The 97,834-nt window shown below is 64.7% G+C and carries 101 protein-coding genes, 3 tRNA genes and 7 pseudogenes (1 of these 111 cut by a window edge); 55 read left to right on the forward strand and 56 right to left on the reverse strand.

From position 1 onward, the window contains the following. A protein-coding gene (locus tag IPK75_19330; protein MBK8200501.1) for a TonB-dependent receptor crosses the window boundary here: on the forward strand, positions 1–531 show its end. 2,046 nt of this gene lie to the left of the window's left edge; only the last 531 of its 2,577 coding nucleotides appear in the window; its start codon lies off the left edge, out of view; the stop codon is at positions 529–531. A gap of 138 nt (positions 532–669) precedes the next feature. Further along, positions 670–1,719, forward strand: a complete 1,050-nt coding sequence (locus IPK75_19335; protein ID MBK8200502.1) for a hypothetical protein — start codon at positions 670–672, stop codon at positions 1,717–1,719. Here the strand turns inward: IPK75_19335 and apaG are convergent. After that, positions 1,712–2,128, reverse strand: a complete 417-nt coding sequence (gene apaG, locus IPK75_19340; GenBank protein ID MBK8200503.1) for a Co2+/Mg2+ efflux protein ApaG — start codon at positions 2,126–2,128, stop codon at positions 1,712–1,714. The genes IPK75_19335 and apaG overlap by 8 nt on opposite strands. Positions 2,129–2,153: 25 nt before the next feature. Beyond that, entirely contained in the window at positions 2,154–3,368 is a 1,215-nt protein-coding gene (locus tag IPK75_19345) for an aminotransferase class I/II-fold pyridoxal phosphate-dependent enzyme (protein MBK8200504.1), read from the reverse strand. A gap of 65 nt (positions 3,369–3,433) precedes the next feature. Between IPK75_19345 and IPK75_19350 the strand changes: the two genes are divergently transcribed. The 3 genes from IPK75_19350 (at position 3,434) to IPK75_19360 (ending at position 5,574) form a co-directional block, all read left to right on the forward strand. Further along, entirely contained in the window at positions 3,434–4,447 is a 1,014-nt protein-coding gene (locus IPK75_19350) for a 2'-deoxycytidine 5'-triphosphate deaminase (GenBank protein MBK8200505.1), read from the forward strand. 107 nt (positions 4,448–4,554) lie between these two features. Then, positions 4,555–4,860, forward strand: a complete 306-nt coding sequence (locus tag IPK75_19355) for a hypothetical protein (protein ID MBK8200506.1) — start codon at positions 4,555–4,557, stop codon at positions 4,858–4,860. After that, positions 4,861–5,574 (forward strand): hypothetical protein, encoded by a 714-nt coding sequence (locus IPK75_19360; GenBank protein ID MBK8200507.1) that lies wholly within the window; start codon positions 4,861–4,863, stop codon positions 5,572–5,574. Between the two features lie 4 nt (positions 5,575–5,578). Here the strand turns inward: IPK75_19360 and IPK75_19365 are convergent, their stop codons facing one another. The 7 genes from IPK75_19365 to IPK75_19395 all read right to left on the reverse strand — a co-directional run bounded on the left by IPK75_19365 (position 5,579) and on the right by IPK75_19395 (position 13,988). Then, positions 5,579–7,165 carry an amino acid permease gene (locus IPK75_19365; GenBank protein MBK8200508.1) on the reverse strand — a complete coding sequence of 529 codons (1,587 nt, stop codon included), beginning with the start codon at positions 7,163–7,165 and terminating at the stop codon, positions 5,579–5,581. 118 nt (positions 7,166–7,283) lie between these two features. Beyond that, the gene (locus tag IPK75_19370) at positions 7,284–8,027 is read right to left on the reverse strand and encodes a DUF481 domain-containing protein (GenBank protein ID MBK8200509.1); all 744 of its coding nucleotides are present in this window, start codon (positions 8,025–8,027) and stop codon (positions 7,284–7,286) included. Positions 8,028–8,090: 63 nt separating this feature from the next. Further along, positions 8,091–8,822 carry a proteasome-type protease gene (locus tag IPK75_19375; GenBank protein ID MBK8200510.1) on the reverse strand — a complete coding sequence of 244 codons (732 nt, stop codon included), beginning with the start codon at positions 8,820–8,822 and terminating at the stop codon, positions 8,091–8,093. 26 nt (positions 8,823–8,848) lie between these two features. Next, positions 8,849–9,652 (reverse strand): transglutaminase family protein, encoded by an 804-nt coding sequence (locus IPK75_19380; protein MBK8200511.1) that lies wholly within the window; start codon positions 9,650–9,652, stop codon positions 8,849–8,851. A 10-nt stretch (positions 9,653–9,662) separates the two neighbouring features. Further along, positions 9,663–10,604, reverse strand: coding sequence for an alpha-E domain-containing protein (locus IPK75_19385; protein ID MBK8200512.1), 942 nt, complete (start codon positions 10,602–10,604; stop codon positions 9,663–9,665). A 5-nt stretch (positions 10,605–10,609) separates the two neighbouring features. After that, complete coding sequence (locus IPK75_19390; GenBank protein MBK8200513.1) at positions 10,610–12,037, reverse strand: circularly permuted type 2 ATP-grasp protein; 1,428 nt, start codon at positions 12,035–12,037, stop codon at positions 10,610–10,612. Between the two features lie 124 nt (positions 12,038–12,161). Then, positions 12,162–13,988, reverse strand: coding sequence for an SLC13 family permease (locus IPK75_19395; GenBank protein ID MBK8200514.1), 1,827 nt, complete (start codon positions 13,986–13,988; stop codon positions 12,162–12,164). Positions 13,989–14,163: 175 nt separating this feature from the next. Here IPK75_19395 and IPK75_19400 point away from each other — a divergent pair, with 175 nt between their 5' ends. Continuing rightward, positions 14,164–14,826, forward strand: coding sequence for a methyltransferase (locus IPK75_19400; protein MBK8200515.1), 663 nt, complete (start codon positions 14,164–14,166; stop codon positions 14,824–14,826). A gap of 21 nt (positions 14,827–14,847) precedes the next feature. On the opposite strand, the gene IPK75_19405 is transcribed toward IPK75_19400, so the two are convergent. Both IPK75_19405 and IPK75_19410 read right to left on the reverse strand, forming a co-directional pair. Next, positions 14,848–14,921: transfer RNA gene (locus IPK75_19405), tRNA-Gly, on the reverse strand. A gap of 35 nt (positions 14,922–14,956) precedes the next feature. Beyond that, positions 14,957–15,041 (reverse strand) — tRNA-Tyr (locus IPK75_19410). A 105-nt stretch (positions 15,042–15,146) separates the two neighbouring features. Here IPK75_19410 and IPK75_19415 point away from each other — a divergent pair. From IPK75_19415 to IPK75_19425, 3 genes are all read left to right on the forward strand, one after another. Beyond that, complete coding sequence (locus tag IPK75_19415; GenBank protein MBK8200516.1) at positions 15,147–15,974, forward strand: RNA methyltransferase; 828 nt, start codon at positions 15,147–15,149, stop codon at positions 15,972–15,974. Positions 15,975–16,015: 41 nt separating this feature from the next. Further along, positions 16,016–16,969, forward strand: a complete 954-nt coding sequence (locus IPK75_19420) for a hypothetical protein (protein MBK8200517.1) — start codon at positions 16,016–16,018, stop codon at positions 16,967–16,969. Between the two features lie 63 nt (positions 16,970–17,032). Beyond that, positions 17,033–17,662 (forward strand): hypothetical protein, encoded by a 630-nt coding sequence (locus tag IPK75_19425; GenBank protein ID MBK8200518.1) that lies wholly within the window; start codon positions 17,033–17,035, stop codon positions 17,660–17,662. 9 nt (positions 17,663–17,671) lie between these two features. Here IPK75_19425 and IPK75_19430 read toward each other — a convergent pair whose 3' ends face one another. From IPK75_19430 to IPK75_19440, 3 genes are all read right to left on the reverse strand, one after another. Further along, positions 17,672–18,826: an acyl-CoA/acyl-ACP dehydrogenase gene (locus tag IPK75_19430; protein MBK8200519.1), complete on the reverse strand. Its 1,155-nt coding sequence runs from the start codon at positions 18,824–18,826 to the stop codon at positions 17,672–17,674. Positions 18,827–18,900: 74 nt separating this feature from the next. Continuing rightward, entirely contained in the window at positions 18,901–20,067 is a 1,167-nt protein-coding gene (locus tag IPK75_19435; protein ID MBK8200520.1) for an FAD-dependent oxidoreductase, read from the reverse strand. Between the two features lie 49 nt (positions 20,068–20,116). Then, positions 20,117–20,362, reverse strand: coding sequence for a hypothetical protein (locus IPK75_19440; GenBank protein MBK8200521.1), 246 nt, complete (start codon positions 20,360–20,362; stop codon positions 20,117–20,119). 229 nt (positions 20,363–20,591) lie between these two features. On the opposite strand from IPK75_19440, the gene IPK75_19445 reads away from it, so the two are divergent. From IPK75_19445 to IPK75_19455, 3 genes are all read left to right on the forward strand, one after another. After that, positions 20,592–21,659, forward strand: a complete 1,068-nt coding sequence (locus IPK75_19445) for an extracellular solute-binding protein (protein ID MBK8200522.1) — start codon at positions 20,592–20,594, stop codon at positions 21,657–21,659. A 139-nt stretch (positions 21,660–21,798) separates the two neighbouring features. Then, positions 21,799–23,235, forward strand: coding sequence for a M48 family metalloprotease (locus IPK75_19450; GenBank protein ID MBK8200523.1), 1,437 nt, complete (start codon positions 21,799–21,801; stop codon positions 23,233–23,235). Between the two features lie 78 nt (positions 23,236–23,313). Continuing rightward, positions 23,314–24,063 (forward strand): thioredoxin domain-containing protein, encoded by a 750-nt coding sequence (locus IPK75_19455; GenBank protein ID MBK8200524.1) that lies wholly within the window; start codon positions 23,314–23,316, stop codon positions 24,061–24,063. Here IPK75_19455 and arfB read toward each other — a convergent pair. Beyond that, on the reverse strand, positions 24,060–24,494 hold the full coding sequence (gene arfB / locus IPK75_19460) for an aminoacyl-tRNA hydrolase (protein ID MBK8200525.1): 435 nt from the start codon (positions 24,492–24,494) through the stop codon (positions 24,060–24,062). The genes IPK75_19455 and arfB overlap by 4 nt on opposite strands. 141 nt (positions 24,495–24,635) lie before the next feature. Between arfB and IPK75_19465 the strand changes: the two genes are divergently transcribed. The 4 genes from IPK75_19465 to IPK75_19480 all read left to right on the forward strand — a co-directional run bounded on the left by IPK75_19465 (position 24,636) and on the right by IPK75_19480 (position 27,481). Continuing rightward, entirely contained in the window at positions 24,636–25,163 is a 528-nt protein-coding gene (locus IPK75_19465) for an RcnB family protein (GenBank protein ID MBK8200526.1), read from the forward strand. A 460-nt stretch (positions 25,164–25,623) separates the two neighbouring features. Continuing rightward, on the forward strand, positions 25,624–26,469 hold the full coding sequence (gene kdsA, locus IPK75_19470; GenBank protein ID MBK8200527.1) for a 3-deoxy-8-phosphooctulonate synthase: 846 nt from the start codon (positions 25,624–25,626) through the stop codon (positions 26,467–26,469). A gap of 206 nt (positions 26,470–26,675) precedes the next feature. After that, positions 26,676–26,942 carry a GNAT family N-acetyltransferase gene (locus IPK75_19475; protein MBK8200528.1) on the forward strand — a complete coding sequence of 89 codons (267 nt, stop codon included), beginning with the start codon at positions 26,676–26,678 and terminating at the stop codon, positions 26,940–26,942. Next, complete coding sequence (locus IPK75_19480; GenBank protein MBK8200529.1) at positions 26,939–27,481, forward strand: rRNA large subunit pseudouridine synthase E; 543 nt, start codon at positions 26,939–26,941, stop codon at positions 27,479–27,481. Before IPK75_19475 ends, IPK75_19480 begins: the two co-directional genes overlap by 4 nt. A 6-nt stretch (positions 27,482–27,487) precedes the next feature. Here IPK75_19480 and IPK75_19485 read toward each other — a convergent pair whose 3' ends face one another. The 6 genes from IPK75_19485 to IPK75_19510 all read right to left on the reverse strand — a co-directional run bounded on the left by IPK75_19485 (position 27,488) and on the right by IPK75_19510 (position 33,958). Continuing rightward, positions 27,488–28,690: a beta-lactamase family protein gene (locus IPK75_19485; GenBank protein ID MBK8200530.1), complete on the reverse strand. Its 1,203-nt coding sequence runs from the start codon at positions 28,688–28,690 to the stop codon at positions 27,488–27,490. 110 nt (positions 28,691–28,800) lie between these two features. Beyond that, entirely contained in the window at positions 28,801–31,116 is a 2,316-nt protein-coding gene (gene clpA, locus IPK75_19490; GenBank protein ID MBK8200531.1) for an ATP-dependent Clp protease ATP-binding subunit ClpA, read from the reverse strand. Positions 31,117–31,175: 59 nt separating this feature from the next. After that, complete coding sequence (clpS, locus tag IPK75_19495) at positions 31,176–31,532, reverse strand: ATP-dependent Clp protease adapter ClpS (protein MBK8200532.1); 357 nt, start codon at positions 31,530–31,532, stop codon at positions 31,176–31,178. Positions 31,533–31,630: 98 nt separating this feature from the next. After that, positions 31,631–32,029, reverse strand: a complete 399-nt coding sequence (locus tag IPK75_19500) for a DUF1499 domain-containing protein (GenBank protein MBK8200533.1) — start codon at positions 32,027–32,029, stop codon at positions 31,631–31,633. 17 nt (positions 32,030–32,046) lie between these two features. Then, positions 32,047–33,366, reverse strand: a complete 1,320-nt coding sequence (locus tag IPK75_19505) for a tetratricopeptide repeat protein (GenBank protein MBK8200534.1) — start codon at positions 33,364–33,366, stop codon at positions 32,047–32,049. A gap of 175 nt (positions 33,367–33,541) precedes the next feature. Further along, a complete protein-coding gene (locus IPK75_19510; GenBank protein ID MBK8200535.1) occupies positions 33,542–33,958 on the reverse strand; it encodes a phasin in 417 nt (138 codons plus the stop codon). Positions 33,959–34,192: 234 nt separating this feature from the next. Between IPK75_19510 and IPK75_19515 the strand changes: the two are divergent. Both IPK75_19515 and IPK75_19520 read left to right on the forward strand, forming a co-directional pair. After that, positions 34,193–34,999 (forward strand): annotated as a pseudogene (locus tag IPK75_19515) (D-alanyl-D-alanine carboxypeptidase). Positions 35,000–35,461: 462 nt separating this feature from the next. Further along, positions 35,462–36,427 carry a KpsF/GutQ family sugar-phosphate isomerase gene (locus IPK75_19520; protein MBK8200536.1) on the forward strand — a complete coding sequence of 322 codons (966 nt, stop codon included), beginning with the start codon at positions 35,462–35,464 and terminating at the stop codon, positions 36,425–36,427. A gap of 49 nt (positions 36,428–36,476) precedes the next feature. On the opposite strand, the gene IPK75_19525 is transcribed toward IPK75_19520, so the two are convergent. Next, on the reverse strand, positions 36,477–37,178 hold the full coding sequence (locus IPK75_19525; GenBank protein ID MBK8200537.1) for an SIMPL domain-containing protein: 702 nt from the start codon (positions 37,176–37,178) through the stop codon (positions 36,477–36,479). A gap of 192 nt (positions 37,179–37,370) precedes the next feature. Here IPK75_19525 and IPK75_19530 point away from each other — a divergent pair. The 3 genes from IPK75_19530 to IPK75_19540 all read left to right on the forward strand — a co-directional run bounded on the left by IPK75_19530 (position 37,371) and on the right by IPK75_19540 (position 40,868). Continuing rightward, positions 37,371–37,447: transfer RNA gene (locus IPK75_19530), tRNA-Ile, on the forward strand. Between the two features lie 136 nt (positions 37,448–37,583). Continuing rightward, on the forward strand, positions 37,584–38,834 hold the full coding sequence (locus IPK75_19535) for a DUF445 domain-containing protein (GenBank protein MBK8200538.1): 1,251 nt from the start codon (positions 37,584–37,586) through the stop codon (positions 38,832–38,834). A gap of 141 nt (positions 38,835–38,975) precedes the next feature. Continuing rightward, a complete protein-coding gene (locus IPK75_19540; GenBank protein MBK8200539.1) occupies positions 38,976–40,868 on the forward strand; it encodes a polysaccharide biosynthesis protein in 1,893 nt (630 codons plus the stop codon). 3 nt (positions 40,869–40,871) lie between these two features. On the opposite strand, the gene IPK75_19545 is transcribed toward IPK75_19540, so the two are convergent. The 5 genes from IPK75_19545 to IPK75_19565 form a co-directional block, all read right to left on the reverse strand. Beyond that, a complete protein-coding gene (locus tag IPK75_19545) occupies positions 40,872–41,588 on the reverse strand; it encodes a DUF1428 domain-containing protein (protein MBK8200540.1) in 717 nt (238 codons plus the stop codon). Between the two features lie 4 nt (positions 41,589–41,592). Further along, positions 41,593–42,048, reverse strand: coding sequence for a VOC family protein (locus tag IPK75_19550; GenBank protein ID MBK8200541.1), 456 nt, complete (start codon positions 42,046–42,048; stop codon positions 41,593–41,595). Between the two features lie 64 nt (positions 42,049–42,112). Continuing rightward, positions 42,113–42,322, reverse strand: a complete 210-nt coding sequence (locus IPK75_19555) for a DUF4287 domain-containing protein (protein ID MBK8200542.1) — start codon at positions 42,320–42,322, stop codon at positions 42,113–42,115. Continuing rightward, positions 42,319–42,804, reverse strand: coding sequence for a VOC family protein (locus IPK75_19560; protein ID MBK8200543.1), 486 nt, complete (start codon positions 42,802–42,804; stop codon positions 42,319–42,321). The genes IPK75_19555 and IPK75_19560 overlap by 4 nt, the downstream gene beginning before the upstream one ends. A 10-nt stretch (positions 42,805–42,814) precedes the next feature. Continuing rightward, complete coding sequence (locus IPK75_19565) at positions 42,815–43,477, reverse strand: glutathione S-transferase family protein (protein ID MBK8200544.1); 663 nt, start codon at positions 43,475–43,477, stop codon at positions 42,815–42,817. 78 nt (positions 43,478–43,555) lie between these two features. Here IPK75_19565 and IPK75_19570 point away from each other — a divergent pair, with 78 nt between their 5' ends. After that, positions 43,556–44,002, forward strand: coding sequence for a MarR family transcriptional regulator (locus IPK75_19570; protein MBK8200545.1), 447 nt, complete (start codon positions 43,556–43,558; stop codon positions 44,000–44,002). 136 nt (positions 44,003–44,138) lie between these two features. Then, the gene (locus tag IPK75_19575; GenBank protein ID MBK8200546.1) at positions 44,139–44,525 is read left to right on the forward strand and encodes a hypothetical protein; all 387 of its coding nucleotides are present in this window, start codon (positions 44,139–44,141) and stop codon (positions 44,523–44,525) included. 231 nt (positions 44,526–44,756) lie between these two features. Here the strand turns inward: IPK75_19575 and IPK75_19580 are convergent, their stop codons facing one another. The 12 genes from IPK75_19580 to IPK75_19635 form a co-directional block, all read right to left on the reverse strand. Then, positions 44,757–45,629, reverse strand: a complete 873-nt coding sequence (locus tag IPK75_19580) for a phenylalanine 4-monooxygenase (protein MBK8200547.1) — start codon at positions 45,627–45,629, stop codon at positions 44,757–44,759. Between the two features lie 56 nt (positions 45,630–45,685). Further along, positions 45,686–45,952 carry a flagellar motor switch protein FliN gene (fliN, locus tag IPK75_19585; protein ID MBK8200548.1) on the reverse strand — a complete coding sequence of 89 codons (267 nt, stop codon included), beginning with the start codon at positions 45,950–45,952 and terminating at the stop codon, positions 45,686–45,688. After that, positions 45,949–46,356, reverse strand: a complete 408-nt coding sequence (locus IPK75_19590) for a hypothetical protein (GenBank protein ID MBK8200549.1) — start codon at positions 46,354–46,356, stop codon at positions 45,949–45,951. Before IPK75_19590 ends, fliN begins: the two co-directional genes overlap by 4 nt. Beyond that, positions 46,353–47,267, reverse strand: a complete 915-nt coding sequence (locus IPK75_19595) for a hypothetical protein (GenBank protein MBK8200550.1) — start codon at positions 47,265–47,267, stop codon at positions 46,353–46,355. Before IPK75_19595 ends, IPK75_19590 begins: the two co-directional genes overlap by 4 nt. Further along, positions 47,264–47,908 carry a hypothetical protein gene (locus IPK75_19600; protein ID MBK8200551.1) on the reverse strand — a complete coding sequence of 215 codons (645 nt, stop codon included), beginning with the start codon at positions 47,906–47,908 and terminating at the stop codon, positions 47,264–47,266. Before IPK75_19600 ends, IPK75_19595 begins: the two co-directional genes overlap by 4 nt. Before the next feature lie 90 nt (positions 47,909–47,998). After that, a complete protein-coding gene (locus tag IPK75_19605; GenBank protein MBK8200552.1) occupies positions 47,999–48,271 on the reverse strand; it encodes a DUF1153 domain-containing protein in 273 nt (90 codons plus the stop codon). 283 nt (positions 48,272–48,554) lie between these two features. Then, positions 48,555–48,953 (reverse strand): HU family DNA-binding protein, encoded by a 399-nt coding sequence (locus IPK75_19610; GenBank protein ID MBK8200553.1) that lies wholly within the window; start codon positions 48,951–48,953, stop codon positions 48,555–48,557. 280 nt (positions 48,954–49,233) lie between these two features. After that, positions 49,234–50,325 carry a phosphotransferase gene (locus IPK75_19615; GenBank protein MBK8200554.1) on the reverse strand — a complete coding sequence of 364 codons (1,092 nt, stop codon included), beginning with the start codon at positions 50,323–50,325 and terminating at the stop codon, positions 49,234–49,236. Beyond that, complete coding sequence (locus IPK75_19620; protein ID MBK8200555.1) at positions 50,322–50,939, reverse strand: hypothetical protein; 618 nt, start codon at positions 50,937–50,939, stop codon at positions 50,322–50,324. The genes IPK75_19615 and IPK75_19620 overlap by 4 nt, the downstream gene beginning before the upstream one ends. A gap of 19 nt (positions 50,940–50,958) precedes the next feature. Continuing rightward, positions 50,959–51,768: a pyrroline-5-carboxylate reductase gene (locus tag IPK75_19625; protein ID MBK8200556.1), complete on the reverse strand. Its 810-nt coding sequence runs from the start codon at positions 51,766–51,768 to the stop codon at positions 50,959–50,961. A gap of 7 nt (positions 51,769–51,775) precedes the next feature. Further along, positions 51,776–52,279, reverse strand: coding sequence for a YbjN domain-containing protein (locus tag IPK75_19630; protein MBK8200557.1), 504 nt, complete (start codon positions 52,277–52,279; stop codon positions 51,776–51,778). Between the two features lie 113 nt (positions 52,280–52,392). After that, positions 52,393–52,653, reverse strand: a complete 261-nt coding sequence (locus IPK75_19635) for an accessory factor UbiK family protein (protein MBK8200558.1) — start codon at positions 52,651–52,653, stop codon at positions 52,393–52,395. 75 nt (positions 52,654–52,728) lie between these two features. Between IPK75_19635 and IPK75_19640 the strand changes: the two genes are divergently transcribed. From IPK75_19640 to IPK75_19675, 8 genes are all read left to right on the forward strand, one after another. Beyond that, positions 52,729–53,682 carry a prolipoprotein diacylglyceryl transferase gene (locus IPK75_19640; GenBank protein MBK8200559.1) on the forward strand — a complete coding sequence of 318 codons (954 nt, stop codon included), beginning with the start codon at positions 52,729–52,731 and terminating at the stop codon, positions 53,680–53,682. Between the two features lie 62 nt (positions 53,683–53,744). Further along, on the forward strand, positions 53,745–54,107 hold the full coding sequence (locus IPK75_19645; protein ID MBK8200560.1) for a hypothetical protein: 363 nt from the start codon (positions 53,745–53,747) through the stop codon (positions 54,105–54,107). A 24-nt stretch (positions 54,108–54,131) separates the two neighbouring features. Next, a complete protein-coding gene (locus IPK75_19650; GenBank protein ID MBK8200561.1) occupies positions 54,132–55,178 on the forward strand; it encodes an SAM-dependent methyltransferase in 1,047 nt (348 codons plus the stop codon). A 61-nt stretch (positions 55,179–55,239) separates the two neighbouring features. Continuing rightward, the gene (locus tag IPK75_19655) at positions 55,240–56,244 is read left to right on the forward strand and encodes an LLM class flavin-dependent oxidoreductase (protein MBK8200562.1); all 1,005 of its coding nucleotides are present in this window, start codon (positions 55,240–55,242) and stop codon (positions 56,242–56,244) included. Between the two features lie 128 nt (positions 56,245–56,372). Further along, positions 56,373–56,918, forward strand: a complete 546-nt coding sequence (locus IPK75_19660) for a biliverdin-producing heme oxygenase (GenBank protein MBK8200563.1) — start codon at positions 56,373–56,375, stop codon at positions 56,916–56,918. Positions 56,919–56,947: 29 nt separating this feature from the next. Continuing rightward, the gene (locus IPK75_19665; protein ID MBK8200564.1) at positions 56,948–59,467 is read left to right on the forward strand and encodes a GAF domain-containing protein; all 2,520 of its coding nucleotides are present in this window, start codon (positions 56,948–56,950) and stop codon (positions 59,465–59,467) included. A gap of 115 nt (positions 59,468–59,582) precedes the next feature. After that, a complete protein-coding gene (locus IPK75_19670) occupies positions 59,583–60,821 on the forward strand; it encodes a beta-lactamase family protein (protein MBK8200565.1) in 1,239 nt (412 codons plus the stop codon). A gap of 108 nt (positions 60,822–60,929) precedes the next feature. Continuing rightward, on the forward strand, positions 60,930–61,493 hold the full coding sequence (locus IPK75_19675) for a type 1 glutamine amidotransferase (protein ID MBK8200566.1): 564 nt from the start codon (positions 60,930–60,932) through the stop codon (positions 61,491–61,493). A gap of 56 nt (positions 61,494–61,549) precedes the next feature. Here the strand turns inward: IPK75_19675 and IPK75_19680 are convergent, their stop codons facing one another. After that, positions 61,550–62,242 (reverse strand): arylesterase, encoded by a 693-nt coding sequence (locus IPK75_19680; GenBank protein MBK8200567.1) that lies wholly within the window; start codon positions 62,240–62,242, stop codon positions 61,550–61,552. Positions 62,243–62,369: 127 nt separating this feature from the next. Between IPK75_19680 and IPK75_19685 the strand changes: the two are divergent. Together IPK75_19685 and IPK75_19690 are read left to right on the forward strand one after the other, a co-directional pair. Next, positions 62,370–63,051: pseudogene (locus tag IPK75_19685) on the forward strand (ABC transporter ATP-binding protein). Continuing rightward, complete coding sequence (locus IPK75_19690) at positions 63,048–65,579, forward strand: FtsX-like permease family protein (protein ID MBK8200568.1); 2,532 nt, start codon at positions 63,048–63,050, stop codon at positions 65,577–65,579. The pseudogene IPK75_19685 and the gene IPK75_19690 overlap by 4 nt, the downstream one beginning before the upstream one ends. On the opposite strand, the pseudogene IPK75_19695 reads toward IPK75_19690, so the two are convergent. From IPK75_19695 to IPK75_19710, 4 genes and pseudogenes are all read right to left on the reverse strand, one after another. Beyond that, a pseudogene (locus IPK75_19695) lies at positions 65,531–65,791 on the reverse strand (DUF2892 domain-containing protein). The gene IPK75_19690 and the pseudogene IPK75_19695 overlap by 49 nt on opposite strands. 31 nt (positions 65,792–65,822) lie before the next feature. Then, on the reverse strand, positions 65,823–66,272 hold the full coding sequence (locus IPK75_19700; GenBank protein MBK8200569.1) for a thiol reductase thioredoxin: 450 nt from the start codon (positions 66,270–66,272) through the stop codon (positions 65,823–65,825). 11 nt (positions 66,273–66,283) lie between these two features. Further along, positions 66,284–67,557 (reverse strand): annotated as a pseudogene (locus IPK75_19705) (NAD(P)/FAD-dependent oxidoreductase). A gap of 221 nt (positions 67,558–67,778) precedes the next feature. Beyond that, positions 67,779–68,231 (reverse strand): hypothetical protein, encoded by a 453-nt coding sequence (locus IPK75_19710; GenBank protein MBK8200570.1) that lies wholly within the window; start codon positions 68,229–68,231, stop codon positions 67,779–67,781. 22 nt (positions 68,232–68,253) lie between these two features. On the opposite strand from IPK75_19710, the gene IPK75_19715 reads away from it, so the two are divergent. The 3 genes and pseudogenes from IPK75_19715 (at position 68,254) to IPK75_19725 (ending at position 72,236) form a co-directional block, all read left to right on the forward strand. Next, positions 68,254–68,751, forward strand: a complete 498-nt coding sequence (locus IPK75_19715; protein MBK8200571.1) for an HlyD family efflux transporter periplasmic adaptor subunit — start codon at positions 68,254–68,256, stop codon at positions 68,749–68,751. Further along, a pseudogene (locus IPK75_19720) lies at positions 68,748–71,880 on the forward strand (efflux RND transporter permease subunit). Before IPK75_19715 ends, IPK75_19720 begins: the two are co-directional and overlap by 4 nt. Then, positions 71,864–72,236: pseudogene (locus tag IPK75_19725) on the forward strand (winged helix-turn-helix transcriptional regulator). The pseudogenes IPK75_19720 and IPK75_19725 overlap by 17 nt, the downstream one beginning before the upstream one ends. Before the next feature lie 191 nt (positions 72,237–72,427). Here the strand turns inward: IPK75_19725 and IPK75_19730 are convergent. The 3 genes from IPK75_19730 to IPK75_19740 all read right to left on the reverse strand — a co-directional run bounded on the left by IPK75_19730 (position 72,428) and on the right by IPK75_19740 (position 74,282). After that, on the reverse strand, positions 72,428–72,832 hold the full coding sequence (locus IPK75_19730) for a hypothetical protein (protein ID MBK8200572.1): 405 nt from the start codon (positions 72,830–72,832) through the stop codon (positions 72,428–72,430). Positions 72,833–73,119: 287 nt separating this feature from the next. Continuing rightward, the gene (locus IPK75_19735; GenBank protein ID MBK8200573.1) at positions 73,120–73,746 is read right to left on the reverse strand and encodes a trypsin-like peptidase domain-containing protein; all 627 of its coding nucleotides are present in this window, start codon (positions 73,744–73,746) and stop codon (positions 73,120–73,122) included. Then, positions 73,746–74,282: a hypothetical protein gene (locus IPK75_19740; GenBank protein MBK8200574.1), complete on the reverse strand. Its 537-nt coding sequence runs from the start codon at positions 74,280–74,282 to the stop codon at positions 73,746–73,748. The genes IPK75_19735 and IPK75_19740 overlap by 1 nt, the downstream gene beginning before the upstream one ends. A 1,174-nt stretch (positions 74,283–75,456) precedes the next feature. Between IPK75_19740 and IPK75_19745 the strand changes: the two genes are divergently transcribed. From IPK75_19745 to IPK75_19775, 7 genes are all read left to right on the forward strand, one after another. Further along, on the forward strand, positions 75,457–75,906 hold the full coding sequence (locus IPK75_19745; protein MBK8200575.1) for a hypothetical protein: 450 nt from the start codon (positions 75,457–75,459) through the stop codon (positions 75,904–75,906). Then, positions 75,821–76,420 (forward strand): hypothetical protein, encoded by a 600-nt coding sequence (locus IPK75_19750; protein ID MBK8200576.1) that lies wholly within the window; start codon positions 75,821–75,823, stop codon positions 76,418–76,420. Before IPK75_19745 ends, IPK75_19750 begins: the two co-directional genes overlap by 86 nt. Before the next feature lie 294 nt (positions 76,421–76,714). Then, entirely contained in the window at positions 76,715–77,323 is a 609-nt protein-coding gene (locus IPK75_19755; GenBank protein ID MBK8200577.1) for a trypsin-like peptidase domain-containing protein, read from the forward strand. Between the two features lie 90 nt (positions 77,324–77,413). Next, on the forward strand, positions 77,414–78,157 hold the full coding sequence (locus IPK75_19760; GenBank protein ID MBK8200578.1) for a hypothetical protein: 744 nt from the start codon (positions 77,414–77,416) through the stop codon (positions 78,155–78,157). A gap of 210 nt (positions 78,158–78,367) precedes the next feature. Next, the gene (locus IPK75_19765; GenBank protein MBK8200579.1) at positions 78,368–78,766 is read left to right on the forward strand and encodes a toll/interleukin-1 receptor domain-containing protein; all 399 of its coding nucleotides are present in this window, start codon (positions 78,368–78,370) and stop codon (positions 78,764–78,766) included. A 430-nt stretch (positions 78,767–79,196) separates the two neighbouring features. After that, positions 79,197–79,658 carry a caspase family protein gene (locus tag IPK75_19770; GenBank protein MBK8200580.1) on the forward strand — a complete coding sequence of 154 codons (462 nt, stop codon included), beginning with the start codon at positions 79,197–79,199 and terminating at the stop codon, positions 79,656–79,658. Further along, the gene (locus IPK75_19775; GenBank protein ID MBK8200581.1) at positions 79,651–80,271 is read left to right on the forward strand and encodes a caspase family protein; all 621 of its coding nucleotides are present in this window, start codon (positions 79,651–79,653) and stop codon (positions 80,269–80,271) included. Before IPK75_19770 ends, IPK75_19775 begins: the two co-directional genes overlap by 8 nt. Before the next feature lie 457 nt (positions 80,272–80,728). On the opposite strand, the gene IPK75_19780 is transcribed toward IPK75_19775, so the two are convergent. Continuing rightward, the gene (locus IPK75_19780) at positions 80,729–80,875 is read right to left on the reverse strand and encodes a hypothetical protein (protein MBK8200582.1); all 147 of its coding nucleotides are present in this window, start codon (positions 80,873–80,875) and stop codon (positions 80,729–80,731) included. Between the two features lie 1,013 nt (positions 80,876–81,888). Between IPK75_19780 and IPK75_19785 the strand changes: the two genes are divergently transcribed. Next, positions 81,889–82,314 carry an ATP-binding protein gene (locus tag IPK75_19785; protein ID MBK8200583.1) on the forward strand — a complete coding sequence of 142 codons (426 nt, stop codon included), beginning with the start codon at positions 81,889–81,891 and terminating at the stop codon, positions 82,312–82,314. Between the two features lie 43 nt (positions 82,315–82,357). Then, complete coding sequence (locus IPK75_19790; GenBank protein MBK8200584.1) at positions 82,358–83,155, forward strand: hypothetical protein; 798 nt, start codon at positions 82,358–82,360, stop codon at positions 83,153–83,155. A gap of 605 nt (positions 83,156–83,760) precedes the next feature. Here the strand turns inward: IPK75_19790 and IPK75_19795 are convergent. From IPK75_19795 to IPK75_19810, 4 genes are all read right to left on the reverse strand, one after another. Continuing rightward, on the reverse strand, positions 83,761–84,201 hold the full coding sequence (locus IPK75_19795; protein ID MBK8200585.1) for a hypothetical protein: 441 nt from the start codon (positions 84,199–84,201) through the stop codon (positions 83,761–83,763). A gap of 549 nt (positions 84,202–84,750) precedes the next feature. Further along, positions 84,751–85,992 carry a hypothetical protein gene (locus IPK75_19800; GenBank protein MBK8200586.1) on the reverse strand — a complete coding sequence of 414 codons (1,242 nt, stop codon included), beginning with the start codon at positions 85,990–85,992 and terminating at the stop codon, positions 84,751–84,753. 818 nt (positions 85,993–86,810) lie between these two features. Further along, a complete protein-coding gene (locus IPK75_19805; GenBank protein ID MBK8200587.1) occupies positions 86,811–86,981 on the reverse strand; it encodes a sigma-70 region 4 domain-containing protein in 171 nt (56 codons plus the stop codon). Next, positions 86,950–87,216, reverse strand: a complete 267-nt coding sequence (locus IPK75_19810) for a hypothetical protein (protein ID MBK8200588.1) — start codon at positions 87,214–87,216, stop codon at positions 86,950–86,952. The genes IPK75_19805 and IPK75_19810 overlap by 32 nt, the downstream gene beginning before the upstream one ends. 422 nt (positions 87,217–87,638) lie before the next feature. Between IPK75_19810 and IPK75_19815 the strand changes: the two genes are divergently transcribed. Together IPK75_19815 and IPK75_19820 are read left to right on the forward strand one after the other, a co-directional pair. Further along, positions 87,639–87,908: a helix-turn-helix transcriptional regulator gene (locus IPK75_19815; protein MBK8200589.1), complete on the forward strand. Its 270-nt coding sequence runs from the start codon at positions 87,639–87,641 to the stop codon at positions 87,906–87,908. 123 nt (positions 87,909–88,031) lie between these two features. Further along, entirely contained in the window at positions 88,032–88,358 is a 327-nt protein-coding gene (locus IPK75_19820) for a helix-turn-helix transcriptional regulator (protein MBK8200590.1), read from the forward strand. Positions 88,359–88,423: 65 nt separating this feature from the next. On the opposite strand, the gene IPK75_19825 is transcribed toward IPK75_19820, so the two are convergent. The 4 genes from IPK75_19825 to IPK75_19840 form a co-directional block, all read right to left on the reverse strand. Beyond that, positions 88,424–88,672, reverse strand: coding sequence for a hypothetical protein (locus IPK75_19825; protein MBK8200591.1), 249 nt, complete (start codon positions 88,670–88,672; stop codon positions 88,424–88,426). A 75-nt stretch (positions 88,673–88,747) separates the two neighbouring features. Next, positions 88,748–89,416 (reverse strand): ABC transporter ATP-binding protein, encoded by a 669-nt coding sequence (locus IPK75_19830; GenBank protein ID MBK8200592.1) that lies wholly within the window; start codon positions 89,414–89,416, stop codon positions 88,748–88,750. Between the two features lie 132 nt (positions 89,417–89,548). Continuing rightward, positions 89,549–90,220 (reverse strand): hypothetical protein, encoded by a 672-nt coding sequence (locus tag IPK75_19835; protein MBK8200593.1) that lies wholly within the window; start codon positions 90,218–90,220, stop codon positions 89,549–89,551. 59 nt (positions 90,221–90,279) lie between these two features. Then, positions 90,280–90,552, reverse strand: coding sequence for a hypothetical protein (locus IPK75_19840; protein MBK8200594.1), 273 nt, complete (start codon positions 90,550–90,552; stop codon positions 90,280–90,282). A 340-nt stretch (positions 90,553–90,892) separates the two neighbouring features. On the opposite strand from IPK75_19840, the gene IPK75_19845 reads away from it, so the two are divergent. The 8 genes and pseudogenes from IPK75_19845 to IPK75_19880 all read left to right on the forward strand — a co-directional run bounded on the left by IPK75_19845 (position 90,893) and on the right by IPK75_19880 (position 97,576). Continuing rightward, positions 90,893–91,147, forward strand: coding sequence for a helix-turn-helix domain-containing protein (locus IPK75_19845; protein ID MBK8200595.1), 255 nt, complete (start codon positions 90,893–90,895; stop codon positions 91,145–91,147). Next, positions 91,137–91,673 (forward strand): S26 family signal peptidase, encoded by a 537-nt coding sequence (locus IPK75_19850; GenBank protein MBK8200596.1) that lies wholly within the window; start codon positions 91,137–91,139, stop codon positions 91,671–91,673. The genes IPK75_19845 and IPK75_19850 overlap by 11 nt, the downstream gene beginning before the upstream one ends. A 426-nt stretch (positions 91,674–92,099) precedes the next feature. Beyond that, positions 92,100–93,368 (forward strand): DUF3363 domain-containing protein, encoded by a 1,269-nt coding sequence (locus IPK75_19855; protein ID MBK8200597.1) that lies wholly within the window; start codon positions 92,100–92,102, stop codon positions 93,366–93,368. Between the two features lie 107 nt (positions 93,369–93,475). Beyond that, a pseudogene (gene traG / locus IPK75_19860) lies at positions 93,476–95,628 on the forward strand (IncP-type conjugal transfer protein TraG). Positions 95,629–95,632: 4 nt separating this feature from the next. Then, on the forward strand, positions 95,633–95,779 hold the full coding sequence (locus IPK75_19865) for a hypothetical protein (GenBank protein MBK8200598.1): 147 nt from the start codon (positions 95,633–95,635) through the stop codon (positions 95,777–95,779). A 62-nt stretch (positions 95,780–95,841) separates the two neighbouring features. After that, positions 95,842–96,069 (forward strand): hypothetical protein, encoded by a 228-nt coding sequence (locus tag IPK75_19870; GenBank protein ID MBK8200599.1) that lies wholly within the window; start codon positions 95,842–95,844, stop codon positions 96,067–96,069. 178 nt (positions 96,070–96,247) lie between these two features. Further along, complete coding sequence (trbB, locus tag IPK75_19875; protein MBK8200600.1) at positions 96,248–97,228, forward strand: P-type conjugative transfer ATPase TrbB; 981 nt, start codon at positions 96,248–96,250, stop codon at positions 97,226–97,228. A 12-nt stretch (positions 97,229–97,240) separates the two neighbouring features. Further along, positions 97,241–97,576 carry a TrbC/VIRB2 family protein gene (locus IPK75_19880; protein ID MBK8200601.1) on the forward strand — a complete coding sequence of 112 codons (336 nt, stop codon included), beginning with the start codon at positions 97,241–97,243 and terminating at the stop codon, positions 97,574–97,576. Positions 97,577–97,834 lie beyond the last annotated feature (258 nt).

Raw genomic sequence — 97,834 nt, forward strand, 5'->3', positions numbered from 1 at the left:
GATCCGATCTACCGTGCGCTGTCGCGCCTGCAGAACATCCCGAAATCGGAAGCCTACGGTCTCGACGCAGAAGTCACCTGGCTGGTCAACGAGAACCTGACGGCGATCGGTGGCCTGACGCTGCTAAAAACCGAGATCAAGGAATTCGACACGTCAGACGCGTTCGGCCTGCCGACCAGCTCCGCCGGCGACCCGCTGCTCTACAGCCCGGAGACCTCGGCCAGCCTCGCGCTGCTCTACGACCGTCCGATCAACGAAAGCCTCGGCTTCCGCGGATCGCTGTCCGGCCGCTGGCAGAGCGACTCGACGGCCGGTGATCCGGCGGACTCCCGCTACGACATCGACGCCTATGGCCTGCTGAACGGCTCGATCGGCGTCTATTCGATCAACAACAAGTGGGATGTGTCGGTGTGGGGCCAGAACCTCACCGACGAGTACTACTGGCAGCAGATCACCTCGAACGCGAACGTGATCCTGCGCTTTGCCGGCAAGCCGCGCACCTACGGTGTCACGCTGAGCTATCGTTACTAATCACTGAACCCTTCCTCCCAGGGACTTGCCGTGGCGGGCAACCGCCACGGCTTTCTTTTGGCCGGAGGACTCGCCTCAGAGGCGAGCGGCAGGCATTTTGCACTAGGCTGGGCAGACTTCCGTTTGGAGACAACGCTCATGTTGCGCCTGAATTTGACCGCTGCCGCCCTGGTGGGCGCCGCCCTGCTCGCCGGTTGCGCCCAGACGGGCGAAATTCCCGCGACGGCCCTGACCGTCGCTGCGGAAGCCCCGGCAGGCTGGCGGCCCTTCTCGGCTGATAGCCCGTGGAACACGCCGATCGGGGAGAACCCGAAACTTGACCCGAATTCGGACGTTCTGGCAGCCGATGTCGGCGCCGGCGGCGATCTCTACATCAACATGGCCGAGTGGTCGGTCATGGTTAAGTATTTCGACTCCTCGGCCGCGCCGAAACGAAGCGTGCGCGCGCTGTACGAGGGCCGTTACGGCCGCGGCTTCGGGCCCGACGACCTGGTGCCGCTGCCGGCCGACACCCTGCCGGAAGGCGCCACCGACGCGCAGACCCACTACACCACGCTGGTCGATCCGGTTCGCAACATCGCCTGGGATACCCGCCAGCTCGGCAAGTCGCTGCAGGGCGACTGGTTTGCCGGCTTCGGCACGAAGGTCGACCTCACCGGCACCGGCGTCTCGATGCCCTGGATGAAGGCCGAGCGCAGTGACCTGGCCGCCGGCCCGCGCCCCTCGGGCACGCCGCTGATCGCTGGCCTGATCCGGGTTGACGAGGTCAAGGCCGGCCGCATCGATCATGCCCTGGCCTTCGCCTATCCGATGGCCCAGACTGGCAAGTTCGTGCCGCCCGCCAGCACGGCGCTGACGGCGGCGAGCCCCGAAGGCGAGCGCCATATCGGCCTGCCGATGGGCGCGCGGATCCAGCTGGACCCGGCGTACGACATCGACCAGACGCTGCTCTCGCCGGGCGCGAAAGTCGTCGCCAAGGCGCTGCAGGAATACGGCGCGATCCTCGTCGACGAGGCTGGCGCCACAGTGCTCTATGCCGAGAGCGGCGCCGAGCAACTGGCAGCGTGGGACGGCGTGCTTGCCGCCGGCGACCTGCAGATGCTGTTCACGCAGGATTTCATCGCGACGCACTTCCGCGTCATCGATACCGGCCCCGCCCTGCCGGGCATTCCGGCAAAGCTCAACTAGGCCGGGACGTGTCGTAGGGACTGTCGAGGGAGAAGGTGGGGATGATTGCCACCATCTCCTCGCCATTCTCACCCACGAGGTCGTAGGTGCCCCGCATGATGCCTGATGGTGTCGCCAGCGGCGCACCGGACGTGTAGTTGAAGCGCTCGCCCGGGCCGAGCGTCGGCGTCTGGCCGATCACGCCTTCGCCGTCCACAGCCTGCAGCCGGCCGGCGGCATCCACGATCTGCCAATGGCGCCGCGCGATGGTCCAGGTCCGCTCGCTCTCGTTCTCCACATCGACCGTGTACTGCCACATGAAACGGTGGCGGCCGGGCTCCGATTCATCGTGCAGGAAACGGGCGCGCACACGGATGCGCACACCGTCGGTCACGGCTTCGTAATGCGGAGGCGCAGGGCGTCGGGCCATCGGGGAAGGCTTGAAGTCCAACCGTTCACAGCGCGTTAAGTGCGCCCTCGAAGTCTGCGACAAGATCGTCGCCATCCTCAAGTCCCACCGACACACGAACCCAGCTGCGGTCGAGTCCCATGGCGGCCTGTTCGGCATCCGTCAGGGCACGGTGGGTCGTCGTCGAGGGGTGGCAGGCGAGGGTCTTGGTGTCGCCGAGATTGTTGCAAATATCAGCGATTTTCAGGCCGTTGAGAAACTTGAACGCTTCCGCCTGGCCGCCCTTCAGCGAAATCGCGAGCAGCGTGCCGCCGGACTTCATCTGCTTCTTATGAATTTCGTAATGTGGGTGGTCCTTGCGGTGCGGATAGCGCACGGCAGCCACGGCGGGATGTGCGGCGACCGCGTCGGCGAGCCGGGCGGCGGTGCGGCTTTGCGCTTCAACGCGCAGCTGCATGGTCTCGAGGCCTTTCAGCACGACCCACGCATTGAACGGCGAACAGGCCGGGCCGATGTGGCGCAGCCACGGATCGTACACCTCGGTCATCAGCTTTTCGTTGCAGAGGATGGCGCCGGCGAGGACGCGACCCTGCCCATCCATGTGCTTGGTGGCGGAGTAAGCCACTACATCGGCGCCGAGTTCGAACGGACGCTGCAGCACTGGCGTGGCGAACACGTTGTCGACGACGAGCAGCGCGCCGGCCTTCTTGCAGAGCTTGGACACGGCCGCGATGTCGACGCCGTCGAGCAACGGGTTGGCCGGCGTCTCGATCAGCACCAGCTTGGCGCCCTTGGCGAGTTCGCGTTCCCAGGTGGCCAAGTCGGCGCCGTCGACGAAACACGTCTCGATGCCGAATTTCGGCATCTGGTTTGTAAGGATCCAGCGGCAGGAGCCGAACAGCGCCGCAGCGGCGACGACACGGTCGCCGGCCTTCAGGGGCGCAAGGATAGCCGAGGAAATGGCGCCCATGCCGGAGCCGGTGACGCGGCAGGCCTCGGCGCCCTCGATCAGGCAGAGACGCTGCTGCAGCATCTCCGCCGTCGGGCTGCCGTAGCGGGAATAGACGAAGCCGCCTTCCCGGCCAGCCATGCGCGCCTCGGCCTGTTCAGCCGAATCGTAGGCGTAGCCGGAGGTCAGGAAGATGGCCTCTGAAATCTCGCCGAACTGCGAGCGCATCAGGCCGCCGCGCACCGCCTGGGTCGCAGGTTTCCAGCCTTTGGGCCCCTGTTCGGGATCGTCGCCGCCGGGTGCGTCAGCCATGTTCGCGCTCGTCCTTGTGTTTCCGGGAGAGGGACTTATGCCTGATGACCCATGGGGTGCAAGTGATGGCGGATTCGGCGGGCGTGCTGCCCGACTTCGAGATAGACGCGCTGGTGGCCTCAGGGGCCATCCGCAGCACGCTTCCGCTTGAGCCGGGTCAGGTCCAGCCGGCGAGCCTGGACTTGCGGCTGGCGGAAGATGCCTACCGGCTGCGTGCGAGCTTCCTGCCCGGCAAGGACCGCTCGGTCGCCGACATGCTGCAGGAGCCGGGCATCCAGATGCACCGGGTGGAGCTGACTGGCCAGGGCGCCGTGCTGGAGACAGGCTGCGTCTATCTTGTGCCGCTGCAGGAAGGCCTGCGCCTGCCTGCCGGCCTCGCCGCGCGGGCCAATCCGAAGAGTTCGACAGGGCGCATCGATGTGTTCACGCGCCTCGTGACCAATCGCGGCCGGGCCTTCGACGAAGTGCCGATGGGCTATTCCGGGCCGCTATACCTGGAAGTGAGCCCGCGCACCTTCCCGATCATGGTGCGCCCCGGCGACCGGCTGGCGCAGATCCGGTTCAAGCGGAAGAAGCCGGAAACGCTGAAGGAAAAGGTGGTATCGATCGACCTTGAGCCGCCGGCCGGCGAACCAGCGGGCTACCGGGCGAAGCATCATTCGGGCGTGGTCGACTTGCGCGGACTCGGCGCGCACGAAGCGGCGCAGTTCTGGGAGCCGGTGTATCCGAAGGATGGGCGCATCGTGCTCAATCCGGAAGAGTTCTACATCCTCGTCAGCCGCGAGACCGTGAAGGTCGCCGCCGACGAGGCGGCCGAGATGGCCCCGATCGCGCCGGAACTGGGCGAATTCCGGGCCCATTATGCAGGCTTCTTCGATCCGGGCTTCGGCCTGAACACGGGCGGCAGCCGGGCGGTGCTGGAAGTGCGCTCACGCGACGTGCCTTTCATCCTCGAGCACGGCCAACCGGTGGCGAAACTGATCTACGAGGACATGACCGCCAAGCCGCGCGCTCTCTATGGTGGGCAAGGCTCCAACTATCAGGGCCAGGGCCTCAAGCTTTCGAAGCATTTCGCCTGAGGGCGTGGAACCCGTTGATTTTCTATGCATTGATCCGGCAACCCGCCACAAGCGCGGGGGCCGTTCGCGAGTGCGACCGGCTACGCTCGTCACTGAAAGGATGTGCCATGAAATTCATCACGAAAGCCGCCCTCGCCCTCGGACTGGCTATTGCGCCCGTTGCGGCCGCAAATGCGCAGGCTCCCGAGTTCCGCGCTCCCGCTCCGCAATCCTTCAGCGCCGAGGAGCTTCAGAGCTACGGCCTGAACGAGAACCAGATCGCTACCGTGCAAGACTACGAGAAAGCCGGCTACCGCATTGAACTGCTGACGCCGGAAGAGGCCGAAGCCTACAATGCAGGCCTCTCGAACAACAACATCCTGGCCCTGATCGGCCTTGTCGCGATCGTGGTGGTGGTTGCAGCAGCCGTCTAAATGAAGCTGCGCAATCTCTGTATGGCGCTGGTGCTCGGACTGGGTGCCTGCGCCATACATCCCGCGACCGACCCGGCGAGTTTTGCCGCGCAGACCGGTCGCAACAGTTTTGAGTTCCCCCGTACGAAAGTCGAGCCGCAAGACACGCTGCTCCTGCCCGTCACGCATGACCGGCAGGTCGACGGCGCCGCCTGCGGCGCACACGCGCTGGCGAGCCTGATCAATTATTGGGAAGGCGCCGGCACCGTGACCGGTGCACAGATGTTTGCCGAAGCGCCGCCCGCCGACGCGGCGGCAGGTTATTCGATCGCCGAGGTGATGACACTGGCGCAAGGCCACGGCCTGCTGGCCAGCGCGGTGCGGATGCCCGCGGACGGACTGATCGCCGAACTGGAAGCCGGACGGCCTGTCATGGTGCCGGTGTCGGTTCCGTCCGTGTACGTGCAGCCTTGGCAACTACCGGGCGCCAACGTGCCTGTGCTGGGCGTTCCGGCTGATTTCGTGACGACACGCACGGCGTGGCTGTCCGAACGGCTCGGACAGTCGATGCTCAACCACTATGTGCTCGTCGCCGGCTATGACGGCGACACGTTCATCGTGATGGAGCCCGTGATGGGCCTGCGCACGATCTCAGCCGAAAGGCTGGAACGCTACCGTGCGCCCTTCGGCAACGCGGCGGTCGTATTCAGCCTTCCCGCCAGAACCGCAAACTGATCCCTCAATCCTTGATCGGCGGCACCGGCTGCGGCGGCACGTCTGCATCCTGCTCGTGCACCTCGACCAGGCCGAGCGCCACGTGGCTGTGCTTGCGGCTGTAGAGGAAATAAATCGCGAGGCCGATCGCGCCCCACACGGGCAAGACCATCTTCGCCACGAACGGCAGGTTCAGGTAAAGGCCGAGGCAGCCGATGGCGGCGAGCGGCGCAATGATCCAGACGAGCGGCGTACGGAACGGCCGATGGCGATGCGGGTCCTTGCGGCGGAGCATCATCACAGCGATGGCGACCATGAAGAATGCGAACAGCGTGCCGGAGTTCGAAATGTCCGCCAGCTGACCAACCGGGAAGAAGGCCCCGGCGATGGCGACGCAGATGCCGGTGAAGATCGTCATCTTCCAGGGCGTACGGTATTTCGGGTGTACGTCGGCAAGTTTTTCCGGCAGCAGGCCGTCACGCGCCATGACGAAGAAGATGCGCGTCTGGCCGTAGATCATCATCAGGATAACCGAGGGTAGCGCGATCGATGCGGCGAGACCGACGAGGTTGCCGACCACACCGAAATCAATGATGCGCAGCGTTTCGGCGAGCGCTTCCTTCGAGCAGACGATCGGGGCATCGCCCAGAGCTTTCAGTTCGGCGCAGCGGTCAGCGAACGCGACACCGTCCGGCGAGAGCACATTGCCGGCGGCATCGGTGATCGGCTGGGCGCCGACCGTACCGATCACGCCGGCCGCGACGAGCAAGTAGAAGATGGTACAGATGCCGAGCGAGCCGATCAGGCCGATAGGCACGTTGCGCTGCGGGTTCTTCGTCTCTTCGGCGGCGGTCGACACCGCGTCGAAGCCGACATAGGCGAAGAAGATCGACGCCGCTGCGCCAACGACGCCGAGGCCGCCTTCACCGAAGAAGCCCGTGGGCATGAGCGGCGAAAAATTCTCGCCCTTGATGATCGGCAGGCTGAGCGCGATGAAGGCGGTCAGCGCGACGACTTTCACGGCGACAAGGACGGCGTTGACCGATGCGCTCTCGCTGGTGCCGAGCACGAGCAGCCAGGTAACGAGGCCCGCCACCACGATGGCCGGCAGATTGATGATGCCGTGACTGAAATCGACGGACGGAACGAAGCCGTCAAAGCCCCACGCGGGACCACTACTGAGGAAATCCGGTAAGGCGAGGCCTGTCGTGCTGTGCACCAGCCCCATGACGTAGCCCGACCAGCCGACGCAGACGGCAGAGGCCGCGACCGCGTATTCGAGGATCAGCGCCCAACCGACCATCCAGGCGAGCAACTCGCCCATCACCGCGTAGGTGTAGGTGTAGGCGGAGCCCGATACCGGCACCATCGAGGCGAGTTCGGAATAGCAGAGCGCGGCGACGGCGCAGACGAAGCCTGCGATGACAAAGGAGAACATCATCCCCGGCCCGGCCTTCTGCGCCGCGGCTGCGGTCAGCACGAATATCCCTGTGCCGATGATCGCGCCGATGCCGAGCAGCGTCAGCTGGATCGGCCCCAGCGAACGATGGAGTGATTTCTTTTCCGCCGTCGCAAGGATGGCGTCGAGCGATTTAACCCGGTCAAAGATCATGTGATTGTCCTGAACAGCCTGGTACGCCTGCGCGTATCCACCAACATTCCCGCTATCGGCGCGAACCTAGCGGATCGGGCGGCGGGCGCAAGCCAGACTCGCGCGGCGCGCGACGCAGTCAGCCGCCAAAAGCGTAGACCAGCGAAAAACGCGTGGCCGTATCGGTCGCTTCGAAGCCGGGCTGCGGATCGGTATCGTGCCGGACTTCAAACGACACCCTGGCCGACAGGTTGCTCACGAGTTTCGCCGTCAGCGTGGCGTTGTTGCTGATCTGGGTTGAGGCATCAGCATAGATGAGGTTGGAATCATTGCCGAATTTTACGGCTTCGTTGAAGGCGAGGCCAAACTTCGATGCGGCGATGAATGAGCCGGACTGTTCCGTGCGCGCCGGCGTCGTGACCGGCGGCACGCCGGCGGTTACGGCCTTGATCTCGTCGATCTTGATACCGGGGCCGCCTTCGAGCGACCACATGGCATGCTCGCCGTCGATGATATGCCACCCGAGACCGGCGCCTGCGAATGACCGGCTGTCGAAGGCGGAGAATTCATCCACTTCATGCGAGACCCGTCCGAAGGCGAACAATGCGTCGTTCAGTGTACGGTTGGTCTGGCCGGCCAGGAACAGGCGGCCCTTGGTCTGGTCCCCGTCCTTGGTGCCATAGTCGGCGACGATCTCGAAACTGTTGCGCCAGGCCTGGGTTTCGTAGGCGCCCTTGACGCCGATGCCGAGGTCGCTGGTATCGGTATTGCCGGTATTCAGGCCGGCGCTGAGCGAGCCCTCGCCTTTCCAGCCTTCGGTTTCGGAAATGGCGGGCAGAGCGAGGCAGCTGCCGGCCACGAGGGCGGCGAAAGCGAGCTTCATGGAGATCTCCTGTTTTTACGTTCAGGGCAGCGCCGGAAGACAGGGCCCGGCGCGCGAGGGGTCTTAGAACCCGAAGGGCGGCAGCGAGTCGAACGCTTTTTTCAGCGCCTCCCCCCAGCCGCTTGAGATCGTCTGGTAGTAAGGGTCTTCCGCCTCGATGCGTTTCGACAGGCCGAGGCGGAGGGCATCAGTGTCGATCACCTGCAGGTCCAGCGGCAGGCCGACGGACAGGTTGGCCTTCACGGTGGAGTCGAATGAGACGAGCAGCAGCTTTGCCGCATCCTCAAAGCTCATCGCAGGATCATATGCGCGCACGAGGATCGGGCGGCCGTATTTGGTCTCGCCGATCTGGAAAAACGGCGTGTCGGCGCTCGCTTCGATGAAGTTGCCTTCCGGGTAGATCATGAACAGGCGCGGCTCCATGCCCTTCACCTGCCCGCCGAGGATCAGCGTGGAATTGAAGGCGGCATCGGCTTTCTGGCCGGTCGAGGCGTTTGACGCGATCACGTCCTTCAGCGTCTCGCCGACATGGCGCGCGATCTGGAACATGGTGGGCAGTTCGAGGATCGAGGGCCGCCGCTCGGAGGGCGCCTTGGTGCGCTCTTCCAGCAGGCTGACGACCGACTGGGTGGTGGCCAGGTTGCCCGCAGTCATCAGCACCAGCGCCCGCTCGCCCGGTACAGACCACGTAAACAACTTGCGGAAGCGGGAGATATTGTCGACGCCCGCATTGGTGCGGGTATCCGACATGAAGACCAGGCCGCGATTGAGCTTCAGACCGACGCAGTAAGTCATTTACCTGAACCGCCGACGCGGCTTTCTCATTGTTGCTGTACCTGGATCGACACATCGAGCGATTCGTTTGCCGCGCCGAACCGCATGCCAGAAACGGGAGCGGCCTCCCGGTAGTCAAGTCCTGTCGCCACGCGAACATAGCGGCTGTCCGGGGAAATCGCGTTGGAGATGTCGAATCCGACCCAGCCGAGCCGCTCAACATGAACCTCGGCCCAGGCATGGCCGGCATCCTGCTGGACCCGGTCGTTCATCATCAGGTAGCCCCCGGCATAGCGGGCCGGATAGCCAAGCAGGCGCGCGGCGGCGATGAAGACATGCGCATGGTCCTGGCAGACGCCGTGGCCGGCTTCCAGCGCGTCTTCGGCCTTGGTATCGGCGTCGGTCCAGCCGGGTTCATAGCGGATTGCGTCGCGCACCAGCTGGGCCACGCCGTGCAGGCGGGCGATGTCGCCGCCGCTGCCATCAGGCGAGGCTTTGGCGAGCTTGCGCACCAATGGTCCGGGACGTGTCAGCGCGGTGGCCCGGCGGAAAAGCCAGAGCGGCGCGAAGCCGCGATGCACGCCGATCACGCCTGCCCGGTCTTCCACCTCCACTTCGCCTTCGCTGGAGATGACCAGCTCCTTGGCCCCCTCAATCAGGCTGACCAGCTGAACCCAGTTGGCGTTCTGGTCCTCGTATTCGGCTTCGATCTTCCCGCCTTCGATGTGCAGGTCCCAGCTCAGCACCTGCTGGCCAACGCGCGATTTCGGTGCCTGGCGCAGCTGCAGCAGGCCATACGAGACCGGGCTGGTATAGCTGTAGTGCGACGCATGCTTGATCTTCAGGCGCATCAGGCTGCCTTCACCGGTTGAAGCGGAAGTCTTCCTCGACGTGTCCGGCGAGGGTGTTGTTGGAATGGATGAAGTGGGTCAGGAATTCGTGCAGCCCCCGCTCCATGATCTGGTCGATGGTCAGGTCTTCCAGCTCGTCGCGCAGGCCAAGGACAAAGTCGAGGCTCGGGCGGCGGACATTGTAATCCGTACACAGATGGCCAAGGTTGCCGGCGATCTTGCGCATGCAGTAGAGCAGCGAGCGCGGCATGCGCCGGTCGAGGATCAGGAAATCCGCGATCGTCAGCGGACGTGTCTCGCCGCCGTGCAACCAGCGGAACGAGCGCTCGGCGGAGGCCGCACGCAGGATTGTCTCCCATTGCACGTTGTCGAGGGTCGATCCGACAAGGTGCACCGAGGGCAGCAGCACGTAATACTTCACGTCGAGGATGCGGGCGATGTTGTCCGCCCGCTCGATGAAGGTTCCGGTGCGCGTGAAATTGTAGATGTCATTGCGCAGCATCGTGCCGACCGTTGCGCCGCGCACGAGCGAGCTTTGCTTGCGGATGAGACCCAGCACATCCGGCAAGTCCGTTTCGCGCACCGGGCGCGCGAGCGCGGATTTCAGCGTGATCCATGTTTCATTGACCGCTTCCCAGACTTCGCGGGTCAGCGCGGTGCGCACGAGACGGGCGTTGTTGCGCGCCGCTTCGATGACCGAGATCACGCTCGACGGGTTCGCAGGGTCGCGCAGCAGGAAGTTGATGACGCTCGGGCCGTCGAACTTGCCGCCGGCTTCCAGAAAGGCGCTGCGTGCCCAGGCCGTGTCAATGATCGACGCCCACTCGTCTTCGGCATGGTCCGACCGGGTCAGCGCGATGCGGAAACCTGCGTCGGCGAGACGCGCGGTGTTTTCCGCCCGCTCGAGGTAGCGGTACATCCAGAAAAGGCCGCCTGCGGTCTTGCCCAGCATCGCGCCTAGTCCTCCAGAACCCAGGTATCTTTGGTGCCGCCGCCCTGGCTAGAGTTGACGACGAGCGAGCCCTTCTTCAGCGCCACGCGGGTCAGGCCGCCGGGCGTGATCTCGATGCCGTCCGGTGACATCAGCACGAACGGACGCAGATCGACATGGCGCGGTGCGAGGCCGGACCGTGTGAGAATCGGCACGGTGGAAAGGGCCAGCGTAGGCTGTGCGATATAGTTGGACGGCTTGGCGGTGAGCTTGGCGCGGAAGGCTTCAAGTTCCTTGCGGGAGGCGGCGGGGCCGACGAGCATGCCGTAGCCGCCAGACCCATGGACTTCCTTCACCACCAGTTCGCTCAAGTGCTCCAGCACATAGGCAAGCGACGACGGCTCCGAGCAGCGCCAGGTGGGCACGTTCTTCAGGATCGGCTTCTCGCCGGTATAGAACTGCACGATGTCCGGCATGTAGGAGTAGATCGCCTTGTCGTCGGCAATGCCGGTGCCGGGTGCGTTGGCGATGGTTATGCCGCCGGAGCGGTAGACGTCGAGGATACCCGGCACGCCAAGGAAGGAATCCGGGCGGAAGTTCAGCGGATCGAGATAGTCGTCATCAACGCGCCGGTAGAGCACGTCGATCGGCGTGTAGCCCATGGTCGTGCGCATCGCGATGCGGCCGTCCACGACCCGCAGGTCGTGGCCCTCCACCAGCTCGGCGCCCATCTGGTCGGCGAGGAAAGCGTGCTCATAGTAGGCAGAGTTGTGGATACCGGGCGTCAGCACGGCGACAACCGGGCGCCCCTTGCAGGCTGGCGGAGCGCAGGCCGAGAGCGAGCGGCGCAGGGACTTCGGATAATCGCTGACCGGCCGCACACGGATCTTCGTGAACAGCTCGGGAAACATCTGCAGCATCGTTTCCCGGTTCTCCAGCATGTAGGAGACGCCGGACGGCGTGCGGGCATTGTCTTCCAGCACGAAGAACTCGTTCTCGCCGGTGCGCACGAGGTCGACGCCAACGATATGCGTGTACACCCCACCCGGAGGTGCAACGCCAAGCATCTTCGGAAGGAAAGCGTCATTGTTCTCGATCAGCTCCACCGGCACCCGGCCGGCGCGGATGATCTCCTGACGGTGGTAGATGTCGCTCAGGAAGGCGTTGATCGCCCGGACGCGCTGCTCAATGCCGCGCGTCAGGCGCGCCCATTCCTTGGCCGCAATGATGCGGGGCACGATGTCAAACGGGATCAACCGCTCGTCGGCGTCGTCCGATCCATAGACGTTGAAGGTGATACCGGTGCGCCGGAAGAAGGTTTCCGCTTCGCGCGCCTTGCGCCTCAGGCGTTCGGGGGGCTCGTCCTGCAGCCATTCGGCATAGCGGGCATAGGGCGCGCGCGCCCGGTCGCCAGCCCCGTCCATCTCATTGAAAAATGCTGGAGTTTCTCCCATGCGCCCCACCTTACGCAGGATTCACGCGCGCTCAACGGGGTTCGCGTGGGGGGCACAGTGCGCCGGGCGCTGCCTGAGGCGCAGGCAAACCCGGCTTCGGGCTGCCCGAAAATCCGGCAAAGCGTTAAGTCCCGACCTGATGCAGGGGCCAGAACAAGGGGATCACCACGCTCGCGACCACCACGAAGATGATGTTCAGCGGCGCGCCGAACCGCACGAAGTCGAGGAACTTGTAGCCGCCGGCGCGGTAGACCAGCGTGTTCGTCTGGTAGCCGATGGGCGTGGCAAAGCTGGCGCTCGCGGCGAACATCACGGCCACCACGAAGGCGCGCGGGTCGACCCCGATCTGGTTCGCGAGGCCAATGGCGAGCGGCGTGATGAGGATGGCCGCCGCGTTGTTGCTCATCACTTCGGTGACGAGCGAGGTGAAGGCATAGACGATCACCAGCAGCGCCAGCGGGCCCATACCCTTCGACAGGTCGGCCAGGAATCCGACGACGAGCGCGGCGGCGCCGGTCTTCTCCATCGCGATACCGAGACCCAGCATACCGAAGATCAGCATCAGGATGTCCCAGCGGATCGATTGGTAAGCTTCCTGGTGATCGAGGCACCCGAAGGCGACAACGGCCGTTGCGGCGATGATGGCAAGGCCCGCAATCGGCATCAACTCGATTGCGGCCAGGCCCATCACCAGCAGCACGGCACCGATGGCGATCGGCGCCTTGTCGCGCCGGATTGCGCGTTCGGTGCTTTCAGTGAGGTTATTTAGAACACCGTCCTCGAACATCTGGCGCATGCCGCGCGGCGGCCCTTCGATCAGCACCGTGTCGCCGACTTCGAAGCGCAACTCGTCGATCTGGCGCGCCATGTTCTCGCCGCGCCGGTGGATGGCGAGCACGTATACGCCGTAGAGGCGCGCGAGGCCGAGGCCAGCGAGGCGGCGCCCGACAAGGCGCGACTGGGGCCCGATGACACCCTCCATCACGACCGTCTCAGTGGTCTGGACAGGTTCGAATGAGGCGGGCGCGTTGGCCTGTGCGCCAATCGCTACATTGCCCGCTTCCTTCAGCGTGAGCATTTCGGAAACCGGCGAGCGAAGCACCATACGGTCGCCGGGCTGCAGCACGATTTCCTTGAGATTGCTGCGCAGCGACAGGCCCTCGCGGAACACGTCGATGACGGTGAAGCCCTTCTCGGCCGTGAAGCCCGTCTCCGTAATCTTCTTGCCGACGAGGTCCGACTGCAGCGGAATGAGGATCTGCGCGACGAAGCGGCGCTCCTTGTTGTCGGGCAACAGCGATGACAGCGTCTCACGCTTCGGCAGCAAGAACGGGCCGAGCAGCGTGACGTACAGAATGCCGACGCCGGCGAACATCAGGCCCGCCATCGAGATTTCAAACATGCCGAAGGCCGGCATGCCCTCACGCTGGGCAACGCCGTCGACGAGGATGTTTGTGGACGTACCGATCAATGTGGTCGTACCGCCGAAGATGGCGGCAAAGGACAGCGGGATCAGCAGTTTGGAGGGCGCAACATTGATCGAGCGCGCAAGCCGCACAGCCACCGGGATGAGGATGATGACCACCGGCGTATTGTTGATGAAGGCCGACAGCAGCACCACGCCGCCCATCATGGCGATCACCGCAAGCGCCGGAGACCCATTCTGCGCGAGACGCGCGACGAACCTCCCGACCCAGTCGATCACACCTGTGCGCTCAAGCGCCGCTGACAGGACGAACATCGCCGCGACGGTGATCGGCGCGGCGTTGGAAAAGACGGAGAGCGTGTCGCTGACCGAAAGGATGCCGGTGAGCATCAGCGCGCCCATTGCCAACAGCGCCACCACGTCGGCCGGGATCTTCTCGCGCACGAAGCCGAAGAACACGATCACGACAAGGACCAGCACGAAACCGATCTGGAAGGTCGAGCTTTCGAGAATTGGGGCGAGCATGCAGGTCCCTGAGCTGTTGGCAGCGGCGCCAGACAAGCCTGAACCGGGCGCCAGCGCAACTGTCTGACACTTCTGTAAAACTCACTCGCCTGTTGAGATCGGCGGTGCCCGATGGCATGCGCGGTCGGGCGTGGGCAAGCGAACCGGGGCTGGCATGCTGAAATACCAGGGCGACATGGCTGGCCGGCAGGCCTTCATCCGCGCAAACACGCGCCCTGTGCCGGTGGCCGGGCTGGATATTGGCACGGCCGGTGCGCCCGAACCGATGCGGCTCTGGCTGGCCGATGAGATCACGCCGATCTGGACCGCCACCGAAGCGGACCTCGATCAGGCGGGGCTCGACCCGCCCTTCTGGGCGTTCGCCTGGGCCGGCGGACAGGCGGTCGCGCGCCTCCTGCTCGGCGATCCTGCGCGGGTGCGCGGCAAGCGGGTGCTGGATATCGCGGCCGGCAGCGGGATGATTGCGATTGCGGCGGCCCGGGCCGGAGCCGCGCGCGTCGACGCCAACGATATCGATCCGCTGTGCGAAGCGGCGACTGCGCTGAACGCCGAGCTCAATTGCGCCGAAGTCGGCTGGATCGGCGGCAACCTGCTGGACGGGCCGGTCCCGGATGTGGATGTGATCGTGGCCGGCGACATCTTTTACCAGAAGCAAATGGCCAGCCTGTTCCTCGCCTGGCTGGGCACCGCAGCGGCGCGCGGGATCGACGTTTATGCCGGCGATCCGGGCCGCGCCTATGCGCCTCGCGACGCGCAGCCGCTCGCCGAATACGACATTGCCACCAGCCTCGACCTCGAGGGTGTCACCCAGCGCCGGGCGCGGGTCTGGAAACTGTGAGGCCCCCCCCGGATGCCGGACTGGAGCGGGTACACGGGATCGAACCGAGATAGCTAGCTTGGAAGGCTAGTGCATTACCATTATGCTATACCCGCCCGTCAGGGCCGCGAAAGCGGCGGCATTGGCGGGGTGGTGGAGGGAGCTGGATTCGAACCAGCGTACGCTAGGCGGCCAGATTTACAGTCTGGTGGATTTAACCACTCTCCCATCCCTCCACGGGACCCGCGCCAACGCCGTTTGACGCCGCCGCGCCGCCGCTTCAAAAGGGCTTTCATAAACCCCCGATCCACGCCGGAAGCGGCCTTATAAGGATGAACCTCATGGCGCGCAACCATGCAAAACGACCGGGACACAGGCCCCCCAACGCGCCCGGAGGCCCGCCGGGACAGCGCCCCCAGGGCGGCGATTTCCAGCGCCCGCCGCGCGAAAAGGAAGGCGGACCAGTCTGGCTTTGGGGCACGCACGCCGTGCTGGCCGCCCTTGCGAACCCCGACCGGCAGTTCCTGCAGTTCCTCGCGACCGAGCCGGCCGCGGAGCGCCTGCCCCGCACCGCCCTGCGCCCGCAGATCATCACGGGCAAGGAACTCGACCAGCGCCTGCCGCCGGGCGCGGTGCACCAAGGCATCGCGGTCAAGGCGGAGCCGCTGGAGCCCTTGGCCCTCGAAGACCTGATCGCCGAAGGGGCAACGCGCGTCGTGGTGCTGGACCAGGTCTCTGACCCTCACAATCTCGGCGCCATCATCCGGTCGGCCGCCGCCTTCGGTTTCACAGGCATCGTCCTGCAGAGCCGCAATGCGCCGCCGATCACGGGCGTGGTTGCCAAAAGCGCGGCCGGTGCAGTCGAAACGGTGACGGAAGTGCGCACGGTGAACATCGCCCGCGCGCTCGAACAACTGGGCGAGGCAGGCTTCCACACCGTGGGCCTTGCGGGGGAAAGCCAACGGCCGCTTGACCTCGCGGTGAAGGGCGCCGCCAAGATCGCGATCGTGCTCGGCGCCGAGGGTCCCGGCATCCGGCCGGCCGTTGCAAAGGCCTGCGCTGAGCTGGCGCGCATTCCGATCGCCGCAGAGATGGAAAGCCTCAACGTTTCCAATGCTGCCGCAATTGCCTTCTATGAGGCGAGCCGGGGCGGTTTTCCGCCCGGCTGAACGTCTGATACAGTGAACTGAACCATCGGGGAGACCTCGTCATGCTGCGCATCCTGTCCATCCTGCTCGTGATCGGAGGCCTCGTCGTGGCCGGCCTTGGCGGTGCTGCTTTGCTCGAGACCTACGCGCCGAAGGAACAGGCTGCGATGGCCGCCGCGCCGGCCGAAGAAACAATGGCAACTGAATCGGCCGCCATGGACGACGCCGGCTATGAAGCCGCTGCGACTGAGGTGATGACCGACGCTGCGCCCGCAGCGGAAGAAGCCCCGAAGAGCGAGGCAATCGCCGGCGCGCGCATGGCAGCGCCTGAAAGCGCAGATCCGGAAGTCTCGGTCCAGTCCGAAATGGCTTCCGAAGCCGAACCCGACCTGAACTTCCAGGTGCAGATGGAAGAAGGCGCCGCCGCGATGATGCCGCCGGAACAGAAGATCGCGGCGGCACCCGGCGAAGTATCGACGTCTGTTGCAGTGCCCGAGCCGAAGAAGTCGTTTGAGGAAACCCTGCAGATCGTTCCTGTGGCGCACGAGACGCCGCGTACGGCGGAATACAAGCGCGCGTTCAACGTGACCTTCGCAATCGACGCGACGGGCGACACGACAGCGGCCGACGCGCTGCCGGGCCGCGGCGTCATCGAGGAAGGCGAAGCGAAAGTTTCCGACCGCGTGGAAGTGCGCCTGTCGGGCGCGGGGTTCGACATCGTGCAGACGTCGCCCGGCACCCAGTCGCTTTCTCCGCTCACGGAGAATACCTGGCGCTGGTCGGTTACGCCGCTCTCGGCGGGCGACCATGACCTGACCTTCGAGATCTTCGCCATCGATTCCGATACGGTGACGCCGCTGCGCACCTATCGCGATACGGTGACGGTCAAGGTGTCGGGCCTGAACCGCGCGATCGCCTTCGCCGACCAGGCAAACCCCTTGTTCGTGTTGCTCGGCGGTCTCGGCTCCGCGATTGCCGGCCTGTTCGGCGCCATTCGCTTCTTCGGCAAGCGTTAGGCCGCAGAGACCGACCATGCTAAATTGTCCCAAGAGGCGCAGTCAGCGCCCTTGGGGGAGACGATGACGATCAAGGTTTTCAGTGCCGGGTTCGGACGAACCGGCACACTGTCGCTGAAGCTGGCGCTTGAACAGCTGGGTGTTGGCCCCTGCCATCATATGGAAGAGGTGCTGAAAACCGGGCCCGCACAGGTCGCGCTCTGGAATGACGCGGCGGATGGCCGGCCGGATTTTGAAACCATATTTGCAGGCTACAATTCAGCGGTAGACTGGCCCACCGCGGCCTTCTGGCGCGAGATCGCAGCGGCCTATCCGGACGCCAAGGTCATCCTGTCCACCCGCAGCCCCGAAAGCTGGGTGAAGAGCTTTTCTGACACGATCCTCAAGGTGCTGAAGGACCGGGACAACTGGCCGCCGCCGGCGACCGAGTGGTTGGACATGGTCACCCGCGTCGTCATCGACCGCAGCCTCGGCGGCGTGACCGATGAGCAAGACCTGATCGGCGTGTTCAAGGCGCACGAGGCGGCCGTGAAAGCGGCATTCCCGGCTGACCGGCTGCTGGTGCATGCCGCGAAGGACGGTTGGCCGCCGCTTTGCGCGCATCTGGGCGTGCCGGTTCCGGCGACGCCCTATCCGCGCACCAACAGTACGGAAGAATTCTTCCAGCTGATGAAAGGCGCCGACAACCTTTAGGCGCCGGGCTCAGTAGCTCTTCGGAAGGCCCAGCACGCGCTCGGCGATGAAGTTCAGGATCATCTCGCGGCTGACCGGCGCGATGCGGGCAAGCATGGCTTCGCGCATCATGCGCTCGACATGGTATTCGCGCGCATAGCCCATGCCGCCATGCGTCAGCACGGCGTTTTCGCAGGCTGTGAAACCGGCTTCGGTGCCGAGGTATTTCGCTGCGTTCGCTTCTGCGCCGCAATCCAGCCCCGCGTCGTAGAGCGCAGCGGCTTTGTAGGCGAGCAGCTCGGCGGCGGAAAGCTCCGCCCACGAACGGGCGAGCGGATGCTGGATGCCCTGGTTCTGGCCGATCGGCCGGCCGAACACCACGCGCTCATTGGCATAGCGCGCCGCGCGCTCAAGCGCCGCAAAACCGAGGCCAACGCTCTCGACCGCAAACAGCACGCGCTCGGGGTTGAGGCCTTGCAGCAGGTATTTGAAACCCGCACCTTCCTCGCCGATCAGGTGTTCCTTCGGCACTTCCAGGTTGTCGATGAACAGCGCGTTGCACTCGACGGCCTTGCGGCCCATTTTCGGGATCGGTTTGGCTTCGATGCGGTTGCGGTTGAGATCGGTGTAGAACAGCGACAGGCCGAGGTGCGGTTTCGAGCACTGGTCCTTCGGCGTGGTGCGCGCGATGATCAGGATCTTGTCCGCACGCTGAGCACCTGTGGTCCAGATTTTCCGGCCGTTGATGACATATCCGTTGTTGGTGCGCTCGGCCTTGGTTTCCAGGCTCGACGTGTCGAGGCCGGAGTTCGGTTCGGTCACGGCAAAGCACATCTTCTCCTCGCCGGAGATGATCTTCGGCAGGCTGTCCTGCTTCAGTTCGGGGTTGCCGAATTTCTCAAGCGGCTTCGGCCCGAAGATGTTGAGGTGGATCGCTGAGGCGCCCGAAAAGCCCGCACCGGTGCGCGTCACGGTCTGCATCATGATCGCCGCTTCGGTCAGGCCGAGACCGGCGCCGCCATACTCTTCCGGGAAGGCAATGCCCATCCAGCCGCCCTTGGCCATCGCCGCACAGAACTCTTCCGGCCAGTCGCCTGTCTCGTCCGTCCTGGCCCAGTAGGCGTCGTCAAAAGGCTCGAGCGTCTTTGCCACCGCGTCGCGGATCGCGGCCTGATCTTCGGACATCGGCTGAATCGTGTGCATGGCCAGTCACTCCCTTGCGCGGGAGACTTAGAGCGCGCCTGGAGCGTCGTCCAGCGTCAGTCCGTCGCGGTGTAGTCGCGCGACGTGGAGAAGGACGCGGCGAGTTCGCCGATGTCCTTGCCTTCGATGGCGTCGGCCAGGATGCGCGCCGTGACGGGCGCGAGCAGGATGCCGTTGCGGTAGTGGCCCCCGGCGACGAACAGGCCAGGCGTCACCGTCTCTCCGAGGAAAGGCGCGTGGTCTGGCGTGCCCGGCCGGATGCCGGCCCAGCTCTCCACGACCGGCGCGCCGGCGAGCCCCGGGCAAAGGCGTATTCCCTCTTGCCGCAGCGCCTCGATCGCTTCCGGTTCCGGGGCGTCGAGGATGCGGCCCGGCTCGACCGTTGCGCCGATCACAACTTCGTCGCCGCGCGGCACGAGATAGACGTGCCCGGCCCGCACGACCCGCGCCGGCGCGCCCGGCCCTGCCCTCACCGCCAGCATCTGGCCGGCGTGGCAGTCGATGTCGTCGAGGCCGACGTCCCAGTTCACGAGGCTGTACATCTGACCACGTTCCTCGACCTTGATGCTGGCTGTGCTCCATCCTGCGGCGGCGACTATCGCGCCGTGCCCGGCAAGCCTGACCCGTCCGCCCTCGGACACGAGCGGCGCCGCGCCCTCGACGAAGCGCACGCGGGGGTGCGCGCCCAGCACGTCAATCAAGGCCGATACGACTGCGCGGTTGTGGACGCGCAAGTCGGTCGGCAATTCCATGCCGCCAGCAAGACCCCGCGCGAGCGCCGGCTCTCGCCGGACCAGTTCGCCGGGCTCAAGCAGCGTATGGAGGACGCCGCGCGCCGCCAGCACGCGGGAAATTGCAACAAGCCTTGCCAGCTGGGCCTCGTCGAGCGCGGCCGCGAGGGACGCTTGCGGATCGAACCCGACTGGCCGGCCAGCCCGTGCTTCCAGTTCGGCGGCGAAGCCCGGCCAGAGCGCCGCGCTCTCCATGCAGAGGTCGAACAAACGCGGATGGACACCGGGTTCAGCCGCCGCTTCGAACGCCGGCGCGATCATGCCAGCTGCTGCCCAGCTGGCGCCCCTGCCCGGCGGACGTGTGTCGAACACCGTGACACGCCGGCCGCGACGCACCGCGAGTTCATAAGCGATCGACAGGCCGATGATGCCGCCGCCGAGGACGGCAACCGCGTCTGATGGAGATGACGACAGGTTCGCAGCGCGGCTCATGCGCGGGTTGTACAATCCGGCCGCCGACTTTCAACTGAGCCGGAATGGCTCAGGCGGCGCGCCGGAAATGCGCCCAGAAGGATTTGAAGGCATTCGCGAGGTCGCGCTGCTGGAACACGAGCTGCTTCAGGCGCTCGCCGCCCGGGCCGAAAACCGTGCGCACCATGAGGTCAAGGTCGAACGCATCGCCGCGACCGCGCGACGTCTGCATCATCAGGAACGAATCAATAGCCTCGGAAAGCCGGACGTCCTCGTCCTCGCCGTCCAGTTCGACATCCAGAACAAAGTCCGTCATGCGTCACCCCGTGCCCTGATCAAATGATTAACAGACTCATAACCCAAAGGAAAACTATTTCGCACCCGCAACATTGTCGTGCTGGCACAACTCGCCTTCCGCGCGAACGATGCCATGCAAGAATCGCGCACTGTCCAACGCACGACCGGCGAAAAAGTCGCGACGGCCCTCCATTGTGATAGATTTTCAAGTGTGATTGGGCACGTCTCAAAACTGCGAGGAGGCTGTCATGCTCAGGATATCCATTGCAGCGGCCGGATTGGCCCTCCTGGCTGCCTGCAGCCAGGGCACCGCGCCGGCGCCGGTCGAAGCTGAAAACGTGGCGGTAAAGGCGGAGGAGCCGGACGCCGAGACCCTGACCGTCTACTCGGCCCGCAATTTCGCGTCCGATGCAGCTATTTATGAGGCTTTCGAGGAAGCAACCGGCATCAAGGTCAGCGTCCGCGAAGGCGGCGCGGCCGACCTTATGCAGGAAATGCTGGCGGAAGGCGCTGGCAGCCCGGCAGACGTGATCCTCGCGCCGGATGCTGGGGCGCTTTTCCGGTTCCAGGTTGAGGGCCTTACCCAGCCCGTCCAGTCCGACGCGCTCGAAAAGGCCGTCCCTGTGCAGTTGCGCGAGAAGGACGGCAACTGGTTCGGTCTCACCAAGCGCTACCGCGTTATCGTCTACGATCCCCAGATGCTGCCGCTGGAAGAGGTCGACACCTATTCTGATCTCGCCGAGGACCGTTTGCGGGGCGAACTGTGTGTGCGGTCGAGCACAAACATCAGCAATATCTCGCTCCTCAGCGAACTGATTGCCCGGCGCGGCAGCGAAGCTGCCGAAGCCTGGGCCACCGGTGTCGCCAGCAACTTCTCGCGTCCGCCGGAAGGCGGCGATACGGCCCAGATAGAGGCCGTGGCCGCCGGCCAGTGCGCCGCGGCGCTGGTGAACCACTATTACTGGGCGCTGCTGGCGACCGGCACGACGCAGGAACGTCTGACCGCCGCCAAGACGGTCGTATCCTTCCCGGATCAGGACGGCGACGGCACGCAGGTCAACATCACGGGCGCCGCCGTCGCAGCGACTTCGAAGTCGCCGGAACGGGCCATCCGCTTTATCGAGTTTCTTGTCTCACCCGAGGGCCAGACGCTGCTGACGGCCGAGTCGAAGGAATACCCGGTCGTCGCGGGCGTCGCCTTGCCGGAGGGCCTCGATCTGCTTCCAAACTTCAAGCAGGGCGATTTCCCGCTGTCGGACATTGGCGCCAACCAGCAGGAAGCGCAGGCCATTTTTGACCGTGCCGGGTGGAACTGAGCGGCGGCGAACCCTCCTGCGCTGGCGTTCACATTCGCGTCAGGTGCATCCTGACAAATCTGTAACGGCTGCTGTCGATCCTCGCTTCCCAGCGGTTTCGATCCTAGTCTGGCAGCTTGAAGGATCTGGAGTTTCCCGAATGGCCGCAAAACTGTTCCGGGCCGCCGCCGCGCTCGCCTTTGTCGCCGCCGCCGCACTCGGTGCGTCGGCGCAAGGCGTGATCCGCGACGCGGAAATCGAAGAGACGCTGCGGGAATGGACCGATCCGATCCTCGAAGTGGCCGGCCTCGTGCCTTCGGATGTCGAAATCTATGTCCTCGATGATCCCTCGCTGAACGCCTATGTGGCCAATGGCCAGCGCATCCACCTGCACACCGGCCTGCTGACCGCCGCCGAGAACCCGGCACAGATCAAGGGCGTAATCGGGCACGAGATCTGCCACATCGCCTGCGGCCATACGGTCGCGCGCCTGCGGGCGGCCAATGTCGCGATGCGGCCAGCGCTTGTGTCGATCGGCCTCGGCATCCTGGCAATCGCCGCCGGCGAGGCGGGCGCCGGCGCCGCGCTGATCGGCAGCTCCAGCCAGTTCGCTGCGCTGAACTTCTACGTCCATACCCGCGCGGAAGAATCTGCGGCTGACGCCGCCGCCGTCAAATACCTCTCGGCACTGGGACAGTCGCCTGCCGGCATAGTCGAGTTCTTCGAGAATTTCCGCTACCAGGAAGTCCTGTCCGACGCGAAGCGCTTTCCATACTTCCGCTCCCACCCGCTGGCCTCCGACCGTATCCGCACGGCGCGCGCGCTCGCTGAGGCAACCGGCCTGATGGATGTTCCGCCTACGGAGCGAGAGCAGCACCAGTATGACATGATGCGCGCCAAGCTCATCGGATTCCTCGACACGCCGCTGAAAGTGCGCCGCGAATATCCGGCGACGGACACAAGCGAGCCTGCCCGCTACGCGCGCGCCATCTCGGCCTATCGCGCCTCGGACATCCCGCTGGCGCTGACCGAGATCGAGTCGCTGCTGACGGAAGAACCGGACAATGCGTACTTCAACGAGCTCAAGGGCCAGATCCTGTTCGAAAGCGGCCGCGCCGCTGAATCGGTGGCGCCGCACAAGCATTCGCTGGACATCATTCCGGGCCAGCCCCTGTTCCTGATCAACTACGCCCGCTCCCTGAACGCACGCGGCGAGGCCGGCGATTCGGAAGCCGCCGAAGCGGCGCTGCGCGATGCGCTGATTGCAGAACCCGACAACGCCTTCGCCTGGGCCCAGCTTGCGATCACGCTGGAAAATCAGGGCCGGCGCCCCGAAGCCCAACTGGCCACGGCCGAGTCGGCTTACTGGGTCGGCGACATCGTCCGCGCCAACTCGTTCGCCCACCGCGCCGTTCAGTCGCTCGAGAAGGGAACCACGTCCTACCGCCGGGCTGACGACATCATGTTGATCACCGACCCCAACAATCCCGACAACCGCCAGTTCTACGAGCGCTATGGGCGCAGCTCGCGCCTGTCGCTCGAAACTTCGGGTCGGGACATGCCATTCGGCGATTTTTCGGCCACACAGCGCCGGTAACGCCTGTGTGAGTACGGGTGGACGCGGGCGGGCGCTTGCCTATAGTCCCGCCAGTTTCATGCACAGGACCGACGCCAGATGACGCCCCTCCTCCGAAAGCCCCTCCTTGCAGCCGCCGTTGCCGCGCTTGCCTTCCTGCCTGCCTGCGCCCAGCCGGGTGCGGGCGGCGCCAGCAAGTCCGAGATCGAAAAGATCGTCCACGAATATATCGTTGAGCACCCGGAGGTCATCGAAGAGGCCCTTGTGGCGCTGTCGAACCGCGAGAAGGCGGCCCAGGCCGCCGCCGCGCAGGCCGCGATTTCCGACAATGCCAGTCAGCTCTATTCACATGCGGGCGACTTTTCGGTCGGGCCGGCGGACGCCGAGGTCACGATCGTCGAGTTCTTCGACTACCGCTGCGGCTACTGCAAACGCTCAGTCGACTGGGTGCGCGACCTGCCTCAGTCCTATGACGGCAAGGTGCGCGTTGTTTACAAGGAATTCCCGATTTTCGGCGGGATCAGCGAGACAGCAGCGCTGGCTGCCCTCGCAGCCGGCAAGCAGGGCAAGTATGCCGAGATGCACGTCGCGCTGATGAACCTGAAATCAAACGACGACCTGACCGAGGCCAATATCGATGCACTCGCCCGGGACATCGGCATCGATGTCGCGAAGATGCGCGCCGACATGAAATCGAAAGCCGTCACGCAGCAGCTGGCCGACATGAAATCGCTCGGCGAGGCGCTGGCGGTGACCGGCACGCCGGGCTTCTTCATCGGCACGACGCATATCGAAGGCGCGAACCTTCCGGCCATCGAGCGCGCCATCAAGGACGAGCTGAAAGGCTAGTCTTCGCCGCTCACGCCGCCGCGCAGCGCTTTCACTTCGCCGCGTTTCTTCTTCGAGGCGATGCGGCGCCGGACGCTGCCGGCCGTCGGTTTCGTCTTGATACGGCGTTTCGGCGCGACCGCTGCCTTGGCGATCATCTCGGCCAGCCGCGCCCGCGCCGCCTGCCGGTTCTGGACCTGACTGCGATGCTCGCTCGCCTCGAGGATCAGGCGCCCGTCGGCGGTGATCCGGTTGGCGAAAAGCTTCTGGAACCGTTCCTTGATAGATGCCGGCAGCGACGACGCCGTGACCATCCAGGTGAGCTGCACCGCGGATGACACCTTGTTCACGTTCTGCCCGCCCGGGCCCGACGCGCGCACGAAGGCCTCGCTGAGCTCCCAGGCCGGAACCGTCAGGCTGTCAGAGATTCTCAGGTCGCCAAATTCGCTCATCGGAGAAACCTGAAGGACCTGTTCAGCGGAAGTTCAGACGCGGGGGCGGAATTTGTGCCCCAGAAACCGGTATTCGCGCGCCAAGTCCAGCTGTCGCGCGTTGATCCGGTACCCAAGGATCGAGAAAGGCCCGTTACAGCGATGTCCCTGATCAAGCACACGACCCGATTCATGGCAGCCGCGATGGCCGCCAGCTTCATCCTCACCCCGGTTGCCGCCGCCGACAAGGGCCGCGGGCGCGGCCACGATGACCACCGCGGCGGCTATGACCGCCGCGATGACCGGCGGGACTACCGCCGTGATGATCGCCGAGATCATCGGCGCTACGACCGCCACGACCACTATTACGACAGTTATCGCAGCCGTCCGGTCGTGGTGTACCGCCCGCGTGTCTACTACCACCCGCGCAGCACGGTGACGGTGACCTACGGCAACTCTTATGGCCCGTACTACTATTCCGGCTACAACCCGCGCTACGATGTGGGCGCGTATTACGATTACGGCCCGCGCCGCACGGTCTACATCAACGATTACGACCGCTATGGCCTCTACGAGCCGCCGCACGGCTATCACTGGGTGCGCGACAATGACCGCGGCGACGCGATTCTCGCCTCTGTCGCGACCGGGGCCATCATCGGCCTCGTGATCGGCGCCATCGCCACGGATTGACCTACACAGCCTCGTTTGACCCCTTTTGAGGCTCACTCACGCCCGGGATGCCTGAACAGGCGCCCGGGTGTTTTTTTGTGCACAAGGCAGAAACCGCTCCGGTTTCACCATGTTGTTAACTTCACTTTGGCGCAAATCATGCTTAGCTTTGCCCTGTCCCGGATGGTCTGGGGCGCAAGGCCGTGCACCCTGCACGCGTGAAAGGAGGTGATCCATGTCGAGTGAGAAACCAGGTGAGGCCGTTGGGTCTGTATCCTATGGTGTCTGGCTGGAGCAGCCTCTGACCAGCGCCTAGAGATATGGTAGGGCCGCTGCAACGCGGCCTGGACCTGACTGCCCCATGGGCTCACGGAAGCCGCCCCTCGACAGGGCGGCTTCTTTGATTCTGGCGCTGTGTTCTCAAGGCTTTTGTCCGGCAGCCATTTTCCGCTATGGCAACGCCAGCAGAAGGAAGCGCAAGATGAGCGTAGTTACCCACAAGGCCTCCGGTTGGTCTGTCGGCACGGGCAAGCCGCTGGCGGTGATGGCCGGCCTCAACGTTCTGGAAGACGAAGCCCTTGCGATGGAAGTCGGCACCGAGCTGAAGCGCATCTGTGCGCGCCTTGGCCTGCCCTACGTGTTCAAGGCCAGCTGGGACAAGGCGAACCGCTCGTCGATCAAATCCTATCGCGGCCCCGGCCTCCCCGGCCTGAAAATCCTCGCCAGCGTCAAGGCGAAGCTCGGCGTGCCGATCGTCACCGACCTGCACGAGCCCGGCCAGGCCGAAGCGGTGGCGGACGTCGCCGACATCCTGCAACTCCCCGCCTTCCTCGTGCGCCAGACCGATCTCGTGGTCGCCGTCGCCGAGGCCGCCAGCAAACATGGCGCACTGATCCAGGCCAAGAAGGCGCAGTTCATGGCCCCGTGGGATGCAAAGAACATCCTCTCCAAGATCGCCGAAGTCGCGCCGGATGTCGGCGTGATCCTGTGCGAGCGCGGAGTGAGCTTCGGCTACAACAACCTGATCGTCGACATGCTGGCGATTCCGGAAATGAAGAAGCTCGGCGCACCGGTGACGATTGACGCGACCCATGCCGTGCAGCTGCCCGGCGCTGACCCGCGAACGGCCGGCGCGTCCACCGGCGGACGCCGTGACGGTGTCGCCATCATCGCGAAGTCCGCGATCGCGGCGGGCGCCGACGGCGTATTCCTCGAATTCCATACCGATCCGGACAAGGCGCTCTGCGATGCGCCAAGCTGTCTGGCCCTGTCTGGCGCCGAAGAGCTGCTCACGACGCTGAAAGCGCTGCACGAGGCCGTCAACTGATCACCCTGCGCGCCTTCGCCCCGGCGGACCGCGCGCCGCTGGCTGCGATCCACGACGCGGCCAGCCGTCATGCCTTTCCTTGGGCACACCTGCCGCTGACGGACGAAATCGTCTTCGACCGCATCACGCAGGGCGAGGATATCCTTGTCGCCGAGCGCGGCGGCGCGCCGGTCGCATTCGCCTCGGTCTGGACGCCGGACGCCTTCGTGCACCACTTCTATGTCCACCCGTCAGCCCACGGGGCGGGCATCGGCCGCGCATTGATGGCCGGCGTCGTAGCGCGCCACGGCGAGGCGCTGTCGCTCAAATGCGTCACCCGCAACGTTGCGGCCCGGAAATTCTACCGGGCGCTCGGCTGGACCGAAACAGACGAGCCGGGCGGCGCCGAACTGCCCGCCGGAAACTGGATCTGGATCCGCACGCCCGCAGCGGTCGCCAAGCTTGGCCTCAGGGCCCGTCAGGACACGGAATGAAAATCATCCTCTTCAACAAACCCTTCAATGTGCTTTCCCAGTTCACTGACGAAGGCAGCGGCAAACGCACGCTGAAGGAATTCATCCCGGTGCCGAACGTCTATCCGGCCGGCCGGCTCGACTATGACTCCGAAGGCCTGCTCGTGCTGACCGACAGCGGCCCGCTTCAGGCGCGCATCAGCGACCCGAAACACAGCCTCGCAAAAACCTATTGGGCGCAGGTCGAAGGCATTCCCGACGCGGCGGCGCTCGAGGCCCTCTCAAACGGTGTCGACCTCAAGGATGGCCGCACGCGCCCGGCGAAAGTGCGCGCGCTACCGGCCCCTGAGAACCTCTGGCCGCGCGACCCGCCCATCCGCTACCGCAAGAGCGTGCCCGACAGCTGGATCGAACTCACCATCACCGAAGGCCGCAACCGCCAGGTGCGCCGGATGACCGCCGCCGCAGGGCACCCGACGCTCCGCCTCGTCCGTGTGCAGATCGGCGAGTGGAAGCTTGACGACTTGCCCCCGGGCGAGCTGCGCTTCGTGAAGGGCTGACCCGGCCTAACGCACCCAGGCGCCCGGCGCATTCGTGCGATAGCCGAGTGAGGCATATGCCGCATCGATCAGGCTTTGCCCCCGGTCATTCAGCAGGATGCCATTGCCCATCTGGTTCATGGTGTAACTAAACGCCATGCCGCATTCCGGGTCCGCAAACCCGATCGACCCGCCCGCACCGACATGGCCGAACGCCTTCTCACCCATGATCGCGCTGGTGCCAGGGCCGTAGCCGCCGCGGCGGTTGTCCATCGATTTCATGTAGCCGGAGGCAAACCGCGTCGGAATCAGCAGCGTCGCATCGCGCTGGGTCGCCGTGGACACCATCGACATCGCCGCGAGCCGGTCGGATGACACGAGCTTGCCGGAATTGGTCGCCAGCTCCGTATAATACGCTACCTGCCCGCGCGCATTCGACAGCCCGCCGCCGCCGCCGATCTCCGCCGCCTGCCCCTTCCGGTCGTTGAAATCCCATCCACCCGAATTCATGAAACTCTTGTGCTGGATGGACTCCGGATCCGACATCAGCTTGATAACAAATTCCGTAGGCTGATCACCCGGCTTGGGCGCATACGGCCGGATCGGCGCAATATGCACCTTCTCGCTCTCCGGCAGGCCGATCCAGAACCGCGCCCCCGTTTTCTCGGCGACTTCCTCCCGGAAGAACGTGCCGAGCGACTTGCCGGAAACCCGGCGCACAAGCTCGCCCACAGTCCAGCCGAAATTGATCATGTGATAGCCGTTGCGCGTGCCCACCTCCCAGAAGGCTTCCTCATCCGCCATCCGCTGCGCCATGTAATCCCAGTCGGCAAACCCGCCCGGCTTGACCGGATCGCGCAGCGTCGGCAGCGCGCTCTCGTGGTTCAGCATCATCTGGACGGTGGTCTTCTCTTTCCCGTTCTTCGCAAATTCCGGCCAGTATTCCTTCACCAGGGCGCTCGGATCGAGCTGCCCCCGGTCGATCAGGATATGCGCGCAGGTCGCTACCGCCGCCTTGGTGCAGGAATACACGATGGAGATCGTATCTTCCTGCCAGGGATCATTGGTCTCGGGATTGGCCATGCCGCCCCAGAGGTCCACCGCCGTCTCGCCATTCACGGACAGGCAGACACTCGCGCCCACCTCGCCCCGCTCGGCAAAGTTGCGCTCAAACGCCTCCTTCACCTTCGCGAATTTCGGATCACACTTTCCCTGCACGGTGCCGGCCATCTTCATCCCTCCCTGTGGGTCGTATTTGAAGCGACCATAGGCCGGGCACCCGAAACGCAAAAGGGCTGCCGCACGGGCAGCCCTTCCGGGATTAGGTATCGCAGAAGCGGCTAGCTTGCCGGCTCTTCGGTCTCGTCCTTGGTGGCTTTCTTCTTCTTCGCAGGCTCTGCAACGTACTTGAACGTCAGCTCGTCGCTCTTTTCGTCGAGGCCGATCTTCACCAGGCCGCCCTTCTGGAGCTTCCCGAACAGAAGCTCTTCCGCCATCGGCTTCTTGACGTATTCCTGGATCGTCCGCGCCAGCGGGCGGGCGCCCATATCCGCATCGAAGCCGCGCTTCGCCAGCCATTCGCGTGCCGGCTTCGACACTTCGATCGAGACGTTGCGGTCCTCCAGCTGAACTTCCAGCTGCAGGATGAACTTCTCGACGACGCGGTCGATGATCTCCGGCGTCAGGCCGCCGAAGGTGATGATCGCATCGAGGCGGTTGCGGAATTCCGGCGTGAACAGACGCTTCAGCGCCTCGTCCTGCTCTTCGTCCTTCTTGCCGCGGCCAAAGCCGATGGAGTTTTTCGCCGCATCCGAGGCGCCCGCGTTCGTCGTCATGATGACGACGACGTTGCGGAAGTCCACCTTGCGGCCGTTGGCATCCGTCAGCGTGCCGTTGTCCATCACCTGCAGCAGGATGTTGAACAGGTCCGGGTGGGCCTTCTCGATCTCGTCGAGCAGCAGCACGCAGTGCGGATGCTGGTCCACACCGTCCGTGAGCAGACCACCTTCGTCATAGCCGACATAGCCCGGAGGCGCGCCGATCAGGCGGCTGACCGTATGGCGCTCCATATACTCCGACATGTCGAAGCGCAGCATCTCGACACCCATGATCGAGGCGAGCTGTTTGGCGACTTCGGTCTTGCCGACGCCGGTCGGGCCCGTGAACAGGTAGGAGCCGATCGGCTTGTTCGGTTCGCGCAGGCCCGCGCGGGCGAGCTTGATCGAGGCGGCGAGCGCAACGATGGCTTCGTCCTGGCCGAACACCACGCGCTTGAGATCACCTTCCAGCGATTTCAGCGAAGCAGCATCGTCGCTCGTCACCTGCTTGGGAGGAATGCGCGCAATCTTCGCGACGACCGCCTCGATGTCGCGGATGCCGACCTGCTTCTTGCGCTTCGAGGCCGGCAGCAGCCACTGCGCCGCACCCGCTTCGTCGATCACGTCGATCGCCTTGTCGGGCAGCTTGCGGTCCGTGATGTAACGGTCCGACAGCTCCACCGCCGCCTTGATCGCGTCGTTGGTATATTTCAGCCCGTGGAAGTCCTCGAACTTCGACTTCAGACCCGTGAGGATCTTGATCGTGTCCGGAACTGTCGGCTCGACCACGTCGATCTTGCGGAACCGGCGGCTCAGCGCGCGGTCCTTCTCGAAGTGCTGCTTGTATTCCTTGAACGTCGTCGAGCCCATGCAGCGCAGGCCGCCGGACTGCAGCGCAGGCTTCAGCAGGTTCGACGCATCCATCGCGCCGCCGCTCGTTGCGCCCGCGCCGATGATCGTGTGGATCTCGTCGATGAATAGGATCGCTTTTTCCTGCTGCTCGAGTTCCTTCATCACCGACTTGAGGCGCTCCTCGAAGTCGCCGCGATAGCGCGTGCCGGCGAGCAGCGCGCCCATGTCGAGCGACCAGATGATCGCGTCGTCCAGGATTTCCGGCGCTTCGCCTTCAACGATCCGTTTGGCCAGGCCTTCGGCAATCGCCGTCTTGCCCACGCCGGGATCGCCGACGAGGATCGGGTTGTTCTTGTTGCGCCGGCACAGCACTTCGATGCAGCGGTTCACTTCCATGTCGCGGCCGATCAGCGGGTCGATCTTGCCGGCCCGGGCGCGCGCATTGAGGTTCACGCAGTAGGTGTCGAGCGCTTCGTGGCCTTGCTTGACCGGCTCTTCCTCGCTCGCCTCGGCGCCGCGCGGCGTCGTCGGGCGCGACATGCCCGGCTGTTTCGCCACGCCGTGCGAGATGTAGTTCACCGCGTCGTACCGCGTCATGTCCTGCTCCTGCAGGAAGTAGGCGGCATGGCTTTCGCGTTCGGAGAAGATCGAGACCAGCACGTTGGCGCCGGTCACTTCCTCGCGCCCGGAGCTTTCGACATGCAGGATCGCGCGCTGCACGACCCGCTGGAAAGCAGCCGTCGGCTGCACCCGCCCGTCGCTGCCATCCACGATGAGGCTCGACAGCTCCTCATCGATGTAGCGCGTCAGGTCGACCCGGAGCTCGTCGATATTGACCTTGCAGGCCCCCATCACGTCACGCGCGTGCTCGTCCTCCGTGAGGGCCAGCAACAGGTGCTCCAGCGTGGCGTACTCGTGATCGCGTTCGGATGCGAGCGAGAGCGCTTTTTCAAGAGCCGTTTCGAGAGGTTGGGAAAGACGGGGCAAGGAATGAAGCCTTTTCGGAGGTCGAGTTGGGAGGGGTCTTCTCTGGTTATATGGGGCGTCTAGTCTTCTTTCTCCATGACGCACTGGAGAGGATGTTCATGCCGGCGCGCGAGGTCCAGCACCTGGGCCACCTTGGTCTCGGCAACCTCGAATGTATAGACCCCGCAGAGGCCGACGCCCTTCTGGTGGACGTGCAGCATGATCCGCGTGGCCTGCTCGCGCGACCGGTTGAAGAACCGCTCGAGTATGAACACCACGAATTCCATCGGCGTGTAGTCATCATTGAGCAGCAGTACGCGATACAATGATGGCTTTTTTGTTTTGATCCGGGTTTCGGTCGCGAGATCAAAGCTTATCCCGTCGCCGCCATCCGGTGTTCCGCCCCCTGGGGCGCCGGGCGTCGGCGATCCGGACATCCGGACCGGGGCGAAAGCGCTGCTCATGTCTGACAAGATATACGTTCCTGCACGAGTTTGAAGATGCAATTGGCGCCTGAGCACAGCTCTGCCCGAAATCAGGGCGTCCGGAGGGCTTCGGCAAATGCGTTGAGACGCTTTAGATTGGTGCCGAGGTCGGAATAGCCAACCCGTGACCTTGAGTAAGCTGCAAAAGTCGACCGGTTGGCTTGCCCGGCCGCCGGCAGCACCAGCACGTCCACGTCGTCCTTGAACCTCAGCAGCGGGGTCACCGCCACGAAGGTCAGCCGCATCGCCGCCGGATCCTGCTCTCCCAGCACCCAGCCGCGCCGCTCCCCCACCCGTTTCAGCGCCCGCATGTAAAGGTCGCCGGCCGGCACGTCATAGACCGGCGCCGCGCCGTCCGCCTCCGCCTGCGTCAGGCCGGGCGGTGCGAGTAGCGCCGTGTTGGGGCTTGAAGGGCGCGTCAGGGTGGCGAAGTCGACAAAACCGGTCATCGAAGCTGTCCTCTCGATCAGTGCGGGCGCAACCCGGCGCGGCGGGCAAACGCGATGTTGACCCGGCTTTCCGGCCTGAGCGCAAGGCGCTCCTGAACCAGTGCCCGGGCAAGCGGGGCCACCTTGCCCCGGATGGCCGCCTCGGTCAGCGTCCAGTCGATCACGTCGCGCTGGGCATGGCTGCCGCCGAACACGTTGGCAATCTGGCGCGCCGCCAGCAGCGGCTCGATGGCGCCCGCGAAGTCGCCGCGCTCGAACAGCAGCAGGCCGTCGATCACTGGCGCGCCGGTCTCCCGCATCCAGCGGTTCATTTCGCTCTGCGTGCTGCCCTGGTGCGCGATCTTCACAAGATCCGTCGCATCGCTGCGCCGGCCGGCGCCGATATAGGCGAGCGCGGCATGCACATCGTTGAAAGGATAGCACCGGCCATCTGCGTGCTGCGTCCAGGTGTCGGCCAGCTCGTCCCAACGGTCGCCGACGTCCACACCCAGCAGCTGCAACCGCCAGAGCAAGGAAGACGCGTCCACCAGGTTCTGCGCCACCGTGCTCGTCTCGGCGCGGACCTCTTCGTCATAAAGGCTGAGCGCAGCGTCGCCGTCACCCAGTTCCAGATGGCAGAGCGCCAGATGCCACCAGTTGTGCACTTTCAGGAAGTTGTCCGGCTGCGCCCAGTGCGAGCGCCGCTTGCGCATGAAATCGCGCCCTTCGGCTGCGCGCCCCTGCATCTCAAGCACATGCGCCACCGCGTGGTGCGCCCAGCTGTCATCCGGATCCCCCTCAAGTGCCTTGAGACCGGCGGTCTCGGCGCGGTGGTAATCGCCCATTTCCTCCAGACCGAAGGCCAGCATGCCCAGAAGGTGCGAACGCCCCGGCACGCCGTCCCAGGCCGGCAGTGCCCGCGCAATCCGGTCGCGCAGGTTGCGCGCGTTGGCGGTGAGGAAATCGGCCTGGTGCCCGGCCAGCAGTCCGATCAGGTCGCAGGGAAAGTTGGCATTGTGCAGGTCGAGCGCCCGGGAGGCCGCCGTCCACTCCGTAGCCGCCGCGAGTTTGAGCGCGCCGAGGTGGCTCAGCTCGCGCGGCCCCAGCGGCATTTCGGCAATTTCCTCGACCATCCGCCGCGCTGACGCGGTCGCCTGCGGTTCGGTGGACATGGCGTAGATCCACGCCTTGGCAATCAGGGCCATGGCGAACTCTGGCGCCTCATCGAGGGCCTCGCGCAGAGGCTCGAGCGGATCGCCGCAAAAACGGGCAAACCGACCCACGGACAGATCAAACAGCTCCGCTGACCGGGGCGTTGCCCCTGTCAGTTCCACGCCTTGCCGGTCCCGAATCGTCATCGCCTGGCTCCCGCCCGCGCCCCATCCGGCACACTCTGTGGCGGACGCCCCCGAGTCGCAAGCGGAACCGGGCGGGCGGCCAAACGAAAAGGGCCGGACCAAGAAGGTCCGGCCCCTGAACTCTACTTCGCACGCTACTGCCGGACGCCTCCTGGAAGGCTGTCCAACCTCGAGCTTACTTCGCGAAGGAAGCCATATACGGTTTTGCAGCGTTGCGCCATGCGGCAACGCAAAGCTCGGTCTGGGCCGACATCTCGGTGGTGAAGGCCGAGAACATCGACTTGGCGAACGCCGATTGCAGCTCGAACATCTCGCGCGGGTCGCGGACATTGGCGAGCGTCTGGGTCAGCTCAACGCCCTGTTCCATGGCCGAAGTCATGAAGTTGACGTTCCGGTTGCCGAGTTCGCGCAGGACTTCGCCCGAAGCCACGGCGCTGTCGGTCATCGCCTTGACGCCGCCTTCAGCAAAGCCGGTGAACTTCGAGGCCATTTCAGTGATCTGGTCGACGCCCGCTTCGATCTGCTTGGTCGTTGCGGTGTTCGGACGGGCTTCCGCTTTGGCGCGGGCCGTCGATGCAGTGGTCTTGGCCATTTGGGGAATCCTTCTGTTGTAAGGTGTGTTCTGGATAGCACACTCCCCTCGCAAGTGCAATAAATTTTGTGCGCTGCAACATTAATCATTTGGCGTTGGGTTTGCATTCATCTTGCATCAGTTACAAAACTATCAGCGACGGGGCTGCGTTAAGGTGTGGTCAACTGGTTTGACCGAATCTAGGTTCCACTCGGGAAGACCGGGGGTTCTGCGTATTTTGGAGGTGGCCGTTTAATGGCGCTGCTCAACCTTTCCCTGTACCGCGCCGCGGCTGCCACCCTGGCGGTTGCATCGGTTGGCGCGATGGCTGCCCCCTCGGCCCTGGCTGAAAAATATGCCGCGCTGGTCATGGATGCCGATACCAACGAGATCCTGCATTCCCGCAACGCTGAAGACCTTCGGTATCCCGCGTCGCTGACCAAGGTGATGACGCTTTACCTGCTGTTTGACGCCATCGATTCCGGCGAGGTCAAACTCACCGACAAGATGACCGTGTCGCGCAACGCCGCAGCCCAGCCGCCGTCGAACCTCAAGCTGAAGTCCGGCGACAAGATCAAGGTCGAAGACGCGATCTACGCGCTGGTCACCAAATCGGCCAACGATGTGGCCGTGGTCGTGGCCGAACACCTCGGCGGCACCGAGCGCAAGTTCGCCGTCAAGATGACCGACAAGGCCCGCGACCTCGGCCTCAAGAACACGACCTTCAAGAACGCGTCCGGCCTGCCGAACACCGAGCAGACCACGACCGCCTACGACCTCGCGCTCCTCGCCGATGCGCTGATGGAGCAGCACGAGCAGTATTATCACTACTTCCAGAAGGACAAGTTCTCCTGGGGCCGGATGGTCTACAAGAACCACAACGACCTGATCGGCAAGGTCGACGGCGTTGACGGCATCAAGACTGGCTACACCCGCGCCTCCGGCTTCAACCTGATGACCTCCGCCGAACGCGATGGCCACCGTGTGATCGCGGTGATGCTCGGCGGCGCAACCGCCAAGTCGCGCAACGAGCATGTCGAAGCCCTCGTCGAAGCCGCCTTCGCCACGCTGGGCGGCCCGGCCGACCCGACCTCGCCCCAGCTGCGCGGCACGACCGCCACCTTCGCCTCGGTCGAGACCCCGGTGAACCCCAACGCCGCCGCCGAGCCGATGCTCAATGGCAAGCCGCTCAGCGCCTTCACCGCACCGGCCGTCAACCTGACCCTCGCCGAGAACACCGAAGAAGACCTGCCGGGCGACGCGATCGTCATGGAAGGCGACAGCTCCGAAGACGTGGCCGAAATGCAGCCCTCGCCGGCCCTGCCCGCGCCCGGCGCCAGCTTCTCGGTCAGCGAGTACGAAGCCCGCCAGGTCGCCAAGCCCGACCCGGCCGCTGAAGTCAGCGAATACGTCCGCCGCCAGATCCGCCGCTGAGGCGGTGAGCGCACCGGGGGGCTTGCCGAAGCCGCCCGGCTCCCGCACAACGCCGCTCCCTGTCCTGAACCGGCCCGGAGCAGCCCGCACGTGAGCGCATCCTCAGACCTGAACCTCGCCCGCAGCGTCGTCCGCATCGAACGCGACGCGCTCGACAAGCTTGAAATGTCCCTCGGCAACAGCCTGGTCGAAGCGGTCGATGTCATCCTGTCGACTGACCGGCACGTCGTCGTCGCCGGCGTAGGCAAGTCCGGACATATCGGACAGAAGATCGCCGCGAGCCTCGCCTCGACCGGCACGCCCTCTTTCTTCATCCACCCGACCGAAGCCAGCCACGGCGACCTCGGCATGCTGGTGCCGGGCTCGGTCGTCATCGCCATTTCCTATTCCGGCGAAAGCCGCGAACTCGTCGACCTCCTGCGCTACTGCAAGGCCAACAACATTCCCCTCATCGCGATGACCCGCGCCGCCGATTCCACGCTCGGCCGTTTCGCCGATGTGCTGCTGGAAATGCCGACGGTTGCCGAAGCCTGCCCCAACGGCCTCGCGCCCACCTCGTCCACCACGATGGCGCTTGCCCTCGGCGACGCATTGACCATCGTCCTGATGGCGCGGCGCGGCTTCTCGCGCGAGGATTTCGGCTTCCGCCACCCCGGCGGCAAGCTCGGCCGCACCCTGCAGACGGCCGGCGATTATGTCCGTGAGCGGAAGGATGCGCTTCCGCTGGTCGAAGCCGGCGCCAATTTCGAAGCGCTTGTCTATGCCGTCTCCGAAGGCCGCAAGGGCTGCGCCGGCGTGGTAGACGACAAGGGCGCGCTCGTCGGCATGGTCACCGACGGCGACCTGCGCCGCGCCATGCTCGCCGGCAAGACCGGCCTTCCCGCCCGCGACGTGATGACCGTCCGCCCACGCACGATCGACCCGGACGAACGCATGCAGTTCGTCATCAAGGCGCTGAGCGAGAACCGCATCTCGAACGCCTTCGTCGTCGGCGAGAACGGCGCCCCGCTCGGCCTCATCGACATGAAGGACCTGCTCGCCGAGGGCTACCTCTGACCCACGCGCCCCCTCGCCCGAAGGCGAAGGGGCCGGGACCCGCAGGTATCTATTTCACCAGTTCGAACAACACGCTGACGCTCGCCGTCACACCCACTTCGCCGCCCGAAACCGGCGAAGACGCCTGGTCCATCGCCATTTCCGCGCGGGCATAAGCCATCGGCTGCGGCGCATACTCGTAGCCCTCGTTGATGGTCACGATCCGCGCCACGCGCATGCCGGCCGCCGAGGCATAGAGCTCCGCCTTCGCCATCGCATCCTTCATCGCCATCGTGCGGGCTTCGTTCTTGATTTCCTTGTCATCCTCGATCGCGAAGTTGACGCCGGAGAACGTGTTGCCGCCCGATTTCACCAGGCTGTCGATGGTGGCGCCCAGCGAATCCAGGTCGCGCACGCGCGCCGTCACCTGGTTGGTCGCCACGTAGCCGGCCAGCTTCTGCACGCCGCGCGAGCTGCCATCCTTCAGCTTCTCCTCGATATAGTCATAGCGCGGATAGAGGCTCAGGCCGGACGTCTGGATGTCCCGTTTCGTCAGGCCGGCCTTCTCGAGCGCGGCAAACACGCCGTTCATCGCCTTTGCCTGCGCGGCCATCGCTTCACCCGCGGTCGCGCGCTCCTCGGTGACACCCGCCGTGATGTAGGCAATGTCAGGCGCGCGCTGGATCTTGGCTTCTGCGTTGATCTGCAGCGTCGTCTCGGGCTGGATCGAATTGTGGTTCATCATCTGCGCCATTGCAGGGTTCCCCGTCATGGGCGCTGCCGAAGCAGGCATTGGCATTTGTGCGCAGGCGACAGGCGCCGCGGCGAACATCAGGGCAATCAACGAAATTAAGGGACGTTTCATGGAGGTCTCCTTCGAGGGGTGAGTAACCGGTACGCCTGTCTTCTCTACCGAACAAGGCCGTTGCAAGGCGTCCCTGCGGCGCCTAAACGACCTGCGCAGGGGCCTGTAGCTCAGTTGGTTAGAGCGGACCGCTCATAACGGTTTGGTCGCAGGTTCAAGTCCTGCCGGGCCCACCACACCTCCCGCGCCATCGGCAACATCGGGAACGAGCCGGCCCGCCGCCGGTTCCCTGATCGCCGCCGCCCCTTCCCATGGGGCGCCTGTTGCGTGAGGTTCGGGCGGCACCACACCCATGATTGCGGAGGCCCGCCCATGAAAGCCGATTCACGTCCGCCCCGCTCGCTGGCCGCCATGCGACTTGCCGCCGGCAGCCTGCTGATCGCCATGAGCGCGCTATATGTCGCCGCCGTGCTGAACACGGGCGCGGCCTGGGGCTATGCCAAGGCCTTCGCCGAGGCTGCCATGGTCGGCGGCCTCGCCGACTGGTTCGCCGTCACCGCCCTCTTCCGCCGGCCGCTCGGACTGCCGATCCCGCACACGGCGATCATTCCCCGCAGCAAGGCACGCATCGCAACCGCGCTCGGGGATTTCGTTGCCGTCAACTTCCTCGCACCAGACGTCGTGCGCGAACGCCTCGGCCAGCAGGACCTCGCCGGCTCCCTCGCCCGCCAGATCAGCGATCCCCAGACCGCGCGCCGCATCGCAGACGGCCTGTTCGACGCCCTGCCGGGCCTCGTCGACCTGCTCGACGACGACGCCGTGAGCGACTTCCTGCACCGGCAGATGTCGGAACTGAGCCGGGGCGGACGCCTGCCCTCGGCCATCGGCTCAGGCCTGCGCCTGCTCACCGATCAGGGTCGCCACCAGCCGGTGCTGGATGCCGCCCTGTCGGAAGCGTGGCATGCACTGGCGGAAAACGAGCCAGTCATCCGCGCAAGTGTCAGCGCGCGCACCAACTGGTTCCTGCGGCTCGTATCGGTCGACGCGAGCACCTCGAATGCCATGATTGGCGCCATCGAAGACTCGCTGCGCGCAATGGCGCATAATCCTGACCATCCGGCCCGCCAGCGGGTGACCGCGCTGTTGCAGCGGTTCTCGGACGATCTGCAGAAATCGCCCGCCCTTCAGGCGCAGGTGGAACAGGTTCTCGCCGAGGCGCTCGCCCATCCCGCCATCGGAACGTGGCTCGACGCGATCTGGGAAAGCCTGAAATCCGCCGTGCGCGACAGCGCCGCCGACTCCAATTCCGAAGCGCGTCAGGGGCTCGCCGACACGGTCGCCCACTTCGGCGAATCGCTCAGCACCGATCCGGCGGCGCAGGAGGCCATCAACAGCCGCCTGCGTGTCCTGCTTGCAGAGCTGGCCGGCCGGCATGGCAGCGACATCGCGCGCCTGATCTCCGACACCATCCAGGGCTGGGACTCGCGCACCGTCGTCGAAAAGCTCGAACAGAATGTCGGCCCGGACCTGCAGTTCATCCGCATCAACGGCACGCTGATCGGCGGACTCATCGGGCTTACGATCCATCAGCTGACGCTCTGGCTCGCCCCGCACGGCGGGTGATCGGAGGCAGGCGCCGCACGTGATTTTCCACCCCAAGATTACAGTTTGGCAATGAGAATGGGGTTTTCGCCGGTGGCGTTAAGTGGCACTAGTCGGCAACGAAAAAATGCGCGCCCGAAGATGGTTCAGGAGTAGAGTGCCGTGACCCCCAGAGACGCCGCCCGGCGCGCAATGGCGCTCACGCTTTCGTTCGACCTGGCGATGGCCGGTCTGGCGATGACACTCGCGCATCTGATCATGCTGTTTTCGGATCCGGAGTTGCCGGTCTTTCCCGTCCGCGCCTGGATTCTTGCCAGCTCCACTTTCATGCTCGCGGCGGCCTGCGGGCTCATCGTGGGCGGCGTGCACCGCCAGGTCTGGCGCCATATCGGCGCGCCGGATGCGATCCGTCTCATTCAGGGCATCGCGCTCGCGGTCTTCCTTTACTTGCCGGTCATGGTCGCCCTGAATGGCCGCCTGATCGACCCCCTGCCCGTGCTGTTGCTGACCACGGCGATCTGGACTGCGGCGGCGTTCGCGGGCCGCATGGTCGCCCGCTATCGCACTACCAATGCGCCCTTCGAAATCTTCCAGCGTCTGCCGCGCGACAGCCAGCCGGTGCTGCTGGTCGGCAATCCGGACAGCTGGGTGCACGTCCTGCGCCGGCTCGAAACATCGCCGACCGGCGCTACGGTGCGCGTCCTCGGCCTGATCGAAGTGGACGACAAGGAACCAGGCCGCGCCGTGCGCGGCCTGCCGATCATGGGCAGCCTCGTGAACCTCCACGAGGTGATCGACGTGCTCGCGCTGCGCTATGGCAGCGCGCCCTGGGTCGCCGTCACCGGTCCGGCCCGCGAACGCGAGACGATGAACCGCATTCTCGAGATCGCCTCCAGCCACGGCGCCAAGATCATGGCGCTCGGCCATGACGAGACCGCGCAGACGCTCGAACCCGTTCGCCCCGCCGACCTCCTTGCACGCCCCGAGCGCACGCTGGATCTCGCGCCCGTGCGCGACCTGATCGCGGGCACCAACGTGCTGATCACCGGCGGCGGCGGCTCCATCGGCTCCGAACTTGCCCGGCAGGTTGCGCGCCAGTCGCCGGCCTCCCTGTCGATCCTCGATTCCTCCGAACTGAACCTCTACCAGATCGACCACGAGCTGCGTGAACGCCACCCCGACCTTCGCCTCGCCTGCCATCTGGGCGATGTGCGCGATGCCGGCCGCGTCGCCGGCGTCTTCGCCGAAGCGCAGCCCGGCCTCGTCATCCACGCGGCAGCCCTGAAACATGTGCCGCTGATGGAAGAGAACATCTGCGAAGCGATCCTGACGAATGTCAGCGGCGCCGTGAATGTCGCTCGCGCCGCCGCCACGTCCGGCGCCCGCCGGTTCGTGTTCATCTCCACCGACAAGGCCGTGCTGCCCGACAACGTCATGGGCGCCACCAAGCGCCTCGCCGAACTCGCCTCCGAACGCATCATCAACGAAGCCGGCATGTCCGGCGCCATGGTCCGGTTCGGCAACGTGCTCGGCTCATCCGGTTCGGTTGTGCCGCTGTTCGAACGCCAGATCGCCGCCGGCGGCCCGGTCACGCTCACCGACCCGGAAGCCACGCGCTATTTCATGACCATCGAGGAAGCGACCGCCCTCGTCCTGCAGGCCGCCGCCCTGCAGCGGGAAGACCGGCGCGCGGAACTCTTCGTGCTCGACATGGGCGAGCCCATCGCCATCCGCCAGCTCGCCGAAACCATGATCCGCCTGAAGGGCAAGGTGCCCGACGCCGACATCCAGATCCTCACCACCGGCATGCGCCGCGGCGAGAAGATGCACGAGGCACTGACCTATGCCCACGAGGCGCTGGAGCCGACGCCGGTCGACGGCGTCAACCGCGTCACCAGCGCCGCCGCGGCCAGCGAGCTGCTCGACAAGCAATTGACCGTGCTGATCGAGGCTGCCCGCCGGCAGGACGCGTCCGAAGCGCTGCGCCTGCTCGGCGCGCTGGTGCCGGAATACGGCGCCGAACGCGGCCCGGACGCGCAGCGCCTCCCGGCCTGAGGCTCAGGCCACCACGATCGGCGAAAACGACCCGAAGATCATCCGGCCCATGTCGGCGCCGACCGTCGCCGGATTGTATTTCTCCATCCGCGGGTCGCCCATCACGGTCTCCCAGGCTTTCTTCTGCACTTCCGCGTTCGGCCAGTTGATCCATGAAAAGACCACCGTCTCGCCGGGCTTTTCGAGAATTGCCGTGTGGAACGAGTTCACCTTGCCCTGCGGCACATCATCCGCCCACGCATCAACCACCGACGTTGCGCCGTGCTCGAGGAACAGCTCCGCCATCTGCTTCGAGGCCGCGATATAATCCGCCCGCTTGTCCGCCGGCACCGGCAGCACCATCCCGTCGATGATGCCGGGCGTCGCCAGCGCATCGCCCAGCACAACATCAAATCCGCCCACAATCATCCGCATCCCGTCGAAGGGCATCCCACCGTCCATCTTCATGTCGGGGTCTTCCATCATCTTCTTGTTGCCGGCATCGCGCGTCGCGCGGTCAGGCCAGACGATCCATGAAAAGACCACCGACTCGTCGTCCTTCTTCATCACCGCCGAATTGAAGCAATTGGTCTTGCCCTTCGGCACCTCGACGCCCCAATTCTCCACGAACCCGATCGCGCCATGCTTCTGGAAAAAAGGCAGCGCATCGGCCGCCATCTTGCGGTAGGCCTCCTTGTTGGCGTTGGGGACCGGCAGGATAAATCCATCGATATACGGCATGTCTTCAGCTCCCTGACATTTGTGCCATGGCCGCGTCGCGCGCAGCCGCCATTTCATCGGCCGATTTCGGCGGCCAGACCGGCGTCGCCACGGACCACAAGTGCCCGAACGGATCCTTCACGACGCCGTAGCGGTCGCCCCAGAACTGGTCGGCCACCGGCATCACGACCTCGGCGCCTGCCTTCACAGCCTGCGCCACCACCGCGTCCACATCATCGACCATCAGGTGCAGCGTCACCGGGGAGCCGCCCAGCGACAGCGGCGAGACCCCGCCCATCTCCGGATACTCGTCGTTCAGCATCACCATCGCCCCGTTCAGGCGCACCGAGGCATGCATCAGCCGCCCGTCCGGCCCCGGCAGGCGCATCATCTCCTCGGCGCCGAAAGCCGTCACGTAAAAATCGATTGCCTTGCTGCAATCCCTGCAGGTGAGGTGCGGCATCAGCAATGCCACGCCCATTTCCGCTGCAATGTCCGCCACCGGCGGCCGCTTGTCCTTGCCCATCACCTGCTCCTTTTCCAGTTCATCCGTTTACGGACCGGTAGTGCGCCACCAGCGCATTCGCGTGCCCATGCCCCAGTCCGTGCTCCGCCTTCAGCGCCGAGACGATCTCCATATGCTTGCGCCCGTCCATGCCCTTGATGACATTCATCCAGTGGCTGACCGGCTTGCCATAGGTCTTCTCGATCGACGGGAAATATGACGCCGGCCCCTTCACCTTGTCCGCGCTCATGACACCGCCGCCTTGTCCTCGAACGCAGCCCGGATTGCCGCAAGATCGATCTTGCGCATCTGCAGCATCGCCGCGCGCGCCCGCCCCGCGGCCGCCTGGTCAGGATCGGCAAACATCCGCACCATCGGCTCCGGCACGATCTGCCAGGACACGCCATAACGGTCCGCCAGCCAGCCGCACATGCTCTCTTCGCCGCCGCCGTCCAGCAGCGCGCTCCACAGCCTGTCCGTCTCCGCCTGGTCCTTCGTCAGCACACTGATCGAGGCCGCCGGCGTCAGCTTGTAGTGCGGCCCGGCCGTCAGGTGCATCATCGGTGCGCCCGCCAGCGTGTATTCAACTACCATCGGGTCAGCGGCATTGCCATGGTCCATGATCCCGTCAATCCGGCTGTCCGGCAGCAGCGACACGTAATACTTTGCCGCCTCGACGCCGCCCTTGTCGAACCACAGGCAGGTGCGCACCTTCTTCTCAAGCAATCCCATACCGGTCTCCTCAGGTCGCCGCGGCCTGCGCGGCCTCAAACGCTTCAAAATGCTTCAGCTGCGCCGCCAGCGCTTTCCTGAACGCAGGCCGTCCAGTGCAACGGACACAGTAAGCCTCAAGTTCCGGAAAAGCCGCAAGATGCGGCGAGCCCGCAATCTCGCGCAGCACGCACGCCATCATCAGGTCGCCGGCGGAAAATTCGCCCTCCAGATAATCCTTCGAGCCCAGCCAGTCCGACAGGCGCTGCAGGCGCATCCGCAGGATCTCCGCCGCCTTCGCGCCGAAGCCTTTCGCCCAGGGCTCGGCCGCCCAGAATATTTCGGCACTGCGCACATTCATCACGAACGGCTCGACCGAATTCATCGCCGCAAACACCCAGCTCGCCGTGCGCGCCCGCGCGGCCTCACCGGCCGGCATCAGTGCTTTTGAACGCTCCGCAATCCGCAGCACGATCGCGCCGGATTCGAACATGTCGACCGGCCCGTCGCGATAGGCGGGCACCTGCGCAAACGGCTGACGGCGCAGGTGCGCCGGCGCGACCTTCTGGTCATGATCGATGATGTTTTCCGAATAGGCGAGCCCCGCTTCTTCCAGCGCCCAGCGCACGCGCAAGTCGCGCACGAAGCCCTGCGCGAAATCCGGAACCCAGTTGAATGCCGTCACCTCTGGCATGGCGCTTACCTCTTCCCTTCAAACGTTGCCTGCCTGTTCTCGTTGACAGATATGTTGATGTCAACCTACTTATCGGTCATGCGATCTGATTTGCCGCTCAGCGTCACGCACGAAGTCTACACGCGCTGCCTTTGCCTCAGCGTGCACCGCGCCGCGCGCGCCCTCGCCCGCAGGTTCGACGCGGCGCTTGCCCCGTTCGGCATCAGCCACGGGCAGTATTCCCTGCTGATGTCGCTCAACCGGCCGGACGCGCCGCGCCTTGGCGAGGCGGCGTCCTTCCTGGCGATGGACCGCACGACGCTGACGGCCAACCTGAAGCCGCTCGAAAAGCGCGGCCTCGTGCGGATCGTGCCGGATGAAGATGACCGCCGCTCGCGCCGCCTCCATCTCACCGATGCCGGGCGCGATCTCCTGAAACTGGCCGTGCCGGTCTGGCGCGCCACGCATGATGAAGTCGACACGCACCTGCCCGCCGGCAGCAAATCCCTGCGCCCCAGCCTCACGCGCATCGCTGCGGCTTACTGAGCCCTGTGCGCTAGGCGCACTTACGCAACGGTTTTGCCCCCTGCGGAAAACAAAATAACAAGCCGCACCAAGCGCTTGTAAAATAGTTCGCCAAAACTTACGCCGCCCCTCCGCGCACGGAGTTATACTCCGTCGCATGTACTCCATCGCCCGCCTCCGTCAGCACCCGCACTTCGCGCCCTTCTTCGCGCATGTGCATCCGTTGTGCTGGCTGATCCTCTGGTGGGAGCTCAACCGCCTGCTCCGCTGGTTCAACGCCTACGGAATCGGGAACGCGCTCTACTCGGTCAACGAATGGGGCTTCGTCTCCATCCACTATGCCGTCCCCCAGCCAGACCCGAACGCCTACAACCCCCCACAGCGAACCTTCCGTCCCCTGACGGACCCCGCATGGGAGTCATCCCTTCCGGCTTGCCTGGACATTGAAACGTTGGCTGCCGCCATCCTCCCGCGTTTCGCGGGGAAGGTGTCACCGCAGGTGACGGAGGGGGCTGCAGCCCTCACCCTCCTCGACACTTCCTAGGCTTTCCCCACATCGCGAAGCTCATCCTGAGCGAAGTCGAAGGATAGAGCGGGCTCACCGCCCACCCCAGCACCCCACCCGTGTCATCCCGGCGAACGCCGGGACCCAGTCCTCGCCCAAGCCCTCGCTGGATCCCGGCTTTCGCCGGGAAGACACGGAAAATGAAAGCTACAACTTTGCACCGGCCGGCTCACCCCCGCGTCCGGCCGCACGTGCTTGTCCGCGCAAGCCTCAGCCCTTGCGCCCGCCCGCCTTGAAATAATCCAGCGTCCCGCGCGTGATCACCCGGTCGCCGGCGACCACATCGCGGGCCTCGAAAACCGGCAGGCCCTTCACGTCGGCGTAGACGGTGCCGAAATCCTTGTAGCAGGCCTCCAGCAGCGCCTCGAAACTGTCGATGACGAAATAGGTCTGCTGGAAATCGTCGATGATGTATTTCGTCCGCATCAGACGCTTCAGGTCAAACCCGATCCGGTTGGGGCTTGCGTCTTCCAGCGCGAACACCGTTTCGTGCGGGCTCGACAGGATGCCCGCGCCATAGATGCGCAAACCGTCCGTCTCCTGAATAAGTCCGAACTCCACCGTGTACCAGTAAAGCCGCGCGAGGTTGTGCAGCTGGCCAAGGCGCATCGCCCGCTGTCCGCCCTTGCCATAGGCTTCCATGAAATCGGCAAACACCGGGTTCGCCAGCATCGGCACATGCCCGAAGATGTCGTGGAAGATGTCCGGTTCCTGCAGGTAATCGAACTCCGCCTCGGGGCGGATGAATGCGCCTGCCGGGAAGCGGCGGTTGGCGAGATGGTTGAAGAAGATGTCGTCCGGCACAAGCTCCGCCACCGGCACGATCCGCCAGCCGGTCATCGCTTCCAGCTTGTCCGACAGCCGGCCCATGTGGGGAATGCCGGAGGGCGAAAGCTCCAGCGCGCTCATCGCGTCGAGCGCCGCCTGGCAGGCCCGGCCCTTCGTCACCTCGCGCTGGCGGCGGAACAGCCGGTCCCAGCGATCATGCTCCTCGGGGCTGTAGGTGTCCCAGGCCTGGTCGATGGTGAAATCGGGCGCGCGCGGCGCGCCGTGATAGCGATTCTTTGCAAAGGCCGTGTCCATGGCGCCAGTATAGGCCGGACCGCCAATTAGTTCCAGATGTAACTAATTTCGGGGCTTCAGTTGACCGAACGGGCGTCCACGATCTCGGTCAGCGTCACGCCCAGTTCACCGTCGGCCACCACCAGCTTGCCGCGCGCGATCAGGCGGCCGGAAACGTAGATATCCACCGGCTCGCCGGTCTCCTTCTGCATCGTCAGCACATCGCCGGGCGCCAGCGCCATCAGCTCTTCCATCGTCAGGCGCACATCGCCGAGCACGACCTCAACGCGCACCGGCACGTCGAGCAGCATCCGGTGGAAGGCGGGGTTGGTCTGTTCGGTCATGTCTGTCCTTCCCTGGACGAAGCGGCCGGGGGAAACAAGTCGCCCTGCCCACTGACGATGCGCGCTGCAGCCCCATCAATCAGGCTGCGCAGCCGTGTCTCGGTCACCGCATGATACTGCGCTGCGCCGATCAGGCCCATCACCTGCGTGATCTCCTCCAGCGCCTGCGAAAGTTCCGCGCTCACGGCCGCCAGACGTTCGCTTTCGCTATCGGCCCGGCGCTGTTCAACTTCCGCCAGCGTTTCGGCCCGCACCTGCGTGATCAGCGCGGCCAGTTCTTCGCCGCTGAAGCTGACGCGCGTGTCGGCTTCGCTGGCCACTTCCTTTGCCGGTTCGGGCTGCGCACCGAAATCGGCGCGAAAGTCGAACGCGGTCACGGACTTGATGGCGCGCACATTGCTCATTCGATCAGGTCGTCTTCCTTGCCGGCCTTGCCGGCGCGGATCTCGCCGCGCTCGATCAGCTGGCGGGCGAGCGCCACGAGTTCGCCGCGCGCGGCTTCGACATCGGCGCGCCGCACGCTGCCGAGCGCCGCGATTTCCTCGCGCAGCAGTTCGCCTGCGCGCTGGGTGACGTTGGCGAAGAAGGCCGCCGCCGTCGCCGGTTTCGCGGCCTTCAGGGCGAGCACCAGCACCGCGCGGTTGGCTCCGGCCAACAGCGTCTGCATGCCGGCCGCGTCGAGCGACGCAAGGTCGTCGAAGGTGAACATCAGGGAACGGACTTTCTCGCCCGCGCCCGGTTCGGATTTTTCCAGCGCCGCAAGGAAGAGATTGCCCGCGCGCGGATCAAGACGATCAAAGATGCGCGCGATCCGCTCGACGCCCGGCTGCCCGCCATCACGCGACAGTGCGGCGACGCGGCCCTTGAGATGCTGTTCCAGCCCGGCCATCGCGGCGGGGTGCACTTCGCCGAGATGCAGCAGGCGCTGCATCGCCTCGATCGCCAGCGAAGGCGGCAAGGCGCGCAGCAGCCGCGCGGCCGCCTCACCTGAAAGCCGCGACAGGATGAGCGCGACGACCTGCGCCCGCTCGTGACGCGTCAGGACAGCAAGCAGGTTGGTATCAAGCGCCGACAGTTCGGCCCACACACCTGCACCGCTCGTGGCGCGCTGGGTTTCGGTGAAGCGGCGCAGCGCATCGGCTTCGCCGTCGGCATCGTCGCCGACCTGATCCATCGCAGCGCTGAGCTGCGCGGCCTCCTGCGGATCAAGTTGCGCCCAGACCGCCGCAGCTTCGGCGCCAAGCGCCCGCATCAGGCGGGCCGACCGGGCAAGGCCGGGCGCGAGGATGGAAGCCGGTTTGGCCAGCGCGCTCACGAGGCATCCCCCTTGATCCAGCCGCGCACGATCGCAGCCGCTTGCGCGGGATCGCGCCGGGCAAGGTCGACGGCGGCGTCCGGAACGGCCACCGGCCGCAGCGGTCGCACGCGCTCCGGCGCGCTTGAAACAATAGGTGGATCGATAACCTGCGAGACCGGCCCGGCGACGGGCGCCGACTTGCCTGACAGGACCGCGAGGGCGCCGCTGACGAGAACGAGCAAGGCAAGCCCTGCCAGTTCGGTCCAGGCCGCAGCGTCGGGCCGGCCCGGAAGGCCGCCCGCGAAAGCGATGGTTTCAATCACGAGACGGTCGCCCTGCGCCGGGTTGATGCCGGCCGCGAGGGCGGCAATGCGCTGCAGGTCCGGAATGCGGTCCGAGGCGGTTTCATCGAGGAGGAGGAGGACCGTGCGGCCGCCCTCGGCATTGTAGGTAACGCTGAGGCGCGACAGGCCGGGACCGGCGACCGGCGCCAGGACATCCGCCAAAGCCGCTTCGACCGGGCTCGCTGATACCGGCTTGCCCGGCCCGGTCAGCAGGACAGCGCCGCGCCAGACGAGCAGGCCAAGCGCCACGGCGCAGGCCAGCATCGCCAGCGGGCGCGCCAGTCCGGCCGTTCCTGCAGGTTTGCCAAGCGCCATCATGCTCTCCGGGGCCAGCCGCAAGGCTGGCAGATTCCCGGAAAGCTAGAAGGCCAGCCTTAAGGCAGGTTTAACAAGGCAAACAACGCCTTAACGGCGGTATTGCTGGAGGCGCGTGGTGCGAAGGCCTTTGGCGCCGTGACGGGCGTAGAGGCGTTCCCAGCCTTCGAACTCTTCGTCCGTAAGGTTGTAGCGTTCGCAGGCGTTTTCGCGGGTCAGGAGGCCGCCCTGCACGGCGGCGACGACTTCCGCCTTGCGGCGGGTGACCCATCGGGAAATGCCGGGCGACGGCAAATCGGCGAGCGTGAGGGTCTGGCCATCCGGGCCTTTGACACTCATCGGGCGTGCATTCTGCATGTTCATGTTCAAACCCTTCCAGGTCCAGTGGTGATCTCCCCGCTTCTGCGAGGCCATGAGATCACCCTACACGCACCGGTTTAAGCCCGGCCTTGACTTGGAAGTTGAGTTTGGCCGCCCCTGTTAGGAGGCTGTTCGGAAAACTGTTCCGCGCCGGGACAATCGCGCCAAATGGGGCAAAACATCGACTGGCAGCAGGAAGTTTCGCGGTTTGCGTGCCAGTCCGTCAATAAAACGCCCGGCTGCGGGTTTCGCAGCCGGGCGCAAATTCCTGGCGTTCTGGCTAAGCCTAGAGGACGCGGTCTTTCAGGTCCTTCGAAGGACGGAAGGCAACTTTCTTCGAAGCCTTGATCTTGATCGACTCGCCGGTGGCCGGGTTGCGGCCGTTGCGGGCCGGGCGCTTGCGGACCTGCAGGATGCCGAGGCCGGAGATGCGCAGCTTCTTGCCCTTCTTGAGGTAGCCGCCCATGCGGTCGATGAAATCGGTGACGACGGCTTCAGCCTGTTTCTTCGGCATCGCGTGAGCTTCCGACAGCTCGGCGGCGAGATGCTTGACGGTCATCACGTCAGACGCAGTGGCTTTCTTGGCCGCAGCTGCTTTTGCCGGCGCTTTCTTTGCCGGGGCTTTCTTTGCAGGCGCTTTTGCGGCCGGCGATTTCTTTGCCGGGGCTTTCGGTTTAACGGCCATGTCTGTTTCCTTTGTTGGACAGTGGAACTGAAACGCAACCTCGAAACGGGATTTCTTCGGCTGCAAACGGAACGGTAGAGATAATCGACTGAGAGCGGCAGGGCATAACTTCGCTTGCAGGCGGGCGCAAGAGGCCCAATTCGGTTGATGAAAACCCAATTTATCGCCGGAAAACCCAGCAAAACATGCTTTGCCGCCTGCGCGGAAGGCGCCGCCCCGAATCAGGGAGCATCCGGCAAAGGCCAGATTCCATCCGTGAGCGGATTTTCTGGCAGCGCGCCTAGGCGAGCGACTTCAACAGCTCGAGACCATTGTTCTCGCGCACCTGCGCGGCGTGGCGGCGCAGCATGGTGAGGAACATCTCGTCGCCGCGCTCTGTCTGCTTCACGATCATCGCGGCCGCGAAGGCCACAGAGATGCCGTAGAAGGTGAACCAGCGATAATGCGTATAGAGATCATCAAAGCTGTAGCTGGTGATGCCTTCGGCCCGCAGCGCATTGTGGTAATGGCGCAGCAGCATCTGCTCATGCTTGGGGCGTTCCTCGCGCGTCAGGCCTGCACCGATGAAATAGGCAACGTCATTGGCCGGCGCGCCCTTGCCGGCGGTCTGCCAGTCGACCACCGCCAGCGGCTTCTTCGCGCCGGGCTTGCCGAACAGCATGTTGTCGAGCCGGTAGTCCGAATGCGTCAGCGCATGCGGGCCCTGATAGGCATCACCCCATTTCGGCAGGCTGGCCGCATACGCATCGCCGACCTCGATCTGCTCGGCATTGATCTGCGCCGCATACCGGTCCTTGAAGCCGAGCCACAGGCCGGCGATCTGTTCCGGACCGAGCCCCGGCGGGGGCGCCTTCGCGGACCCCTGCAGCCAGTCGTGTTCGTCGAGCACGGGATCTTCCCAATGCGCGGCATGCAGGACTGCGGCCGCTTCCATGGCGAGCTTTGCCTCGTCGACGCCGCAACCTTTCAGCTGGTCGCCCTGCTCCGACGGCGCCATGTCTTCCATGATCAGCGCGAACCGGTTGGTTTCCGGGTCATAGTCCGTGTACAGTGCATCCGGCGTGATGCGGCCGGCGACTTTCGGAAACGTGCGGTAAAACATCACTTCGCGCTTGTAATGGTTGAGCATTTTGGCGGTCATGATGCTGAGCTCGTTGGCCGACGGGAATTTGCCCACCAGCGTTTTCGGCGCGTTCGCCCCGGCGCGCGCATAGTCGAACACGAAGCGCACGTTCTCGCCGATCTGCCCGGTGCCGATCGACTTCGAGGTCAGGGAGCGCACCTCGCCGTCAATCCCGATCTCGCCAAACAGCGTGTTGAACCAGTCCGGGCCAAGCTCAAGCGGGTTCGTGTCGAGGCCGGGTCGGCTCATGGGGCGGTTTCCTCTGTTGTCGGAGCATCCGGGCGGGCGCGCCCGGTGAATTTTCGGAACTGGCCGAGGCGTTCCTCGGCGCGGCGCAGGCCCTTGTCGAGCGCGGCCATGGTCAGCGCGAAATCGCCGTTCGTCTCACGCCGCCAGGCACGCTCGGCCTGCGCGATCACGAAAGCGATGGCGATGCGCTTCAAGCTGGCTGGCGCGCCGCTGTCATTGTCGAGCCCGGCCGAGGCGAGCGCCCAGGCGGCGGTCGCGTGGCGATGGACCGGCAGGTTCACGAGATGGGTCAGCGAGGTTTCGCGGAACTTCATCAGCGCGGTCAGGCCGGCGCGGTATTTCTCCATCGCCTCGAAGCGCAGCATGATGACATCGAACAGACGCTCGCGCGCGGATGTCTCCTCCGGCACGCCCTCCGCCGACATCGCCTTGTCGAACCAGCCGTCGAGCGCCTCGACGAGGTCTTCGCGCGCGGCGACGCCGTGAAAGTCCGAAAGCTGCAGCTTCGCCTTCGCCGCAATGTCCGCCAGCGGAATATCCGACCAGGCGCGCGACGCGGCGAGCTCAAGGGCTGCCTTCAGCCCCTTCTCGATGATCTTCTCAGACGTGGCCAAGGGCCAGGCCTCCCGGGGTTCAGTCCGCCTCTTTCGACAGCTGCCGGTCGCGGTTCGCGGCGGCGCGCAGGGCGTCTCTCATCAACCGGGGCATCCCACCCGTGTCCATGAGGATGTCAAGGGCCGCCTGGGTGGTGCCGCCGGGGGAAGTGACTGCACGGCGAAGTGATTCGGGATCGGCGGTGCCGGAGGCCATCAGCGCCGCTGCGCCTTCGACCGTGCGGCGCGCGAGGCGCTGGGCAAGCGCGCGCGGCAGGCCTTCGGCCTCGCCCGCCTCGGCCATCACTTCGGCGAGCAGGAAGAGGTAAGCCGGGCCCGACCCCGACAGGGCGGTGACGGCCGACATCAGCCCTTCATCGACCGGGCCTTCGACCTCGCCGAGCGGGGCGAGCAGGTCGCGGGCGGCGTCGGCATCGGCCGCAGCAAGTCCCGGCGCAGCAGAATAGACGGTGATGCCCTGCCCGATGGAGCCGGGCGTATTGGACATCGCGCGGACCACGCGGGCCGTGCCGAGGCGGCGCGAAATCTGCGCGATGCGCACGCCCGCCATGATCGAGACGACAAGCGTGGCCGGGCCGACGAAGCCGGCGACCTGCGCAGCGACGGCAGCGAAGGCCTGCGGCTTGACCGCGAGCACCAGCACGCCAGCGGGCTTCACAGGCGGATTGAGCACGACCTTGCCGTCAGCGGCCCAGGCGGTGAAGTCTTCGGACGGGGTGGGCTCGATGACCGCGATGCGGCGCTTCGGCTTGGCCTTCAGCCAGCCGCGGGCCAGCGCCGATCCCATCCGGCCGGCCCCGACGAGGACAAGGGACGGCGCGGCAGCCATTTGGGGCTCAGGCTTCGCCGTGGGTTTCGAACATCACCGCGTCGATGGCTTCGCGAGGCGACTTGCCGGCCCAGACGAGGAAGTTGAAAGCCGGCATGAAACGGTCAGCGGCGGCAACGGCGGCCGCGATGACGGCGCGCACTTCGCCCTGGCTGACCTCGTCGCGGCCTTCCATCGGGAAAGTGTAGCGGAAGATGATGACGCCGTCGTCCGACCAGAAATCGAAATGGCCGACCCAGAGGCGCTCGTTGGCGAGCATCACGAGCTCGGCAATCGCGCTGCGCTTGGCGGCCATCGCCTTCACGTCGAGGGTCAGCGAGAAGTGGATGGCGGAGGGTTCAGGCCGGTAGGCGAACAGTGCGCCCATGTCACCCCAGCGGGTTTCCGCGACTACCTGGAGGGTGCCTTCTTCGTCCCGCTCGCAGGGCCAGTTGGCCGCCTCAAGCACGACCTCGACGATGTCGAGGGGGTCGATGTCGAAGTCCGGGGTGTGTTCGAGTTCAAGGCTCATGCAGGCGCCTCCGCTTCGCAGTCTCAGGATTGGGGCCGGATTCGGAAGACAAATCCACTCCCCGAACAAACCGGCCGGACGGGCGCTTGTCCACCCGGTTCAACAGTCAGGCATCAGGAAGCCGTGGATTTCCCTTGGCCCGCCTCGAGCGCGGCGATGCGGGCTTCCAGCGTCTCGACCCGGTCAAGGGCAGCGGTGGCGATGGCCTTCAGGGCTTCCACTTCATCGCGGCCGGCAAGGTCCATGTCGGCGATCAGCGCGCGCACGCGGGCCTGGGCGGCGGTCTTGGCTTCCTCGCCGGCGGCGCGGGCGGCGCCGAGCGCGCCGGTCATCAGGCTGGCGATGTCATCGAGCAGTGGATTTGTGCCAGCCATGCAGCTACTCCTTCGCGCCGGGAATGCCCGTGCCCTAGCAGATAGGGTGCCGGACAGACAGGGAAAAGACGCCGCATGACAGACCTCCTCGCCGCCCTCAGCGTTTACTTTACCCAGGCCGCGCTGACGTTTCCGGAATGGAGCCCTGCGCTCTTCTCGATCGATTTCGGCTTTGCCGGTCTCGGGGAGTTCCACCTGCGCTGGTACGCGCTCGGCTATATCGCCGGGATCGGCGGGGCCTGGTGGTATGCGAGCCAGCTGCTGAAGCGCCCGGCCCTGTGGGGCGGCGAGCCGCCGCTGAGCCAGGAAGCGATGGATGACCTGATGTTCTGGATCATCATCGGCATCATCCTCGGCGGGCGGCTCGGCTACATCCTGTTCTACATGGTGCCCTACCAGATGGACGTGCTGGCCGCCGATCCGCTGACCATCATCCGCATCTGGGACGGCGGCATGGCCTTCCATGGCGGCATCCTCGGGGTGGCGATCGTGCTGTGGTGGTTTGCGGCGAAGCGCGGCGTGAAGCTGCTCTCGGTGGGCGACATTGCAGGCGTCACCGCCCCCATCGGCATCGGCCTCGTGCGGATCGCCAACTTCGTCAACGGCGAGCTTTACGGCCGGCATACCGACGCCCCGGTCGGCATGGTGTTCCCGGAGGGCTACGTGCAGGGATCCACGCCGCCGGCCTATAACTGGGACACCGGCGAGTGGGTCTATTCGGGGACCGAAATGGCCCGCCATCCGAGCCAGCTTTACGAGTCCGTGCTGGAAGGCTGGCTGCCCCTGCTCGTGCTGTCGCTGCTGATCTGGAAGTTCGGCGCCCTGAAGCGCCCCGGTCTCGTGGCAGGACTTTTCCTGATCATGTACGGTGTGGGGCGATCTGTTGCCGAAAACTTCCGGATGCCGGATTCTTTTGTCAGCGGACTGCCAGAATGGCTGACGATGGGGATGATCCTGTCGGTGCCGATGTGGATCGGCGGCGCCTGGCTCATCTGGAACGCCTTGAAAGCGCAGGAAAAGCGCGTATAAGGATTTCGTTAATACGTAGAGTTACGGATGCTTTGACGCGCGAACCTGGGGAGGGGGGCGCAATGAAGTCTGACAGCCTGTACCGTCTGACAGCGGCGTGCCTGTTCACGCACGAGCTCGATTCCCCCCTGAGACAGGGCTGGAACCCGCTCGCGCTGAACACAAGTTCCTATACTTCATTCGACCAGCAGATCTTCATGTGGGCACACGTGCCGATCGTGCTCGGGATGATCTTCCTTGCCGAGACGGGCAGCCGCGCGGCCATCCGCTACGGGCTCTGCGTGTTTGCGGTGGTGCATGTCGGGCTGCACTGGTTCTATCGCAACACCCCGGTCTACGATTTCAGCTCCCTGTCCTCGTGGGTGCTGATCCTGCTGGCCGGCATATTCGGTGCGGCCTATTTGGTGCCCGCGAAGGCGCGATAACGCGCTGAAGAAATTGACGGACACATGACTCTAAAAGACCGGCTGGTTCGCCTGATCGAAAGCGGCGGGCCGATCCCGCTTTCAACCTACATGCAGATTGCCCTGCACGACCCGAAGGGCGGCTATTACGCCGCGCGTCCGGGTATCGGGCGCGATTTCACGACGGCGCCCGAAACCAGCCAGGTGTTCGGCGAATTGCTCGGGCTGTGGCTGGTGCATGAATGGCGGGCGCTGGGATCGCCGGCAGCGTTCCAGCTGGTCGAGATCGGACCGGGGCGCGGCCAGCTGATGCTCGACGCCCTGCGCGCGGCAGGCACAGCGGGCGGCGACGAGTTCGCCAGCGCGATGCGGCTGGTGTTCATCGAGCCGAGCCCGTTATTGCAAGCGGAGCTCAAGGCGCTGTTCGCGCCCTCGAAGCCGGAGTTCGCGTCAAAGCTGGCGGAGGTCGCCGATGGCCCTGCCCTGATCGTCGCCAACGAGTATCTGGATTGCCTGCCCGCCCGCCAGTTCCGCAAGGCCGGCGAGGCCTGGCACGAATGCGTGATCGGGCTGGACAGCGCGGGCGCGCTGGTGTTCGGCCTCGCTGCCGACGAGCCGCGCCCGCCGCATGAGATGGCGCCCTCCGGTGACACCGTCGAGGTGCAGGCGGGGCTGGACCTGATCGTGGCGGATCTTGTCTCCCGCACGGCCCCGGTGCGGGCCCTGTTCATCGACTATGGCCCGGATGACCGGGCGCCCGGCGACACTTTGCGGGCTTACCGGCGCGGCGCGCAGGTCTCGCCCCTTGAAGCGCCGGGCGAGACCGACCTGACCGTCGATGTCGATTTCGGGCGGCTGGCACGGCTCGCCCGCTCGGCCGGGCTCGACGTGGCCGGCCCCGCGCCGCAGGGCATGTTCCTGCTCGGCCTCGGCGCGCAGGCGCGGCTGAACCAGCTCGTCACCGCCAATCCGGAGGACGGCGAAGCGCTGTTCAACGCGGCGCGCAAGCTGATCGACCCGAAAGACATGGGCGCCCGCTTCAAGGCAATCTGCCTGTCCTCGGCCGGGCTGGCGAAGCCGGCAGGTTTCTGACGCGCCTATTGGCGTTCGCTCCGAAAGCCCCATGTTAGGGTCCGAAAGACGAGGTGCGCACGTGGCGGAACTTTCCATTCTTGAGCTGGGGCGCGTGCGCGAGGGATTTACCCGCGCCGATGCCCTGAATGAGGCGCGCCGACTCGCCCAGCATGCCGAGGGGCTTGGCTACAAGCGCTTCTGGGTGGCCGAGCATCACAACATGTCGGCGGTGACGACGGCGGCGACGTCGCTGGTGGTTTCGCACATCGCGGCGGGCACGAAGACGATCCGCGTGGGCGCGGGCGGCATCATGTTGCCGAACCATGCGCCCTACGTGATCGCCGAACAGTTCGGCACGCTGGAAGCCCTGTATCCGGGCCGCATCGATCTCGGGCTCGGGCGCGCTCCGGGCACTGACCAGCTGACGCTGCGCGCGCTACGGCGCGACGGCATGGCAGCGGAGAATTTCCAGCAGGACGTGCTTGAGCTGCAGGCCTGGCTCGGCCCGGTGGCGCCGGGCCAGCGGATCGAGGCGGTGCCAGGATCGAACTCCAATGTGCCGCTGTGGATCCTTGGCTCCAGTCTTTACGGCGCGCAGATGGCCGCGGCCTACGGCTTCCCGTTCGGCTTTGCCTCACACTTTGCGCCGCAGATGCTGGACCAAGCGCTGGCGATCTACCGGCAGAGCTACCGGCCCTCGAAGCAGCAGCCGAAGCCCTATGCGCTGATCGGCGTCAACATCATCGCGGCGGAGTCGGACGAAGAGGCGAAATACCTCGCCACCTCGCAGCAGATGTCGTTCGCCAATCTCGTGCGCGGCGAACGCAAGCTGATGCAGAAACCGATCGACGACATCGACACCTACTGGACGCCGCAGGAAAAAATGCAGGCCTCGCACATGCTGAACTTCAGCATCGTGGGAAATGCCGAAACCGTCCGTACCGGGATTAACCGCCTGCTGGAGCGCACAGAGGCCGATGAGCTGATGGTCGTCTCCGACATGTACGACCAGGACAAGCGCCGGCGATCTTTCGAGATCATCGCGGGCGTGATGGCGGACCTGAAAGTGGGCGCCAGCGCCTGAGCGCTGTTTCGGCGCGCAAGAAGCAAGAACAGTGATCACTGGCGCAAACGCTTGCGGGCCAATTACCTGTTTTGTAGGCTGAATCCCTTATTCCTCCCAGATACAGGTTTTCTGCCATACTTCGTCAGGTGCTCCAGCAGGCCACGGGCAGCGATCATGCCCGACTGGACGGACTTGTGTCCGGACTCGATTTCGCGAACGAGGCGAACTACCGGCGATTCCTGACATCGACGCATGCCGCGCTAGCGGGGCTTGAGCAGCAGCTGGAACGGTCGAATGTGTCGGGTCTGCTGCAGGACTGGGCGCAGCGGCGGCGGCGGTTCGCGCTGGCAGAGGATCTCGGCGCCCTTGGCGCGGATGCCGGCCAGCCCATGCAGGGACCATCAAAAGGCAAGCTGACCAGCGATGAAATGCTGGGCACGCTCTACGTGTTGGAAGGCAGCCGGCTGGGGGCAACTGTGCTCGCCGCCCGCGCGGCCGACTCTTCAAGCGCCGCGGTGCGCGATAATGTCCGCTACCTGACACATGGCAGGGACGGCCGCTTCTGGCGTTCCTTTCTCTCGCTGCTGGCCGACGCTTCGGCGGTTGATACCCAACCGATGATCGCAAGTGCGCACGCCGCATTCGCGATCTTTACCCGCGCCTTCGAGGCGCAGGGAGCCGCTTTACGGTGAATGACAACTTAGCGACACAACCGGCAACGTTGAGCAATTGCGACGTTGAGCCGATCCATATTCCGGGAACGATCCAGGCGATCGGTTGCCTGCTGGCCTGTGACCCGGACAGCTTCGTCATCCGGCATGCGTCCACCAACACTGAAGACCTGCTGGGTCTCGGCGCGGGAAGCGTGATCGGCGCATCGCTCGACGATGTGCTGGGCCGGGAGATCGGCCACGAGGTGCGCAACAGCCTTGCCCGCTCGCCGGACCCGTCGCGGCCCGGCCTGCTGTTCCGGCAGAACGCCAGCGGCGGCCGCGCCTTCGATATCGTGGCTCACATGCATGATGGCCGCGTGATCATTGAACTGAAACCTGCGGCGCCGCAGTCCGATCCGGCATCGCTGGAACTCGCGCGCACGATCATCCGGCGGCTGGGTGCGGAGACGCGGCTGTCGCAGCTCTTGCGCAATGCGCCGCGGCTGCTGTTCGGCGCGCTGAAGTACGACCGCGTGATGGTCTACCGCTTCGCCGAGAATGGCGCCGGCCAGGTGGTGGCAGAGACGAAGCGCGCCGACCTCGAGAGCTTTTCGGGCCAGTGGTTCCCGGCGAGCGACATTCCGGCCCAGGCGCGTGCGCTCTACTTGCGCAACACGATCCGCGTGGTGTCTGATGCATCAGGCGAGACGGTGCCGATCCTGCCGGTGACCGATGCGGACGGCCGCCCGATCGACCTCAGCTATGCCCACCTGCGAAGCGTCTCGCCGATCCACTGCGAATATCTGCGCAACATGGGCGTCGCCGCGTCGATGTCGGTGTCGATCATCGTCGAGGGAAAGCTCTGGGGACTGATTGCCTGCCACCACTATTCGCCGCGCGCCCTGTCGCTGGCCGAACGGATGAACATCGAGCTGATCGGTGACTGTTTCTCGATGCAGGTGGAGTCGCTGATTTCCCGCGAACTGCTGCAGGCAGCTGCCAAGGTGCGCGCCGCGCTGGGCGACATCCTTCTGCGCATCGTCGACGAGCCGCGCCCTGACCTGCTGCTGCGCGCGCGGATCGATGACATGGCGAAACTGATCCCCAGCGACGGCGCCGCGCTCTGGCTGGAGGGCGAAGCGGAGCGGTCCGGTCGTACGCCTGCGGACGATATCCTGCAGCAGGTCGCGCGCCTGGCAGAGTCTGAAGCGCCCGGGCAAGTGTGGGCTACCGACCGACTGTCGACGCGGCTGGAAGGGCCGATGCCCGGCGGGCCGGCGGGCGTGCTTGCCATTCCGCTGTCGAAGGCGGCCGGCGACTACCTGTTCTATTTCCGCAAGGAAGTGGTCGAGACGATCGAATGGGGCGGCGATCCGAACAAGGCCTACACGACCGGCCCGAACGGCGACCGACTGACGCCGCGCGTCAGTTTCGCAATCTGGAAGGAAGAAGTACGCGGACAATCCCAGCCCTGGACGGCGCAGGTGCTCGAAGCGGCAGAAGGCATCAGGATTGCGTTGATGGAAATCACGCTGCGCCAGACGGCGCTTTTGCAAGCGGAACGCCAGCAGGCCGAGGTGCGCCAGCGCCGGCTGAACGACGAGCTGAACCACCGCGTCAAGAACATCCTTGCCCTGATTCGCTCGCTGCTGCGCCAGTCGAAGGACGATGGCCGCTCGCTGGCAGACTATGTCTCGACGCTGGAAGGGCGCATCATGTCGCTCGCCAAGGCGCACGACCAGGTCTGGCATGGCAGCGAAGGCGGCCACCTGAAGAGCCTCGTCGAGACCGAGCTGTCGCCCTATCACGGCCGGGGCGCGGTGATTGAGCTGCAAGGCCCGCCGGTCGTGCTGGATGCACGGGCGTTTTCGGTGGTTGCACTGGTCGTGCACGAGCTGGCGACGAACGCGGCGAAGTATGGATCCATCTCTTCCGACCACGGACGGCTCGATATCGCCTGGCGCTTGAACGATTCCGGCGACTGCGTGATCGAGTGGACTGAAAGCGGCGGGCCGCCGGTCACGCCGCCGAAGCGCAAGGGCTTTGGCTCGACGCTGATCGACCGCAGCATTCCGTTTGACCTGCAGGGCGAGGTCGACCTCGCCTACAGGCCGGAGGGCCTGCGGGCATCGATCCGGATCCCCGCGCCATTTGTCTCGGTGGCAGAGGCAGCGCCGGCCTCGGCCGCCTCCCCTGCCCAGCGCAAGGCGCCGCGCGTGTCGCTCGCGGGCCTGAACATGCTCGTGGTCGAAGACCAGTTCGTGGTGGCGCTGGAGATGGAGGACCTCCTCCTCAAGCTGGGCGCGGAGACCGTCGAAGTGGCCGCGACCCCCGCCAACGCGCTGGCCGCCATCCGCCGGCAGAAGCCGGATGTCGCACTGCTCGACGTGAACCTCGGCGGGTCGTCATCGATCGAGGTCGCGCGCACGCTGATCGGCGCCGGGGTGCCGGTGCTGTTCACGACCGGCTATGCCGACAATGCGCATATCCCGCCGGAACTGCAGGCGGTGCCGGTGCTGCGCAAGCCCTACACGTCGGCCCTGCTGTCCGCTGCGCTCGAACGCCTGCTGCGCGGGCGCGCGGTCTGACCGGGACGTCTGATCGCAGGGCGGCGCGGCAATGACTCTGGACAGCGCAGGGCGAAGCGATTCAAGACAGACGCGGCAAGCAAGGGATGGCTCCGTGGTTCGATTCTTCAGGTTGATGGCCGGACTGCTCGCCGCCGCGATGGGATTCGGGTTGCAGCCCGCGAGCGCGCTCGATATCCGGCTCGCCGGCTTCACCTCCCCCACGCTGATTGCGCAGGCACAACTGCTGCGCCTTGACGCGACCTTGCAACAGGCCATGGGCACCGGGGATTTCGTCGGGCTTGCGGTTGCCGTGGTGCGCAATGGCGAAGTCACATTCCTGCACACTTACGGCGAGACCGAGACCGGCACAGGCGAGGCCGTCACGGCGGACACAGTGTTCCGGATTGCCTCGCTGTCGAAAGGCTTTGCCTCAAGCATGGTGGGGCTCGCGGCGTCGGAGGGCCGCCTCTCGCTGGATGCCCCGGTCTCCGGCTTTGCGCCGGAGCTGGCGCTGCCGGGCGGCGGCGAGAAGACGCTCACCCTGGCAAGTCTTCTCAGCCAGCGCACGGGCCTGCCGCCGAACGCGTATGACAACCTGCTGGAAGAGGGTATCGAACCCGTCCGCATACTGCCGATGTACCGCAAGGTGAAACCGACCTGCGCGGCCGCGTCGTGCTATGCCTACCAGAACGTCACCTACGATCTTTCCGGGCGGGCGCTCGCGGCCGCCTATGGCGAGAGCTATCCGGAACTGGTCGGGGAACGCCTGTTCGCGCGCCTTGGCATGACAACCGCGTCCTACGGGCTGGACGGGCTCACCCATACCGGCAACTGGGCGCGCCCGCACACGCGCGCGCGCCAGAGGGACCCCGCCCTGCCGCCGAATCCCTGGACGCGGCTGGAGGTGAAACTCCCCTACTATGCCATCCCGGCGGCGGGCGGCGTGAATGCCTCGATCAAGGACATGGCGCAGTGGCTGAATGCCCAGCTCGGCCATGCGCCGGATGTGCTACCGCCGGAGGTGCTGGACCTCATCCACACGCCGCAGGTGGCGACGCCTACCGAGACGCAGCGCATGCGCGACGTGATGCCGGCGCTGGCGGCATCGCACTATGCTTATGGCTGGCGCGTGTATGACTATGCGGGCCGCACGGTGGTGGCGCATGGCGGCTCGGTCGACGGCTACGGCGCCCACATCATGTTCCTGCCGGATGAGGATACCGGCATCGTGGTCCTGTCGAACACGCGCACGCGCCGCATGTGGGCCATCGCGCCGATGTTCATGGACCTGACGCTCGGCCTCGAGCCGAAGGACTGGCTGGGACTGGAGCCGGAGCCGCCGGTACACGATGAGCGCGTCGCGGCGCCGTGAACCGATCCTGAAAAAATGGACACGGGCGCAGCTGAGCCGCGCGCGGAACGATTCGCGGAACGGGACGTAGCATCTGCATCCCCAAACCCGCAGAGAAGGAGTCAGCAAATGACCCATCACACCGATTCCAGAACAGTAGCCATTCTCGCCGCCGACGGGTTCGAGCAAGTCGAACTCACCTCGCCGCGCGACAGGCTGCAGGAGACCGGCGTGAAGACGCACATCGTGTCGCTGAAGGGCGGCACGATCCAGGCCAACAAGCACCGCGAGCATGGCGACACATTCGAGGTCGATGTCACGCTCGATAAGGCAAAGCCTTCTGATTATGACGCCCTCTTGATCCCCGGCGGCCTGTTCAGCCCGGATGCACTGCGCACAGATCAGAGGGTGCAAAGCTTCGTGAAGGCATTCTTCGACGCCAGGAAACCTGTGTTTGCGATCTGCCACGGGCCTCAGGTGCTGATTTCGGCGGGCGTGGTCCGTGGGCGGAGCATGACCGCCGTGAAGGCTGTGCAGAAGGACCTGGAAAATGCCGGCGCCAAGGTCAGCGATGAGGCCGTGGTGGTAGACGCCGGCCTCGTGACCTCACGCACGCCGGACGATCTCGACCAGTTCAATGCGCGCATCGTTTCGGAACTGGCGCGGGCAGAGACCGCCTCGCAGAGTCGCTGAGGCCGGCGCCAGCGTTCATCGATCATTGGAGCGGGACCGAAAGCAGCCCAAGCCGCTCAGCGCGTGTCCGGCCGTTCGATCGCTTCGATGACAGGCGTGAGGAAATCCGCGAGCGGCGCCGCGATGCGGACCACGCCGTCCCGGGTTGGATGAAGCCCGTCGGCCTGTAGCATCGAGGGATCGCCCTCGATCAGTCCGAGCAGCGACGGATAATAAGGCACACCATATTCGGCTGCGAGGCCCGGATAAATCGCGGCGAAGGCGGCCTCGCGGCTTCCGTCGGCAATCTCGCCCCGCAGTGAAAGGCCGACAAGCACGGCAGGAATGTTGGCCTGCTTCGCCCGGTCAAGAATGGCAGCCAGGTTCGCCCGCGTGACATCCGGGGGCACGCCCAGCAGGTAGTCGTTGGCGCCAAGCGCCACGACAAGCAGGCCGGGCTTCGCCGAGGTCACGCTCCAGTCGAACCGGGCGAGCCCCTGCGCGGTCGTGTCGCCCGACACGCCCGCATTAACGGCGACCGCATGCGTTCCGTTCCTTCGCCAGACGGCCTCCACCTGTTCAGGCAGCGCGTCGCCAGGCTCGAGGCCGTAGCCTGCTGTCAGGCTGTCACCGAGAAAAACCACGACGAGCGCATCCTCGCCTGCCTCAGGCGCAGGAACTTGTTCGGCGATGCCAGCGGGAAGCTGGGCGGGCTGTTGCGGAGCGGCTTCCGGCTGTCCGCAGGCCGCCAACAGGAGGACGATCGCCAAGGCGAGGAAAAGGGCAATGAGCCGCGGCACTTGCCGGATAGGCGACGCAAACGAGTTCATACATATCGATAGACACGCCGTCGCCGCCTGACAATGTACGGCGACCCTGACCGGAGAGACTAGATACATGACCGAAGCGCTGAGAATGGCAGGGATCTGGCTTACATTTCCTGCCGCTTCGAATATCGCCGGGTCGTCATCGCTGGATGTCCTCAAGGGGGTCGATTTTGTCGCCGGGCGCGGCGAGACCGTGGCGATCGTCGGCCCGTCCGGCTCGGGCAAGTCGTCGCTGATCGCGGTCGCAGCGGGTCTTGAGGCCGCGAGCCGGGGCGAGGTGACGCTGCTGGGTGAGCGGATCGAGACCTATGGAGAAGACCAGCTGGCGCGCCTGCGGCGGGGCCGGGTCAGCATGGTGTTTCAGTCATTTCATTTGCTGGAGACCATGACGGCCTTCGACAATGTCCGCGCGCCGCTCGAGATCGCCCGGCTCGACAAGGTCGATGCCCGCGCCAATGCAGCGCTCGAAGCCGTCGGCCTGAGCGCGCGTCGCACGCACTATCCCGGCCAGCTGTCCGGCGGAGAGCGCCAGCGGGTGGCGGTCGCCCGCGCCCTCGCCTGCTGACCCTGCGCTCGTCTTTGCGGATGAACCCACCGGCAACCTCGACGCTGAAAGCGGGCGTGTGGTGGCAGATCTGCTCTTCTCGATTGCCAGGGATCGCGGCGCCACACTCGTCCTGGTGACGCATGACGCCGAGCTCGCGGCCCGGGCCGGCCGCGTGGTCCACATGCGGGACGGCCAGATCGTATGAGCAGCGTTTCGGTGAAGCTGGCGCGCCGCGAACTTTCGAGGGGCATCCGGGGGTTCTGGATCTACCTCGCCTGCCTCGCCCTCGGCACGGCGGCCATCGCGGCGGCAGGCTCGGTGACGGAGACCTTCTCCCGGGGCGTGGCCGGCGAAGCCCGCACCTTGCTCGGCGCCGACGCCCGGTTCTCGACCGCGCAGCGCCGGGCGACAGACGAAGAGCGCCGCTTCGCGGAGGGGCTTGGCACGATTTCGGAGACCGCCTCGCTCGATGTCATGGGCGCCGCGAACGGCGTGCGGGCGCAAGTTGACGTGCGCGCGGTCGACAATGGCTATCCGCTGATCGGGACCGCAAAGCTGTCCGGCGGCGAAGCCGACCTTCAGACGGCGCTGAAACGGAGGGACGAGCGGTGGGGCGTGGTGGTCACCCGGTCGTTCCTCGAAAAGTTCGGCGCTAACATTGGCGACGCTGTGGAGATAGGACCGGTGGACGGCGTGATCACGGCGCGCCTCGACGCGGCCCCGGACCGCATCGGCACGCCCGGCGCCCTCGGGCCGGAAGCCATGGTGGCGCTGGACGCGCTGGTCGAGGCAGGCCGCCTGACGCCGAGCCAGCTCTTCCGGGCTGACATCCGCATCCTGTTCAAACCCGGCGAAGTGTTGGACGATGCACGGAAGCAGTTCGAAGAGACTTTTCCCGATGGCGGCGCGCGCCTGCGCGCCCCGGAAGACGCCGTCGACGGGCTGCAAAACCTGCTCCGGACACTGAACAGTTTTCTCGCCATCATCGGCATTGCGGCGCTCGTTTCGGGCGGCGTCGGCGTGGCACAGGCCACGTCCGCTTTCCTTGCCTCCCGGACGCAGTCGATCGCTGTGCTGAAAGTGTTCGGGGCCGATGCCGCCACGATCCGGACGGCTTACCTGCTGCAACTGGGCGCCCTCGCATTTGCCGGCGCCTTAGCAGGCACAGCGCTGGGCGCCGCCGCGCCTTACCTGCTCTCTTTGTTTGCCGGCAGCTCCATTCCAATTCCTCAGGCGCTGGCGCTTTATCCGCTGCCCGTGTTGAAGGCGCTGCTCCTCGGCTTGCTGGCCGCAGCGGTGTTCGCCGTGCCCGAGATCGGGCGGGCGCGGTCAACGAAGCCATCGGCCCTGTTCCGCGAAACAAGCCAGACGGGCAAGGCGCGCGCGCCCTGGCTGGAGGTCTCGTGGGCCATTGGCGCCGCAGCGCTGCTCGCCGCGATTGCGGTAGCAACCAGCTACCGCCCGATGCTCACGGCCATGCTGCTTGTCGGCGCGCTGCTCTCGGCGGGCATTTTTGCCGGCGCGGCCTGGATCGTCAAAGGCATTGCGCGCAAACTTGCCAGAAGCGCGCGCGGGTTCTGGCGCATCGCGCTCGCCAACCTTGGGGGACCGGGTTCGCTTGCGCCGCTGATCGTGCCGTCCCTTGGCCTTGGACTGGTGTTGCTGGTGCTGGTCGTCTCGGTACAGACAAACCTGATACGGCAAATTTCTTCGACGGCGCCGGCCAATGCGCCGTCGCTGGTTTTCTCTCAGATCCCGAACGAGAAAGTGGAGGCCTTCGACGAAGTCGTGTCGGCGGCCGGAATCGATACCAGCGATCCTGACCGCTTCCGGCAGGCCCCGTTCGTGCTCGCCCGCGTGTTCGCGCTCAAGGGCAAGCCGCTTGTCGAGACAGATGTGGCAGAGTCCGAGCGCTGGGTTGTGCGCGGCGAGACGAGCCTGACCTATCTGGACGAACAACCGCCGGAGACGGAACTTGTAGCCGGCGAATGGTGGCCGGCCGGCTATTCGGGTCCGCTGCTCGTTTCCGTCGAGTTCGATGCCGCGCGCGGGCTCAGTATCGGCGTCGGCGACACGATCGGCTACCGCATTGCGGGGCGCGAGATCACCGCAAAGGTCGCTTCGCTGCGCAAGGCGGACTGGGGCCAGTTCGGCATCGGCTCGAACACGGCGTTCATCCTGTCGCCCGGCACACTTGAAGCCATGAGCCCGTCCTTCGTGGCGATTGCGAAGGCCACTCCGGAGCAGGAAAGCGCCGTCATCGCGGCGCTCGGAAAGGACCTGCGCGAAGTGGTCGTGTTCCAGACGCGCCCGGCGCTCGAGACGGCCGCGCGCCTGTTCGGCCAGATCGCCGCAGCGGTGAACGCCGCCGCCGGGATCGTGACACTGGCGGGCCTGCTGGTGCTGGTCGGAACGTTCGCCGCGCTCGCACGCCGCCGGCGGCGCGAAGCGGCCCTGCTCAAAGTGTTCGGCGCATCGCAGGGCGAAATCCTGCGCCTTTACGCGGCCGAGTTCGGGCTGGCCGCAGGGGTGGCTGCCCTGCTCGGCACCGCGATCGGCGTCGCGGCGGCTTATCCGGTCGTGGTGTTTGTGTTCGAGGCGAAGTGGTCCCTGCCCTGGCAGCCGGCGGCGGCCGTGATCGCGTCCGCCGTCGCCCTCGCGGCCGCGGGCGGCGCGGCTGCGGGCTATTCGGCGCTGTCGCGTAGGCCGGCCGACGTGCTCAGAACGCCGTGATGGCGCCGCTCACCGAAAGGCGTTGCCCGGCTGATACCGGCAGCCTTGAAGATCATGGCGGCCGGGCAGAAGCCTGTGAGGGATGCCTGCAGCATGTTGAGGCCTGCAAAGGCGGTGAGGAGGAACCAGTAAGGCGCAACGAACTAGCCAAGCGTGCGGCTCAGCAGGACTACAATTCCGGCAAAGGCCAGGACGGCGCGGTCGAGGTTCATGGGAAAGGCTCCGTGCGAGAAGGGTTGAGGGTCAGGCGAGTGTGAAGGCTTTGCGGATCCAGGTCTCAAGCGCTGCCCCGGTCTGGGCGCCGGGCTGGTTGGCGATGAGCTTGCCGCCGCTCCAGCCGAAGAGTGTGGGTATGCCGCGGATCTGGAGACGGGCTGCAGCTTCCCTGTTCTGGTCGGAGTCCAGTTTGAAGAAGCGCACGTCGGAGCTCAGCCTGCCAGCGGCGGCGCGGTAGTGCGGCGCCATCATCCGGCACGGCCCGCACCACTGCGCCCAGACATCCAGCAGATAGGCGCCGGTGTCCTTCGACTGGAGATCAGCGAGTTGCTGGGAGGTGATGTCAACGGGCTCCGGCGTTGCCAGCGTTGCAGCGCAGCGGCCACACTTCGCGCCTGACAGCGACTTGTCAGCCGGCAGACGATTGACCGCGCCGCAGGCCAGGCACAGGATATTCCGGTCTTTGTCGGATGCCATCGCCGTACGCCTCACCCTGCCTTGATCTTGTGTGTCTTGATCAGTCCGAGCACGGCGTTTTCATAGAAGGTCTCGGACACGCCAGCCTTCACCTTGCCGATAAAGTATTTCTCGAAGCCCGCTTTCGCGGTGTGCACCCAGCCGCCGGATCCGGACCAGTTCACATTGCGCGGCGGGATCTGGGGCTGCGCCACGAAGGCGACACCCTTGTCGCCGAAATCGGCAAGGCAGATGGCGTTCCAGGTCGCCTCGTGCGTGGGCGCCTCGCCCTGACGATCTGGCCAAGGTTCTCGGCCGTTGCGGTGACCATGGATTCAATCATGAAGCCCGTCTTCGGCACACCGACCGGCACCGGCGTCTTGCCGATCGGCGGAATCGCGATGCAAACGCAAATGCCGAAGATTTCCTTGTACTTCTCGTTTCTCTGGTGCCTGTCGGTGAGGATGAAACCGCGCGGATTGGTCAGGCCCTCAATCCCCCGCACGGCCTCCACGCCCCGGAAAGCCGGGAGCATCATCGAGAACTTCATCGGGAGCTCATGAAGCTGCTTGACGCTCCCGTCTTCGGCCATCTCCTCGACAATCATCTTGCCCGGCTCAGCTTTTACAACACGGGCATTGGTGATCCATTTGATGTGGCGGGCGCGCAGTTCGCTTTCGAGCAGGCTCTTGGTGTCGCCAACACCGTCAAGGCCGAGGTGGCCGATGTAAGGCTCAGACGTCACGTAGGTCATCGGTACCCGGTCGCGGATCTTCCGGCGCCGCAGCTCGGTTTCAATGATCATGAGGGTCTCGTAGGCGGGCCCGAAACACGACGCGCCCTGCACGGCGCCGACGATCACCGGGCCCGGGTCGGCGCAGAAAGCTTCGAACGCAGCGTGCGCCTGCAAGGCATGATCGATGTGGCAGACAGATTGCGTGTGCCCATTCGGGCCGAGCCCTTCGATCTCGTCGAAAGCCAGCTCAGGGCCGGTTGCAATGACGAGATAGTCATACGACACAGCCCGTCCGCCGGGCAGCCGGACACGTTTCTCGTCCGGTTCAACTTTCTCGGCCTTGCCGACGACCAGTTCGATGCGCCGTTTCTTCATCGGCTTCGCCAGATCGACCACGATGTCCTGCCGATCACGCCAACCGACGAGGACCCAGGGGTTCGACGGCACAAACTGGTAGAACGGATTCTCGTTGATCACGACCACTTCGTCTTCGGGTCTGACCGATTTTCGGATTTCATAAGCGGCGATGACGCCGCCGAGGCCCGCACCCAGAACTACAATCTTCGCCATGGCTGACTCTCCCCTTCGCTAAGCGACGAATAGCATATTTTATTATTTCATAATATATGTAGATATACGCATTGCGGGCGGGATGAAGATGTTTCGATCTGTCCCGCAGCGAAGGACTGGGAAGATTGAAGGAACGCGGGATGGAACATCTGCCGGGGCGGATGACGGGCAGCAGGCCACCGAGGCGGCCTAAGGGCGCCCGAATGATCATGGCGACAGGGCTAGGTCTCGCAGCAATGCTGATGACCCCTGCCCCGATCGCCCTTGCCCAGACCCTGACCGTGGAAGAAGCGGTCGTGGTCGATTACCGGCCGGTCATTGCCCGCATCGAAGCGGGCGACACCGCGACCGCCCGGTCGCGCCTTCAGGGCGTGGTCACGCAGCTGAACGTCGTCGAGGGCCAGATCGTCAAGGCCAGCAGCCTGGTCGCAGTGGTCACGGACAGCACCCTTTCCCCGCAGCTCTCCGCGCTCGGCTCCACAATCGAGGGACTGAAGTCGCAGGTGAAACAGCAGGAAAGCGACATTGCACGCAATGAAGGCCTTCTGGCGCAGGGCTTCTACCCGCGCGCCCGGCTGGATGAGGAGAAGACCTCGCTCGACGTCCTGAAACGAAGCCTCGCAACAGCTGAAGCGGAGAAGCGCGCTGTCGGCCCGCGAGGCCGAAGGACGCATTCTCGCGCCGGCGGACGCCCATGTGACCGATGTGGGCGTGGTGAAAGGATCGGTTGTTTCTCCGGGGGACGTTCTGGCCAGCTTTGCGACGGTGAACGGGGTCGTTCGCCTCGCCTTGCCCGAGCGCCACGCGGCGACGCTGGAAGAAGGCGAGACCATTTCACTGCGGCTGCCTTCCCGCTCGGATGAAATCCGCACGGCCACCGTGATCCGGATCTATCCCGAGCTGAAACAGGGCTCTGTCATTGCCGACGCGAAGGTCGAGGGCGGCCTGACAGCGCTGTTCGGAGAGCGCGTCGACGTTCTGGCGCCCGTCGGTGAGCGGCGCGCTATCCGGATTCCCAAGGACTATGTGTCGACCCGCTTCGGCGTCGACTTTGTCCGGGTCCAGGTCGGCGAGCGCTTCATCGACGCGCCGGTTGCGCTGGCAGCGCCGCTGGTGGACACGGCCGGGCAATTCGAAATTCTCTCGGGGCTCAGGCCCGGTGACCGGATCGAGAAGCCGGAACCGCGTCCATGACGCCCGATCTGTCCGGCGCGATCACGCGCGCAACCATCCGCTCGCCGCTTACGCCGCTGTTCCTGCTGTCGGCATTGGCGGTCGGGCTGATCGCGCTGCTCTCGATCCCGCGCGAGGAGGAGCCGCAGATCTCCGTGCCCATGGTCGACATCATGGTCTCGGCGCCCGGACTTCGCGCGGCGGATGCGACCGAGCAGGTGACCAAGCCGCTCGAAAGCATCCTGATGGCGATCCCGGATGTCGAGCACGTCTATTCCCAGACGCGCGATGACGGTGCGCTCGTGACCGCCCGGTTCGCCGTGGGCACGGATGCGGACAACGCCATCCTGCGCGTGCACGAGAAGATACGGGCAAACCTCGACTCCATTCCCTATGACGTGCCGATGCCGCTCGTGGTCGGTCGCGGGATCAATGACGTACCGATCGTCTCCCTGACGCTCTCGCCCGACGCGTCCACCGGCAATGTCTGGAACGATACGGCCCTGCGGATGGTCGCGGACGAGCTGCGAGGCGAGCTGACCAAGGTCAAGGATGTAGGCCTGACCGATGTGATTGGCGGGCGGCCCCTGGAACTGAGGATCGAGCCGGAGGTCGAAGCCTTGTCAGCGCAAGGCGTCTCGCTGCAGACGCTGGTGCAGAGCGTCTCGGCGGCGGCCGCCGCGCTGCCGTCTGGCCGGGCGCACCAGGAAGGCGAGTCCCTGATCGTGCAGGCGGGTGACCGGGTCGCGGCGGTGAATGAACTTGAGCGCCTGCAGATCCGGGGTGCCGGTGGACGCATTGTCTATCTCAGCGACGTCGCGAATGTCCGCGTGACCGGCGCTGAAACAGACGCGCGCGTGTGGACGATACAAACTGACGAGGCGGGCCATCTGGATGCAAGGCCAGCGGTGACCGTGACGATTGCCAAACGGCCGGGCGCGAATGCCGTTGTCGTCTCTGAAGCAGTGCTCCAGCGGCTGGAATCGCTGAAAGGCCCACTGGTTCCCGAAGGCGTGAACGTCGAGGTCACGCGCAACTATGGCGCGACGGCAAACCACAAGGCGAACGAGCTCCTGTTCCATCTGGGGCTGGCCACCGTGTCGATTGTCGTGCTGATTGCGTTCAGCATTGGTCGGCGCGAAGCGCTGGTGACCCTGATCGTCATCCCGACGACCATCCTGCTGACTTTGTTCGCCTCGTTGATGATGGGCTACACGATCAACCGGGTGAGCCTGTTTGCATTGATCTTTGCCATCGGCATCCTTGTCGACGATGCGATCGTGATCATCGAGAACATTGCTCGCCATTGGGCGATGAAGGATGGCCGCACGCGCGCGGAGGCCGCGATTGATGCCGTATCCGAGGTGGGTAATCCGACTGTCATCGCGACGCTGACCGTGATTGCGGCGCTGTTGCCCATGATGTTCGTATCCGGATTGATGGGCCCCTACATGGCGCCCATTCCGGCGAATGCATCTGCCGCCATGGTGTTCTCGTTCTTCGTGGCCGTCGGCATCGCCCCCTGGCTGATGATGAAAATTGTCAGCAGGGCGCCCGTCAGCGCGGATGCTCACTCGCACGCCGGTGAGACACGCCTCAGCGGATTCTACCGGCGCGTCGCCGCGCCGATTGTTGCATCGAAACGCAACGCATGGATTTTCCTGAGTGCGGTGGGCGCAGCGACGCTTCTATCCCTCCTGTTCTTTGTTACCCGGGCCGTGCCGGTCAAACTGCTTCCTTTCGACAACAAGTCCGAAGTGCAGGTGATCGTCGACTTGCCGGAAGGCGCGGCGCTCGAAGATACCGAACGCGCGCTGCTTGCGCTGGCTGATGCCATCGCGCCGGTCGAGGAAGTAAAGACGATCCAGGCCTATGCCGGCACAGCGGCCCCGTTCAATTTCAACGGTCTCGTCCGCCATTACTTCCTGCGCGCCAGCCCCGAGCTCGGCGACCTGCAGGTGAACCTCACCGAAAAAGAGGAGCGCAGCCGCGCCAGCCATGAAATTGCGCTGGAGCTGCGCGCGCGTGTGTCCGCTGTGCCCCTGCCAGAAGGCGCGCGCGTGAAAGTCGTTGAAGTGCCGCCCGGCCCGCCTGTCATCTCCACCCTGATGGCAGAGATTTATGGTCCGACGCCCGAAGTGCGCCGCAAGACGGCAGCCATCATCGAGCGGTTCTTTGCCGAGACCGACTTCATCGTCGATGTCGACAATTCGATCCGGCGAAGCGGCGCCGCGTATGACCTTCGGGATCGACGAGCCCCGCGCTGCAGACGCCGGCGTTCTGCAGTCGGATATTCTGGACACGATCAATCTGGCCTTTCATGGCCAGACTGTCGGCGTTTCACCGCGCGGCGAAGGCCGCGATCCGCTCAACATCCGCGTCTATCTTCCACGTTCCGAACGCAGCTGGTCGCAGCAGACAGCTGCGACGCCGGTGCCGCGGCGCCTCGCTGGCACTGACGTTGCGCCGGCCGAGCTCGGCGAACTTGTTGAACTGCGGGAGGAGGAAGGGTCGTTGACCATCTTCCGCCGTGATGGGCACTTTGCCGACATGGTGCTCGGCGAACTTGCGGGACGGTTCGAGGCGCCGATCTACGGGATGTTCGAGATCGAGGCACGCATCAAGGCGTTCGACTGGGCGGCAGAGGGCCTGGAAATGCCCTCGATCAGCCTTTACGGTCTGCCGCTGGTGATCCTGACCCCGGTGCCGCTGACCTTCATCGGCATCATGATCGGGCACTGGATGTTCGGCGCGGCATTCACGGCCACTTCGATGATCGGCTTCATCGCGCTGGCGGGCATCATCGTGCGCAACTCGATCCTGCTGGTGGATTTCATCCGCCACCTGAGCGACGACGAGACGCCCCTGCGGCAGGTTTTGCTGGACGCCGGCGCCATCCGGTTCAAACCGATCCTGCTGACGGCCTTGGCCGCCATGCTCGGCGCGGCAGTCATCCTCGCCGACCCCATCTTTCAGGGACTGGCGATTTCGCTGTTGTTCGGCCTCGCCTCATCGACAGCGCTTACTGTTCTGGTAATCCCCGCGATCTATATAGCCCTGAGGGGGCCGGAATGGCGGCCGGTCAGGCCCGCACAGCCCGGCGCGCGCCCTGAAACAGGAGAAGGCCTTTCCGATGCCATTGAAGCTTAAGGCTGCCGACGCGATCGACATTGTCGCGGGCCGCGCCGCCGAGGCCGCCAGTACGCTGAAAGCCATGGCGAGCGAAACGCGCCTGATGATCCTCTGCGCCCTCAGCTCAGGCGAGTTGCCTGTAAACAGGGCTGGCTGAAATCACCAACCAATCCCAGTCGACGGTTTCGCAGCATCTGTCAAAACTGCGCGCGGCGGGTCTTGGTGACAGCCGGCGCGATGGACAGACGATCTACTATCGCAGCCTCGATGGTATCGCGCGCGATGTCATCGATAGCTCTGCCAGCACTATACCGACGAGCCGCCGGCCCGAGGCTGAACCTGAGGCTTGTCCATGGCCAGCAAGACCTGGCTAGGCCACGGGCACCTGACGCCGGGCTGCGCTCATCGGGTTCCGGCCGGTTCCAGGCGTCCTCTTTCAAGCCAACCTGCCGCTGGATATCAAAGCCTGGCACGGACCACCCATCCCGAGCCTCCCGGGAAGCCGCCGGGCGAACAAACCTGGTGGACCACGGCTGACGCGAACGCCAAACCGGTGCGGGCGGCGTCAGGTGGACAGGGCCTCACCCTTCCCGCGCGCGGCCGCCTCAGCCGCTTCATCCGGTCCGTCCTCCCCGGCATTGAAGGCGACCGTCGCGGCCCGCGCCGCAATTTCCGCCGAGACAGTCTCGAGCAGCACGCCGGCGCCTGCCGGCATTGCCCTGACTTCGTCGCGCGCGCCGTCGAGCTCTGCACCGTTCCGTCGGCAGAGCGCCGTCAGACGGCGAAGGACAGCCGGCTCCGAAAGACCGGCCGCCTGCGCCAGCGCCCGCTCTTTGTCTTCCCGATCGGGAAGAAATGAGCCGTTCCACACCTTGTCGAGGCGTATTCTTACCGATCCGGGGAACCCGCCGGGGCGCGCAGATGCACTCCCCGCTAGAATCTGGTTCCGGCGCGAGGTTCTGGAAGGCATTTGCGCTCGGCCGCCGTGTGCTCGCCGCTTGGTTTTGACGCCCGCGAAGCTTCAATATCGCCTGACGGCTGATAACGGCAATGTCCCGGTGCCCTGCAGTTGCCGGCCATCGAATGTCCTGATTGAAGCACTTTCCCCGGATTGCTCCGGCTTGGCGCGGGCGGGCCCGAGGCGCAGGCGCCGCCGACCGCCCGCCTGTTCGGGCTGCGGCTCCACACGTCTACGAGACGCCCTTCCGGCTTCGTCCGCGGCGTCCGGGCCGAGCAAAAACCGGGCACGTGCACGGACTATTTGCATGTGCTGGTATCGACCTGCGGCGTCACACCCGATTCTTTCAGGAAGCTGATGACCTCCAGGCTGGAGATCGAGAACGCCACTTCCTGGGTTGTCTTGCGCGTCGGATCCTTGGTGTACAGCGAATTGACCCCGATCACCCGGTGGCAGGCATCCACCAGCGCGCCGCCGGAATTTCCAGGCGCAATATCTGCAGTATGCTGAACAAGATGCGAGTTTGCCATGCCGGAGAGCAAGCCGGCCGAACCGTCCACGACCCGTGAGACGATACCGTTCGTGACGGACGCTATCATGTCATCGTACCTGACCTGTTCGTCCGTAAACAGACTGTCGGCTACGCCGGGAAAGCCGAGCGCGTACGCCGCGCCGCCGATGGCGGGATCAAGCCCCGCGAGTGCGACGACTTTTCCTTTCAGTCCCGGCACGCTCAGCACGGCAAGATCGCGCCGGTCATCCTTTGCAACCACCTTCGCCGCCAGCGCGTCGGCATAACCGGAATTGTTGGGGATGACATACACGTCCCTGGAACTGCCGACCACGTGGGAGTTTGTAACCACGTAGCCGGGCGCGACGACAAACCCGGACCCGCGCGTGCGTTCCTTGTCGTTGCTTATGAACATCACAGCGCGCCGGACACGCTCGTAATCGAACCCCGGCTTCGACGTGGTTGGCGGAAGCCGGTCGCGCTCCGCCTCGAGGGCGGCCTGCTTCTCGGCTTCAAGCCTTGATTTTCTTCTGCAGGGCAAGTTGGAGGATCTTGCCGCGCGCGTTCCAGCGCCGCGGACTGGCCGCCGGCCTCCAGGGCCTGGCTGACGGCAGCATTGCTTTCATAGGCCTGCAGCGCGGACCGCGCTGCGCTGGCGCTTGCGCTGGTATTGACCGCGATCGTGATCGCGTCAGCAATGTCGGCCGACCGAGCCGCCATCGCGGCGCGCACCAGGTTTCTGGCTTCTGCGTTGCCCGGCTGAGCGAGCGCCAGTGCGCAATTGTCGAGTTCGCCGATGGCAGCTTCAAGTGAAACGAGATCGGAGACAGAGCCCGGAAGGCGCGCGTCGAGCACCGACCTGAGAGCGGTCAGGGCGGCCGGGTAATCCGAGCGGCGCAGCAGGGAAAGTGTCGAGACCTGCTGGTTGCCTGCGCCGACATCGTAGATCACGGACAAGGCCCTGTCGATTTCAAGAAGGTCCTGGCGTGGGCTCACGCGCCGGGGTGCATTGACTACATCCCGCTCGAAGGCAGCTTTTTCTGGACTGTTGCCTCATTCAGGGGACGGTCCGCCCGAGGACCGGCCGGCCGCCACGGCATCATCGACCTGCTCGGCCCGCAGGCTTTCTTCGGGCGTCCGGCATGATGATGGCATAGGCCATCAGCCGATCACGCCTCAGACGCTCAAGTTCGCCGGTCGCCGCCGAAGAGCGCGGCTGGAGGGACGCGGCGCCCTTTGAAAGCCTCGCGGCCGCCACGGCGAAAGCGGTGTTCCGAAAAATAGCCTGCACGGCTGAGGGTTGGTAGGGCGCACCGCGTGCGGACATCGTCGGCGCCGGCCGCAGGATTTCCCCAGGCAAAGCTTCCCTCCCAGCCCACTTCCTGCAGCACAGCGCTGCCCGAGAAGGCGGAAATGGAAACGCGCGCCGCATAGGAACCGTTGAAAGGACACGGTGAGACCTCGGCCGCGCCATCGGGCGCCCGAAGCGCGCACCCTCCCCCCGGAACGATCTGTGATCAGGGCAATGAACTGGGTCTGCGGCGGACCGCCCGGAAGCCCGTCCAGCACAGCCAGTTCGGCATAGTCCTGGCCGTCATGCGCCAGCTCTATCCAGATGCCGCCTGTCAGGCTGCCGCGCAGGACCGAACCTGGCCGCGCGTCGGCGCCGGCCGGTAGCCAGCCGGCCGCCGCCACGCAGGCCAGGAGTGTACAGAACGCTGCGGAAAACCGGACGAACCTGCAAGAAAATCCGCGCATTCCAGCCCCCGATCGCACACCAGATTTGCTTGGCAAACAGCGGCCTTGTCAATCGTCTCCGGCGCGCCGCGCGGCGACCTCCAGACTGCACAACGGCCTGCAATATCAGTATACGGTATTTGCTGCGCCGTCGCCCGGGGGTTTGACAATTCCGGATGTTCAACTTACCGTCGCCCTTGATCGGCGGGTCAGGCCGACGGATCATGGGGGGTAGTATGCGCCGGTTCTCGACCGCATTCGCATTCGCTGTTCTGGCGATCACATCAACCGCGCAGGCCGATGCCAAGGACAGCGATGCGATAGGCGTCTGCGCCGCCCAGCGCGCCCCGCGGAGCAGATACGCAAGCAGAACCGCGACCAGATGCGCATGCAGGTCACGAAAGGTGTCCTGGTCGGAGTTCTGGGCGGGGGCCTGGTCGGCGGACTGGCAACCCAGGGCCAGTCCAATGATACCCAGACCACCGCGATGATTGCCGGAGCTGTTATCGGCGGGTTTGCAGGCGGCATCGATCAGTACCTGGCAGCAAAGCGGCAGATTACGCAGGACAATGCAGAGCTCGTTCGCCTGATCGACAGCGACGCGGCAGGGTATGCGACCCGGCTCGACAATGTGATCACGTCGATCCAGCCAACCGGCGACTGCCGGGCAAACCAGATCGATACCTGGGAGAAGCGTCTCATTGCGACGCGGACCGAATTCTGCGTCGCGATGCGGCGCGCGCGCGGCGGCGTTGCAGGCGACTCCCGACGACAAGGCGCGCAAGTCAATCGAGAAAGACAACAAGAAGGCGGCCAAATCCGACGCCAAGGTGCTTGAGCAGCTCGACCGGGAAGAGGCAATGATCACGGCCGCGCTTGCCGATGACAAGGAACTCTACGGCGACATACTGAAGTATTTCGATACCGACATCATGGCGATGGTCCAGGCGCAGGCGCAGGTGGAAGGCACCAGCACCGCCTCGCTGCGCGGCCCGGCCGAAGCCTATGCCGTCGAAGTCATTCCACCGGCCATCCTCGCCGCCTCTGCCCCGGTCGGGTCCTCAACGTCGGCGTTCGGATCGACGACCTCGGCGTTCGGCGCGCCGGCAGCGGCGGCGAAGCCGGACCTGAGTGCGCTCGCGGCGCCCGATCCGGAAGACGGTTCGGCGCCTGCCTGGATGGCCCAGGTCGTTCGACCGGATCCAGTCATCGCCGGCAATGGGCACCAGGCCGCCCTGATTGCCCAGCGCAATGCCGGCGCCGAAGTCCAGGCGGCGACCCAGACCGGCGATGCCCGGCTTCAGGTGGCACTGGCGCGCGGTGAAATGGTGCCGGTATCAACCGGCGACTAGGGTCCCTGGCCGGCCGGCTGCCGGTCCCGCCGCGCCGCAAGCAATGAAGCGCCGGGCAGGCTTGTGCCGCGGATCGCGGCTCTGGCCTTCCTGGCCGCGGCGCTTCACACCGGGCGCCAGGCGCAGCCAGACGACGCGTCCGGACGGATCCGGCAGCTTGAACTTGAAGATGCGCAGCTCGCCGGCGCAGCAGGGCTGTGGTCCTTGTACGGAGTTTTTCGGAAATCAGGGCGGCCGGAACCGGCCGGATTGTCGAGGACGCGGGATCGGGCGTGCTGGTAACCTTGCCATGTCCTGACCGCCAGGCATGTCCTTGGCGTCGAGGAATCGGCCCTCGCGCCTGTTTCAAGAACCTTCAGTATCAGCCTTTCCAATCGGGCGCACGACGGCTCTCCGGCCGCCGGCTTTTCGGTCCTGCCGGCGCGCCTTGTCGAACAAGGTGGTCAGAAAGGTGCGCGGCGCAGTGCCTTGTTTGATGACTGGGCCATCCTGGAACTTTCATCGCCGATTGCGGGCTTTGCGCCGCTGCCGCTGCTGCCGGGCAATTGCTGCGGGGCGAGAGCGCAGCGCGCCGCGCTCGCCGGATTTCCGGGTGACCTCTCGGATCCGGAAGCCCCTGAAATGTGGATTGATCCCGACTGCGCCATCACCCGGAAACTTGCCAACCGTATCGTCGTGACCGATTGCGCGGCGACCAGCGGCAATTCCGGAGGACCGATACTGGTCTTGTCGGAAACCGGCTGGGCGCTCGCGGCGATGCTCACGCGCGCGCCGGCGAGCCCATCCGGCGGGCCGGTGCGCGGCGCCGACAACTATGCCCTTCCCATCGACCGGTTTCTGAAGGGCCGCATCGCGGACCTCGCCGCAAGTTGCGAAATCCGCCTGGCCGGTCCGTCGCCCTAATTGGATTGACATGGGCCAAAACCAGAATTCTTGCAGGCGCCTCTAATGGTCGATAACATCAGACTGCATCCATCCTGATCGGGCCAGAGCATGCGCGACCTGAAACAGATTGCTCTCATTGTCCTGTTGCTAGCCGCTTTCCAGTCTCCCGAAGCAACGGCCCAGGACGCAGATGCGGACTGTTATGCCCGGGTTGATGAAGCCCTGACCGTCTGCGCCGCAGCCTGCCAGACTGATGCCTGTATCAGCCGGTGCGACAAGGCGTCGGACGAGAAATACGCGGTCTGCGAGCGAAAGGAAAACAACTCGCAGAATTCCGGAACCGACGATTCGCGCGGTGTAAACGACGGCGGAACGAGCGATCCCTCAGCGCCTGCACGCGCGAGGTCGCTGGGCAAGACACCCCAAGCCCCCGCCCGCGACGACAAGGCGTTGCCCGATTTAGGTCCTGTGCCCGAGTGGTCAACACGCGCGTCAATGGACGCGGCCGTACGCGCTGCTTTTGTAAAAAGCCTCGGCAAGATCGCGCCGAGCCTCGGCGATGTCGGCGACCACATCGCGGCAGTATTTCGGGAGACGGGTTATTCCGACTACGGCTTTTACCGCGTCGACGGCGGGTTCGCGATCGTTGCCCGGCTTGAGAAGATCAAGGCCGATGGCACCCCGATCCCAATGGTCGCCATTATGATCCAACCGATTCCCAACCTTTCGGGTTTGCGGGCTTTATTGCGCAGCTCATCTACGGTCCGGAGGGCTTCACCGGGTGATCGTACTGATCGTATCAGACCAGCCTGTGATAGCAGAAGGCGGGCCGCCAACGGTCGCGTCCGCTGAGGCCTGGTTTGTGCGCGCGGCCGATCGATTGCCGCCCGAATATGCAGCCCTGCCATTCACGAGCGAGCATGCGGTTACCGCAATAATCTATGAGTTTGAGAAAGGCGGCTCGCCCGACAAGTCTGCTGTCGTGCCGACGAGACGTCTTTCGTCCGAGCAGCACCTTCGGGGCGCGGGCTTCTACGACCGGCTCGGTTTCGGAGCACGTCCTTGAACGTTTTCATAAGCTACCGGCGCGACGATACGAAGGATGTCGCAGGCCGACTTGCAGATCGATTGCGCCAGACCCGCGGCATTTCGAAAGTGTTCGTTGATGTCGAGGAAATAGCAGCGGGCGACAACTTCCTGGCTGCCATCAAGAAAGCACTGAATGCGAGCTCGGTCAGTTTCGTGTTGATCGGGACCCGGTGGGCCGCTTTGCAGGACAATGCCGGAACGCCGCGCATACTGGATCCGGATGATGTCGTTGCGCTGGAAGTACAATCGGCGCTCGCCGGCGCCGGCAAGACAATTCCGGTCCTCGTCAATGGCGCCTCGATGCCACGCGAAACGGAAATTCCGCCGCAGCTCGCGCCGCTTCTGCTTCTGAATGCTTCGCCTGAGCCATGAGCGCTTCGAGGCAGACCTTGAGGGCCTGCTCGCGGCCTGCCTGGCCGAAAGATCAAGCGGTCGGGGAGCGACTGGGCGGCGAGAAGACCGATCCTCGGCGCGATCGCGCGGGGCGTCACCGGCCTGATGGCAAGCTTGCAGTGGGGCTGTTCGTCCTGGTGATGAACAGCCAGTTTGGCTTCCTGGCGCTACCCTTGGGCGGGTGCACGAAGCGGCGACGTTCGTTGTAATCCTGTGGGCATCGATCGGGAGCCTGGCCCCTGCTTTCCTCGGCGGGCGCAAAGCACGCCGTTAGCCGGGACCCGCAAATTGGCCGCGGTACTCGACCGCGCCGGTCGACATCGTTGAGGTCAGGCCCGGTCAAGGTCGATTGACTTGCGATCTTCGCAGGACAACATCTGTGACCGGATCACCGGCAGGAGACCGTCCTATGTTGGAGGGGCTGAAGAAGTTCGCCATGGCGGTGCTGGCACTCGCTGCATCAGGCGCCGCAAGCGCAGAGCCTGCGCGGATGGCCCTTCTGGTCGGCATCAGCGACTATAACGGCGACGGCGTGATCGACACATCGCCTGAAGCCAGGCAACAGGCAATTTCCGAAGGATTTGCGCCCGACCTGCGCAATCCGGTGAATGACGTGACCGATGTCGGCGCGGCGCTTGCGCGCGCCGGCTTCGACACACTCGTGGTTACAGACGTCTCCAGGAGCGAACTGGAGGAGGTCGTGGCATCCTTTGCCCAGCGCGCGAATACTACGGCCGGGCCCGACGCGGTCGTCTGTTCTACTTCGCAGGACACGGGGGTCCAGAATGACGGCGCAGACTTTCTGGTTCCAGCGCGCGCCAGGATGCCTCGGCGACAGCCATCACCTCCGTCCATGGCCGACGATGACTGACGATGAAACAAAAGTAGCTTTGGAGACTATTTTTCAGTCCCATGAACCCTGGAACTCTGACCAAAAGCAGTCCGTCGAAAAATTTAGCGCAGCACTTGATCCCTGGCTCAAGTTGAATGGTTTTCCAGACTCTGAACGCGCGACGCGCATACATGACGAGTTTGTGGATCTCTCGGCGATATCCACCTTGTTCTCTCTGCGCACGCCTACAAATGAAGGTCCCGGCTTTGTACTACTGATCGTCGACAATTGTCGCGATAACCCGTTCATCGACCCGACAACTCGGGCTTTCAAGTTTATGGGGAAACGCGGCCACCTAGGTCTGCCGGGTGTCTTTTGGGGGTCACAGATCGTTATATATTCTACAACAGGCACGCAAACCGCGCTGGACGGCACCGGCCGCAACAGCCTCTTTGCAGCGGCGCTGAAGCGCCGGATTGCGCGTCCGCTCCAGACCTTGACGGAAATGATGGCAGCAGTTTCCGAAGATGTGCGCACTCAATCGAACGAACGCCAAGGTCCGGAAGGCCCTATCTCGCTTTACATGGATCCAAGCCGCCTCTGTGTTGTCAGCTGTCCTCCCCTGCCGCCGCGTGCGCCTGACGGAGAATAGGCGAAGTCTGGCGGCCGGCCTGGGAGCAGGTCAACCCGAGGATCTGTTTCCCTGCCACTCCGCCGGCGATTCGCACTCCGCTTCGCGGCGAATTTCGCAGTGCGCTCGCATTCTACGAGCTATCTATCGCTTAGCCTGCGCACCGTGCAGTGACCTGTTTAAGCACGTCCGCTCCGATGCGACGACACGGATAGCGCTTTTCATATGTGCCCAAGGTTCACCTAAAACCTGGAACCCGACGATTTTCCGTTCAATGAGAAAACGGCCTCAGGTGCCTGCGGGTCAAGGGGCATCCCCTACTCCCGGTAGCGCGTCTATTGCCGAGAATCTCTTGGACGGGCACACTGCTCTCACCATCAAGTAGTTGCTTGACCCACCCGATCAGGCCGCTGAATCCAGTTCGTGAGGTGGAGTCATGATGTCCCTTCCATGGTCGGTGCTCAATACCATAGGCTCTTCACCCCTCGTCAGGGCGACGGCGATAGTGCCGCTGATTGGCTATTTTATCGTCTTCAATGCGCACGTTCAGAATTTTCTCGATATCCTGATCCGCAGCCCCGGAGACTCGGCCCATACATGGATTTTTCCGATCTTCGACAGCCAAGTTCGTATGATCTTGGTGTACTATGGCTTGGTCATGGTCGGCATAGGCTCGTTCCTGTTCCAGCTCTTTTGCCCATCAAGCATCCGTCGCCATCGGCACGCGAGCGATTTACCAAGGAGCAGGCTGAACTGGACACTCCCTCCAAGAGAAACTTCACCTGGGACCAGATCCGATCACACCCCGTAAGGGACAGCAAACTCGTATCCGAAAAAATCGACATGATTCTGCGACACGTCAACCCTCAGCAGGCAACACTTCAACAACAAGGACGTGTATGCCGGGGTACTGCAAAAGGTTGGTCCTGACTTTTCCTTCGACCTGTACAGCACATTTTACGAGCTTGAGGACTGGCGCAACCCTGTCATCCGAACGACGATCATGGTCTTGTTCTTAGTGGATTTATAACCCTACTGGCTCCGTCAATCGACATATTTGCTTCCACGATTGAAATTATTCTGACCAAAATTTTGTAATCTGAGCTTGATCTGGGGTAGAATCTGTAACAACCCTGCAAGCAGGTATCGGGCAGGTATATTCAGGTACCGATCAGATAAGCGAAGCGGTCGGGAAACTCCAGGAAATGAATTTTTTTGAGGCACGCGTGCTGCCTGCGTTTAGGACTGTGCCAGAAGAACGCCGGGGTCGCTATGCGGCGGCGATGAGGCTGTCACTCCGCTTGGACGTATCTAACGGCCATCCCAATCCGGCTTCGGTTCATTTACTCCAGAGCGACAAGTACGGATTTAGTGAGGCTGAGCAGCGACAGTGGTACCTCGCCCTGACCCGCCCCCTGGCGATGCAGTTCCTCAAGGAGTGGAGCAGCACCACGAAAGCGTTCGAACGCGAGCAAACCACTGACCGATACTCGGAAATGTTCAGGAAGACACCATACACCCTAGGAAGATACCCTCGGACGATGCTATTAACCTATGCCGAGTGGCTCCACCTACGCGGGTATCGTGGCCGGGAACCCAAGCTGCCGGAAGAGATCAAGTCCTACTTGGGATAAGTGGATGAAACTGAGGTCGGAAGAGCTTTTCTTTCCAAAGATCCTGCGGTCGGTAGACGCCGCCCATTTCGTTGGTCGCTCCAAGCAACTCAGGAAGGCACTCAACAAGCTAGGAGACGAAGAATCCGCGCTCGCTATTTTCGGAGAGCGCGGCATAGGAAAATCGTCATTTGCTTGGCAGTTGGCTTCAATACTTGAAGATCGTAACACCGTATTTTCTCGGAATAAATTACAGCACACCGGTGCGGACCGGAAATTTTCGTGCGTGTTCCCAACAGCAGGCCATGCGCCGAAGACGCTACGCCATGTTGTTGCAAACATGCTGAGCGATACGAGAAGTGAATACTCGTTCCATGCCAAGTATTTCAGCGAGTTCGAGCTTTGGGACATTGAGAAGGAATTCGCGAGCAAGTACGGGGGTCGGTCCTAAGAAACTCGCGTCCATCGAAGATCCCGGCGAGTTCGTCTTTGCGATGCTCGACGAACTTTGCCAGCTACTGAGAAACAACAATCCACGTGTCGATCTCGTCCTATTCATTGATGAGGCGGACCAAATTCGGGATCGCACGGGTTTTGGCCAGCTGGTAAAGCGTATAGATACTGCGAAAATCGTTATTGTCGGCATCGGTGACACTATCGACAACCTGATTTCTGACCACGCTTCTTCAGGGCGGAAACTCATTGGTGGACTGATCGAATTAGAGACATTGGAGGAAAAGGAGATCGAAAAGATTTTCCGCGACGCTGAGGAAAAATCCAATGGAATGCTCTCCTTCACAAACTCATTCATCCAAAAGGCGAAGCGCCTCTCGGCAGGTTTCCCTTGGGTGGCCCAGAACCTGGGTTACCAGGCCCTCACCAGGGAACTCCTGAATCGGGACGTCGACGCAGCCGGACCGGTAAAACTTGGCATGGAGGCTTTCAGGTATGCGGTCGATGAAGTTCGAAGCGTCTATGTCAACGATATTGATAAGAAGGTCCGCTTTGAAGAACTGAACACGCCCGAAGCGGCATTGCTCGTTTCAATCATCGCGAACGCTCCAAGGGGACGTCCGCTCACGGACAAGGAAATCAGCCAGGAACTCCTCAAGCAGGGCCACCGGATGTCGATGGTTGACATCGACCTGTACCTCGGTCGGTTGGAAGATGACGCCAATCTATTGGTGAAGCGAACCGATCTCAGGTACCGGTTCAGGGATCCTATCGCTCGGACATTCGCGCTCGACAGGATAGACCAAGTCCGAGGCGAAACCGTCGACGACACGGAGTGAGGCGACACGCCCCAACCATTGAGATGCGGCAGGCCGCCTCCACCGGCGCTTACCCGGGACTATGTCATCACCCAGACGCTGCCTCCCGCTTCCCTGTCGAGTGCTGGGCTTGTCGTCGAAGTTCTCAATCGTAGCCACCTTATTTCTCTTGGCTCGGGCAGCGTTCACTGACTGGATACAGATGCTGGCCGCATCCACGGCCACCTGCACGCTTGCGGCGCCCTGCCCCCAGGCTACGACTCATGGCGAGCAAGCGGCCTACTCGCCGTATGCAGCTCCTGGGAAAGGTATGGATTTCTTGGCTCCTACTGCTGCTGCGTTAGCGCGCCTGCAAGACCCGGAGCTCGCCTTCAGGTGTTGCAATCCTTGCTGCATCGGCTGTGCTCCTCGCCATGTTAAGTTCGGCGCTCTTACCGTCTACCGCAACCATCGCTTCTACATAAGCCGTGTCCGATGCTGTCCATTCCGGCACAGGCGTAAGCGCGGTCTTGACGCCTGCCGAGAACTCTGGAGCGCTTGCCTTCAACGCGGCTCCTATCGCGTTACCGAACCGGTTTGCGTCTTTTACGAGGACAACGCGGGCTGGACGTTCGTACTGGCCCCTTCTAACAAAACGGTCCTGTGGGATCGTCTTGCAAAGTGGCGATCGCGACCGCCCGCTCTCTTTCGCCATCCTCAAGTTGGCGTTTGGCAGCAAGGACCCGAACTGCGGCGTCGGGCTTGGGCTGTTTTGCCCGCGCGTCTTCCTCTGCACGAACAAGCGCAATTCTCGGCCTTTCTGCTTCTTCCGCTTTCGCCTTGGCGGCCGCAGCCGCAACTGTCCGGGTGTCGAAATAGGCTTTGAGTTCACTTGCTGCAGGCCTTAGCGGCAACACGCCGCTACGATAGCCGACAAGGTCCGAAGCCCTGAGCTCGGGATCACCTGGCTTCAGTCTTGGAAGTGGAATCCGAGCAACAGCAAAAGCCGTTCCCAGCGTCTCGCTTGGCGTGCCGCCGGCGGCGACCAAGCCAGGCGTGAAGAATTGAAGATGGAGCTCTGCGGGCAAGGCGCGGTTGGGAGCAGAAACTTACCGCTGCAGCATACCTGACGTAGACCGGGAGCACTTCGAACCCATCGCTGCGAATGGCAAGGAGGCTGACGACCTCGAGTCCGTCAAGATTGCTGTCCTTGGCCGAATTGATCTTGATTCGCACACAGCGGACGCTGCCGCCGTCAGCCATGTTGGGCGCAAAGCTCGCTACCGGTCCCTCTTTCTTTTGCGTTACGGAGTAAAAGTTGAAAAGCCCCCACGCCTTGCCCGCCGAAGGCATGCGCTCGACGCTTCTTCGATCGCACCGCCAAGGGCCGTGAATCCAGCACCCACGAAGCTACCGACAAGACCGGCGAACGGTCCACCTAGGGCATCCAAGACGGCCGACTCCTGCGACCGGGCAGTAAGCTCGCCAGGTGTCGCTGGCGAGCAATCCTTGCCGACCATCACACGCGCTGGACCTATTCGCTCAACCGGGCCAGCGGCCTGGGCAAGCGCCGTGGACGACGCCACAACGAAGCTGGCAGCCAGAGCAAGTAGTGGTTTCATTTCAGGCTTTCCTTCTTAGTCCGTCCGCACGCGGGTTGGGCCCGCAGTCAGGAGAATGCCGCTGTCGGAACCGCACTTTCCGTCATAGCCCTCGCCGCCGCTCACAAGGCCGTAGACAATCACGGGATCGGTCGCCGATCGGGGCGCCCGGCTAAAGATCGGCGCGCCGGAAAAGCCACCAATGGTCTGGCAAAACAGGCGCACGCACTGGTCGTCGCTCTCGTAGATACGACACAAGCCAGGCTTGGATTCTCGAATACCCGCCTTGATCGGATAAGGCGGCGCGGCCGGCACGGTCGGCGGCTCATGGAAACCGAAATAGCTTGCAACGAAGGCCAGGGAATTCGGCTTGGCCACCTCAAACTTGACCACTGGCAAGCCCTGGAGGTTCGCGTGGATCTTCAGCTGGAGGCTATCCTCGTGAATGTCGGAAGTCCGGAACAATGTGTCGAGCACTGTGTCCGTCGGCGGCATCACGACCCAACCCTCAGAATCGGGCGTCAATAGCGGACGGGCTTCGATGCGACCGTTGACCAGCGCTTCGCGCAGGTCCCCAGACTTGAAGCAATGCCGCGCTGTCGCGATCGTATCAGGGCCGGTAATCACCGCCGTACAGAAGGGATAAGACAAGCCGGCGCCGCGGACAACCAATAGCGCGGTTACAGCGACCTGCCCCTCCAGCGCCCTGTCTCGCACTGCGGGCGCCAAGGTTTCGGCAAGCACAGGACTGAGGCATGATCTGTCAAAGTCAGGACCGATGGTGGTTGACAGGTCTGGATGCTCGCCAGGCGCACAGTGCTCGCCGGTGCAATTGTTGACGACGTATTCAAGCATCTTCTTGGCGCCGGCACTGCAAATGCCGCTACGGTCAGCTGCCTGGAGGCCCATGACGAACTTGTCGCGCAAGGTGAAGCGCTCGCTCGTCTCGCGCTGGCATTTGGTCCGGTCGGCACTGAAGCGACAGGAATCGATAGCGCGAGCGAACTCAGTTGGCCGGAGCCGCGCGATCTCGATCGCAACTTCGATTGGGTCCTGGGTTCGTTTGTTCCAATCATCCTTGGTCGTGAGCGGGACCGGATCGACCAGCGGCGGGATCTTCCACTTTTCAAGCAGCTTTTGGATTGCGTCGACTTCTTCGGTCGACAGTTCGTCGAAAACGGAGGGGTCTATAGGCGTTGAGACGGCGCCCTTCGGGGCAAACAAGCCATCAAGGGAGGGCGGAAGGCCCTCAAGCACGTCGGCCGGAAGCCCGTCCACCCCTCCTGGCCTTGAAACCAGGTCCGCGATGATGCTGTTCCGCGTCTCGATCCCGATACTCTCGGGGGCTGCAGCGGGGGAATCGCTCGGGAGCCCATCGCTACCCGGCGCTTGGGACAAGAGGTTGTAAGCCGCGCTGGGTGGCATCGACGCCGAGGAAGGCGCTTGGATTTGTAGCTCTTGGGCCGGAGGCTCCAGCCATCCAGCCGTGGGACTCGCAACTCGGTCGACTTCGCGCAGCGGCGCTGCAGGCATCGAACACCTCGATACGACCCCGATCATGAAGCAGTCTGCAATAGCGCGTTTGGCCACCCCCAGTTGAAGGTGTCATGCATTAAGATAGCGAAGTCAAGGCAGACCCGGGCCCAGCCGGGGACGCTCAACGAGACCGGGGGTAACGGTAAAACACGATAGCCCGGTCGCGAGGCCATAGGCACCATTTCTCATGCCCCCCCCCGGCTTCGCATTGAACGCGCCCAATTCTGCATTCCTGAAAAGCGCCACACCCGGGGTCCTCCCGGCAGTTGGTAAAAGGCTGGGAGTGTTCGACCGGTCCTGCGGGATTGGGCATTGAGTACAGCCATGCGCGGACCGGCTTGGAACAGCCTCGCTGCTCGGAATGGCTGACGTTGACGCGGGATGCAATCGCAGCGGGCTGCGGCCGCATTTCGCCTAGCTCCTGGCTCGTTGTTCCTGGATCAGGCCCTTCCTGCTTGGGCACTGCGCTGGGCAGGCAGATGCCGGCGCCCACAGCCCCTGCCCTTCAAGCACCCGGCAAACTGTTCCGATGTTCTGCGCGCGCAAGCCCCTCGGCCAGTTCAGCGACTGCTTCTGCAATATCCATAATCACGGTCTGCCGGCTGACACAGACGAAGGGCAATCTGCGTATGGGTGAGCCCCTCGACACGGTGAAGGAGCAGCGCCGTGCGCCGGCGCTCCGGCATGGCAGCGATGAGGTCATCTGCAAGGGCGAGGCGCTGGCGGTCCATGGTCTGCTGCTCGGGCGTGGGCGAGCGTCCGCATAAGCTGGTCTGACACCTCGCCGATCTCGACTGAAGAGAGCTGGCGCTTGTGCTCGGCCGACTTCAGGAAATCCAGCATCCGGTTGCGCACCAGCGTCATCAGCAAGGGCGCGAGCTCATCAACTCCCTTGTCCGGATAGGCCCGCCGCGCCGCAAGGAACGCACCCTGCACAATATCTTCGGCGTCAGCGGTGTTGCGCACTCTCATTCTGCAGAAGCGAACAAGCTGCTTATACCGGACGGAAAATGTACTCGAAAGCGAGCACAGCTTACTATTCCTTGATCCCTCCATGACGAGAGGAGCTACAATTACTTGCTCCGTTTGCTGATCTTTTATCTCGCCCGATTGCATACTGAATCTCGCCGTGCTGGTCGTCAATTTCCTTCAGGTGCAGGAGCTTGAGATTTCAAAGCGCTCCAATAGCAACTTCGGTGAATTGTCCAAAAATGTGATCGAGAACATCTCTTCAACCTAATAGAGAACTTGTACTTCTCATTTGGGAGAATGTAAAGTTCTCATTTCTCGAAATGCAAGCATGAAAGCCTCATCTGGCACGGGAGCCAGATCATGCAACTTCAACGCATTCTCGGTGCAAATGTTCGCCAATACCGGCGCGCGAAGCGATGGACACTGAACGATTAGCCTCAGAAGTTGGCGTGTCACGGGAAACTATTGGAAAGATTGAACGCGGCGTGTCGGCGCCACTTTTTGATACAGTTGAGAAGATAGCTGCGGCCCTCGACACGCCACCTTCTTCGCTTTTTGGAGCTCAGTCATTTCCGTCGGGCGAGCGTGGAAACTCACTTCGAGAAATCCACGCTATTCTTGCTAATCTGAACGACAGGCAATTGGCCGCTGCACGCCGCCTGCTCACTGCATTCTCAAAAAATTGAAAACTATAGACAACTAAGATTCCTAAAATGAGAACTAGAGGATCTCTTTTTAGAGAACAACAAGTTCTCATTTCTCGAAAAGCATCCGCGAACATCGCAACTTGTTTGCGAGGGTCAGCTTGCATGCAGCTTCAGAAGAGATTTGGTCTAAGCGTTCGACAGCATCGCCGTGCAATAGGCTGGACGTTGGAAGAATTAGCCGAAGCAGTCGGAGTTTCGCGAGAAACGATCGGGAAGATCGAACGCGGGACCGCCGCACCTTTGTTTGAAACTGCAGAACGAATTGCGCTTGCACTGGACGTGTCTGCATCGTCGCTCTTTACGGAACGACCAGAACCAAAAGGTGAGCGCGGGCGACTTCTGATCAGCATTTACGAGTCGTTGTCGAAATTGAATGAGCAAGAGCTGTCGAAGCTGAGTAAGATCGTTTCCGCTTTCGTAGGAAAATAATCTCACGCGCGAACTTTGAATGCACTCTCGAAGCATCGTCGTTTTGGAAACTTCGTGACTCCTGGTCACTGCGTTCGATGAGTGCGCAACATCCGCGCATAAGCGCCGCCCGCCTCGACCAGATCCCCATGCGAACCGCGCTCAATAATCCGGCCCTCCGACATCACGAGGATCAGATCGGCGTCTTTCGCGGCGTCTAGCCGGTGCGTCGCCACAACCAGTGTTGCGCCAATAGCCGCCTTGCGCAGCCGCGCGAACACAACTTTCTCGAAAACCGGATCAAGCGCAGAGGTCGGCTCATCGGCGAGGATCAATCCGGGCCTTCAATAACGCCCGCGCAATCGCAATCCGCTGCCTCTCGCCGCCCGAGAGCTGCGCGCCGCTTTCGCCTACGGCGAGCGCGGCGTTGTCATCGCTCCGCTCAAGGAGGCGTTCCAGGCAAAGGGGGCCAAAGCGTCCTTGAGACGACCAGGGTCCAACGCCGGCGCGGGAAACGCCACGTTGAAGGCAACCGTCTCGTTGAAGAGACCCGCCACCTGCGGGATGAACGCGACCTGACCGCGCAGGTGCTTGACCGGAAAGTCCGCCAGCGGACGTCCATCGATATTTATACGGCCCGCGTCCGGTTCATAGAGCCGCATCAATAATCGCAAGAGCGTCGACTTTCCGCACCCGGACGGGCCGACCAGCGCGACCTGCTGGCCCGGCTCAATCCGGAACGAGATATCCTCAAGCGCCCAGCCCCCGCCTGGATAGGCAAAGCTTACCTTCTCGATTTCAACCGACATGGGCGCCGCCTCCTTGCCGGGCGCCGCATGCAGAATTCCAGAACCGGGTTCCACAGGCTCGCGCAACAAGGACTGGAGCCTTTCGACAAAGGCTGCGCCCTGCCCGATATCGCGCATGCCGTAGCCGAGCAGCTCGAGCGGGCGGACCACTTGCAGAAGCCAGGCGTTCATGAGGACCAGGTCACCGGGCGTCATCTCGCCCGCCTGCACGCGGCCGGCGGCAATGAAGAGCGATGCGCCGAGCCCGGAGGTGAACACGAGCGCCGCCATCACGCCATTTGCAAGCCTTGCCCGGTAGAAACGCCGCCACCTTGCCTGCGTGCCTTCGAGCGCCTCGTCATAGCGGTCCGTCAGTCTCGTCTCGCCGCCGAAGGCTTTACCGTTTCGATATTCACCAGGCCGTCAGCAAAGCCTTGCACTGGCCTGGATGCGCGCCGAGGACACGTCGCGGCTCGCCCGCAGGATGCGGCGCGCGCCGTCCGCGAAGACGAGCGCGTAGCCCGCAGCGCACAGCGCGAACACAGCGAGAAAGGCCGCGTCCAGGAAATGCAGTACCAGCAGGCAGATCAGCACAATCTCGGCGAGGCCCGGCAGCAGCGTGAAGAGCGCGTGCTGCAGGACCAGGCGAAAGCCCTGCAGGCCGTTTTCCAGCGTCTGGATCATTTCGCCGGTCGAGCGCGCAAGATGCTGCTTCATTGGCAGCGCGAGGGCATGGGCAAACGCGCGGCCGCTCAGACGCCGGATGATGGATTGTTCGGCCGCGCCGAACAGGAGACTGCGCGCCTCGCTGGCGAGACGCCCGGCAAGCAGCGCCCCTGCATACAAGCCGGCCCAGACCAGCGGCGCGCCCGCAGAGCCAGACGCAGGCAAGGCCGCCGGCGGTCCGTCCAGGCTGTCCAGCAGGAATTTCAGGGCGACCGGCGCGGCGGCCGCAAGGCCTGAGCCCGCCAGCGCGCAGGCAAGCGCCGCGCCGAGCATGACGCGCGCTGCGGCGCCCGCCGAGCAACGGAAAATTTCGCCCACTTCATGCAGGCGCAGGCGCCCCGGCGCCTCGATCCCACGAAACTCCTTCATGCAAGCTGCCTGCCAACAATCTCGTTAGAGGCGTATCGTATATCTACTTTTAATTGTTTTCAATGATGCTCGGGCGAGGAGCGCTCCGATTGCTTCATGGCATTCTCAAACGCCGCCGCATCTGTCGGTGTACGGAACATGAAGCGCGCCACGTGCGCACGCCCGCTGGCTGCGCCGTGATGGCGCCAGTCCGATCCGAGCGACTGCCGGAGCCAGCGCTCGATGATGTCCATCCGCCCGCCCAGTCCCAACGGCGGCACCGGGATATCGACATGGTAAGGAAACGCCCGCGCATCGGCCTGCGCCCTCAGAACGGACTTGTATCGCCCCAATGACTGCCTCCTCGCCAGACGCGGCCTGTTTCTGTTTCGGAGGCGCGCGGCGCGCAAGACGCTGCGGGCCGCGTTCCTGTGAGTATCCGGCATCCATCCGGACCATTCCCAGACAAGCTTGCCTGGGCGCCCGCGCAAGCGATCGGCGCGCCCCAGCGGCGCACAATCGGTCAACAATTTCCAGATCCCCGCCTCAAACACTTGTCAACCTTCGAATTTTATGAATTAAACTTTTGATTGTCGCCGCTCCTGCGCGGTCCTCAGGCCGCAGCGGACTTCGGTCAGGGAGCCCTCCCGCCTGCCTTGCCCGCAAGGCAGCGCCTCCATCAGGAGCCCTGCCATGCAGATACCCAACACCCCTCCTCCGCTGCTCCGGCCGGATCCCGTCCCGCCGGAGCCGCAGTCCTGGCTCACGACGCCTGAGACCGCGTCCGCTCTCGGCCTCACACCCAAGACGCTCGCCAACATGCGCTGCCAGGGCAAAGGTCCCTGCTTTCACAAGATCGGCGGCAAAGTCTGGTACCGGGGCGAAGACATCCTCACCTACCAGCGCCGGCGCCGGTACATCGCCTCATGTGTGCGCGATGAGGGCTGACCGGGCGCTCGTCCTTGCGGCGGCCGGTCTTGCGGCCCTTGCACTGTCGGCCGCGCCCTCGGTGCCGCTTCTTGTCTGGAACCGGACCGGGAGCATGCCGGAGGGCCTCTATGTCCTTGTGCGCGGCGCTGAGCTGACGCGCGGCGCACCGGTCGCCTATCAGCCGTCACCGCCGGAAGCCGGCTTCCTCGAGGCCCGGCGTTATACAGCGCGGCGCTGGCCCCTTGTTAAACGGGTCGCGGCGCTCGGGGGCGACGAAGCCTGCCGACACGAAACCACCGTGCGGGTCAACGGTATCGAGGCGGCGCGCGCCCTTGAAGCCGACAGTGCCGGGCGCGCGCTGCCGGCCTGGTCCGGGTGCCGCCAGCTAGGCCGCGCGGATGTCCTGCTGCTGGCCGATCATCCTTCCTCACTGGACGGGCGCTATTTCGGCGTGCAGGCGCGCCGGCGTGTCCTCGGCGTGCTTGTCCCAGTCTGGCTCCCGGCGGCGCCCGCCACATCCGGCCGGCAGGACGGCACCGAATGAGCGACACGCACGATTTCGAACCCCGCCTCGGCCGCCCCGGCACGGACCGCCGCGCCCGTCCGCCCTCGCAGCTCAAAGCCCTCGCCAAATCCGCCCGCTGGGGCAAGGTGCGCACACTCGACCGGCCGAAGCTCGCCTGGGGAACAGTCCGCCACAAGGGCCGCGGCAAGGGCGCGGCCGCCATGGCGCGCCACCATGCCCACCCGGGCCGCCGGCGCCTATTCCTGAAGACCTCCATCGCCGTCGCCGGCCCCTCCGGCACCAAGGCCTTTGCCGCGCATATCGCCTACATCGCGCGCGACGGCACGACGGAACATGGCGGTCCCGGCCGCATCTTCGACCGCGGCGAAGACGACGCCGATACAAAGGCTTTCAATGCGCGCGCGGCCGGCGACGTGCGCCAGTTCCGCTGGATGGTCTCACCGGATGACGCCGGCGACATGGGACCTCACCCGCTTTACCCGGACCCTGATGAGGCAGGTCGAACGCGACCTGCGCTGCGAGGTCGACTGGGTTGCGGCCAGTCACTTCAACACCGCCCATCCGCATGTCCATATCGCTGTCCGGGGAGGCGATCCGCAGACGGACGAACTGATCATTGCCCGGCGCTATCTCACCCATGGCCTGAGACACCGGATCGAAGAGACGCTGACGGCCGAGCTGGGATACCGGCGCGGCCTCGAACGCGCCGAAGACCTCGCGCGCGCCGTGTCCGAGGATCGCTTCACCGGTCTCGACGCCGACCTCGAACGCGCCGCGCCGTCCGGCGAGATAGACCTCTCGGGGCCCGCCGGCCGGTCTTCAGGCGCGCCCTGGTCAGCGCGGGTGGGCCGCCTTTGCCATCTGCGCGGGCGCGGGCTTGCCGAACATGCCGGCGGGCCGCTCTGGCGCCTGCAGCCGGGCTGGGCAGATGCGCTGAAGGCCATGGGCCAGCGCGCCGAGGCAGAGCGCGACATGGCAAGGCTTCTGGGCGAGCGCGTCGGCGCCGGCCACCTGCATACGCTACCGCCCGGCGCCGGTGTAACAGGCCGGCTCGCCGGCTTCATCGCCGAACGCACCGCCACCGGCCGGCATTTCATCGTGATCGAGGGGCTGGACGGGCGCGCATGGAGCGCTCCGGTGACCGCGCGCACGGCGCGGGGCCTGCCCGCGCCGGGAAGCGTTGTCACGCTCACCGCTGTCCCTGCGCCCCTCAGCCGGGAAGCGGGCGCGGCCGGCGCCCCTTCGCAGGGCGCCGGCGTGCGGATCGACGCCTGGATCGAGATCGGCCAGCAGGTGCGGCGCGCCGCCTATACCTGGCTCGATACGCTGGACGAGGCGGCGCTGGACGGCGCGGCCGGGTTCGGCGCCGACGTCCGCGCGGCGCGCCTTGCCCGCCAGCTCTGGCTCAGGGCGCAGGGCCTCTATCCGGCGCAGCGCGCAGTGTTGACGTCCATGGAACTGGAAGCCGTCGCGGCCAGCCAGGCGGCCCGGCTCGGAAAGACGTATGACGCGGGCACCGGCCACGGCGCGTTCCAGGGCAAGTTTGCCGGTCATGTCGATACGGCCCAGGGCCGCCTTGCGATTGTTGAAAGCCGGACGCGCTTTGCGCTCGCCGCCTGGCCGCAAGACAGCGCCCCGGTCGCCGGCCAGGAGGCCAGCATCGTACGCGGCCGCGTCACGTTCGGCCGGGTGCTGGGCCGCTCAGTGACCTGAGACGCAGCCGCCGCCTTTCCCTCTCCTTCCCGAAACATCGCCGCGCTCCAGCTAGGCGGCGCAGGCGCGGCCGCTAGGCTGGCGTTCCTGATTGGGAGCCGGACACCTTGACCCCGACCAAATTCCTCTTCGGCCAGTTCCTGCTGACCTTCGCACTGATCCTTCTGTCGAGCTGGGCGGCGACCCAATGGGCGGCCAGCGCTCTCGGCTTCCAGCCGCGGCTCGGCCCGGCCGCCTTTCATTTCGGTCAGTACCCGGTCTATCCGCCCTGGCGGCTCTTCCAGTGGTGGTATGCCTATGATGCCTATGCGCCCGGGATATTCGCGCGCGCCGGTGTGATCTCGTCGCTGGGCGGGCTTGCCGGGATTGTCATGGCGATCGCCGCGTCCATCTACCGGGCCCGGCAGGACAAGGCATCATCGACCTATGGCTCGGCCCGCTGGGCGAAGCCCGCCGATATTCGCCGCGCCGGGCTGTTTGCGCCGGACGGGCTGATGCTCGGGCGGCTCGGCGCGCGTTATCTTCGCCATGCCGGCGCCGACCATGTCATCGCCTTTGCACCGACCCGGTCCGGCAAGGGGGTCGGCCTCGTGGTCCCGACGCTCCTGTCCTGGACGAGCAGCGCGCTCATTCATGACATCAAGGGCGAAAACTGGCGCCTCACGTCTCTCTGGCGCTCAGGGTTTTCGCGCTGCATCCGGTTTGATCCGACGAGCCTTGCAAGCGCGAAGTTCAATCCCCTCCTGGAAGTCCGCCTCGGCGCGCACGAAGTGCGCGACGTCCAGGTATCGCCGACATCCTGATTGATCCGGAAGGCGCGCTCGAGCGGCGCAGCCACTGGGACAAGACCGCCCACTCCCTGCTCGTCGGCGCCATTCTCCACGTCCTCTACAGCGGGCATGACAAGACGCTGTCAGGCGTCGCGCTGCTCCTGTCGGACCCGTCCTGTCATGTCGACGAGACGCTGCATCGGATGATGGGCGCCAATCATCTCGGCACGGATGATGCACCTCTGACCCATCCTGTCGTCGCCGAAGTTGCGCGCGAACTCCTGAACAAGTCGGAAAACGAGAAATCCTCGGTCATCTCGACAGCGGTCAGCTTTCTCGGCCTCTACCGCGACCCGGTGATCCAGCGCGCAACCTCAGCGTCGGACTGGCGCATGCAGGACCTCCTGCCCGGCGGGCCGCCAGTCTCGCTCTACCTGATTGTTCCGCCCTCTGACCTTTCCCGCACCAAACCTCTGATCCGGCTGATCCTGAACCAGGCGGCGCGCCGGCTCTGCGAAGACCTGCCGGGCGGCGAGGCGCTGGCGCGCCCGACGCTTGTCATGCTCGACGAATTCCCCGCGCTCGGGCGCCTGGATTGTTTCGAGACCTCGCTTGCGTTCATGGCCGGCTACGGCGTGCGCGCATTCCTGATTGCCCAGTCCCTCAACCAGGTCGAGAAAGCTTATGGCGAAAAGAATTCCATTCTCGACAACTGCCACGTGAAGATCGCCTTCGCGACCAATGACGAGCGCACGGCCCGGCGCATCTCCGACATGCTGGGCTCGAAGACCGAACAGCGCCACCAGCGCAACTATGCCGGCCACAGGCTGGCGCCCTGGCTGAGCAATGTGATGGTCTCCCAGCAGGAAACCCAGCGCCCGCTCCTGACACCGGGCGAGGTCATGCAACTGGCCGCCGACAAGGCGCTGATCATGCTCGCCAGCACGCCGCCCATTCGCGCGCAGAAGCTGAGGTACTTCCGCGACAAGGCGCTCGCCGCCCGCGTCGGCGCGCTTCAGTTGCCGCCGCCGGACGAGCTCGCACCTGCCAGCGCGCGCGCAGCGCCGGCAGGCCCGTTTCCCGATGCCGGCGGCCTTGCCCGCAGCCTCGCGCCGGAACAGGGCAAGGCGCCCGAGCCCGCACCGCCCGCAGGCGCGGATGACCCCGGGACGCCGGCCCGGGCGACGGCGCCAGACAGCCCGGCATTCGGCGCCAGATTGAACGCTACTACATGCAGTATGACCTCGACCTGGATCCATGAACATGCCGAGAAAACCCCGCCTGAGTGTGACGATTTCCGAGACCAATACAAAGAAGCTCGACCGGGTCAGCGCCGAGCAGGGTGTCGCCCGCGGCGATATTGTCGACGAAGCCCTGACACTCCTGTTCCTGCCGCCGCTGGAGCGGCCCGAAGCTGTCCTTACCCAGCACATCAAGCGCCTGGAAGACAAGCTTGCGCGTCTCGATGCCGGCGCCGCGTTCCAGGCTGATCTGATGGTGGAGTTCATCTACGCCTGGCTGCAGCAGCGGCCCGGACCCCATCCGTTCCGCTCGGACGCCGATGATGCGCGCGCCGGCGCCGAGCTCGAAGCGCTGATGAAGCGTGTCGCGGACCGGTCCAATCCCCACATCTGGGGTTGAAGGCCCTCAACTTCTTATCAGGACTCGCGTTTACCTCCGGTGGAAGCCGCGGGAGGGCAAACATGCGCAGAAAACTCTGGCAGGTAGACAGGGTGCTCGTTGATCTTGAAGACCGGGACGCGACGGTTTCTCTGGTTCATCATATCAGCCTCAGTGAAGTCACGGTCAGGTTCAGGCTGAAGCCCGAGCAGCTGATCGATGCCGCCGGCCCGCTCCGGCGGCGCGTCGAACTGCTCGCCGCCGAACTCGTGCTCGACCTCGGCTCTTTCCTCGACCAGCTGCCCGACTAGCGCTTCGCAGGCCCCGGCGCCGTCACCCCGGCGAAGGCGGCCTCGCGGTCTGGCAACCGGCGCGCCCTCCCGGAAGTTCCCGGCCCACCATTGATCACCTGCCTGAAGCCCGGTGTTCCGGCTATCCGCGCCCGCCGGCGCGCCGGATACTCAGCCCCAGCAAGGAGTTCATCCGGCAATGCTGCCCCCTTCACGGTCGCCCGAAACAAGTTCGCGCCAGCAGTCGATGCTGCGCACCGCCTTCGAAGGCCCGGTACGCGACGCGCTCGAAGAAGCCGACACCCAGGAAGTGATTGCCAACCCGGACGGCAGCGTCTGGATCGAGCGCGCCGGTTCAGGCCTGGCGCAGGCGCCCGGCCGTCTCGGCGCCGCCGAACGCGAGCGCATCATCCGGCTGGTAGCCTCGTCGGCCGGCGCGCCCTGCGACCGCGAGCGTCCCATCGTGTCAGCTGAACTGCCAGGCAGCGGCGAACGTTTCGAGGGCATCCTGCCGCCGGTGTCCGAAGCGCCCTGCTTTGCAATCCGCAAACCGGCGCCGGCGCCCTTCAGTCTCGACGACTATGTCGAGGCCGGCGCGCTTGCCCCGGCCGTCTCGCTGGCGCTGCGCAAGGCGCTGGTGGCGCGCGCGAACATCCTCATCGCCGGGGGAACCTCGTCCGGCAAGACGACCTTTGCCAACGCGCTCCTCGCGGAGCCTTGCCTCGCCGCTGACCGGATCGTCATCCTCGAGGACACCCGCGAGCTTGCCTGCAGGGCGCCGGACGTCACCCAGCTGCGCGCCCAGCCCGGCAGCGTCTCGCTGCGCGATCTCGTGCGCTCGACACTTCGTCTGCGCCCGGACCGGATCATTGTCGGCGAAGTCCGCGGCGGCGAAGCGCTCGATCTCCTCAAGGCCTGGAACACCGGCCATCCGGGCGGGCTTGCGACGCTGCATGCAAATTCCGCCGGCGGCGTCTTCTCGCGGCTCGAACAGCTGGTCGCCGAAGTCACCCCAAGCCTGCCGACCGGCCTGATCGGCGAAGCGATCGACATCGTCGTCTTCCTGTCTCGGGCCGGCGGCCAGCGCCGCGTCGAAGAGGCGCTGCGTGTGACCGGGTTCGACGAGGCCGGCTACCGCACGGAACCGCTGGCAGCGCCTGGCCTTGCGCTCATTCACTGAAGGGGACCTGACATGCTCTACCGAACCGTCCTTGCCCTCAATCACAGCGTCCGGTGCGCGGTCACACTGGCGCTCGCCGCCGCGATGGCGCCGGGCGCCCACGCCGCCGGGTCCGGCATGCCCTGGGAAGGCCCGCTCGACCAGATCCTGCAATCGATCGAAGGGCCGGTCGCGCGTATCGTTGCCGTGATCATCATTACACTGACGGGCCTGACGCTGGCCTTCGGCGAGACATCCGGCGGTTTCCGCAAGCTGATCCAGATTGTCTTCGGACTTTCGATCGCGTTTGCCGCCACGTCCTTCTTCCTGACGTTTTTGCCTTCGGCGGCGGCGCGCTCCCTGCCATGACCGACGGCTATGAGATCCGCTGCACCGCGCGCTTGCCGAACCGATCCCTGATCGCCGGCGCGCCGCGCGCAGCGCGATTGCGATCGGGACCCTGGCAGCTGCCCTGGCGCTCGGACTGCGCCTCTGGGTCCCCGGCCTCGTCACCTGGGCGCTCCTGCATTCTGCGGCGGTGTTCCTGGCCCGGATCGATCCGGAATTCATGACGGTCGCGCTCAGGGCGTCCCGGCACCGGGAATTCCTGTCATGCTGAACCTTGCC

Source organism: Acidobacteriota bacterium, assembly GCA_016712445.1.
GTDB lineage: Bacteria > Pseudomonadota > Alphaproteobacteria > Caulobacterales > Hyphomonadaceae > Hyphomonas.

What these genes read in the sequence shown, in the direction of transcription:
- IPK75_19335 (MBK8200502.1), top strand. Translation starts at nt 670, where the DNA reads ATGTTGCGCCTGAATTTGACCGCTGCCGCCCTGGTGGGCGCCGCCCTG.
- apaG (MBK8200503.1), bottom strand. Translation starts at nt 2,128, where the DNA reads ATGGCCCGACGCCCTGCGCCTCCGCATTACGAAGCCGTGACCGACGGT.
- IPK75_19345 (MBK8200504.1), bottom strand. Translation starts at nt 3,368, where the DNA reads ATGGCTGACGCACCCGGCGGCGACGATCCCGAACAGGGGCCCAAAGGC.
- IPK75_19350 (MBK8200505.1), top strand. Translation starts at nt 3,434, where the DNA reads ATGGCGGATTCGGCGGGCGTGCTGCCCGACTTCGAGATAGACGCGCTG.
- IPK75_19355 (MBK8200506.1), top strand. Translation starts at nt 4,555, where the DNA reads ATGAAATTCATCACGAAAGCCGCCCTCGCCCTCGGACTGGCTATTGCG.
- IPK75_19360 (MBK8200507.1), top strand. Translation starts at nt 4,861, where the DNA reads ATGAAGCTGCGCAATCTCTGTATGGCGCTGGTGCTCGGACTGGGTGCC.
- IPK75_19365 (MBK8200508.1), bottom strand. Translation starts at nt 7,165, where the DNA reads ATGATCTTTGACCGGGTTAAATCGCTCGACGCCATCCTTGCGACGGCG.
- IPK75_19370 (MBK8200509.1), bottom strand. Translation starts at nt 8,027, where the DNA reads ATGAAGCTCGCTTTCGCCGCCCTCGTGGCCGGCAGCTGCCTCGCTCTG.
- IPK75_19375 (MBK8200510.1), bottom strand. Translation starts at nt 8,822, where the DNA reads ATGACTTACTGCGTCGGTCTGAAGCTCAATCGCGGCCTGGTCTTCATG.
- IPK75_19380 (MBK8200511.1), bottom strand. Translation starts at nt 9,652, where the DNA reads ATGCGCCTGAAGATCAAGCATGCGTCGCACTACAGCTATACCAGCCCG.
- IPK75_19385 (MBK8200512.1), bottom strand. Translation starts at nt 10,604, where the DNA reads ATGCTGGGCAAGACCGCAGGCGGCCTTTTCTGGATGTACCGCTACCTC.
- IPK75_19390 (MBK8200513.1), bottom strand. Translation starts at nt 12,037, where the DNA reads ATGGGAGAAACTCCAGCATTTTTCAATGAGATGGACGGGGCTGGCGAC.
- IPK75_19395 (MBK8200514.1), bottom strand. Translation starts at nt 13,988, where the DNA reads ATGCTCGCCCCAATTCTCGAAAGCTCGACCTTCCAGATCGGTTTCGTG.
- IPK75_19400 (MBK8200515.1), top strand. Translation starts at nt 14,164, where the DNA reads ATGGCTGGCCGGCAGGCCTTCATCCGCGCAAACACGCGCCCTGTGCCG.
- IPK75_19415 (MBK8200516.1), top strand. Translation starts at nt 15,147, where the DNA reads ATGGCGCGCAACCATGCAAAACGACCGGGACACAGGCCCCCCAACGCG.
- IPK75_19420 (MBK8200517.1), top strand. Translation starts at nt 16,016, where the DNA reads ATGCTGCGCATCCTGTCCATCCTGCTCGTGATCGGAGGCCTCGTCGTG.
- IPK75_19425 (MBK8200518.1), top strand. Translation starts at nt 17,033, where the DNA reads ATGACGATCAAGGTTTTCAGTGCCGGGTTCGGACGAACCGGCACACTG.
- IPK75_19430 (MBK8200519.1), bottom strand. Translation starts at nt 18,826, where the DNA reads ATGTCCGAAGATCAGGCCGCGATCCGCGACGCGGTGGCAAAGACGCTC.
- IPK75_19435 (MBK8200520.1), bottom strand. Translation starts at nt 20,067, where the DNA reads ATGAGCCGCGCTGCGAACCTGTCGTCATCTCCATCAGACGCGGTTGCC.
- IPK75_19440 (MBK8200521.1), bottom strand. Translation starts at nt 20,362, where the DNA reads ATGACGGACTTTGTTCTGGATGTCGAACTGGACGGCGAGGACGAGGAC.
- IPK75_19445 (MBK8200522.1), top strand. Translation starts at nt 20,592, where the DNA reads ATGCTCAGGATATCCATTGCAGCGGCCGGATTGGCCCTCCTGGCTGCC.
- IPK75_19450 (MBK8200523.1), top strand. Translation starts at nt 21,799, where the DNA reads ATGGCCGCAAAACTGTTCCGGGCCGCCGCCGCGCTCGCCTTTGTCGCC.
- IPK75_19455 (MBK8200524.1), top strand. Translation starts at nt 23,314, where the DNA reads ATGACGCCCCTCCTCCGAAAGCCCCTCCTTGCAGCCGCCGTTGCCGCG.
- arfB (MBK8200525.1), bottom strand. Translation starts at nt 24,494, where the DNA reads ATGAGCGAATTTGGCGACCTGAGAATCTCTGACAGCCTGACGGTTCCG.
- IPK75_19465 (MBK8200526.1), top strand. Translation starts at nt 24,636, where the DNA reads ATGTCCCTGATCAAGCACACGACCCGATTCATGGCAGCCGCGATGGCC.
- kdsA (MBK8200527.1), top strand. Translation starts at nt 25,624, where the DNA reads ATGAGCGTAGTTACCCACAAGGCCTCCGGTTGGTCTGTCGGCACGGGC.
- IPK75_19480 (MBK8200529.1), top strand. Translation starts at nt 26,939, where the DNA reads ATGAAAATCATCCTCTTCAACAAACCCTTCAATGTGCTTTCCCAGTTC.
- IPK75_19485 (MBK8200530.1), bottom strand. Translation starts at nt 28,690, where the DNA reads ATGGCCGGCACCGTGCAGGGAAAGTGTGATCCGAAATTCGCGAAGGTG.
- clpS (MBK8200532.1), bottom strand. Translation starts at nt 31,532, where the DNA reads ATGTCCGGATCGCCGACGCCCGGCGCCCCAGGGGGCGGAACACCGGAT.
- IPK75_19500 (MBK8200533.1), bottom strand. Translation starts at nt 32,029, where the DNA reads ATGACCGGTTTTGTCGACTTCGCCACCCTGACGCGCCCTTCAAGCCCC.
- IPK75_19505 (MBK8200534.1), bottom strand. Translation starts at nt 33,366, where the DNA reads ATGACGATTCGGGACCGGCAAGGCGTGGAACTGACAGGGGCAACGCCC.
- IPK75_19510 (MBK8200535.1), bottom strand. Translation starts at nt 33,958, where the DNA reads ATGGCCAAGACCACTGCATCGACGGCCCGCGCCAAAGCGGAAGCCCGT.
- IPK75_19525 (MBK8200537.1), bottom strand. Translation starts at nt 37,178, where the DNA reads ATGACGGGGAACCCTGCAATGGCGCAGATGATGAACCACAATTCGATC.
- IPK75_19535 (MBK8200538.1), top strand. Translation starts at nt 37,584, where the DNA reads ATGAAAGCCGATTCACGTCCGCCCCGCTCGCTGGCCGCCATGCGACTT.
- IPK75_19545 (MBK8200540.1), bottom strand. Translation starts at nt 41,588, where the DNA reads ATGCCGTATATCGATGGATTTATCCTGCCGGTCCCCAACGCCAACAAG.
- IPK75_19550 (MBK8200541.1), bottom strand. Translation starts at nt 42,048, where the DNA reads ATGGGCGTGGCATTGCTGATGCCGCACCTCACCTGCAGGGATTGCAGC.
- IPK75_19555 (MBK8200542.1), bottom strand. Translation starts at nt 42,322, where the DNA reads ATGAGCGCGGACAAGGTGAAGGGGCCGGCGTCATATTTCCCGTCGATC.
- IPK75_19560 (MBK8200543.1), bottom strand. Translation starts at nt 42,804, where the DNA reads ATGGGATTGCTTGAGAAGAAGGTGCGCACCTGCCTGTGGTTCGACAAG.
- IPK75_19565 (MBK8200544.1), bottom strand. Translation starts at nt 43,477, where the DNA reads ATGCCAGAGGTGACGGCATTCAACTGGGTTCCGGATTTCGCGCAGGGC.
- IPK75_19570 (MBK8200545.1), top strand. Translation starts at nt 43,556, where the DNA reads ATGCGATCTGATTTGCCGCTCAGCGTCACGCACGAAGTCTACACGCGC.
- IPK75_19575 (MBK8200546.1), top strand. Translation starts at nt 44,139, where the DNA reads ATGTACTCCATCGCCCGCCTCCGTCAGCACCCGCACTTCGCGCCCTTC.
- IPK75_19580 (MBK8200547.1), bottom strand. Translation starts at nt 45,629, where the DNA reads ATGGACACGGCCTTTGCAAAGAATCGCTATCACGGCGCGCCGCGCGCG.
- fliN (MBK8200548.1), bottom strand. Translation starts at nt 45,952, where the DNA reads ATGACCGAACAGACCAACCCCGCCTTCCACCGGATGCTGCTCGACGTG.
- IPK75_19590 (MBK8200549.1), bottom strand. Translation starts at nt 46,356, where the DNA reads ATGAGCAATGTGCGCGCCATCAAGTCCGTGACCGCGTTCGACTTTCGC.
- IPK75_19600 (MBK8200551.1), bottom strand. Translation starts at nt 47,908, where the DNA reads ATGGCGCTTGGCAAACCTGCAGGAACGGCCGGACTGGCGCGCCCGCTG.
- IPK75_19605 (MBK8200552.1), bottom strand. Translation starts at nt 48,271, where the DNA reads ATGAACATGCAGAATGCACGCCCGATGAGTGTCAAAGGCCCGGATGGC.
- IPK75_19610 (MBK8200553.1), bottom strand. Translation starts at nt 48,953, where the DNA reads ATGGCCGTTAAACCGAAAGCCCCGGCAAAGAAATCGCCGGCCGCAAAA.
- IPK75_19615 (MBK8200554.1), bottom strand. Translation starts at nt 50,325, where the DNA reads ATGAGCCGACCCGGCCTCGACACGAACCCGCTTGAGCTTGGCCCGGAC.
- IPK75_19625 (MBK8200556.1), bottom strand. Translation starts at nt 51,768, where the DNA reads ATGGCTGCCGCGCCGTCCCTTGTCCTCGTCGGGGCCGGCCGGATGGGA.
- IPK75_19630 (MBK8200557.1), bottom strand. Translation starts at nt 52,279, where the DNA reads ATGAGCCTTGAACTCGAACACACCCCGGACTTCGACATCGACCCCCTC.
- IPK75_19635 (MBK8200558.1), bottom strand. Translation starts at nt 52,653, where the DNA reads ATGGCTGGCACAAATCCACTGCTCGATGACATCGCCAGCCTGATGACC.
- IPK75_19640 (MBK8200559.1), top strand. Translation starts at nt 52,729, where the DNA reads ATGACAGACCTCCTCGCCGCCCTCAGCGTTTACTTTACCCAGGCCGCG.
- IPK75_19645 (MBK8200560.1), top strand. Translation starts at nt 53,745, where the DNA reads ATGAAGTCTGACAGCCTGTACCGTCTGACAGCGGCGTGCCTGTTCACG.
- IPK75_19650 (MBK8200561.1), top strand. Translation starts at nt 54,132, where the DNA reads ATGACTCTAAAAGACCGGCTGGTTCGCCTGATCGAAAGCGGCGGGCCG.
- IPK75_19670 (MBK8200565.1), top strand. Translation starts at nt 59,583, where the DNA reads ATGGCCGGACTGCTCGCCGCCGCGATGGGATTCGGGTTGCAGCCCGCG.
- IPK75_19675 (MBK8200566.1), top strand. Translation starts at nt 60,930, where the DNA reads ATGACCCATCACACCGATTCCAGAACAGTAGCCATTCTCGCCGCCGAC.
- IPK75_19690 (MBK8200568.1), top strand. Translation starts at nt 63,048, where the DNA reads ATGAGCAGCGTTTCGGTGAAGCTGGCGCGCCGCGAACTTTCGAGGGGC.
- IPK75_19700 (MBK8200569.1), bottom strand. Translation starts at nt 66,272, where the DNA reads ATGGCATCCGACAAAGACCGGAATATCCTGTGCCTGGCCTGCGGCGCG.
- IPK75_19710 (MBK8200570.1), bottom strand. Translation starts at nt 68,231, where the DNA reads ATGCGTCCTTCGGCCTCGCGGGCCGACAGCGCGCTTCTCCGCTTCAGC.
- IPK75_19730 (MBK8200572.1), bottom strand. Translation starts at nt 72,832, where the DNA reads ATGCCTTCCAGAACCTCGCGCCGGAACCAGATTCTAGCGGGGAGTGCA.
- IPK75_19735 (MBK8200573.1), bottom strand. Translation starts at nt 73,746, where the DNA reads ATGTTCATAAGCAACGACAAGGAACGCACGCGCGGGTCCGGGTTTGTC.
- IPK75_19745 (MBK8200575.1), top strand. Translation starts at nt 75,457, where the DNA reads ATGCAGGTCACGAAAGGTGTCCTGGTCGGAGTTCTGGGCGGGGGCCTG.
- IPK75_19760 (MBK8200578.1), top strand. Translation starts at nt 77,414, where the DNA reads ATGCGCGACCTGAAACAGATTGCTCTCATTGTCCTGTTGCTAGCCGCT.
- IPK75_19770 (MBK8200580.1), top strand. Translation starts at nt 79,197, where the DNA reads ATGTTGGAGGGGCTGAAGAAGTTCGCCATGGCGGTGCTGGCACTCGCT.
- IPK75_19775 (MBK8200581.1), top strand. Translation starts at nt 79,651, where the DNA reads ATGACTGACGATGAAACAAAAGTAGCTTTGGAGACTATTTTTCAGTCC.
- IPK75_19785 (MBK8200583.1), top strand. Translation starts at nt 81,889, where the DNA reads ATGAAACTGAGGTCGGAAGAGCTTTTCTTTCCAAAGATCCTGCGGTCG.
- IPK75_19790 (MBK8200584.1), top strand. Translation starts at nt 82,358, where the DNA reads ATGCTCGACGAACTTTGCCAGCTACTGAGAAACAACAATCCACGTGTC.
- IPK75_19805 (MBK8200587.1), bottom strand. Translation starts at nt 86,981, where the DNA reads ATGGACCGCCAGCGCCTCGCCCTTGCAGATGACCTCATCGCTGCCATG.
- IPK75_19815 (MBK8200589.1), top strand. Translation starts at nt 87,639, where the DNA reads ATGGACACTGAACGATTAGCCTCAGAAGTTGGCGTGTCACGGGAAACT.
- IPK75_19820 (MBK8200590.1), top strand. Translation starts at nt 88,032, where the DNA reads ATGCAGCTTCAGAAGAGATTTGGTCTAAGCGTTCGACAGCATCGCCGT.
- IPK75_19830 (MBK8200592.1), bottom strand. Translation starts at nt 89,416, where the DNA reads ATGGCGGCGCTCGTGTTCACCTCCGGGCTCGGCGCATCGCTCTTCATT.
- IPK75_19835 (MBK8200593.1), bottom strand. Translation starts at nt 90,220, where the DNA reads ATGAAGGAGTTTCGTGGGATCGAGGCGCCGGGGCGCCTGCGCCTGCAT.
- IPK75_19845 (MBK8200595.1), top strand. Translation starts at nt 90,893, where the DNA reads ATGCAGATACCCAACACCCCTCCTCCGCTGCTCCGGCCGGATCCCGTC.
- IPK75_19850 (MBK8200596.1), top strand. Translation starts at nt 91,137, where the DNA reads ATGAGGGCTGACCGGGCGCTCGTCCTTGCGGCGGCCGGTCTTGCGGCC.
- IPK75_19855 (MBK8200597.1), top strand. Translation starts at nt 92,100, where the DNA reads ATGACGCCGGCGACATGGGACCTCACCCGCTTTACCCGGACCCTGATG.
- IPK75_19865 (MBK8200598.1), top strand. Translation starts at nt 95,633, where the DNA reads ATGGTGGAGTTCATCTACGCCTGGCTGCAGCAGCGGCCCGGACCCCAT.
- IPK75_19870 (MBK8200599.1), top strand. Translation starts at nt 95,842, where the DNA reads ATGCGCAGAAAACTCTGGCAGGTAGACAGGGTGCTCGTTGATCTTGAA.
- trbB (MBK8200600.1), top strand. Translation starts at nt 96,248, where the DNA reads ATGCTGCCCCCTTCACGGTCGCCCGAAACAAGTTCGCGCCAGCAGTCG.
- IPK75_19880 (MBK8200601.1), top strand. Translation starts at nt 97,241, where the DNA reads ATGCTCTACCGAACCGTCCTTGCCCTCAATCACAGCGTCCGGTGCGCG.